Origin of the sequence: Aequorivita antarctica (assembly GCF_007997155.1) — a bacterium.
Classification (GTDB): domain Bacteria; phylum Bacteroidota; class Bacteroidia; order Flavobacteriales; family Flavobacteriaceae; genus Aequorivita; species Aequorivita antarctica.
Genome location: NZ_VORT01000008.1, coordinates 1 through 115,343 on the forward strand (window position 1 = coordinate 1; position 115,343 = coordinate 115,343).

Below are 115,343 nucleotides of genomic sequence, written 5' to 3' on the forward strand. Positions count from 1 at the left end.
CGCCTTTGCTCTTGCGAAAAGGTTTTTCTTTATCCATTGTGCTTATGTGGCGAATCTTACGCAGATGTGCTTCCAGTTCTTCCTCGGGAACTTTAAGCTCTAAACTATCCATAGAGGCATTGGCCTTTACAGGTGCACTGTCCACCGTCTGGGTATGGCCGCTGACCATCCCAGCATCTACGCAAAGTGTAAAAACCTTAGTGAATACTGCTTCAAAAACAGCTTCAGGAAAGAGTTGTCGTGTGCGGCTGATCGTTGAGTGCCAAGGAAGTTCCTCGTCTATGCCATAGCCTAAAAAGAAAAGAATGTCGAGACGCATCCCGCAATGGTCAACAAGCTTGCGGTCGCTGGTGATATTCTCCAAATAACCAACCAGACAGAGCTTGAAAAATACCACGGGGTCGATACTCTTCTGACCGCTCTCGCCATAAAAGTCCTTGGTAAGTACATATAAATAATTAAGGTCCAGAACCGACTGCAGCCGTCGATAAAAATTGTGCGCTGGAACGCGCTCACTCAAACGGAAATCGTTGAAGAGCTTTTCTTGGTAGATCTTTTTTCCTTGCATACCATGAAATTAAGGAAAATTGGTAACTTGTGCAACAGGCACAACAGCTATAGTTCATTGCGGCGGAATTTTCTGCTGAAAATTCTCGCCGTTTTGCTATCTTTCGGCTACAGCGGAAAAGTCCTTCGGACATTTTCCGCAACGAAACCATAGCCTAAACGTTGGCCCAAACTGAAAAATGGAAATTTCAATAAACATATCGAAACGGAAAAAGAGTATTTGGGATAATCCTATTATTGCTCTTTTTATGAAAATGATTATTTCTCCAATAATTTTCGTTTGCGCAATACTAACTGTTGTTTTTGTTGAAGGTTATGGCTTTGTGAAACATAAAATTTTTGGAATAAAGGAAAGAACTGTTAAATACAGTGCTCCAATTTTTATGGAGAACAAGAATTTTAAACTTATCAAAGAACATATTTTAGGTGGAATTGAAGAATATAAAATTGCCACAGACTTTTTGTTTTCTATTGCAGACTATGATGATGAAATAGAAATCTTTAAAGTCATAAATGACAATAAAAAAACTGAACTTGACGGAGAGTTTCTGACAGGATTTTATGTTGATTTGAAAAATGAAATTTTACTTCAAAGAATCAAGTACACTTCCAAAGGTGAACCAACATCGGAATTAATAGTATTTGATCCAAATACAGGTAAAGTAAATGTATGTGAGGAAATTGGAATTTTTGAATTGTATAAATTTGATAAAGAAAAGAATGTCATACTCGGAGGAAATAAAATAGACGATATAAGAATTAAAATAAAAGCCAGTGCCTGACAAAGAACTGAGGTAAAAAACAACGCTATTCTCCATTAATTTTTGATAGTATTATTTTAGGGGTATGGATTTCTGAAAGCCAGTTGTTAGCTGGAGAGGTTCGCGACGAGACACGCAACGGCTCATACACAAAAACGTTGGCAGCAATTAAAAAACAATAAAAAAAGCTACAATGGAAAAAATTTCAACAATTACATTACTAACAGCCCTATCGGTTTTTTTGATAAGCATTTTTCTTTATTGGAAGATTATGCGTTATAATAGCAAAAAAGAAATGGGTGCAGAAATGTATAAACAATGGACTTCGAGACTTTATTTTTGGCAAGGTGCAATATTCACCGGTACTGGAGTAACATTTCTAATACTGTTTCTTTTAAAATGGGCAGCTGTTTTGACTTTTTAGAAGTCTAAAAGAATTGCGTTTGCCGACAAAGAGCAGATTTAAACAAAACACTTTCCTTTATTTATTTTTTTTGACACTATTATTCTAAGCTACTTACCATAATCTTCACAGATTTTCAAGTAGGTTTGCATTTGCTAATTAGGTGCCTAAACAACTTATCATTCACTACAACATGGAACAAACAGAATTCTTAGAAAAAAATATATTTACTGATTTGAAAAATTTGAATGAAGGTTCAGAAATAGATGCCGTTCCATATTTTTCTGAGGATGATTTCGAAATTGTTCTTCAAAGGGTGGAACACTTCGGGATTGGAGTTTATACCATTGAGTCTAGACTAAATGGTGAAGTTTCCGAAGTTGCGGCACACGAAGATTTCAAAAAGAAAGCCACAGACCCAAAATGGTACAAAAAAGCATTTTTGACTTTTAAATCCCGCCAACCCGGACTTTCTTATTCTGCTACCTACAAAGTTTCGAATAAACTTTTAGCGAAACAAAACACTATAGGAGACGAAGAATTGAGTTAAAAACCCTGCTCTTCTTAAATTAATTTTCAACCGGAAAATAAAAAAAGCCCAACTCATGCTGGGCTTTTCTATTTTCAACTAAATCAAATTACAATATTTATTGTTCTTTTTTCGCTGGCTGCGCGATGGTTTCCTTTACTTGATCTTTAATCTTTTCTTTATCGCCCACAACTATCAACGTCATAGTTTCTGGAGTAATATATTTTTTTGCCATTTCCTGCACTTGTTGCGGGGTTACGGCATTTATGTTTTTCACTTGGTTTACCAAGAAAGATTCATCCAAATTGTGAACATCCAAGAAATTCAACTGCCCTATTATTCCGTTAGGTGTTGAATTTTGCAAAACGTAAATGCCAGATTTATAACTTTTCATTCCGTCCAATTCTGCTTTGCTTGGTGCTTCGGTTTGCAAACGCACAATTTCCTTTTTAATTTCATCTACCGAGGCGCCTGTAAATTCGGTAGTTACGTCGGCGCTTTCAAACCAAAGTCCGCTTTTGTAATTGGCTACCAAAGCACTGCTAGGAGAATAAGTATATCCTTTGTCCTCACGAATATTGCTGGTAATTCGAGACCCAAACGAACCGCCCAAAAGCGTGTTCATAACATCCAGCGCAATATAATCCTTGTTTGAAGGATCTGCCACGGGAAGCCCATAATAAATTGTCGATTGCGGGGCGCCGGGGCGATCAATGATTTTCACTTTTCCGTTGGACTGTGCCTGTGCAACAGGATAATTTTCCTTTGCACCCTTGCGCCAATCTCCCAATTGGCTTTTCACAACTTGTTTTACTTTCTCGGCGTCAAAATTTCCCACTATATAAATGGTGGTGCGTTGTGCCCCAAAATTTGCTTCGTAGAAGGATTTTACATCGTTCAAAGTGTATGAATCCACTTGTTCGGTTGTTGGATAAAGTCTTCCGTAGGGATGGTTGGGATACATTTCCGCGAAAAAATCCTGACGAGCTTGTGCCCCCGGCGTGGAAAGTGCAACCGTCAAGTTTCGTTTCATGTTATTTTTAAGGCGGTCCAATTCACTTTGCGGCAATTTTGGGTTTTCCAATACATCAGCAAGAATTTTCAATGCCTCGGGAGCAAATTCCGAAAGTACGTCAGTGCTGAGTGAAGTATTGTGCGAACTCACCCCAATATTCAGGTTACCACCCATTCCAGCAAGTTTGTCCTTTACGGAATAATCTGCGGTACTACCCTCTTTCATCAAATCACCCAACAAATCAGCAAGCCAAACTTGGTCTTTGGTTTCGTTGATATTTCCAGTTTTTAAGGTGATACTAATAGTTGCTTTTGGAATACTTCCGTAAGGTACCAGTACCAATTGTAGGCCATTGTCAAAATTCACCACTTCTTTTTTCGGAAGCGTAAAGTTTTTTGGTTCCGCTCCTTTTGGCGGAGTTTGTTTCTGCGCGATGCTAGGCACAGCGAGAAACAAGGCTATCAAAAATGTATATATTGAAGTTTTCATTTAATTTGTTTTTTCGTTGTTTGCCAAAAGTGGGTTTACTACCAAAATGGTGCGGTTTGTCTTTCTCAAATATTCTGAAATGGTCTTCTTCACAATTTCAGGCGTCACTTTTTTAAATTCGTCTTCCAAAGTATTTATACGTGCGGGATTGTCGTCAAAAAGGGCAAAACTGCACAGCAAATCGGCGCGGCCGAAACCAAAACTGCCTCCCAACTCATCATATAACTGAGAGCGCATTTTTATAATTGCATTGTCTATCATTTCCTGATTTACTTTAGCCGAAAGACCATCAATTACTTCATCAACAGCATCCATCAATTGTTTTTTGGAAGTTTCGTTGTCATAGGTTACATCGAACATAATCTGCATTGGACCGTTGTAATTGAACATATTTCCCAAATAATTGATACCTCCACTAACGTATGAAGTATACCCTTTTTCATCAACCAATTTTTTCTGAAGCAACGCATTGTCGCCTTGAATTAAAATCTGGTCCAAAAGGCCCATTGCATAATATTCAGGTGTATTTCTTGTTGGCATATGGTATGCCACTGCAAGCGCTGGTTTGTTTGCCAAAGAATCGTTTTTAGTGAATTCTTTTTCCTTTTCCTGCCTCGGCTCAGAAACATCTGGCTTTGCAGGTATTTTCACAGAAGGAATTCCTCCAAAATATTTTTCGATCCAAGCTTTTGCCTCGGCCATTTCAAAATCGCCAACAACAGATATTGCTGCATTATTGGGTGCATAATATGTTTTAAAGAAACTTTCAACGTCCTCTAAATTTGCGGCGTCAAGATCTTTTAAATCGCCTTAAAAGTTGTGGGCGTTATACCAATTGGTGTTTGCGTACTGCGGCATATCTAACCACGGAAACCCTCCGTATGGCTGATTTAGTACGTTCACTTTCACTTCATTTTTAACAACTCCTTGTTGGTTAGTGAGGTTATCTTGCGTAATATCTAGCCCTTTCATTCTGTCAGCTTCCGCCCAAAGCATGGTTTCCAGCTTATTTGAGGGAACAATTTCAAAGTAATTAGTAAAATCGAATCGGGTTGAGCCATTTAAAACGCCTCCATTTTCCTGTACCAATTTTATGAATTCCATCTTGCCCAAATTTTTGGAACCTTGAAACATCATATGTTCAAATAAATGCGCGAAACCTGTGCGGTCTTTCGGCTCTATCCGAAAGCCGATGTTGTAATAAGCAGCAACAATAACGGTTGGCGAAGATTTATCCTGAGATAAAATCACCTTCAGCCCATTGTTCAATTTGTAGTATTCTACCGGAATGTTAAATTCCGACGCTTTCTTTTTTTGTGCATTATCATTTTGGGCAAATCCTACAATTCCGGTCGCCAAAAACAAAAGCAGCAGCAGTTTGTTTTTCATAAATGGTGGTTTTTTGTTAAGAACAATAAATATAATGTAATATAATAGACCTTCGATTTATTAAATTGTTACAGAAAATTATTTTTATAGGAATAAAAAATTACTACCCAAAGTATTTATTTTGAACCTTCCGAAATATTAATTTTGTTGCCCGTTTCAATACTTATCTGTACTTTTAGTTTATGACAGAAGCCGCTATAGAAGAAGAGAAAAAAGAGATTGCCAAGCATTACAAGCAGTTGCTTAAAATCAGTTATCGCACCCTCACCAAGGAAGATAAAAAACTGATTCGCAGCGCTTTTGACCTTGCCGTGGATGCCCACAAAGAGCAACGCCGCAAAAGTGGCGAAGCCTATATTTTTCATCCTATTGCGGTTGCTAAAATTGTTGCCGCTGAGATTGGTTTAGATGCCACCAGCATCGCCGCCGCTCTTTTACACGATGTTGTTGAGGACACAACGTATAGTCTAGAAGATATTGAAAGCATGTTTGGCTCCGCCGTAGCCCGCATTGTGGATGGGCTTACTAAGATTGCACACATCTCTATGTCTGAAGATGTATCCATGCAAGCCGAAAACTTCCGGAAAATGTTGCTTACTCTGAATGAGGACATTCGTGTAATAATCATCAAAATTGCGGACCGTCTGCACAATATGCAAACGATGGACAGCATGCCGCCAGATAAACAGCGGAAAATCGCTTCGGAAACGCTTTACATTTATGCTCCCCTCGCCCACCGAATTGGACTTTACAATATAAAAACTGAACTCGAAGATTTAGGCCTAAAATTCACCGAACCCGAAGTGTATGCAGATATTCTTGGACGAATAAAGGAAAGCAAAGAAGAGCAGGATGCCTATATTGAAGCCTTCAACAAAGTGATAAAGGATTCTTTGGATGCCGAAGAGTTGCAATACGAAATTAAAGGTCGTCCAAAATCCATTTTTTCCATCCGAAGGAAAATGCTCGCACAGAATGTAAGCTTTGACGAGGTTTATGACAAATTCGCGGTTCGTATTATTTATAAAAGTACGCCAGAGAACGAAAAATTCTTCGCCTGGAAAATTTATTCTATCGTTACCGATCATTTCCGTCCAAACCCAATTAGGCTGCGCGATTGGATTTCTTCACCAAAATCAACTGGTTACGAAGCTTTGCATATCACAGTAATGGGTCCTAAAGGCCGTTGGGTAGAAGTGCAGATTCGCAGCGAACGCATGAACGAAATTGCTGAAAAAGGTTTCGCGGCACACTACAAATACAAAAACAAGGAAAAAGACGACGCCGGATTGGAAAACTGGCTGGACAAACTGCAGGACACCCTTGAAAATTCTGAAATAAGCGCCGTGGATTTTGTGGAAGAATTTAAACTAAACCTTTACGCCAAGGAAATTTTTGTCTTTACACCAAAAGGCGATTTGTATTCGCTGCCCAAAGGCGCAACGGCTTTAGATTTCGCTTTTCACATTCACACCGAAATTGGGATGCACACCCGTGGCACAAAAGTAAACGGAAAACTCGTTCCTCTGAGCCACGAACTAAAAAGTGGCGACCAAGTGGAAATAATTACATCAGAAAACGCCAAGCCTACTGCTAACTGGTTAAACTACGCAACAACGGGCCGAGCACGCTCCAAAATTAAATCGTCTTTAAAAGACGAAAAGAAACAACTCGCCGAGGAAGGAAAAGTAATTTTGGGCCGCAAACTAAAGTCTTTAAAATTAAACTTGGACGAGAGTATGCTCAATCAATTGGTGGTTTTCTTTAAAGTAAAAACCAGCCTTGACTTATATTATCGTGTGGGTGCCGGAATTATAGACAACCCAAAACTAAAGGATTTTGCAGCTTCGCGAAGCAACGCCTTTATCAGTTTCTTCAAAAACAGAATCCGAAAGCCTGACAAGCCTGAGGATGTTCACAAAGAAGAATTAACCGAAAAGTTTGATCAGTTAGTTTTCGGGAAAAACGAAGATAAACTGGATTACAAAATGGCCAACTGCTGCAATCCCATTCCGGGCGATGATGTTTTCGGTTTTGTAACTGTAAACGAAGGGATAAAAGTCCATAAGACCAACTGCCCAAACGCCTTGCAACTTCAGAGCAATTATAGTTATCGCATAATGCCCGCAAAATGGATTGACAGCACTCAGCGCGAGTTTAAGGCAGATTTAACCATTAGTGGAATTGATACCATCGGCTTGGTAAACGAAGTGACAAAAGTAATTTCAAACAACCTTCACATAGATATGAAAAGCGTCCACTTTGATAGTAATGATGGAGTCTTCACCGGGAAAATAGTCGTTGTGGTTAAAAACAAAACCATTCTCAACAACCTTGTGGAGAACATCAAAAAAATAAACGGAATTGATAAAGTTACTAGAGTGTAAAATTTAAGTAACTTTGCAAACTTAATTATGAGTTCAAAAACAAACATAAATAACCAAGCAATTGTAAAGAACGTTTTTACGGGTTTTCTTGAGAAAAAAGGACATCGTAAAACGCCGGAACGCTATGCTATTCTTCAAGAAATTTATGACCACGACGATCATTTTGACATTGAATCGTTGTACATTAATATGAAGAATAAAAACTACCGCGTAAGCCGTGCAACGCTTTACAACACTATTGAATTACTTTTGGAATGTGGCTTGGTGCGCAAACACCAGTTTGGGCAGAACCAAGCGCATTATGAAAAATCATATTTTGATCGCAACCACGATCACGTTATCCTCGCAGATGGCGAAGTGATTGAGTTTTGCGACCCGCGAATTCACAGCATTAAAAAAACCATCGAGGAGGTTTTTAATATTGAAATAACCAACCATTCACTTTATTTCTACGGAAATAAAAAAACTCCCGCCACAACCGATGACGGGAACAATTCCAAATAAATTATGGCAGTAGACTTACTACTTGGACTACAATGGGGCGACGAAGGCAAAGGAAAAATTGTCGATGTCCTGACAAAAAATTATGATATAATAGCGCGTTTTCAAGGCGGTCCAAATGCAGGCCACACCTTGGAATTTGACGGAATAAAACACGTCTTGCGGACCATTCCTTCAGGAATTTTCCACAAGGATTCCATAAATGTGATTGGAAACGGCGTGGTAATAGACCCTGTGGTTTTCGTGAAAGAGCTGGAAGGACTGGAAAAATACAATATTGATTATAAGAAAAATTTGATTGTTTCCAGAAAAGCACACGTTATTTTGCCTACACACCGTTTGCTTGATGCTGCTTCGGAAGCTTCTAAAGGAAAAGCGAAAATCGGTTCCACTTTAAAAGGGATTGGCCCAACCTATATGGACAAAACCGGAAGGAACGGAATCCGTATTGGGGATTTGGAATTGGAAAACTGGCAAGATAAATACCGCGCTTTAGCAGATAAGCATGAAGCCATGATATCTTTTTACAATGTGGATGTGCAATATGATTTGGCAGATCTTGAAGCTGAATTTTTCGAAGCAGTTGAAACATTGAAAACGCTAACTTTCATTGATAGCGAAGAATATTTGCACCAAGCACAAAAAGACGGAAAAACCATTTTGGCGGAAGGTGCACAAGGTTCATTGTTAGATATTGACTTTGGAACCTATCCATTTGTAACCTCTTCAAATACAACGGCAGCAGGAGCTTGTACAGGCTTGGGTGTTCCACCGAACAAAGTAAAAGATGTTTTCGGAATTTTTAAAGCATACACAACCCGCGTAGGAAGTGGCCCCTTCCCTACCGAACTTTTTGACGAAGACGGTGAAAAAATGGCGAGAATAGGAAACGAATTTGGAGCCGTAACCGGTCGCCCAAGACGCTGCGGTTGGTTAGATTTGGTGGCTTTGCGCTATGCCGTTCAAGTTAACGGAGTTACCCAACTAATAATGATGAAAGCAGATGTTTTGAGTGGTTTTGAAAAATTAAAGGTCTGTACTGCCTATAATTACAAAGGCAAAACAATTCACCATTTACCGTATAATATTGAAGCTGAAAACGTAACGCCAATCTTCACAGAAATGAAAGGCTGGTATGCCGATTTAACCAAAATGAGCGAAGCTTCGCAGTTACCAAAGACGTTGAATGATTATATTGATTTCCTTGAAAAGGAATTGGAAGTGCCTATCAAAATAGTTTCTGTGGGACCAGACAGAAAACAGACCATTCATCGGGATTAGGGATTAGGGATTTGGTCCTTCAACTGTGCTCAGGATGACAAAATCGTGATTTGGGATTTGGGATTTGGGATTTGGGATTTGGGATTTGGGATTTGGGATTTTAAAAATATCATTTGAAAATAAATACGGTATATAGTTTTTATCTTTTTTTTCTTCTCTACTTCGGATATGGAATAAATCTTTCCGCACAGGAAAAACAAAAGGTCGATATTCAATCGGGCTATCTGGAATTGCGCCCCGAATTTCCCGATGCCGCCATTTATACCAAGGACGAAGCCGGACAAGTTTATATCGTTCACGAAGGCGTGGAAATGTGGTGTGACCAAGCGTTTGTTTACTTAAAGAGCAACTTTGTAAAAGCTTACGGTGCGGTTCGAATTTCACAAGGCGACACTGTTTCCATGAACAGCAAATACGCTGAATACAACGGAAATACCCAGTTTGCATTCGCCAGTGGCGATGTGGTTTTAACCGAACCAAAAACCACCCTTCAAACCGATACACTTTACTTCGACAGAATAAAACAACAAGCCTATTACAGAACTGGCGGAACGGTTCGCGACACCGCAAGCGTTTTGACCAGTCGTTCCGGTAGATATTTCGCTGAAACTAAAAAATATCAATTTCTTTCCAATGTAAAAATCGTAAACCCAAAATATACTGTCAACAGCAACCAACTCGATTTTTACTCTGAAACTGGTGCGGCTTATCTTTACGGACCTTCAACCATTGTGAGTGAAACCAGCACTGTTTACTGTGAACGCGGGTATTACGACACACGGGGAGACACGGGTTATTTCGTAAAAAATTCAAAAGTGGATTACGAAAACCGAACGCTTTATGGCGACAGTATTTACTTTGACCGAAACAAGAGTTTTGCTTCAGCAACCAACAATATTCGGGTTCTGGACACTATTAATAAAAGTGTAATTCGAGGTCATTATGCCGAAGTTTTCCGTGAAAAAGATTCGGTTTTTATAACGAAACGAGCTGTAGCCATTACTGTTCGCGACGGCGACTCCATTTATGTTCACGCCGATACGCTACGGGTAACAGGAAAACCAGACAATAGAATCCTTAAAGGATTTTATCGCGCGCGACTCTTTAAGCCGGGAAAACTTGGCGACGATCCCACCAGCGGAAAATGTGACTCTATTTACGTAAATGAAAAACGAGGTATTACCAAATTACTCCGAAACCCTGTGCTTTGGAGCGGTGAAAACCAAATGATTGGCGATACTATACATCTACTTTCAGACACACTCACAGATAAACTCGATACCTTAAAGGTTTTTAACAATGCTTTTTTGGTTCAAAAGGACAGCATGGGTTTCAACCAAGTAAAGGGGGAACGACTAATTGGTTTGTTCACGAATAATGAGTTGGACACTGTAAACATTAACAAAAATGCCCAAGTAATTTATTATTCCCGGAACGACAATGAGGAATTAGTGGGTATAAATATTACGGTTTCCAGTTCTATTCAAATGTATTTGGAAGAACAACAGATTACCGGAATTCGGTTTATAAAAAAGGCAGATGGAAAAGTTTATCCGCCTTCCATGCTGCCTGAAAACGCACGTATATTGCCCGGTTTTCAATGGCGGGGCGAGGAACGCTTGTATTCTGTTGAAGATTTATTCAAAGGAAAACCTGTGCCCATACTTCCGAAAATAACGGGAATTCCTTTACCAAAAGATGAAGGTGAATTTTTTGAGGATATTCCAGTTGATAAAATTCAACTTCCTGAAGAATCCAAACTTAGCCCGAAAGATTTTCAAAACCGACCCGACGACCCAAAACCGGAAACTTTGGAAAGCGAGGCAAAACGGGATTCTATTAAGAAAACATTGAACGATTCCATTCAAAAAGCGAATGATTCCGTCCCGAATAATAATCAATAATGGCTGGTCGAACACCATCTAATGAAGAACGATTTCTACAAATACCAAGCACAAACAACCCCACACCCATTGGCGTTAGAGATTTCGCACGCCAAAGGGAGTTACGTTTATGACTCTTCAGGGAAAAAGCATCTCGATTTTGTAGCTGGAGTTTCAGCCTGTACACTTGGACATTGTCATCCAAAAATTGTTTCAGCAATAAAGAATCAAGCTGAAAAGTATTTGCACGTCATGGTTTATGGCGAATATATTCAAGAACCCGCAGTGGAACTTGCAAAATTGCTTGCTGAAAATCTTCCGCCGAATTTAAACACAACTTATCTAGTCAATAGTGGAACGGAAGCCATTGAAGGCGCATTAAAGCTCGCCCGTCGCGCAACTGGAAGAACCCAGCTTTTATACGCAAACAACGCGTACCACGGCAACACTATGGGCTCGATGAGCGTGATGGGTTATGAAGAACGTAAAAACGCTTTCAAACCTTTAGTGCCGGATTGTTTCCCTGTAAATTTCAATAACGAAGCCGATCTTCAAAAAATAACTAAGGAAACCGCGGCTATAATTTTGGAAACCATTCAAGGCGGCGCAGGCTTTATTCAGCCAGAGAATGATTATTTAAAAAAAGTCCGTAAGCGTTGTGACGAAACGGGAACGCTTTTAATCTTGGACGAAATACAACCAGGCTTTGGACGCACTGGAAGACTCTTCGCATTTGAACATTTCGGTATCGTTCCCGATATTTTGGTAATGGGAAAAGGAATGGGCGGCGGACTTCCTATTGGCGCCTTCACAGCTTCACACGAAGTTATGGGGTTGTTGCAAGACAATCCAAAACTTGGGCACATTACCACTTTTGGAGGAAATCCTGTAATCGCAGCTGCCGCTTTGGCTACTCTTAAGGAACTGACAGAGACTGATATTATTCAACAAACGCTTCAAAAAGAAAAACTTTTCAGAAAGCTTCTAAAACATCCATTGATTAAAGAAGTTCGCGGACAAGGCTTGATGCTTGCTGCAATGTTGGAAACTGCCGAAATCGCTTCCGAAGTAATTCTTGCCTGCAAAGACCGCGGATTGATACTTTTTTGGCTGCTTTTTGAAGACCGCGCCATCCGTATTACACCGCCACTTACCATCAGTAATGACGAAATTGCAGAAGGTTGCAAAATATTGCAAAACGTACTAAATAGAATCAAAAGCAATTAATTTCAAGCAAACTCTTTATTAATAGGCAATTACAGCCTATCTTTATGTTGATAAGTCCGTTAACAAGAAAGACGGCATAACTATTGAACTTATTTTTACATTATTATCTTTAAAATAGAAGAAACCGTTAAACCGTGCGTATGCAATTAAGTTCAAACGAGCATAACAACTTCTCCCTTGAAAGATTTGAATCTATGCTGAAAACCAACAGCGTACTTTTTTTCGACTCAGAGGAATTTGAAGAAATAGTGCATCACTACCTTGAAAACGGGAAAATAGCACTGGCCAAAAAGGCAACCAAACTGGGGTTGGAACAACATCCTACCTCTACAAGCCTTAAACTTTTTCAAATTGAAATGTACATTTTTGAAAACCAATTGGACATCGCCGATGAACTTTTGGACGAACTGTACCAATTGGAACAGAGCAACGAGGAAATCTACATTCAAAAAGCAAATATTTTTTCGCGCCGTGACAAGCACAAAGAAGCCATCACACTTTTGGAGCAGGCATTGGAAATAACCGATGACGAAGCTGACGTACTGTCATTACTTGGAATGGAATATCTTTTTATGGAAGATTATGAAAACGCCAAGTTTTATTTTATGAAATGTTTGGAAGCCGACGAAGAAGATTATTCCGCTCTTTACAATATTATTTACTGCTTCGAGTATCTTGACGAATACGAAGCGGCGATAGACTATTTAAACGATTACCTAAACAAAAACCCGTATTGTGAAGTTGCATGGCACCAAGTGGGCAAGCAATATTACGAACTGAAAGATTATAAAAAAGCACTTGCCGCTTTTGATTTTGCTATAATCAGTGACGACCGTTTTATTGGTGCATACCTTGAGAAAGGAAGGGTTTTGGAGAAAATGAAGAAGTATGCGGAAGCCATTGAAAGCTACTCCGTTACTTTAGGCCTGGATGATCCCACCTCCTATGCATTATTGCGAATTGGGAAATGTTACGAAAAACTGGGAAATGCCGAAATGACGCTTCAGTTCTATACAAAATGTGTGGAAGAAGATTCTTTGCTAGATAAGGGTTGGATTTCGATTACCGATTTTTATATTAAAAGCAAACAATACCAAAAAGCTCTTTATTATATAGAAAAAGCCATCAACATTGATAGCGAAAATGTATTTTACTGGAAACGTTACGCCAAAATCAACAATAAGCTGAATCTTTTTGAAGAAGCCGAGGTTGGCTATCGCAAAGCTTTAGAACTTGGAAACTATGAACTGGAATCTTGGTTAACCCGAGGTGACATTCTCACGAATTTGGGTGAATTTGAAGCAGCAGTGAACAACTTAAACCAAGCTTTGGAGTTTTATCCCGAACACGCTGAAATAGAGTACCGCCTTTCTGGACTCTATTATTCCTTAAATGAATATGACAAAGGAGCGTTCCACTTAAAAAACGCCCTAAAATCTGAACCCGAATTTTTGATGATAATTGAGGAGCTATTTCCGCTAGTCTATCAGATGAAAAAGGTTAAAGAAATAATAGTACAGCACAAAAATCCTTCTCTTTAATTTGTGTATTTTTGGGGTTATTAGCAAAATAAACCTATGCCTCAAAGAAATTTTCTTCAGTATCTAACAGTAACCGCAAAAGGGCTCGCAATGGGAGCTGCAGATGTAGTTCCGGGAGTTTCCGGTGGAACGATTGCTTTCATTTCAGGCATCTATGAGGAATTGATAGAAACCATCCACAAGATTGACCTAGGCTTTTTCAAAATCTGGAAAAAAGAAAGTTTTTTAACTGCTTGGAAACATTACAATCTCTCTTTTTTACTTGCCCTTTTTACAGGAGTTTTTATAAGCATTATTTCACTTGCTAAATTGATTACCTGGCTTTTAGAGGTTTACCCAATTATGGTTTGGTCATTTTTCTTCGGATTGGTAATTGCAAGTATTGTTTACGTCGGGAAACAAATAACCCATTGGAGGCTTATCGCAATTGGTGCGCTAATTTTAGCTTCTATACTATCTTATTTAATAACCATTGCAGACCCCATTGGCTCTCCTGAAAGCACTTGGTTTCTTTTTCTAGCCGGTTTTATTGCTATAATTGCAATGATACTTCCCGGTATCTCGGGCGCTTTTATTCTTTTGCTTTTGGGAGCTTACACAGCCGTTATTGGAATTGTAACTCAATTGGGCGAAGGAATAACAACTTTGAACGGCTCGCTCTTTATAAGTGCATTTGGCAAACTTTTAATATTCGGATTGGGCGCAATTTTAGGACTAAAAATGTTTTCACGGGTTTTGAACTGGATGTTCAAACATCATAAAAATTTAATACTTGCTGTGCTAACCGGTTTTATGATTGGTGCACTGAATAAAATATGGCCTTGGAAAGAAGTTTTACAATACAGAATGAACCATGCTGGAAAAAATATTCCTTTCATTGAAAGAAGTATTCTTCCCCAAAATTATGAAGGAAATCCTCAAATTTTATATGCCATACTTTTTGCTATCATTGGGTTTTTGACCATTTTCCTATTGGAACGAATTGCAGTTAAAAAAGTAGATAGTAGTCAAAATAGCTTATAACATAAACATAATCCGTGTACGAAAATCGCTCCTTTTCCGATAAAACTTGGTTGGTCTTAAAAGGGCTCGGGATGGGCGCAGCCAATAAAGTTCCTGGAATTTCGGGAGGCGTCGTCGCTTTTGTTGCAGGTTTTTATGAGGAGTTTATTTATTCACTACAAAAAATAAATAAGAAAGCTTTTAAACTACTTATTGGTGGGCGTTTCAAAAGCTTGTATCGTTACACGAATGGACAATTCTTAAGTTTGTTGATTTTGGGAATGATTATTAGTTATTTCAGTATTTCCAAGATACTCGATTATTTGATTTTACATTACGAAGTCTATGTTTGGAGTGCTTTTTTTGGAATGATAATAGGTTCTACTTACTTTATAGCAAAGGATTTTGGTGACTGGAACCGTAAGTATGCAGCCTATTTATTGTGTGGCTTAATCGCCGGTGTGGGCATCAGCTTTTTGGAACCCGCAAAGGAAAACAGCAACCTTATTTTTGTGTTTTTCTGTGGAATAATTAGTGTTTCGGGAATGACTTTACCAGGACTATCGGGTTCTTTTATTCTGATCCTTTTGGGGAATTATGTGCTGCTTTTGGTAGATTCAGTAAACGCACTTTTTGACACAATCGCCAATATTTTTCAGTTGGATTTTAGTTGGATTTATGATCCCGAACGAATAGAGCTTTTAAAAGTATTGGTAGTTTTTTCACTGGGTTCTTTGGTCGGTTTAGTTTCGCTTTCACATTTGTTGGCGTATGTTTTAAAGCGATTCAAAAAAGCCACTTATGCGGTAATTATTGGCTTCATAGCCGGGTCGCTGGGCGTAGTTTGGCCGTGGAAGGATGAAAAATACGTTTTGGATGCCTTGGGAGAAATACAGCATGACGCCAACGGAAGGGAAATAATAACAGGTTATACACGCTATTTTCCTGAGCATTTTGGCACAGAAACCATTCTAGCAATAGTATTTATGATAGTTGGAGTAGCCATCGTTTTAAGTCTGGATTGGTACGATAATTATAAAAAGAGCCAACATGTCTAAATTTGGATTGATAGGAAAAAACATCGGCTATTCATTTTCAAAATCTTTTTTTTCTGAAAAATTTGAGAAGGAAGGCTTACCACATTCATACGAGAATTTCGACATCCCTTCAATAGCATTTTTTCCAAATATAATTTCAGAAACTCCTTATTTAAAAGGCTTGAACGTTACCATTCCCTATAAAGAGAAAGTGATTGCACTAGTAGATAATTTGGATGAAGAAGCCAAGAAAATTGGTGCCGTAAATACGATTAAAATTTCCGAAGACAACAAACTTACGGGCTACAACACCGACCATTACGGTTTTCAAAAATCGTTAGAAGCTTTTTTGCCGCTTCAAAAAAAAACAGCTTTAATTTTGGGCACGGGCGGGGCTTCAAAAGCGGTGGCATATGCACTTGAAAAACTTGGATTAGATTTCAAATTTGTAAGCAGAAATAAGTCTTCAAATACCATAGAATATACTGCTTTGGACAAATCAATTATTGAATATCACTTACTAATAATCAATTGTACGCCCTTAGGCACTTTTCCTAATATTACCGATTGTCCACCAATTCCTTACCAATTTCTTACCAAAAACCATTTGCTTTTCGATTTAATCTATAATCCCACTGAGACAGAGTTTTTAAAACGCGGGAAATTCCAAGGCTCAAAAACAAGCAACGGATTGAAGATGTTGGAATTACAGGCCAATAAAGCGTGGGAAATCTGGAATTCATAAAATTTACCTAAAAATCTTCAAAAAAACGCTGTGTGCTTTGCTAGTAACACAGTTGTTAGTATCTTGACCCTCTAAGAAAAACGAACCTAAACATTGAAACAAATGTCTGACGAAAAATTACCTCAGGAAGAAAACGAAACGAAAATTCCAACCCCCGAAACAGCTGAAGAAACAAAAGTTACTTCCGAAAATTCTGAAACAAACGATGCCGAAGAAAACATTTTGGGAGATGAAGTGACGGAAAAAACAGCTGAAACTAAGGTTGATAGTGAAGAAGCGATAGAAGTTTCTAATGTCCAAGAAAATAATTCTGAAGTAATTACTGCCGAAGAAAATTCCGAAACCAATACCATTGATGAGGAAGCAATAGCTGAAGAAAAAAAATCGATTGATACTGTTTCAGAAGAAGGTCCTGGATCCTCTGACAAAGCTTCAGATGACGATCCTTCTACCGCTATAGCTTCTGAGGACGAAGAAGCCCCATCCTTAGCTGAAGCTTCGGAGAGTGAAGATGAGGAAGAAGTAGCTTCTTCCGAAGATGAAGAGGACGAAGAAGAACACGAGGAAAAAACCCAAAAAGATTACAGCACCCTTTCTGAAAAAGAATTGGTTGCAGAACTCGATAACCTTCTGAAAACAAAAAAAATTCAGGAGTTAAAGCACGATGTAGAAGAAATTCGTTCAGAATTCAACAATCTATTCAACGAAGAACTGGAACATAAAAAAGAGGAATTTCTTGCCGAAGGTGGAAATATCATTGACTTCCACTACACTACCGCGCTAAAAAAAGAATTCAACTCGCTTTATTTTGACTATAAAGAGAAGCGAAACAGTCACTACAGAAATCTTAAAAAAGACCTTCAAGCTAATATAGATAAGCGCTGGGAGCTTATTGAGGAACTGAAAAGCTTATTGAGTGCAGAAGAAAACATCAACACTACATACAAACATTTCAAGGATATTCAAGAAAAGTGGCATGTAGCCGGAGCAATTCCGAGGGACAAATACAACACCGTTTGGAACACTTACCATCACCATGTTGAAAATTTCTATGATTTCCTTCATTTGAACCGTGAGTTCCGCGATTTAGACTTCAAGCACAATCTAGACAGTAAACTGAAAATCATTACCCGTGCTGAAGAGCTGGGTCAGGAAGTTGATATAAATAAGGCTTTCAGAGAACTTCAGATGCTCCACAAAATGTGGAAAGAGGATATTGGTCCTGTTGCGAAGGAATACCGCGATGAAGTGTGGGACAAATTCAGCGAGGCCACAAAAGTAATCCATGATAAACGCCAATCACAATTGGCCGAAGTGGAAAAAGACTTTGAAGTCAATTACGAAAAGAAAAAACAACTGGTTGAAGAAATAAACAAGGTCATTGAAGAGTCCAAACCGAGCCATCAAGGCTGGCAAAATGCCATTAAAAAGGTGCAGGAATTGCGTGATGCTTTTTTCAATACCGGTCGTGTTCCAAGAGCTAACAATAAAGAAATCTGGAAAGCTTTTAAAGATGCGACAGGCAACTTCAACCATCAGAAGAACAGTTTTTACAAGAACCAAAAAAAGGAACAATACACCAATCTTGAACAGAAGCGCGAGCTTATAAAAATTGCTGAGGATAACCAAGACAGCGAGGATTTTGATGCTACGACCGCTTTGATGAAAAAAATCCAGGATAATTGGAAGAGCATTGGCCACGTGCCGCGAAAGGACAGCGATAAGATCTGGAAACGGTTCAAAAAAGCCTGTAACCATTATTTTGACAGACTTCATGCCCAGAAAAACGAAGCCAACCAAGAAGAGATGGTTCACTTTGAAGCCAAGCAAGAAATGCTCGAAAAACTTTCTTCTTTTGAATTGAGCGGCGACCATAAAACCGATGTGAAAACCATAAAAGAACACATTACTGCTTGGAAAGAAATTGGACGCGTACCATACAACAAACGCAATATTGAACAAAAATTCAACAAAATGTTGGACGGCCTATTTTCAAAACTCGATTTAGGTAAAAAGGAAACTGAACTCATCAAGTTCGACAATAAATTGAACACGCTCGTAAATCGTGAAGACGATCGCAAACTGCAGAACGAGCACTTCTTTATTTCGAAAAAAATTGATGAAACCCGTGATGAAATTCGCCAATTGGAAAACAATTTAGGTTTCTTCCGACATGTTCCCGATGACAACCCAATGGTAAAAGAAGTTCACAAAAACATTGAAAAGCACAAAGAACAGCTTGAAGTATGGAAGGCAAAGCTTTCGAAAATCAAACAGGCAAGAGAGGATTAAAATTTCTAAAGATGTCCGTGCGAGCGCAATCCAAGATTTGAAACCCCTAAACATCAATTAGGTCTCGACTGCGCTCGACCAGACATACTAATTTCTTCTAAACAATTTTATGATTGACATTCATAATTTCGATTTTCTCATTGGTAAATGGGATGTAGTAAACCGAAGACTGAAGGAGCGTTTGACTAATTGTGATGAATGGATTGAGTTCTCCGCCGAAATGGAAACCAAATCAATTTTGAATGGTCTGGGAACAATGGATGAAATGAAATCTTCGCATTTCGGGAATAACTTTGTGGGTCTCAGCATCCGAATTTTAAACCCTGTCTTAGATGAATGGACCATTTATTGGGCAGATACCGCAAATCCTGAGGTTGGTCTTAAAAAACAAGTTGTCGGTAAATTTGAGAATGGCAAAGGAACTTTTTTCGGCAAAGAAGATTACCAAGGAAAAGTGGTTAAATTAAGATTTCTTTGGATCAAGGAATCTTTGAGTACAGCAAAATGGGAACAGGCCTATTATGATGAGGCAAACCAAGTTTGGGAAACCAATTGGACTATGTTTTTTACTACCATTGAATGACAAAAAAGTTACTAGATTGAGAAGCACTGTCGTGCGTATTTAGGCAGCACCGTCTGATTTTTTTGATTCATTCCAATAAACATCCATTTCCGCCAATGACATATCTTTTAAAGATTTTCCAATTTCCTTGGCTTTGCTTTCCAAATATTGAAAACGCTTGATAAATTTTTTATTGGTGCGTTCCAGCGCATTTTCAGGGTTCACTTTTAGGAATCTCGCATAATTTATCATTGAGAAAAGAACATCGCCAAATTCGGCTTCTATCTTTTCTTGGTTATCTTCATTTATTTCGTGTTGCAGTTCGCCCAACTCTTCCTGTAATTTTTCAAAAACCTGTTGCGGTTCTTCCCAATCAAACCCCACGCCTGCCACTTTATCTTGAATCCTGCTCGCTTTTACCAAAGCTGGCAATGATTTTGGAACACCTTCCAAAACGCTTTTTTTACCCTCCTTCAGTTTTAGATTTTCCCAGTTTCGTTTTACTTCTTCTTCGTCAGCCACTTTTACGTCGCCGTAAATATGTGGGTGGCGCGAAATGAGTTTTTCACAAATCTCGTTGCACACATCGGCAATATCAAAATCATTGGTCTCGCTACCTATTTTCGCATAAAAAACAATGTGCAGCAACACATCTCCCAATTCGTTTTTTACTTCGTTTAAATCATTGTCAAGAATAGCATCGCCCAACTCATAGGTTTCTTCAATGGTCAAATGCCGAAGTGTTTCCATCGTTTGCTTTTTGTCCCACGGGCATTGCTCGCGCAGTTCGTCCATAATGGTCAATAGTCTGTCGAAGGCGTTTAGTTGGTCTTTTCGAGCGTTTTTCATTGTTTCAGGTTTCAGGTTTCTTCACATCGACTCCCGAAGCCTCGGGAAAGGGTGACAGTTTTACAGCGGAAGTAACAAAAAAATCCCGCAAGTATAGAAACTTTCGGGATTTATATTATTCAATAGAAATTGATTATTAGGTTTTGCGCGAAGCTGCGTTTTTTGTAGAGCCACCTTTTTTGGTTGAGGAAGCTTTCGGATTTGCCGTTTTAGGAGTAGCGGCTTTTGAAGCCATTGCCTTTGCGGGCTTTGCTGCTTTGGTTTCTTCTTCCTTAGTTTCTTCTTTTGGTGCAGAAAAGTCAGTCAAGTTATTTTTCACAAGAAGGTTGTACCATTGCACCATCTTCTTAATATCACTGGCATACACGCGGTCTTCATCATAATCTGGCATCACGCTGAAGAAAAATTCCTCAAGCTCCTCTTTTGAAGCTTTATGGCTTAGGGCTTCCTTCCCACTTGCCTTTTCAGAAATTTTCTGAAATACCTCGCGAAGAGGCACTTCTTCTGTCAAAGTGTAAACTGCAATCTCCGAAAGCAAGCTCACATTGTGGCGGCCACTAACGTTTATGGTTTTTCCGTCCAAAAGAGATTCGGCAAGAAAACCGGCACGGGTCTGTGTTTTTAATTTATAAAGTCCGGGTTTGCCGGCAATGGAAAGCACTTTTTCTAAGCTCATAGAATACTTTTATAATGATTTAATGAATACAAATATCTTTGGTTTGGTTTATATACACAAGCGTGTTAACGTTTCTTTTTTACATTTGGAAATTTCATGCGGTAATCTATGCTCACATTCCCTTTTGAAATGTTTGCCAATTTGCTTTTTATCAAACGTTTCTTCAGCGGTGAAAGCTTGTCAGTAAAGAGAATACCTTCAATATGATCATACTCATGTTGAATAATTCGCGCCACAATCCCGCTGAAAGTTTCTTTGTGTTTTTTGAAATTTTCATCTTCATATTCAATCACGATATCCGGCTGGCGAAAAACATCCTCACGCACATCTGGAATGCTCAAACAGCCTTCATTGAAAGCCCATTCATCACCAGATTCATCAAGAATTCGCGCATTGATGAAGACTCTTTTAAAGGTAGAAACAAATTTTTGTTCTTCTTCCGAAAGATCTTCATCATCCTCAAAAGGTGTTGCATCAACAATAAAAAGACGAACGGAAGCACCAACCTGCGGTGCCGCAAGACCAATGCCCCGAGCTTGGTACATAGTCTCAAACATATTGTTTAAAAGCACGTCAAGTTTTGGGTACTGTTTGGTTATTACTTCGGTTTCCTTTCTTAAAACGGGGTCGCCGTAGGCTACAATCGGTAGTATCATCTAAATGTTTATTGTTTAATGATTAATGAATAATCTTCATTAAAAATAATTATCGATTCATGTTTTTTTCAGCAGTAATTCTGGATGCAATGAATATTGAGGTTAATTCTGCTGATTCCATTAGCAAAGACTCACATTTTTCTTTTTCCAAAAGATTTTCATCTATTAAAAATTCAATCCAAAAATTACTTTCATCTACTTCTTCAATTGCTATACTTAGTTTCGCAATAAAACTTTTTTTCGACTGGCCAATACAGGCAGCTCTATAATTTGCGGCAACTGATGTAGCACTTCTAATTAATTGCCCTTCAATATGACTTCCTAATTTTGTTTTTGGAAGCGAAATGGCCAATTTTACACAACGATGTGCAAATGCTTTTGAACGTACTTTTAAATCCTTCTCCATAGCTACATATTCTTCATTAAACATTATTCATTAGCCATAATAAAGGTATTCCTGAAGAATAATTGTTGCACTAATCTCATCCACCAACGCTTTGTTTTGACGTTGTTTTTTTTTCAATCCGCTGTCAATCATGGTTTGGAAAGCCATTTTACTGGTGTAGCGTTCATCAACTCGCTTCACTTCTAAGTCGGAAAAAACTTTATAAAATTTCTTCAAAAATTTCTGAATTTCTATTTCAATGTTGGAATGGGTTCCATCTTTCTGTTTCGGTTCGCCCACTAAAACCAGTTCCACTTTTTCTGTAGCAATATATTTCTTTAAAAAATCCATCAATTCAGAAGTAGCAACCGTCGTCAAACCTGAAGCAATCAGCTGCAACTCGTCCGTAATGGCAATACCTGTGCGCTTACTACCGTAATCCAATGCTAAAATTCTTCCCATACCGACTGCAAAAATAAGGGTTTGTTAATTACTATACTATTATCATCTGCAATTTTGAATTATGAAGCCTATATTTGTGGATATGAACCACGAAACACGACGAAAGGGAAACACTATTATCCATTAACAAAAATGATTTCATCAAGAAAATCTCCCTTCAGTAGTGGTTCAAAATGAAAAGCATAAAAGATAAAACAATGCAAGAACTCCAACAAACCATAGAAAAAGCTTGGGAAGACCGTTCCCTACTCACTGAAACCGAAACCATCGTCGCCATTCGCGAAGTGGTAAACCTTTGCGATGAAGGCAAACTGCGCTGCGCTGAACCAACGGCTGACGGCTGGCAAGTGAACGAATGGGTTAAAAAAGCGATTGTGCTCTACTTCCCCATCCAAAAAATGAAGACTTTAGAGGCTGGCATTTTTGAATATCACGACAAAATTCCACTAAAATCGGGTTACGAAGCCAAGGGAATCCGCGTAGTGCCTAATGCCGTAGCGCGTCACGGTGCTTACATATCCAGAGGCGTAATCTTAATGCCTAGCTACGTAAACATAGGCGCATATGTGGACGAAGGCACGATGGTGGATACTTGGGCCACCGTGGGCAGTTGCGCACAGATTGGCAAAAACGTACACCTAAGCGGTGGCGTGGGCATTGGTGGCGTTTTAGAACCGCTACAAGCAGCGCCGGTTATTATTGAAGATGGCGCTTTTATAGGCTCGCGCTGTATTGTTGTTGAAGGTGTTCGCGTAGGCAAAGAAGCCGTTCTCGGCGCCAACGTAGTGCTAACCGCTTCCACAAAAATAATTGATGTAACTGGTGAAAACCCAATAGAAATAAAAGGATATGTCCCTGAACGTTCGGTGGTCATTCCCGGAAGCTACACCAAAAAGTTTCCTGCCGGTGAATACCAAGTGCCATGTGCGCTGATTATTGGGGTGCGTAAAGAAAGTACCAACTTAAAAACTTCTTTGAATGATGCTTTAAGGGAGTATGGAGTGGCTGTGTAGTAAGTTGAAAGTTGCCATGTGTAGTCAAAGAAAAAACAAAATTTCTTTTTGACTAACCCACAGTTATTTAACACCAGAATTACTTCCTTCTCCTAAGTTTCTTACTATTAATTTTCTTCTGAAAAGCCCTGCTATGCTTCAACATCAGTGCATGGGTTTCTTTAAAACTTTTTCCATAAAGCTCCGCATATTCCTGCGCCATAATTTTAACCATCGTTTTTGAAAGCCACAATCTGCGAAAGTTGTGCATCCGCTTTTCAAAATCCATCGGTTCAAAACGCATTCGGTTTAAATCGATTAAATAAAAGTCGAACTCATTCTTCGCTGTCTCATTTATCAAGGTATTTCCTGGGGAATGATCCAGAAAGTTTATTCCATTTTCGTGTAGTTTAAAAGTAAATTTTGTGAACTGTTTCAGAACATCGTTGCGCTTTTTAAACCTTGGATTGTGTATCAATTCCCGGAAATCAAAATCGTAGTTAATGTGTTCACTTATGTAGAAGCTCTCCTGTAGTCCGCCTGAAAAAACTTCAAAATAAGCCACGGGAAAAGGGGTTTGTATTCCTAAGCCAATCAACTTTGATGCGTATTCAAAAGATCGTTTCGCTTTACTTTTCCGAAGAAATTGATAAACCAACGATTGAAATAAATTTGGGGTTTTAAATTTTTTAATATTGAAGGAAGTTCCCTTTATCTGCACCATCTTTATCACATTGCGCTCGCCTTTAGTCACATATTCCCCATTTTGGGAAAAATCGTGAAGAACATCCTCTAACTTTTCAGCCAAGTGGGAATATTTTGGGTTGATAAAAAAATTCTCGCGCATTTATAAAAAAGATACTTTTAAAAAAGGTATTTTGCGAAGGTAATCTATATGAAGAAGATACTTGTAATACAAAACAAAAGAATTGGCGACGTACTCATCAGCTCCGTTATTGCCAATAATATAAAGAAGGTTTTTCCCGAAAGTGAAGTAACCTATTTTGTATATGAGTATACCGCAGGTGTTTTGGAAAACAACCCAAATATTGATCGAATTATCTCAGTTAAGGAAAAAGAGTTAAAGAGTTACACAAAGCTTTTTCAGACCATTTCAAAAATAAAAAAAGAGGAATACGATATCATTTTTGATCCCTATTCCAAATTGCAAAGTAGGTTGATCTGTCTCTTTTCAGGTGCCGAATACAGAATTGGACTGAAACGTGCCCATAAAGAATTGAAACTTCCCTTTTACACGCATCCCATAAGTTTTTTAGAACACCGCTCCAAAAACTGCGGCAAAGCAATTGAAGATAGAATCAATATGATAGCCTCGGTTTTTGAATTGAAAGAACCCGAATACGCCCCAAAAATATTCTTGACGGAAGAAGAAAAACAATACAGTAGAATCGATTCTCTTCAAAAACCCGTAATTATGCTTGGCATTTTGGGCAGTACGCCCCAAAAATCCATGTCCTATGAATATATGGTGGAAATAATAGATTATATAACTGAAAATTACGGCGGCACGGTGCTCTTTAACTACGCACCCAATCAAAAGGAAGAAGCGAAGAAGGTTTATGAAATTTGTAAAAACAAAAACCAGATAAACCTCGACATTTACGAAGATTCCATCCGAGGTTTCATAAAACTGATGAATAAGTGTGATCTACTGGTTTCAAATGAAGGCGGAAGTGTTCACATCACCAAAGCCCTAAACAAACCAACGTTCACAATTTATTCGCCTTATGTAAACAAAGAACATTGGTGCAGTTTTGAAGATGGCGATTATCACGATTCCATTCATTTATTAGAAGAAAAACCTGACCTTTTCAGCAGCTTCACCTTGGAAGGACGAAGAACCATTGAAGAAGACCCCCATTCACTTTACAAAGAATTGACGCCAGAATTGATTCTTTCAAAACTGAAACCATTTTTAGCGCATCATCTCGCACAATTTTCTTCCTAATTTTTCAAAATTTCTTCTTTTGGAAGACTCACAGGGTTTGTAGATTTAACAATACCGTGTTTAGTCCAAACACGTTTTTCCTGTTTTGTTACTTTTCGAATTGCTTTGTTTTTCACAAACATTTCTTTGGTAACATAGCTACGCTCGTGATCCAAGTGCAAGGTTACGGTGCTATACCTTATTTGTTGTGGTTTTATGCCGTAATTCATCAAACGTTCGCCCATTTCGCGGTCCTCGCCCCCGTATTGCATACGCTCGTCAAAACCGTTTACTGTAAGTACATCTTTGCGCCAACCGGAAGCATTATTTCCATCCCAAGTGGCACTGGTTGGCGTGAAAGTGTTTAATATATCTTCCTTCAATCCGTAGGAAGTAAGTTTATTGATTTTAAAAGTTTTTTTAAGCCCGTGTTTCAAAAGCCATTTTGCATTAAAACAACGCTGTGTTTCAATGTCGCTTTTAGTGATTTGCTTTGAAATGTTCATGGATAGCTTAAAATAACCCGCAGAAAGAAAACATCCTGGACGACTCAGTCCTAAATGCGTTGAAACTAAATCGTTCCGAGGAATGCAATCACCATCTGTAAAAATAAGATATTCTCCTTTTGAAGCCACGATGGCCTTGTTCAGAATTTTTGTTTTCTGAAAACCGTGGTCTTCCTGCCAAACGTGAGTTATTTTTAAAGAAGATTTTTCTTTAAAAGAATCGATCAGTTTTTTCGTTTCTTCCCTAGAACCATCATCAGCAATAACAATTTCAAAATTCTTCTCCAGTTGTTGTTCAAACCCCCAAAGTGCTTTTTGAAGCCATTCGGGTTGATTGTATGTACTAACAATAACTGAGACATAAGGTATTGTATCTGTGTTTTTCACAATTCCGTAGGGCGTCCATTTCTTTTTTTGATCGCGGGTTTGTCTGCGAATAGCCAGATTTTTTTCAATGGATTGCTGGTTTTTGTAACCGCGCGGATGGTCCAAATGCAGTACCACCGCATTGTAGCGAATCTGCTTGCTTTTTATCCCCAAGTTGGTCAAACGCTCCCCAAGCTCGCGATCCTGCCCGCCGTATTGCATACGTTCGTCAAAGCCGTTTATAGTCAAAATATCTTTCTTCCACCCAGAAGCGTTATGACCGTTCCAGCTGGCATTGGTAGGCGTAAAAGCGTTTAAAAGTGAAGCCTTAAACGGGCCCGAATGTAGCTTGTTGTTTTTAAAGGAATAATTTAAACCTTGATCCTTCAACCACTTAACATTGAAACATTTTTCCGAATAAATGTCCTCTTTGCTAATTTCTTTGGAAATCTTCATCGGCAACATAAAATATCCACCTGAAAGAAAATAGCCTTCCTCACGATACTTAACGTGTTGCTCCACAAAATCCTTCCGCGGAATGCAGTCGCCATCGCTCATAATAATATATTCGGTGCTGCATTGTTGGATGGCTTTATTGAGGATTTGTGACTTCTGAAAACCATTGTCCTCGTGCCAAACGTGAACTATGGTGTAAAAAACTTCTGTTTCCATTCTTTTTAACAACTGCCTCGTTTCATCATTGGAACCGTCATCGGCAATTACCACTTCAAATTGTCTATAGGTTTGATTGTTATAACCATAGAGTACTTTTTCAAGCCATTCGGTGGAATTGTAAGTGCTGATAATTATGGAAGTGTCCAGTTGCTTCATGATTGCAAAGATAAAGTTATTTATGAAGTTGGCTCAAGAAACAAAAAGTTGTAATTTCGAAAAAATCAAAGAACCATTAATTCGTGAATTTGTAGCAAATAAATATGCCAAAGCTAACAGTAATCATACCCACTTTCAACGAGCAAGCCTTTCTTGAAGATGCGCTTTTTTCGGTTTCTTTCGCAGATGAAATCATCGTGGTTGATTCCTTCAGTACTGATAAAACCCCAGAAATAGCCAAAAAATACGCCACCAAATTCCTTCAACGAAAGTTCGATAATTTCTCGAACCAGAAAAACTTCGCATTAAAAGAAGCTACAGGCGATTGGATTCTCTTTGTTGATGCCGACGAACGCGTGACCCATTCTTTGGAAGCGGAAATAAAGGAAACGCTCCAAAACCCAAAACACAGCGGTTACAAAATAAACTTCCCACATTTTTATATGAACCGTTTTCTATATCATCACAGCGACGATGTATTGCGATTGGTAAAGCGGGAAGGTGCTAAATTTTCCGGGTCCGTGCACGAAAAACTGCAATGCGAAGGCAGGATTGGGAAACTGAAAAACAAAATGCTCCATTTTACCTACAAAGGTTTCGATAATTATATATCAAAAAAAGAATCGTACGCTTGGTTTCAGGCACAACAACAATTTGATAAAGGGAAAAAAACCACTTGGTTCCACTTGCTTTTTAAACCTACCTATCGGTTTTTCCGTTCTTTCATTTTAAAAGGGGGTTTCCGCGACGGGGTTCCCGGGATGACTGTTGCAGCCGTTAACGCCTATGGAGTTTTTGAACGGTATGTGAAGTTGATGCTACTTCAAAGAGGAATGAAATGACTCCCAAGCATCTAAAAATCTATATTTAAAACAATTTTCCAAACCTAATTTTCTGCCGAAATTTCAATAATGAAAACTCTCCTTTCACATCAATTCTTTCAATCTCATAAAGCCTTTTAAAAGGGAAGTTATTTATTCGGTTGCCAATTCGCAAGCCGTATTGTATTCCATTAGCTGAAAGAATCTTTTTAAAAATTTCATTGTGTTTTTTTTCCTTTGGGAATTTGCCATAGGGATAGGCCAAAACGGGAGAAAAGTTCAAATTATTTTCCGAAACGAATTCCAAGCAACGGCGCGTATCGGCCTCAATTTCTGCATTGGAAAGTTCGGTATATTTTTTATGGTAAAAGGAGTGAAAACCGAGTTCCACGATTTTAGGGTCGAGGGATTTCAATTGTTCCGCAGTCATTATTTCCAAGGAAGAAGTATTCCAACTGTCTGTCTGTCCAAGAAAATCCAAAGGCACAAAAAAAGTAGCTTTCAACTTGTATTTTTTTAACAAAGGAATGGCGAGTTCCATCTGGCTTACATAGCCGTCGTCAAAGGTGATAACTATATTTTTTCCTTTTGGCAAATCCTTAATTTGCAACAGTTCTTTTAAGTGAAATGTTTTGTAACCATTTTCAGCCAAATGTTTTAATTGCTTTTCAAGTTTTTCAATGGAAATGGTTAAACCCTTTCCCTCTTCAACAGTAATATGATGGTACATTAAAATTGGGAGCTTCGCCATAACAGATTTCAAATTTATACCTGTAAAATTATTACTTTTACGCAAACTACAACCCATTTTTGGAAAACCCTGTAAAAATTACTGCTATTGCCATTACGCTCAACGAAGCGCACAATATCGAAGGGTATCTAAAAAGCCTTTGGTTTGCAGATGAAATTGTGATTGTAGATTCCTTCAGCAGTGATGAAACAGTGGCTTTGGCTTCAAAGCACGAAAAAGTTACAGTTTACCAACGCAAGTTTGATAATTTTTCGGCTCAAAAAAACTTCGCCATTTCGAAAGCAAAAAACGATTGGGTCACTTTTTTTGATTTGGATGAAGAGATAACCCCATCATTGGCAAACGAAATAATTGAAAAAGCCAAAAACCCGAAAGCTATAGCCTATTTCGTAAAACGCGATTTCTATTTTATGGGAAAACGCATAAAATACAGTGGTTTGCAGAATGATTACATCGTGCGTTTTTTCAATAAAAACCATTGCCAATACAACGCAAATTTGGTGCACGAAACCTTGGAAGTTGGGGGTAAAAGCGAAAATTTAAAACACACACTGCCGCACTATACCTACAAATCTTTTGACGACTATACAGCTAAGTCGCATCTATACAGTGCATTGCAAGCGGAAATGCTCTATAAAAAGGGAAAGAGGCCCAACTATTATCATTTTCTATTTCGTCCATTTTATCGTTTTTGCAACCAGTTTATTTTCAGACTGGGAATTTTGGACGGAAAAGAAGGTTTCATTTTGGCATATGTGAGCGCCTTTTCAGTTTTTAAAAGGTATGTAAATCTTTGGTTGCTGTACAGGAAGATTAATTGAGATTACAAATATTTATCAATTCCCTTTTCACACCATTTGGTTCCTTCTGCAATCGCTTTTTCCTGAAGTGTATCGTTAATTTTAAAACGGCTTTGGTCTTTCACTTTGTGCCAAATATGATATACAATCCCACGGTAGCGAAGCCTTCTGCCCATCACGCCGTTATGCATCATCCGTATAATCAATTCGGAGTCTTCCCTACCCCAGCCCTCAAATTCTTCATTGTACCCGTTTACGGCAATCACATCCTTTTTCCAAAAGGAAACATTACAACCACGCATTTTCTCTGAGACTTCAGCTGAGGTTTTATAAAGGTTGCTCAATGCTGGAACACGCAGGTTCCGAGTGCGTTTTTTTATGCCTTTGTCAAAGAAGTTGAATTTTATCTTTTGCGAAGCAAACAGCTTCGGAAGAAATTCTTCCTGAATGTTCACCCGGCTTCCGAAAAGATACACATTAGGTTGCGCCAAAGCTTTGTGATCTCGCACAAAATCTTTGTGCATAATACAATCGCCATCCACTTGAATAATATAGTCGCCAGTTGCGGCAGCGATGGCCTTGTTTAAAATTATTGCTTTTCGAAAACCTTTGTCCTCGTGCCAAAAATGAAGAATTGGCACAAACATTTTCTTTTTAAAATCTTCAATTAAGTTTTTTGTCACTTCCGAAGAACCATCATCGGCTATTAATATCTCATTGGGGGGGTCGGTTTGGTTGTGGACGCTCAAAAGCACTAATTCCAATGCTTCAGGCCAGTTATATGTGGAAATAAGTAGTGAGGTATTCATTTAAAAAGGTGTTTAAAATATTGTCCGATATTCTTTTTGAAAAGAAAAAAGGACGAAGGATGCAGCTCTGGTTTTGTGTTCAACTGCATTTTAATTTCATCCATATCTTTTGAGCCTATATAATCCAATTTTTTCCATCCTTCTGGCTGTAAGTAGAAAAAATCCTGCATTTCTTTATAATTGTCCTTATTCACCGATCGCCATTTTTCAACGTACTTTTCAATATCAAAATCCTTGGAATGTCCCCAGTTGGTTAACTTTGTCATTAAATCTTTTTCACTGCGCGAAATACATTCGTGCATCAAAAGGTTGTCTGTATAAATAATACGCTTCCTATTTTGACGCGCAAAAGTGTATTTTGGGTAATTGGTTGCCAATAAAACCTTGGTTGGGTTATCCACATACAGCAAACCATCATCTGTGTATTTGTACATATTTATAAGAAATCCGGCGATCTGAACTGGCGTTTTTTCTGGGTTTTTCAGAAAGCTATCATATTTGCGAAGCGTTTTTACAAAACTTTTGAAGTCGATAAAATATTCGTCGGCATCTACTTGCACCAGCCAGTTGCCAACACCCATTTTTTCAGAAAGTAGGGTGCGTTCCCGTGTATCGTTTTCAATAGCGGAAAGCTCAGGTAGGTAGAAATTATCCTTATAAATCTGTATTTTATTCTCAGTGTCGAATTCCTTCAACCAATCGTAAAATGATGGTGAAACCTCAAATCTTTCACCAGACCAGGTTCTGTATTCTTTGTCCTCGGCAATAAAGATGGCATCAGCATCTTCATAAACCGGGGGAATGGCTTTTTTGAGGTTTTCATAATCGTAGGACAACAAAAAACCGACGTGAATTTTTTTAGACATACCTTTGTGATGGTTAGTTTATTCACAAAAATAGCCTATTTTTAAAGCCTTTGGCAAACCAAACAGATTAAATTTTGGAAAAAACCACTTCCGCAAAACCGCTTGTTTCGGTCATAATTTTGAATTACAACACCTTTCAATTAACGTTGGATTGTGTGGCTTCGATTAAAAAACACACTCCGCTCAATGTTTCTGTTGAATATATAATTGTAGATAATGCTTCGGCAAACAACGAAGGAGTTGCGCTTGAAAATACATTTCAAAATCAAGACGATTGCAAAGTGCTCCGAAGCCAAATAAATCTGGGGTTCGGAGCTGGCAATGTATTGGGCTCACAGCAAGCCAAGGGGCATTATTTTGCCTTTATAAACAGCGATGTTCTTTTTACTGAAGATTGTTTTTCAGAAATGGTTGCTTTTATGAAAAGCCATACAGATGCTGGCGTTTGCGGAATTCAAATCTTGGATGGCGATGGCAGAAAAACTATTTCGCACCGTCCTTTTGAAGGGGTTCGTTATAAATTATTTGGAAGAAAATTTTTGTACAGAACTGATGCAAGAATCATAAAAATAAACGCAGATTTAAAAATGCCAACCCAAGTGGATTTCGTGATTGGTAGTTTTATATTTTTTAGCGCAAAAGCCTATCGCGAATGTGGTGGCTTCGACCCAAATATTTTTCTTTATTACGAAGAATTCGACCTTTGTTACCGTTTAAAAAAACTTGGTTACAAAACCTTTTTTCTGCCACAACTAAACTACGTTCATTTGGAAGGAAAGAGCGGAGGCATAAATCGGTTGATGGAGAAGGAGCATTTGCTTTCCTATTTATATGTGGTTCGGAAAAATCTTGGTTTTTTTAAATTTTGGATTATAAAAAACTTCTTGTTATTTACTTATATATATAAAGCACCTTTTAAACCGAAGTACCGCCCATTACTGAAATTTCTGCTTTTTCGGGGCGAGAGTTTGTCACATTCTCTTCGGCACCAACAAAAACAGCTTGAAAGGGATTAAAAAACAATCACTTACCTATCCGCTGACAGACGGATTTGTGGTGAAATATTTAAGTAAAGGTTTTATTTCAGAACTTCCATTATTCTTTCTTCAATCTTGGCCAGTGAAAAAGGTTCCAATATTTTTTCAGAATTTTCACTTACACTATTCCAGAAATTTTCATTTGTATAAAGTGAAATAATCTTTTCAGCAAAAACTTCTGGATTATCAATGGGAGCAATCATTAATTCTGCATTAGATGAGAAATCGAAACCTTCGGCACCTATTTCAGTAGTTACCAACGGAAGCCCAAACTCTAGACTCTGTCCAATTTTTCCTTTGATTCCCGCTCCAAAAGCCAGAGGAGCAACAAATAATTTTGCACTATTGAAATATTCCGAAATATCCTCAACAAAACCCAAAATTCTAAAATTCTCAGAATTGAGGTCCAAGATTTCTTGAGGTGCATAACTTCCAATTATATCAATTTTCAATGTTGGAAGTATCTTTAGCAAATTTGGAAGGATTTTATTGTGAAGATATTTTACTGCATCCAAATTTGGTGTGTGCAGAAAACTTCCTATAAATAAAAGGTTTTCTCGTTGGTTGAAATTTTTAAAACCAAAATTATCGCTTTTGAATTGATGTATGTTGCCTACGACCACCATTTTTGTTTCTTTACCAAGGAGCGGAAGCAATTCCATTTTATCATCATCCGTTATTGGCACTACTATATTGGCCATCTCGGCATTATGAAGTTCTATTTTCAAATATTTTCTCATTGCCTTTTCAATCGATGGGTTTTTGCTCCGCTCCCACTCACGCTTAAATCGCAAATAGTGAAAATCGACCATATCAAAAATCAGTTTTGACCTCGAATATTTTTTTACCAATGCATAATATTTATAAAAAACATCAGGTCGGTGGAGCCATGCAAATTCAATATTCGGACTTACTATTTGAATGAATCTTTTGCGGTCTATAAGTTTATTATTTTCATCTAAAGCTGGTTCGTAAACTACTGCCCCCATCTTTCTATAAACCTCACAGTATTGATTTTTAAACTTATATTCTTTCGAATCCGCCATCAAAAAAACATTGAAACCGCGCTTCAGCATTATTTCAATAATGTGGAAAAGACGGCGAGAACCTGAATCCCGGTCATATTCTGGAACAATACTGTCTATAATGAGAACCCCTTTTTTGGCTTTATCAAAATTCGAGAAATCCAGATTCTCAGCTTTTATCCGTAACTTTTTTTCGAGTTTTCGATTTCTAATATAGTGTTTCAGTTTTTTATACATCCACTTAAATTTGTTGGTAAAGCTACAAAACCATTTAGAAGCTTTTATAGATTAAAACAAGTTTTCGGATTATAAATTCACCTTCAAAATGTCTCGTGTAGAACTTTTTGCCCCTACCTTTGCCATTGTTCCGTTTTTGCTTAAAATAGCCTATTTTTAAGGTTTTTTAAGAACAAAGGACCATGAAAAGTGAACAAAACAAACCAGTAAAAACCTGTTATGCACATTCTAATAGTTGATTGGTCCGGCCCTATTCCCGCTCTAAAATACGGAGGGACCGAACGCGTTATCTGGGGACTTGGAAAATGCCTTCACGAACTTGGCCATAAAGTTACCTTTTTGGTGCCCGACGGTTTTACGGGCGATTTTGCTGGGAGTATTCCGCTGGACCAAACCAAGAACCTGAACGACCAAATACCAGAAGATGTTGACCTTGTACATTTCAATTATCCTCCCAGACAGCCCATCAACAAACCCTATATTATAACGATGCACGGCAATCCCAAGCCGGACGAACACATAGATACGAACACTGTTTTTATTTCCAGAAATCAAGCTGAGCGCTATAATTCAGATGTATTTGTACACAACGGTCTGTATTGGGGCGATTATGGAATGCCCGATTTAGATAAGCCACGAACCTATTTTCATTTTTTGGGAAAGGCTTCGCGTAGGGTAAAAAACGTATTCGGGGCTGCTAAAATAGTTGCAAAAGCAAAGGGAAAGCTAATGGTAATGGGTGGAGAACGATGGACTTCCCGTAATTTTACCCGTGGGTTACGTTATGTTTTAAATCCGAAAATCACTTTTTTGGGAATGTTAGGCGATACTGAAAAAATGAAGATTATGGAAAAATCGAAAGCTTTGGTTTTTCCTGTTGAATGGCACGAGCCTTTTGGCCTGGTCATCATTGAGAGTCTGTATGCAGGCTGTGCCGTGTTTTGCACCACAAACGGTTCGCTACCCGAACTTTTAAGTCCGGAAGTAGGACTTGCATCAAATGATTCCAATGAATTAGCAGAAGCCCTTCGCAATTTTAAATATGACCCACAAGCTTGCCATCGCTATGCAAAGGAGCATTTCAATGCCCGAAAAATGACTTTGGAATATCTAAAATTATACGAAAAAGTGATTTTTGGTGAAACCTTACACACTGAAAACCCCACGTACATAACAAAAAAGAACCAAGTAAAACCTTTGATATAATGAAACATACATTATTAATTTTTAATCACACAGTGGCATGTCTATTAAGGATGTTCCATCTGTCCTTTAAAAAACAAATATTTTAGACAGATGAAAGAAGAAATTGATAACGCATTACTTGTACTAAAAAAAGGCGGCCTCATCCTCTATCCCACGGACACCGTTTGGGGAATAGGCTGCGATGCCACAAACCCCGATGCCATTGATAAAGTTTTTAAACTGAAAGAAAGAAGCGACGAAAAATCGCTGATATGCTTAGTGAACGATTTCAGAATGTTGAATGAATATGTTGAGAACGTACCTGAAGTAGCTTATGATATTTTGAAATACGCCAAAAAACCAACCACAATCATTTATGACGACCCAATTCGCGTAGCTGAGAATATTATTGCTGAAGACAATTCGCTCGCCATTCGGGTAACCAAGGATGAATTTTGCAAAAAATTAATACAGAAATTCCGCAGGCCGCTGGTTTCTACATCGGCTAATATTTCAGGAAAAAAAACGCCACAAAGTTATGCCGAAATAGACCCCTTAATTTTGGAAGGCGTGGACTATGTTGTAAATTTGCATCACCAAAAAAAATCAGAAAAGCCTTCGGCGATCATTAAGTTGAAAAATGATGGGTCGGTGAAGGTTATTCGGAAGTAAATTGTTTAAACGAATGTCTTTTGGTTAGCAAAATATAATATTTAACCACAAAGTGCACAAAGTTTTACACAAAGACCACAAAGCCTTTATTTAAATACCTTTGTGAACTTTGTGCCTTTCTTAGTGAACTTTGTGGTTAAAAAAACATCAGTTTAAATAGAAAATTCGTGCATTCGTGGTAAAACACACCGCATTAAACATAAAAAAACATTCGTGTATTCGTGGTAAAACCATCCTACATATCCGCTTTAAAAAGCCCAATTTTTAGAACTATTTCCAAAGCTTCCGAAAACCTAAACTTGGAAAGCTACGTAATTGGAGGTTTTGTTCGTGATTTTATTTTGAAACGCGGCGAAGCGAAAGACATTGATATAGTTGCGGTTGGAAGCGGAATTGATTTAGCTGAAGAAGTTTCAAGACTCTTGCCAGGAAAACCAAAAGTTTCCGTATTCAAAACCTACGGCACTGCAATGCTGAAAAGTGGTGGTATCGAACTTGAGTTCGTTGGAGCACGAAAAGAATCCTATTCCGAGGAAAGCCGAAATCCTGCAGTAGAAAATGGCACTTTGGAAGATGATCAAAACCGAAGGGATTTTACAATAAACGCTTTGGCACTAAGCCTTAGTAATGAAAATTTTGGAGCGTTGCTCGACCCATTCAACGGTATTGAAGATCTTCAAAAAAAGATAATCCGAACGCCGCTCGATCCAGATATTACCTATAGCGACGACCCATTGCGGATGCTTCGCGCCATTCGGTTTGCAACCCAATTGAATTTCATAATTGAAAAGGAATCTTTGGAAGCGATCACTAGGAATGCTGACCGCATAAAAATTATTTCCAAAGAACGGATTGTTGACGAGCTCAACAAAATATTGCTTTCAGAAGTGCCTTCAAAAGGTTTTTCCCTGCTGCATAAAACGGGCTTATTGCCTTTTATTTTACCAGAATTGGTTGCTCTGCAGGGCATTGACGAGATTGAAGGACAGACCCATAAAGACAACTTTTGGCATACGCTGGAAGTGGTCGATAATATTTCAAATGCTACAGACGACCTTTGGTTGCGTTGGGCTGCTTTGCTTCACGACATTGGGAAAGCGCCGACAAAAAAGTTTGATAAAAAACTGGGGTGGACTTTTCACGCACACGAGTTTGTGGGTGCAAAAATGGTTTATAAACTATTCAAACGCTTGAAGATGCCCTTGAACGAAAAGATGAAATTCGTCCAAAAAATGGTTATGATGAGCTCGCGTCCTATTGTTTTGGCAAGTGAAGTTACTGATAGCGCCGTAAGGCGTTTGATTTTTGACGCAGGTGAAAATGTAGAAGATTTAATGACTCTTTGTGAAGCAGATATAACCACTAAAAACCCGAAGAAGTACAAAAAGTATCACTCCAATTTTCAGTTGGTGCGCGACAAAATAGTAGAAGTGGAAGAACGCGATCAAGTTAGAAACTTTCAGCCTCCAGTAACTGGTGAAGAAATTATGAAGACGTTCAATTTGAAACCTTCACGCGAAATAGGCATTATTAAAGACGCCATAAAAGAAGCAATCCTTGAAGGTGAAATTCCAAATGAATACGAAGCCGCGAAGGAATTTATGTTGAAGAAGGGAGCGGAAATTGGATTAACGATTGCTGATTGCTGATTGCTGATTGCTGATTGCTGATTTTTCAACTTTAAGCTTTAAAACTAAAAAATATCAAATAATAAATCTTGAATTCGTGGCAAACAAAGACAATAAAAAAGTAATATACTGGCTCCTCGCAGGATGTTTCCTAATTTTTGTGATGGTAGTCGTTGGCGGAATCACGCGACTCACGCACTCTGGGCTTTCAATATCAAGCTACAAACTTATTTCAGGCACTTTACCGCCCTTGAATGAAGCACAATGGATTGCGGAATTTGACCATTACAAACAATTTCCGGAATACCAAAAACTGAACAACCATTTCAGTTTGGAGGATTTTAAGGATATCTATTTCTGGGAATGGTTACATCGTTTTCTGGGAAGATTTTTGGGTGTAGTTTTTATAATTCCCTTCCTCTATTTTCTTTTGAAAAAACAACTTACAAAACCCACAATCAAAAAAGCAATAATTTTAATGTGCTTGGGTGCATTTCAAGGGTTTTTGGGTTGGTATATGGTAAAAAGCGGTTTGGTGGACCGACCGGATGTGAGTCATTACCGGCTTGCTATGCACTTAACAACCGCCTTTATAACTTTTGCATATACGTTATGGGTGGCATTGGATCTGTGGTATCCTGTTAAAAAAGAAATCAATAAATATATTCGCAACATTATTAGGGTTGGAATGGCAATCCTGCTTATTCAGATTATTTGGGGTGCCTTTGTAGCAGGCCTCGATGCTGGTTTTATCCACAACCATTGGCCACTGATGAACGATGGCGAATGGATACACGAAACAGTTTATACAGAACAAGTTCCTCTTTGGAAAAACTTTGTAGAGGGCAAAAGTGGTGTACAGTTTTTTCATCGATATATGGCTTATGCAGTTGTGGGAATGATTTTCTTAATATGGTACAAAACCCGAAAATTGCAGCTCACGCTTCGTCAGAAAAGCGGAATAAATGTTTTGTTGCTTTTGGTATTGGTGCAATTCACCTTAGGGATTTTCACGCTGATCCTCCATGTGCCTGTTGTTTTGGGAGTTTTGCACCAAGTAACGGCATTTTTCCTGCTTGCTGCAATGACTTTTGTGTTACATAGATTTTCGAAATAAAACACAAGCAAAACCGCAAACTGCAATTGAATACTGCCTACTTTTTAATAACTTTGCAGTCCAAAAAAATTAGATAAATGATTTACCGTTTCAGAATAATCCTCGACACTCACGAAGACGTTTTCCGCGACTTAGAAATAGAAGCTTCGGCCACATTGGAAGATTTTCACAATGCCATTACCCAATCCTTTGGGTTTGATGGGCAGGAAATGGCTTCTTTTTATACGAGTAACGATTTATGGGAAGAAGGCGAGGAAATCTCCCTTTTTGACGTAAGCGATGAGCCAGAAGGTATTCGCATTATGGGCGAAACTTATTTGGAAGATGTTGTTGACAAAGAAAAAACACGTCTCCTATATGTATATGATTTTCTAAATATGTGGACGTTTATGGTGGAACTTGCCGATATTGCTGAAGTTGAAGCCGGCCAGATTTATCCAAATTTGATGTACTCACACGGCCAAATTCCAGAAGAAGCACCCGAAAAGGAATTCATATCAGAACCCATTGAAGGGGAAGACGATTTTGACGAAGAATTCGATCTGGATCCCGAAGATTACGACAACCTCGATTTTGACGAAAACTGGAATTGATTTGGTTGTCAGTTGTTGGTTGTCGGTTGTCGGTATGAAAAAATCAAATTTACATTTCACATTTTAATTTTACATTTTTAATTTCCCATTTCAAATATGATCAATCTTTTCAGTACCCACATTGAATCCCTTTCCATACACCGAGTGGGTAACAAAAGCCGAAACGAAGCTATTTTTCTTTCTGCAGAACCTTATAAAACAGATGATGAGCTTACGCCATTGTTGAAGGAATTCTTTCTGAAACCTTTTCGCGATAAGGAAGAAAACTATTTTAAGTTTTCGCACGAAGCAGATTTAGAGTTTCACGAACTCTTTAACAGTACTTCAAAAATATTTGACAATCCGCAAAACATCCACGAAGAGAGCCGAAAAATGGCTACTTATCTTTACAATCAATCCGAACATCCACATATTAAAAGTGGCGAGGTTTATGTGGCCTATCTTGAAAACGTGCAATTGGACAACGTAAAAATGGACGCCATCGGTATTTTTAAAAGCGAATTGAAACAGGATTTTCTTCAGTTTTCAGAAGATGGAAATCAGTTGGAAGCCATGCTGCAACACGGTGTAAACCTGAATAAATTGGATAAAGGTTGTATCATTTTCAATTCAAATAAAGAAGAAGGGTATAAAATTCTTTCCGTAGACAGCAATCGTTACGATGCTCGTTACTGGTTGGAAAGTTTTCTTGGGGTTGAAGCGTTAGCCGATGATAACTTCCACACTAAAAAATATTTAAAATTTTGTCAAGATTTTGCAAAGGACGTTGTTTTACCTGCCGAAGACAAAAAACAGGAAGTGATGTTTATGAACCGTGCTGTAAATCATTTTGCGAAAAATGACACTTTTGAAGAAACAGCGTTTATGAACGACGTTATAGACAATCCAGATTTGTTTCCAGAATTTCGTCATTATAAAAGTGAAAAAGCACCTAAATACAGCATAGAGGATTTAACTACTTTTCCTATTGCGAATACAGCAGTAACCGCTGCTCGGAAGAAAATAAAAAACGTAATAAATCTGGATACAAACATTCAGATAAAACTGGATTTCATCAATCCCGAAAGCGCCGAAAAATTTATTGAAAAAGGCTGGGATGAGGAGAAGCAGATGTATTATTATTTAGTGTATTTTAATAAAGAACAGAAGGTTTAGTTTCAGTGGTCATTGGTCAGTGGTCAGTGGTCAGTGGTCAGTAATCAGTAATCAGTAATCAGTAATTTATGAAGATTAGTTGTTCCATTTTGTTGGTTATTGCTGTTTTTGCTTTAAATTCCTGCAATGTGGACAAGTGTGATGTTGATTGTTCTTCTGGGCCATTGCGTTTGAGTTTTGAACTTTTAGACAAGGCTACTGGCGAAAATATATTTACCAATCACACTTTTGATCCGGCCGATATTGCCGTTTTAGATTTGGGCAATAATAACACTGAGGTGCAATTCACCTTCAATTCTGAAAATGATATAAACATTATCAACTTGGGCCCTTTTGGCTGGGGAACGAATATTGCTAATTATCTTTTGAAAGTGGGAGAGCGCGATATTTTCACATTGGCTGTTGATGCTGAAGAAATAAAAGATGTGTGTTGTTCAAATGTGGTTTTGAACAAATTGACCCTTGAGGGTTCGGAATTTTCTCAAAATACCCAAAGTGGGGTTTATGAAGTGTTGGTGGAACTTTAGCCGAAATTCCAAATAACAAATTCAAGAAAATGGAGCCTTCCAAGATTATAGCGTTGAATTGAGGTCTCTATAGCTACCTACTCCCACTGTATACTGACCCCTGATTACTGACCACTAATTCCCAACCTCGCTTATAAATTTTATTCGGTACAAACGCAATTCTTCTTCGTCATAATCGCCTTCAAATTCATCTAAGGCTTCTTCAATATTGTCGGTTTTGGCCTCAAGAAAATATTCGTGGATTTCTTCCTGCTGTTCTTCATCTAAAACCTCATCAACCCAATAATCAATGTTTAGTTTGGTGCCACTGTAAACAATGGCTTCCATTTCCTTTATAAACTCAGGCATTTCGAGACCTTTGGCATTTGCAATGTCAGGCAAAGCAAGTTTGCGATCCACATTTTGAATAATATATAATTTAAGTGAACTATTGCTTCCCGTGGATTTTACAACAAAATCTTCTGGACGGATTATGTCGTTTTCTTCAACGTAATTTTGAATCAACTTTAAAAAAGACTTGCCATATTTTTTTGCTTTCCCTTCTCCCACTCCGTGGACATTGGAAAGTTCTTCCATTGTTACAGGATATTTTAGCGCCATATCTTCCAAGGAAGGCTCCTGAAAAATTACAAATGGGGGCAAATCTAAATTGTGCGCCACCTTTTTAAGTTCTGCCTTCAGAAGTTTGAAAAGATTTTCGTCGGCAACATCGCCTCCTATATTGGCTGTAACAATTACGTCGTCATTGGCATCCTTAAAAGAATGGTCTTCGGTCATCATAAAAGAGGTGGGCGATTTTATAAATTCCTTTCCCAAATCTGTTAAATGAATAACTCCATAGGTTTCTATATCCTTTTTCAAATAGCCCGCCACCAATAATTGACGCAACAAAGCCATCCAATAAGGTGAATCATGCTTTGCGCCAGTACCAAAATATTCTTGAGCATCGGTACGGTGTGATTTAATGAGTGCGTTTACCTTCCCAATCAAAACATTGACAATTTCCTTACTTCTGTATTGTTCATTGGTTTTAAAAACCACTTCCAAAAGTTGTTTTGCGTCGTCTTTTGCTTCGTGTTTCTTCTTAGGGTAACGCATATTATCGTCCATCATGCCACCATCACCTGTTTCATTGTCAAACTCTTCGCCAAAATAATGAAGAATGAATTTTCGTCGAGACATTGAAGTTTCGGCAAAAGCGACCACTTCCTGTAAAAGCGCATGTCCAATTTCCTGTTCGGCAACGGGCTTACCACTCATAAATTTCTCAAGCTTCTCTATGTCTTTATAACTGTAAAAAGCTAGACAATGCCCCTCCCCACCGTCACGGCCACCGCGTCCGGTTTCCTGATAATAGCTCTCTATACTTTTGGGAATATCGTTATGGATTACAAAACGAACGTCTGGTTTGTCAATTCCCATCCCAAAGGCTATGGTAGCCACTACCACATCTACATCTTCCATCAAAAACATATCTTGATGCTTTACGCGGGTTTTACTGTCAAGACCAGCGTGATAGGGAACAGCTTTTATACCGTTTACCTGCAAGGCTTGAGCAAGCTCTTCTACCCTTTTTCTACTTAAGCAATAAATAATCCCGCTTTTGCCTTCGTTCTGTTTTACGAAGCGAATAACATCTGAATCAACATTTTTGGTTTTCGGTCTTATTTCATAATAAAGGTTTGGGCGGTTGAAAGATGCTTTAAAAGTGTTTGCATCCTGCATATTGAGGTTTTTGAGAATATCCTCCTGTACTTTTGGGGTTGCGGTCGCAGTAAGCCCAATTATTGGAATATCGTCTCCAATTCGTTGAATAATGCTTTTTAGATTTCGGTATTCTGGTCGAAAATCGTGGCCCCACTCGCTAATGCAGTGAGCCTCGTCTATAGCCATAAAGGAGATTTTCTGGGTTTGCAGAAAATTCACATATTCTTCTTTGGTCAGCGATTCGGGCGCTACGTAAAGCAATTTTGTAACTCCACTGGCGATGTCGCTTTTAACTTTTTTTACTTCGGTTTTGTTTAGGGAGGAGTTTAGCACATGAGCAATTCCTTCTTCCGAAGAAAGGGCGCGCAGGGCATCAACCTGGTTTTTCATCAATGCAATAAGTGGTGAAACCACGATTGCCGTTCCTTCCTGCATTAGCGCCGGAAGTTGATAACAAAGCGACTTTCCGCCACCCGTGGGCATTACCACGAACGTATTGTTACCGTTGAGGATGCTTTTTACTACTTCCTCCTGCAGACCCTTAAAACGGGTAAATCCAAAAAATTTCTTTAGGGCTGCATAAATGTCAATCTCTGCCACGCTTGTTGGGTTTTAATGGGCAATTCAGTTTTAGCTAACAATATATTGTTTTACAGATTAACAATCGTAATTTTGCAACCGTATTAAGCTAACTGCATCTTAAAAGAAAGGTATCAATATTTAAGATTACTGAATTTATTTAAATTCTATTCTAAATATACTAATTTCTGATACAGTTACAAACATTCAAAAGCATTATAATTTTGAACAAGAAAGAAAGAATTATTTCCGTAGCGAAAAACACCATAGAAACTGAGAGTAAAGCCATTGCAAACTTGGCCCATTTGGTGGACGAAGAGTTTGCAGGCGCAGTTGATTATATTTATCACTCCAAGGGAAGGGTAATTGTTACCGGAATAGGCAAAAGTGCCAACATTGCCACCAAAATTGTGGCAACTTTAAACTCAACAGGCACTCCTGCAATCTTCATGCATGCTGCGGATGCCATCCATGGCGATCTTGGAACTATTCAAGAAAACGATACGGTTATCTGTATTTCCAAAAGCGGAAACACGCCCGAAATAAAGGTGCTTGTGCCATTGATAAAAGCCATTGACAACAAATTAATAGCCATTACCGGAAACCGGGAATCATTTTTGGGGCAACAAGCAGATTTTGTATTGAACGCCTATGTGGAAAAAGAAGCCTGCCCCAACAACCTTGCCCCCACAACCAGCACAACTGCACAATTGGTGATTGGCGATGCTTTGGCAATGTGCCTTTTGGACCTACGCGGATTTTCCAGCAAGGATTTTGCAAAATTCCATCCAGGTGGTTCTTTGGGAAAAAAACTATATTTGAGAGTGAGCAATCTTACTTCACTTAATGAGAAGCCACAGGTTAGTCCCGATACTGATGTTAAAAAAGTAATTGTCGAAATTTCTGAAAAAATGCTGGGCGTAACCGCCGTGGTAGAAAATGATAAAATTGTAGGCATAATTACTGATGGCGATTTAAGGCGTATGTTAACCAGAACGGATAGTTTTGCAGGACTGACCGCAAGGGATATTATGAGCCACAATCCTAAAAAAATAGCCAACAACGCTATGGCAGTTGAAGCAATGGAAATGATGGACAAATTCGGGATCACCCAGATTCTTGCTGAAGACAAAGGCAAGTACAGCGGGGTGGTACATATTCATAACCTTACCAAAGAGGGAATTATTTAATGAAGAAAAAAGCCTCCCCAGAAAAAGAAATGTCCTTTTTGGATCATTTAGAGGAGCTGCGTTGGCACCTTATCCGCTCTACGCTCGCAATATTGGTGTTTGCACTATTAGCATTTATTTTTAAGGATTTTATTTTTGACACCCTCATTTTTGGGCCTAAACACCCAGATTTCCCAACTTATAGAATGTTCTGCAACATTTCCCGCTCTTTGGGAATGGATACTTTCTGTTTCCAGGAAATGCCTTTCCGTATTCAAAGTAGAACAATGGCAGGCCAATTTTCTGCACATATGTGGACCTCTATTTACGCTGGAATTATTATTGCCTTCCCTTATATTCTTTATGAATTTTGGAAATTCATTAGCCCAGGTTTAAAGGAAAAGGAGCGCAAAACAAGCCGTGGCTTTATTTTTATTGCATCCGTACTTTTCTTTATGGGGGTTTTGTTTGGATATTACCTTATCACCCCGCTTTCCATCAACTTTTTGGGAAATTATCAAGTGAGTAAAGAGGTTTTCAACGATTTCGATTTGGACAGTTATATTTCGCTAGTGCGCACTTCGGTATTGGCCTGCGGGATTATATTTGAACTGCCAATCTTGATGTACATATTGACCAAAATAGGTTTGGTAACGCCAGAAAGCCTTCGCAAATACAGGAAGTTCGCTTTGATAATAGTTTTGGTGCTTTCCGCAATTATTACACCGCCCGATATTGTAAGTCAGGTTATCGTTGCCATCCCGATACTAATTCTATATGAAATAAGTATTTATATTTCAAAGATTGTGATTAGGAACCAGAAGCGAGAAGAAAGAAAAAGGAAAAAAGAGAGTGGTCTTTAGTCAGTGGTTAGTAGTTAGTAGTTAGTAGTTAGTGAAAAATCGTTTATTCTCTTAAGAATTAAAATTTATTATAATGGAAAAAAACATAGTTGAAGAATTCAATGCGTATCGTGAAAAGATGAACGAGAAGATGCTTGCTGACAACAACAAGATCATCAAGCGAATCTTTAATCTGGACACCAACACCTATATGGAAGGCGTGCTTCCAAAGAAAACAAAAGAATTGCTTGGCCTTGGTAATTCATTGGTGCTTCGCTGTGACGATTGCGTGCGTTACCATTTGGAAGAATGCCACAAACTGGGTCTGACTAAAGAAGAAGTGGTTGAAGGCATGAGTATTTCGTTGCTTATTGGCGGGACCATCGTGATTCCTCATTTGCGCAGGGCTTTTGAATATTGGGAGGCGTTGGAAGCGCAGCAGTCTTAATTTTTTCTTCGTAAAATTATATAGTACATTTATCGTTTTATCTACGGAAACAAAAACCGAATGAAGCTAAAAGCCGAAAATCTAATAAAATCCTATAAAGGCCGTAAGGTTGTAAAAGGTATCACCGTAGAAGTAAATCAAGGGGAAATAGTTGGTTTACTCGGACCGAATGGCGCGGGAAAAACAACTTCTTTTTATATGATTGTTGGCCTGATTAAACCCAATGGCGGCAAGATTTTTCTGGAAGGCACCGAAATCACCAATTACCCGATGTACAAACGCGCACAGCACGGAATTGGCTATTTGGCACAGGAAGCTTCGGTTTTTAGGAAGTTGAGCGTTGAGGACAATATTTTGAGCGTCTTACAGCTCACAAAACTTTCCAAAAAAGAACAACGCGCCAAAATGGAATTGCTTATTGAGGAATTTGGTTTGGGGCACATCCGCAAAAACCGCGGCGATCTTTTGAGCGGTGGGGAAAGACGTAGAACCGAGATTGCACGAGCTTTGGCAACCGATCCACATTTTATTCTTTTGGACGAGCCTTTTGCAGGAGTTGACCCTGTTGCAGTTGAAGATATTCAGCGCATAGTGGCGCAGCTTAAAAATAAAAATATTGGTATTCTTATTACCGATCACAACGTACAAGAAACGCTTGCCATTACTGACAGAACTTATTTAATGTTTGAAGGGAGCATTCTTAAACACGGTATTCCCGAAGAACTTGCCGCAGACGAAATGGTTCGGAAAGTATATCTAGGCCAGAATTTTGAACTTCGGAAAAAGAAGTTGGAATTTTAGAAACAACTCGAAATCTTTAACCACAAAGGACACAATGGCTTCACAAAGGACACAAAGGTTTTAAAATTATAGCTCTCCGTTTATCACTCTTTTAATACCCTGCTTCAGTAGACTTACATTAAAATTGATTAGCAGACCTAATTTAAAACCACCAAGTTTCATATATGTAAGGGTTTGTGCTAAATGAACATCGTTTAAAGCTTCCACACTTTTTATTTCGATAACTACTTTATTTTCAACAAGTATATCAATTCGATAGCCAATCTCTAATTGTACTTCTTCAAATATGAGGGGCATAGGTTTTTGTTTGGCAACTGCCAAACCTTCCTTCATTAGTTTATAAAAAAGACATTCTTGGTAAGCAGATTCCAACAATCCAGGACCAAGTGCTTTATGAACTTCCAAAGCACAGCCTATAATCTTATTTGCTATTTGATTTTCAGTCATTACAATTAAATTTAACAACCTGATTTAAAACAAATTTAAATGTTCCCGGATCTTTATTTATATACATTGTAACTTCTTAGTGGTCTTTGTGTTTATTCCTTAACCACAAAGGACACAATGTTTACGCAAAGTTCACGGAGCTTTCTTTGTGCCCATTGTGACTTCTTAGTGTTCTTTGTGTTTAAAGAAAGACAGCAAGATATAAAGTAGGATTATAAAAGGTATTGCCAAAAACTTCAGTAGTACCAGAAGCACAACGCAAAGAATTAAAAACACATAACGGACAGCATTACTCTTAAAATCCCAAGTTTTGAATTTTAATGCGAAAAGGGATATTTCGGCATTCAGAAGAATGCAGCTCAATAGGGTCATCCCTATCAAAAACCATTTATTGAGGATTATGCTTTCCGCAAATTCAGAATATTGAAACTGTAAAATCAAAGGAAGGCTTAAGATTAACAAAGTATTTGCGGGAGTGGGTAGCCCAATAAAACCAGAAGTCTGGCGTGTGTCAACATTAAATTTTGCCAAACGGTATGCCGATGCAATCACAATCAGCAAACCAATAAGTGGTAAATAATTTTTAAAACTTACGTTCCATCCATCCAAAGAAAATGTTTCAGTCAGCGTCTGCATATGCCCGAAATAGGACAAATTCAACATCTGGTACATTATGATACCCGGTGCTACTCCACTGGTAATAACATCAGCCAAGGAATCGAGCTGAAGCCCTACTTCGCTTTGCGCTTTCAGTAATCGAGCTGCAAGTCCATCAAAAAAGTCGAAGAAAATTCCAAGGAAAACGAAAAAGGAAGCAGTTATTAAATCTCCCGATGTCGCGAAAAGTATAGCCACACAGCCGCAGAGGATATTTAGGGAGGTGATGATGTTTGGGATTTGTTTTAGCATATTCATTTTAATAAGGTCTCGACTGCGCTCGAACAGACAAAGTTTTGTAAAAATAGCAAAGTATTTTCGTCCAAAGGCATACTAACACAATATGTGCATAAATTTAAAGTTTAATATTCTGTAAAATTGTGTCATATTTGTCCAAATATTTAAGCTTGAAAGAGAAAATTCTCCTCCTTTTATTACTTGTTTCAGTTACGCTGGGAGCGCAAACCGTTCGCAAATACTCTAACGAATTTATGAATATTGGCGTAGATGCCGCCGCTTTTGGGATGAGCAATGCCGTGGTGGCCTCCTCAGCCGATGTAAATTCGGGCTATTGGAATCCTGCCGGTCTTGTAAATCTTGAAGACAAACAAATTTCATTGATGCACGCCTCCTATTTTGCAAACATTGCGAATTATGATTACGCTGCTTTTGCAATGCCGCTTGACGACAAAAGCGCCGTAGGACTTTCCGTAATTCGGTTTGGAGTGGATGATATTTTGAACACCACACAATTGATTGATGATGAAGGAAGAATTGATTACAATCGTATCAGTCTTTTTTCAACTGCAGATTATGGTTTTACGTTTTCTTATGCGCGACGACTACCGTTGGATGGTTTAAATTACGGTGTAAACGCAAAGGTAATCCGCCGCGTTATTGGCGATTTCGCTTCTTCTTGGGGCTTTGGGCTGGATGCAGCCATTCAATTTAGAAACGACAAATGGATGTTTGGAATTATGGCTCGCGATATAACCACAACTTTTAACGCTTGGAGCATAGATGAAAAAAAGTTTGCTGAAATTCAAGGTGCCGTTGAAGGACAAAACCAAGAATTACCTGAAACCACAGAGATTACCATTCCGAAGTTGCAATTGGGAATGGCGCGTAAATTTGTTTACCACTATGATTTTTCACTCTTGGCTGAAGTGGATCTAAACTTCCGGTTTGCCCAAACCAACGACATTATTTCTACTTCATTTACGAGTATGACTCCTTCACTGGGACTTGAATTTGCGTATATCGAAATGGTTTATGTGCGTGGTGGTGTAGGTAATTTTCAGAATATAAAACAATTGGACGGGGGTGATTCCGTTGGTTTTCAGCCCAACATTGGGGTTGGGTTCAGATATAAAGGCATTCAAGTGGATTATGCCCTGACCGATATTGGCGACCAAAGTGCTGCCTTATATTCCAATGTGTTTTCATTAAAACTGGATTGGGAGATTTTTAGGTAGAAGTTGATGGGTTGAGGAGTTGAGGAGTTGAGGAGTTGAGGAGTTGAGGAGTTGAGGAGTTGAGGAGAAAAATACTTGAAGCAATTAATAAAACAAAAACATTCGTGTATTCGTGGTGAAAAATTATATCCTCTTACTTCTTTTACTTATAAGCGTTTCTGTAAAAGCACAGTTTGTTCCATTATCTGAAACTTCAGAAATAAGCATTTTAACCATTGGTCCGGGAGCAGAGCTATATGATAAGTTCGGGCACAGTGCATTTAGAATTCAAGACAGTTTGAATGGGGTTGATGTGGTTTTCAATTACGGTAAGTTTGATTTCGATACGCCAAATTTCTATACCAAGTTTGCGCGGGGAAAACTGCTTTATGAACTGGGCGTAAGTTATTACCAACCATTCTTTGAAAGTTACGTAGCCCAAAACCGTTGGGTAAAAGAACAAACCTTAAACCTGAGTTATACTGAAAAACAAGCTGTTTCAGATTTTCTGTGGAACAATGTTAAGCCCGAAAACAAAAAATACAAATACGATTTCTTTTTTGATAACTGCGCTACCAAAATTCGCGATGTAATTCAAGAAGTACTGGGTAATAAGCTCGAATTTAAGGAAGACCATCTAAAAGAAGAATATACCTTTCGGCAACTTATACAGCAAAACCTTAAAGCAAATAGCTGGGGAAGTTTGGGAATAGACATTGCCCTTGGCGCTGTGATTGATAGAACAGCAAAGCCAATTGAATATCAATTTCTTCCCGAATATGTTTATGAAGGAGCTGCAAACGCAGTAATAAACAGAAATGGAACTTCGGAAAGTTTGGTGAGACAAACATCCGTTCTTTTTGAAAACAGCCCTACCCCACCAGAAAACGATTTCTTTTTGAGTCCGTTATTTGTATTAGGTTTTCTGGGGTTATTAATTGTTTTTATAACCTATAGGGATTTTAAAAGAAAAACCAGAAGTCGCTATTTAGATACCTTCCTCTTCTTTTTTACTGGTCTGATTGGTATATTGCTTTTATTGCTTTGGTTTGCTACAGACCATACTGCTACAGCTAATAATTACAATTTGTTATGGGCCTTTCCAATCTCTCTTGTATTGATTATTGCGATTTCAAAAAGAAACGTATCCCCTAAAATGAAACGATATGTTTTGCTTTTACTGCTTCTCTTAGTTCTTTTAACTATCCATTGGACGACAGGGGTGCAGGTTTTTGCTATTGGATTGTTGCCGCTTTTGATTGCATTGGCAGTGCGCTATATTTATTTACTTTATTTTATTAGAAAGCAGAATTGACATCCCTCCCAGTTTCTATTTCGACAAGCTCAGCACATCGCCTTTAAAGGGAGGAGATAGATTCTGACTTCCACTCATATTTTAATCAGAATTGAAAATGTCTTCTTTAAAGCGAAATTTATTGGAACTCCCTTTAAAATAAGGGGTTTACAATGTTTTTAGGGGGAGAATTAAAGCAGGATGTAAATTTGTAGGAAAAAAGGGCTGTTTTCTTACATTTTAATGACTTTGCTATGGCTTTGGTATGGCTTTGGTATGGAGTATCTATGGAGGAGGGCTTTTGGACAAGACACTGGCCACTGAATACTGAATCATTGTCCTCTAAAAAACACAATGGTGCTCAGGGTTTTGATGATAATGGTTATATCTAGAAAAAGGCTACGGTGCTTTATGTAATAGAGGTCGTATTGGAGCTTTTCAAGGGAATCTTCCTCGCTGGAGCCGTACTTGGCATTTACCTGAGCCCAGCCTGTAACGCCTGGCTTTACGAGATGGCGCACTTCATAAAAGGGTATTTTTTCTTTTAAATCTTCAACAAATTCAGGGCGTTCGGGGCGTGGGCCAATGACGCTCATTTCGCCTTTTAAAACATTTATGAATTGTGGTATTTCATCAAAGCGGGATTTTCTTAAAAAGCGTCCAAATTTGGTAACACGGATATCCTTATCCTTTGCAAACTGAGCCCCATTCTTTTCGGCATTTATCACCATGCTTCGCAGTTTGTATATCTTAAAATATTCTCCGTTTTTCCCTACCCGTGTTTGGCTGTAAAACAAGGGACCGCGGTTTGCGAATAAATTTCCTATAAATAAAATTGGTATCAGTATCAATCCAAACGCAAGCCCTAACACTGAAAAAAACAAATCTAAAATTCTATTAAAAAAGAGATATAGTTTGTTTTGATTACTTCTGCTAAAAGGGAAATAGCGGTAAAAATCCTTTTCCACATGCTGCACCGGAATACGATGTGTCAATTCTTCATATACTTGGGTGTATTCACGTATAGGAATTCCGTTTTCAAGCAATTTTATCAATTTGTTATTGAGCTCAATAGTCATTCCTTCAGAAAGCGGCGTACCAACCACTATTTCAGAAATGGTCATTTCGTCAGTCAACAGCGCAATATCTTCTATAGCAATGGAATCTATTTCAAGATTATTTACGATTGTTGCGTCATAAGGAGCCGTATTAAAATACCCTATAACCCTGTAATTCGGATCAGATTTTTGGAGAGAGGCCACAATTGTATCCACATCTTGAGCATGCGCAATCAAGATTACCCTTTTATAAAACCGCGGTGCCGAAACAAGAACAATATAGGCATAGCGCCAAGCTAGCATTGCCACGTTGATAGCCAAAAAGAAATAGACTATCTGCAACCTATTTGAAGGTAGCATAGGGGTGTAAAAGGGAGTAAGAAGATAAAAAAGAACAGTTACTGAAGATGTAATGATCACGTTTTTTACCACCACATCAAACTTGCTTGCTTTTTGAAGGTTATAAAGTTCAAAAATAGTTGCAAACACCGTGAGATAAGCAGCCAAGACAATAGACCACACCCAATGTTCGGAATTTATTTTGAAATAATCGAAATTAAAAACAGACCCTACCAAATATAACAACGCAAGCACGCAGACAATATCCAGGATACGGAGCAGGATTTTCCGTTCAGAAATATCAAAATGGATGTTGTTTTTGGCCATTCTTAATTTGTTTGGGGTTTCTGGTTTCTGGTTTTTTAGCCACAAAGGTCGCAATGTTTCCATAAAGTTCACAAGGTTTTACTTCGTGGCCATTGTGCTTTCTTAGTGTTCTTAGTGGTTATTCTTTAATATCTAATAAAATACCAAACTCATCGATTACGCAGCAATGGGGCGCCTCAAATTTACTGAAATTTCAATCGCCCAAAAGCTTAATCCAACTATGTTTTATTTTTTGCCAATCAAATCCTTCCATTTTAATCCGGGCGTTTTTAGTGATTTCTTGTGCTTTTATAGGATTTGCACACAAATCATCAATTGCTTTCACAAAAGCTTCTGGATTGTTTGGAGGAACCAATATACCATCAACTTCATTTTTAATTAAAAAAGGCAAGCCACCTACGTTTGTAGAAACAACAATTAAACCCAATGCCATAGCTTCCATGACGCTTACAGGCATATTGTCGAAATTAGTGGTGTTTATAAAAATATCGCAATCGCTGGAAAGCGCGATCCATTCTTTTTTTTGTAACATTCCAGGAAAGCTTATTGGCAGCTTTAGTTCGTCGGCAATTTTTTTACAGCGTTGCATGGAACCGTCTTTGTCTGGGCCAACCATACGAAGGATAGCATCCACTCCTTTTTTCTTCAGCATTTCTAATACTTCCAAAGCCAACAAAGGGTTGTAAATTTCTGAAAAGGAACGTACCCACAACAATTTTGGGGTTATTGATTCCCTATGTTTAAAAAAATAATTTTCTATTTCAATGACATTGGGTATATAGGTTATATTTTGAAAACCTGCTTCCTGAAATTGTTGCATCATATATTTTGAAGGTGCCACGTTTGTAAGCGCTTTTCTAAAAAGTGTATTGCTTAAACCTTTACTGGTTTTTAGGCGATTTGGTAGGTTGCCACCGTGCAATATCGGGATATAGGGTAATTTGAAAAACCTGCATAATAACCCAGTTAAAATTGCGTAATAAAAATTTTGAGTGCTATAAGTATCAATCAAAACAAGGTCAACACGATTTCTATTTTGAATGGTGGTAAACGCCATATCAAGCAACCGAAAGATCTTATTTTGTTTTGAAGATGCTGTTATAACGGAATACCCTTCCTCTTCCAGTTTAACTGATAAGGAGTCTATGGCGGCTGGAGGTTTTCCGTGAACCGCTAGTTTATTTCCTATGTAGAGCAGTTTTTTTCTTGGGTGCATAATCTATATTCAACAAACATAAGGCATATATAAAAGCTGGGGCGGCAATCCGCATGGAGGAATGGGCAATGGTGAGCCCCCAAAATAGCAAAAACGGATAGAAATAAATGTTTTTCCTGCCGTTCATTTTTGTAATTAATGGTGAGAAAACTAGTACTAATAAAGCAAAAATTCCAAAGAGTCCGTGCTCTGAAAGCATACGGGAGATTTCGTTATGGGTAGGAAGGTCAATACCCAACTCTGCCTCAAAATAAGTTTTTACTTGACCTACCCCCACTCCTAAAATTGGACTTCCTTTAAAGGCCTCAAGTTCTGTGGACAATAAATCTACCCTTCCCGTGGTAACATCATCTTTCTCTCTCCCCAAAGCATCCTCATTGGCATAACGATTCCCAATTAGCCCACCTGTTTGAAAAATAGTAAAAGACCATATGGCCATTGTTATAGCAATCAGGCCTATCATCTTCAAACTAATTTTAGCCTTATTCTTTAAGCTAGTTGAAAAGTAAAATATTACTATAAAAACAACAGACATTATACCCGCAACCAAAACCCCGCCTCGCGAAAAAGTCAACAAGGCGCGATAACCCATCAATACCATGAAAAACATCATGGTCCATTGCACCAAGAAATTTTTGTATGGGATAATTAATCGTGTCAACAAAATAAACACTCCCAGGCCTAAAACCGTTGCCACCTGGTTAGGGCCATACCCACCAGAAACTGCCGAATTGGAAGCAGTACTTGTTATAATTTCTCGAATATCTGGAGAATAAAGAACAATATAAATTGTCGTGCTTATTAGCGGGTAAATAATATAATCCAATACTTTTAAAAACTGATTCATGGTAATAGTCCGACCAAAAACGAATACTGAAGCCATGCTTAGGCATAATGGGCCACTAAGATTAAAGAGCACTGCTGTTCGAAAATTACTATCGTAAGCTATAAGATCAAAAGAAACCAATACGCCTGGTAAGAGGAGTAAAAGATACAACACATATGGGAAGGAATTTTTTTTGAACCCTAAAAAAAAGATTCCCATTAATGAAAACCACATTATTGCATATTTTCCCGTTTCATAAAAAATAAAGGCCTTGGTCATTCTGAAAAACACCTCTGCTCCTGTGAAATAAGCACAGGCCAATAAAACGTATAACTCTTTCTCTTTCTTTATAATAATCTGCCAGCAGAAATAGGCAAATACTCCAATCATATAGAGAAACATAGAAGAACGACTAAATGAAGCCATTACCCCAATTCCCACATGGAAAAGAATGGCATGCAATGGCTTTATATTTTGGAAAAACTGTGATTTGATGGTATTGTCTTTTTTAAAATATTTACTTTAAAATCTCTGATTCAATTCTATGTCGGTAATTCTCAAAGGTAAAATCTTTAGCAACTTTATGTGACGCTATCGCCTTTATTTTTAAAATTTTTGAATCCAATACTATCAACTTTTTTAAGACATTGTTCAGTTCTTTCGCTGTACAAGGATTTACTATAAAACCATTCTTTGTATTTATATATTGCGCTATGCTCGATACTGTTGATACAATTGGTAAACAACCAAAGTTCATAGCTTCGGCTATAACTTTTGGAAACCCTTCCGAAGCTGTGCTTGGCAACATTAAAAATTGAGAATTTTTATAAATCTCAAAAACCTGTGGGCGTTCCAAAAAGCCATGAAATGTGGCAGGCAATCCAAAATCATCACATTGTTTTTGATAGTAGTTCAACTTCTCTCCATTGCCAATAAAATGAATGGTTTTTATTTTCTCTAAATTATCTAATGCATCCAAAGCATCAATGATTCGCTGTACGCCCTTGGCGTCTTCCAATCTGCCAACAAAACAAAACGTAAAAGGTGGTGCAAATAATTTATTTTGCGTTATTTGCAGGCCTTCTTCCCGCTCTTTTTCAGTAAGGCACGGATTTTCAAAAGTTAAACAATGGCTAGGTTGCTTAGGCCAGCGACCATTGATGGTTACTTTTCGTTTTTGATTTTTCAACATCCAGCGTTGCAGTGCATAACCCAAAGGAGGATTTTCTTGGTTCCAATTACCGGCGTATTTGTACCAGCCTTTTTTATTGCTGAACAGCGTTAGATAAGGAATCAAAAAAACGCCTATTCCCGTGGGTGTCCGCAATTGGAAGACATCAACTTGTTTTAATGTTTTTTTGGTCGTAGCTATTATTTTGGGAATATTCAGTAAAACTTTTAATTTTTCGCCTATACCCTTTCCACCAACTGGTTTTAAAGGAACAAACTTTATTTTGGAAGAAGTATATGGCAAGGAACTCGGCGGCGGCGGGCCGGGATGCAAAAAGGCGATGTGATATATTTCCTCAAAATCCTGCGCCAAGTGGTTCAGTTCGCTAATAGTGGGCCCCCAACCTACGATGGTGCCATCGGGTTGCTTGTAGTGTTCGGTATGGGAGATTAATGCGAGTTTCAAATATGCTGAATTAATTTTAACCACAGAGGCACAGAGAGCACAGAGGTTTAGATATAGCCATTTATTATTCTTTTTATTCCGTCGACAACTTTTACACTATTGAAGTTTATTAAAAGTCCAAGCTTAATATCTTTAAGTTTTAAATAAGTTAATATTTGTGCTGTATGAATGGGAGCTAAAACCTCAATAGATTTTATTTCAATTATTATACTCTCTTCTACTATCATATCAATTCTATAACCTGCATTCAGTTTTATCCCTTTATAAATTACTGGTAAAGGTACTTGCTGTTTAAATTCTAATCCCAATGTTCTCAATTCATGAGCCAAACAGACTTCATAGGTACTTTCCAAAAGCCCAGGACCTAACTGCTTGTGGACCTCAATACACGCTCCTATAATCTTTGAAGATAATTCATTTTCTGTCATAAAAGTAATATTTATCTGTGTCCTCTGTGCCTCTGTGGTTAACTTTCATCCTCCTCCTCAATTACTTCCCTCCTCAAAACCTTCAAATAGGACTTTATCACTTTCTCCCAAGTGAAATCATGCGACCAAGTTTTTGCACCATTGAAATAAGTTTCATAATCGTTCAGAATTTTTTTCAAAGCTTCAGCTAACTGCTCTGGGTCTTTATTATTTATCAATTTACCCGAGGCTCCGTCTTTTATAGCATCCTCAATTCCACAGCCTATAGCGCCAATTGCTGGAACTCCCAGTGCATTTGCTTCCAAAATAGCAATTCCAAAGCCCTCGACATCACCGGTTTGGGTAGTTTCGCTCAGCATAACAAAGATATCGGCTTCTAGTAGGAGTTCTATTTTCCTATTTTCGGAAACTTTTCCGAAAAAGACAATCGCTTCTTCTACGCCTAGATTTAATGCTAATTTTTCCAACTTCTCCATTTCAGTAGGTATCCCAACAATATGATACTTCAAGTCTGGATACTTCTTCAAAAGTAGCGGTAAGGCATTAATTACATTTTGCTGTCCCTTCCTTTGGGTTACGTTGCCTACGGTTATTAAAACCGGCACGGGTTCGTTCTTATCTTGAGTATCTGCATTAACTTTTAGTTCAAAACCATTAGGAACCACTTCTACATTTTTTAGCTCCAGATGCTTTACCAAAGTCTTGGTATAATTACTTACAGCTATAATATTATGAAACCGTTTTAAGGAATAATCTGTCAATTTCCGTAAAATACTATTAGGAAGTTGTACCTCGCTACCGTGAATTATAGCAATAAGTTTTCTTCGGAAGAAAAAAGATAAAAGTGCTCCCAACCAAAGGGAAAATTTGCCAGTACAAAGCACTATTTCGTTTTTAGAAACCAAGGAAAAAGCGGTGATAATACGTTTCAAATAACTGAAAAGAATAATACGCTTCCGCGGGATACGAATCACTTCAAAAGTAAGGTCCCTATCAAATTTTCTTTCTTCTTCCCCCATTTCTGAACGGGTATCACAGACCAACTGCACTTTAAAACCATTGGCTTGCAAACCTTTCGCCAGATTATAGGCGTGATTGCCTATACCGCCTGGTTGGGGAGGGAATTCGGAGGTAAGTATGAGAATTTTGGTCATCAAATTTAGGAAATAGATAGCATCATTTTTTTTTCACCACAGAGACACAGAGGGCACAGAGTACATAATCTTTTCTTTGTGTTCTCTGTGCCTCCGTGGTTTAATAATCCAGCTCCCCAATCATTGCCCCCTCCCTTAATTTCTGCGATGCCAATCGCCACGAAATAAACACCTGCAAAACTACGAACGGAAACAAAAATAACGAGATAAAAAGACCCAAGACCAACATTTTTTTGTTTTTCTTGTAACGGTAGGGGATTATGGATTGGGGAACGGTTTTTAAAATGGCGAGTAGGCTTCTTTTACGTCCATAATATTTTCGGTAAAGGTAAAGTACGCTCGGTATGGGCCGAGGCGCAAACAGCTTTTTTGGACGGAAAGCATCCCAACTCCCCATTTCGCGAAGACCGCCTGAGCCTACTTTTAAGTGAATTCTTCCTGCAAAAGGGTTTGAAATATTTTTACACCCATTTAAATAAGCCCGCAAACCGTATTCCCCATCGCCCATGCGTTGTTTTTCAAACTGCCTGTCAAAGAGGCCAATCTCTCTAAAGATTTGTTTTTTCAGCAGTACGTTGCCAGTATCAATTTGGTCGGAAATTCTAAAAAAAGAATAGTTCTTTGGCACCTCAGCTCCCGAAGCGGAAATAGAAACTCCTGAAGAAATATCGGCTTTAAAAAAGTCAAGACATTTTAGATGGTTTGTTATCCAGTCTGCTTCCACACGGCTGTCATCGTCAAAAAGCAGTATGTACTCTCCTTTTGAAATTTTAATCGCATGATTGCGCGCAAGCCATAATGCACGCTCCGTTTGCTGAACAAGTTGTATCTTCAAATTGAAGTTTTTATAAAAATCTTCTTGAAAGGGATTGGATTGATCTACGATAATAACTTCAAAATTTTTGTGACCCTGCTTTTCCAGGTCTTCCAATACATCCCTTAAATATTCATAGCGGTTGAGGGTTGGAATCACAATACTTACAAATGGTTTTTCCGAAACAAGTGCCGATTTAAAAGAAATCCAACCATAATAACGAAAAGGCTGTTTTAAATAGTCGCTTCTCTTCACATTGCTACTTTTTTTCCAAGCAGCTATTTCCTGAAAAGGATTTTTAAATGAAAATATCCGCAGCATTAAAACATACAAAACCCAAACGGGATGAAAGTATTTCCGAAGAAAACGGTATTCGTCTACTACGGGCAGTTTATGAAAGGAGGCATAAGTTGGGCCATCGCCTATATATCCTTTTTGGAGGGCTTGCCACGAAAGGTCGTATTCCTTTGCTTTTTCACTCTGAAACCTAGTTTCTGTTTCCAATTGTTCAAGAATTTCATCCGGAAGTTTTTCAACTTTTGGAAAAACAGAAGTGCCATTTTTCCTATATAATTGAAAATAATGGGTGGGATGTAAATATTTTAAGAACTGGAAGAGCATTAATTAGTTTTTGGAATACAAAATATATTTGGTGGAAGTTGATCTCCTGATTGGAATGGATTTAATTTCATATCCAAAATCTGATAATCATATGGATTAAAAAAATCGATAATCCTTTTATCATCATTAGTTTCTACAATAAAAATTGGTTTACACCTTTCAATCAAATGAATTGCACCCATCAAAATGTCTAATTCTATTCCGTCAACATCAATTTTCACTAGATCGCAACGGTCAATATTGTTCCTGGATGAGAAGGAGTCGATAGAAACCATTTCAATACGAGTGCTATTATTGTCCTTTTTGTCTGTCCGTAATGTATTTGAAGTGGTGGAGCTTAGAAACAATTCAATACTGCCATCTTTATTTCCAACTGCAAGGTTATTCAATTGAATGTTAGATTCCTGTTTATTGACTATGATGGATTTATTGAAACTGTTATGGACATTTAAGTTTGGCTCAAAAGCGATAACCTTTCCGTTTTGAGCAATTGAGTTAGCCCAAACTAAACTTAAATAACCAAAATTAGCCCCAACATCTAACACTACAGCGTTATTTTCCTTTGTCTTCAATCTTTTTACAAGATTGATGGAGTTTCTCAAAATTGTGTTTTCAATTCCACTTTTTGCCGCCTTTGAAGCTACCTTCAGCGATGCGAAAAAATAGAAATTTATTATATATCCTAAATAATCTCTTTTAACCAATACCTTGGTTTCTCTATATCTTCCGTGGGAGCGAAGAAAGAGGTCCCTTACAGGCTTCAATAATCGGGACTGACCTATTCCATTCCGGATTTTTCGCGGTAATGTTCTATATAATCCTAAAATGATTTTATTGATCATTAAATATAGTTTTAAAAAATCCCGAGAGTGTTAACCGTTCTTCCCATAGCTTTCTATTTTCTATCTGTAAATCTATAAAATCCTCTTTAGATAGGGAGTCATGAAATTGTTTTACTTTTAACCCTACTTGATCTCGTTCTTTATATTCCACCCAAACCACCTGCTTTTTCCAATCTATTTGATTGTCTAGAGGAAGCGCACAGTCTGTATTTATAAAAATGGGGATTCTACCCATGGCCATGGCTTCATAAAAACGAACCGAGAAGTTACCCGCACCACGCACACAAACCACATAATCTGAGTCTTTTAAATTTTCATAAAATTCAAATGTAGTTTTATGAGTTTCCTTATTTTGTGTTACTCCAGCCCGGTATTTTTTTCGTACTATAAAATTGGTTGCAACAACTTCTGATTTTTGTAATGTCTTCAATACCGATGCCCTTAAAAAAGAAGTTGAAAGGAGTTGTTGGGATTGGTTTTTAGACCTTCCAATCGTATTTTTTAAATTTCGCAAAAAGGTGTTTAAAACTTCTTTCACAGCATTTAAACGAGCATCATTTGCTTGTCCACAGAATCCAATAACCGCTCTGCTTTGATAGGGTCTTTCGAAAATCGTATCGCTAGCAAAGTATTTCTTTAAAGGATCAGCAATAAAAGCTGGGAGCGCGTATTCATTCTCCGTAAATTTTGATTTATAGCCACTGGGACGAAGTACAATCAGATTTTTAAAATAAGGAATCCGTACCCCAAAATCGCCTGCATTAAAGCCAATCACTTTAATTTTTAGGGCTGCGCATTCTTTTACAAAAGCAATGGCGAGGGCTTCTTGTTTTGTTTTTACATAATAGTTCCAAGTCATAGTAAGTATGACCACATCCGCTTCTTCTAAAACCTCAGTAAATTCGAAATCCTCTTCGGAAACCCCATAAGAAACCAAGCGCTGTTCATCAGTAAAACCTGACCCCTTGATAAAAGGCTTTAACAACGGAAAGAGCAGGCCACGATGGGCTTTGCTATAATGTGATTTTGGGTAGTACAGTTTCAAAGTTTCTCCTGCTATATTGAATGCTTATATTTTTAACTAAAAAAGGTCATCGATGAATTTCTCTGCCTTTTGCGCATCCTTGTTGTCCTACAAGGTAAATCCTTTATATTATTTATTTCGTTGATCGAGTTAAAACTTCTTATTCCTGATTTTAATCTTTTCACTTTTTAATACACGTTTAGCAACGAATTCGAAGTCCCTAACAAAAACTGTATTAAATTTATGGGTGTTAAAATTTTTCAATTCAATTAATCTACGCTGTTTAAAGTCATATTCCACAGGTTTAAATCCTTTATTTAAAAGTATTTTAAACACTTTTTCATCTTCTATTCCATATTTTTTTCCTGAGCCATTTAGCTCTATAACCACTACTTTCATATCTGGGGATTCAAGTAAGTTTGCTGCTCCTTGAAGCGCAAAATATTCATATCCTTCAACATCTATTTTAAGGGCAAGGGGAAAATTATGATTGACGATGGTGTCTATTGTGGAAACGGAAACTTGAACCGAATTTTTATAAGTATCCGCAACAATTCTATCCATTGTATTACGGTCTGTTGAAAAATTAAGCCGTCCGGCTTTTTCAGCAACCCCCATATTGTGCAGTTGTATAAGGCCTTCCAATTTGTTTAATTCAATATTTCTAACCAATTGATTGTATGTTGCTGGAACAGGCTCCACGGCTATGCTTCTACATTTCTTTATGCCGGATAACAGTAATGAATAATGACCCAAATTGGCACCAACATCCAAGAAAACATCTCCTTCTTGTAAAAAATGAAGCAAGAATATAGACTCTTCAAATTCATAAACACCATAATAGATGTTTCCTACCAAGCCTGCATCACTTTTGCGTGCATAGAACTTAAGATCTCCTACCCAATAGACTGTTTGCTCCTCGATAAGCCTATTCATTAAATTAAAAGATATATATCTCCACAAAGCACCATAAGGTTTATCTTTGGTTAAAGGATGTCCTTTAAATTGTTTAAGCCTTAGCATTATTTTTTTATGAATATTCATCTGTGGGTTTAATTTGTCATTGACTCACTGCTTTTCTGCTATATTCTCCGAATGGGACCTTATATTTTGTAAAAACTCACGAATTCGGCTTGCTGCTTTTCTATGTTGAATTCTTCTATTACTCGTTTTTGGGCGTTTTGGCAGATTGTTTTTTTATCAGCTTCACTGAGAGCCAAGACAGTTTCTATCTGTTGTGCCAATGCTTCCGATGAGTAATTTTCAAACAGCCATCCAGTTTTGCCATCTACAATGTTTTCAGGCAAGCCTCCCACATTTGATGCAATGGTAAGTTTCCCCATCGCCTGAGCTTCCAAGATAGCATTACAAAAGCCTTCGTTAAGGCTTGGTTGCACATATAAATCAGCAGTGGATACATGTTCTAAAGTTTCATGATGGGACAGTTTTCCGCAAAAAACCACTTCCTCATTTAGCCCCAACTCATAGGCCATAAACTTATACCGTTCAGTATAATTTTTGTCCCCGCCTCCAATAATATAATATTTGAAAGTAAAGCCGTTCTCTTTTAATTTTGCCATAGCAGCAATGGCTATGTCCAATCCTTTTATCCAAGTGAGTCGGGCTATTGTGACAATCTTAATGTTCTCTGAAGCAGCCAAATGGTTAGATAAGGGCAATTCATCCAATTGAACCGCAGGTGTGATAATAGCTGATGGAGTTTCTACTGGAAGGCCCATTGAAACTGCCTTGCTTAAAAGATATTGGGAAATACTGTGTACTTTATCTACATGTTTCCACAGAGCTTTGTAACAATCGTGATGCTTTATAGGATATACATTTATGTCAAAACCCCGAAAACTCACCGCCATTTTTGCGCCAATGGCCTTAGCAACAGTTTCACTACCCAAAGCTTGGGTTGCAAAGCCAAAATGTAGCCAGTCCAGTTTGGCCTTTAATAAATGGGCATTGAGATATATTTTTTTAAAAAGTTGAACTATTCCGGTGCCCTCCTTTCGTTCCAATTTTATATAACGAAGCACGACAAGAAGATAAGGTAGCAATAGCACAAATTCCTTAACAAAATACCAGGCCTGCAAAAATGGGCTACGGCTTACCTTTGGGCTTTCAATTACAGGACAAAGGGTAAAGTCATCCTTTTTGGTTTGGCAATACAAACGTACCTCCATTCCATTTTTCTGTAAACCTTTGATCTTGGAATTGAAGAAGGTTTCGGAATAACTAGGGGTATTGGATAAAACAATGCCTATGCGCATAAATCCTTTTTAATCTATTATTCTTTTATATAGCTTTTGATGTTCGGCAATAAAGATATCGTAATTGAAATTTTCAATTACATAAGTTCTTAGCTCATTTCCCAAATGTATCCTTTCCTGAATTGTCAAAGCCTTAATCTTAAGAATTTCATTTGCCAAATTTGATTCACTGCCAGCTTTACAGAGCAGGTTTTTAAAATGTTTTAAAACAAAATTAATCCCTGAAATATCAGACCCTAAAACAGGGGTCCCCATACTCATAGCTTCAACTAAAGCCATGGGCATTCCTTCTTTTCTACCTTCATTCAAAGTGGGAATTACATATAAATCTGAAGCTGCAATATAGGGACGAACATCTGTTTTTTTTCCTAAAAAATTCACTTGTCCTTCAATATTCAACTGTTTACATACTGAAATTAAATATTGCCCATATTCATTTGTATTATCACCTAATACTGTCAATTTTATTGAGGAGTCATCAAGCCTCTTAATAGCCTTTATCAAAACCTCAATACCTTTTACAGGAACCAAATTAGCAACTGTAATTATATTGAATGTGTCATTGGCACCAAGTTTTTCTGGAAAGAGGTCTGGATTGTAATAGTTTGTATCGATTCCCAAAGGAATGAGTTTTTGGTTTTTTTTGTTCGGAAAGTAATTGTGCATTTCATCATTGATGGTAATAATAAAATTTGCAAGATAACTACGTATCTTCCAATGTTTGTTACCCCAGCTCATCGCCTTTTTGGTATAAATCCATTTTGCCCCTGCCCATCTGGCTGCAAGCACTTCGGTCCAATCACTACTCCAATGCCAGGAATGGACGATGTCATAATTATTACTTCTTAAAAAGTTTTTGATGGTTTTAATTCGAAAAAATAAGCTGTTATAAGGACGATACTTTGTTGTTGTTTCCACAATAAGAATTGGTATGCCCAAACCTTCCATCTCACTAAAAAAAGCGCCGCGATTGCTTGAACAGGCTACCTCCACTTCAAATATTTTTCTATCCAAGCCTTTAACAAGGTCATATACCACTTTGCCACTACCAGCAGTATCAAAATTGGGAATGGTATAGAGGATTTTTATTTTAGACATGAAATTAAACTTTTAAAACACCTATTCCGTACTTATTTTGGGTATGATTCTGTATAAATTCTATGTATTCGTAATCACCTTTTATTTCATTCCATAACTTATCTACATAACAATTCAAGTTGTGGTGATATTCTGTATCCACAATATCATGAAACCCAATTAAGCCTCCAGGTTTTACTAAAGGTTTGTACATTTCAAAATCACTTTTCACACCCTCATAGCGATGGTCACCATCTATGAATAAAAAATCAATTTTTTCGCCTTTTAAAACGCTTTTTAATTTTTCCAAAGTCTCAGTTTGATGTGAGTCCCCCAAAATTATCGACACTTTTGCATGCTTATCATCAGAAACAAAAAACTTCATAAAAGGAATTTTCTGCTTTGGGAAACCTCCTCCATGAATTCCGCCAGGGAGGTCTATAGATATAAGGTGACGCGGTTTTAAATAACGTGCCCAAATAAAAAAAGAACCACCTTTCTTAGTTCCAATTTCCACTACTACTTTTGGCTCAGCTGCTTTTATATAATCTGCAAAAGCCCTGAACTCTTCTTTAAATTGATTTAAAGAAATTCTATCATAATACCCACGCCCCACATAACTTCGGGCAAAATCATATATTGAATCAAAATCAGTAAACTTAAAGGACTTTTTAAGTTTAATTTTTGAATATTGAAAAGCAAAGTAATCTAGATAATCTCTTTTCTTCATTTTATTTTTTATTTGGCAAAATAGCGCTTAAATTTTTTCTTTAAATAGGATAGCCAACGATTATCCCCTGGATTAAATAAATAAAACCGAATAAAAGCAATTGGAAATCTATATCGACTTAAATTAGATAATTCCATTAAGTGCTGGGTAGTTACTGCATATTGATAATCGCTCTTTGAAACAATATGGGGATATTCATAAGCAAAACTTCGCAGCAGTTCTCTTGTAGCCGCAAACTGTTTTTTCTTATTAGACGTTACCGAAGCCCTGTTGCTCCTTCTATCCAGACGAACCAAAATCTCCTGCAGCCCATAAATTTTTGATACTAATGAAAACCGCAATATATAGGTCCAATCCACGCTAATACTTGGATGATGTTGAGTGAAATACAACCCATTGTCAATATGCACAGATTTTCTGAACATGATACAGCTGTTTACTACTTTTATTTGATTGCGATAATTCAATAAAAATAATTCCTTTCCCTCTGGATAGTGCCCCCCGTGTACTAAAATTCCTGGAAACTTAGAAGTAACTTTCTCTCCACCCCAGAATTCAGCAATACCAGAAACCAAACCAATATCACTTTTGGCGTCGAGCAAATCAACTTCTAATTGTAAGCGGTCGGGATAGTAATAGTCGTCCTGCTCCGCTATTGCTATATATTCTCCAGACGCTTGGGAGACCAATCGGTTCATAGTAGGCCCTAATCCAAGGTTTCTTTGATTTTTCAGAATAATTATACTTTGAAAAACGCTTTTGTAAGCACTCAAAATATCTTGTGAACCATCATTAGTACCATCAATGCAAACAACCAACTCAAAATCCTGAAAGGTCTGCGCCGCGAGACTTTTTAAAGTAGCCTCCAGCGTTTTCTCACCATTAAATACAGGAAGAATTACAGAAACTTTCATTTTCTATTTAATGTTGGTTCAATCATTATATTTCTTTTTCCACACTGCCAAGGTAAGCAACATACTTAAAGGATGCGAATAATTTACTTCATCCCCTGTTTTAAAGTTATTATAAAACTTAGCGAGCAAGGGTTTTGAAATAAACGGATGTAAGTTTTCTGAAAAAAGCCATTGCTGTAGCTTTTCATCATTTTCCATCCCCAAAAACTGAAGTTCCCAATTTCGTTGAATGTAGGGTTTGCCCAATTTGTTTTTCAGCTCCCTTTTTAATTTATTTCCTATCCGATATGGTAAATTATTTGGCGAAATATTCTTTTCAAAAGTATATAAATTATATGGCCTATGATCTTGCCAAGTTATTTTGGCCAAAGCAGGGTTTTGCTGTTTTATATAGGCTATCTGCAACTTTCTATCTGCCAAATATTCCTCTGGAACCGTACAGATAAACTCACACATTCTATCGTCATAATAGGGCAAGCTTATAGGGTGCGCGGCCTCAAAAACTGAAAGGTTCACCGAGGTCCAACGCGGGGCCCAATACAGGCTTTTAAAAGCGCGAAGTTTAGCGCTCGGATTTTCTATATCAATTCTATTGAGCAAGTTGACAATTCTATCGCGCAAATAACTTTCAAAATCACCCGCCAGTTCCCACTCTTGCCAAAGCGCTATGGCGAGCTCCATTCCGCCTTTTTTGACAATTTTCTTAATACTAATTTCTAACAAATCTTCTTCCGTTGCTCCTTCTGCTGCTCCGCGGTCAAACAGAACATCTCCCCAATGCCCTAGTGAAAAAGTGCCTTCCATGCTTTTTAATTCTTCAATAACAGCCATTTGGCGCGGGTGGGTAAAATCGGAATAACAATGGTTTATGGAAGCCAATTCTTCCAGTTTTGGCCAAAGATATCCTGATTCGATAGTAAACTCCTTAAAATCAAAACCGCAAGTTTTCGCTATTTTTTTTCCAATTCCACTCTCTGAGAAGCCACCCTTAAAAGAATAACTATAAGCTGTAACGGGGGTTTTCAATTTTGCTAGTGCCACAGCCTGTGTACGGCTGTCCAAACCTCCCGAAAGTGGGAGAATTACTTTTGAATCTTTAAGTTGTTCCGAAATAATTTGCTCAAACAAAGTAGTAAATTCTTCCAAAGCCCTCTCAAAACTGATATCCCGCGGACTGTAATGCCATTGGAACCAAGGTTTGCTTTCAATTAAAAAACCGCTATCATCAAGAATATTTTCGGAAGCTGCGGGAAGTGCTTTTTTATCTTTCCAATACGTATCGGTATCCAAAAAAAAACCAGTAGCCGTAAAAATGCAAATGGCTTTTTTGTCCAGTTCGTGAGGAGCTTGGGCCTTTGCGAATTTTTGGTGGGATGGTATTATGGGGGTTTTTACTGTTGGCATTTGGGTTTTTGTGTGATTCGTAAAAGTAGTTAATTTTTTAATTGGGAGGTGGGATCATGAAACTCCCCGTCCCGCCAAAGCGGGACACCCCTCTTTGAAAGAAAGAGGGGAGCTTTTGTTTAGTACTAAACAATTTAATTCGGTAAAATGTTGATTTTAGCAAAATCAAAGGCTTCTCCCTTTTTAAAAGGGAGATGTCCGCTAGCGGACAGAGGGTTTCTTGCCTCTTAACCCAAGTTTCCTTAAATTTAAAAAAACAATTTTCATAACTAACCACCATGAAAAAACAAATCCACACACTGAAACACCTAAAAGCTTTCCGTAAGGAACTGCGGGAACGGATGACTCCTGCGGAAGCCTTTTTATGGTCTAAACTAAAAGCAAGGCAATTTGAAGGAAAACGCTTTACCCGCCAGCATAGTATCGAGAATTTTATAGTGGATTTTTATTGTGCTTCGGAAAAGCTAATTATAGAACTTGACGGCCAAGTACATTTTAACCCAGAAGCACAGGAATATGATGCCGCAAGAACCGCACGACTGAACGAACTTGGATTTACTGTAATACGGTTTGAAAATAAGGTGGTTTTTGATTTATTGCCTTCGGTGCTGTTGGAGATTAAAGAGCATTTTAAGGTATAAATTATAATTTGTGAGGGGTTCATCCAACTCCCCGTCAGCGAAGCTGACACCCCCTCTTCTTTTCAAGAGGGGAGCCTTTGTTTAGAACTATAAAAGTAATTCAGTTAAAATCTTGATTTTAATAATATAAAAAAAGCATCTCCATTTTTAAAAGGGAGATGTCCGCTAGCGGACAGAGGGTTTAGTGCCTCTCTAAAACTTCATAATACAATCCTTCCATCCCCAATAACATCTGCTCTCCATTATGCTGTAACTCAACTTTCTTCCTTGCAGCCACATGAACTACTTCAATATTGTCTAACGATAAATGGGAGAACGCTTCAATTGCATCAGCCATTGCGTTAGGATCACGATTGGGAACAATCCAACCATTCATTTTATCGCTAATCAATTCAGAAATCCCTCCACAATCCGTACTAATTACTGGTAATCCAATAGCCATAGCTTCCACCACTACATTTGGGATTCCTTCTTCCAGACTCGGCATCAATAGAACAGAAGCTTCACGCATTAATCTGAATACTTCCATCTGTGGCTTTCTCCCTTCAAGTTTCACATAATCCTGAAGTCCAAGATCATTAACCAAAAACTGTAATTCTTCATCGCCTGCGCCCCCAATAATGGTATAATGAAAATGAACATTTTTTTCTTTTAATACCTTGCAGCAACGCAGGGCATAATCATAACCTTTTTTCCAATGTGACCTTCCTATTGACAATATATTCAATTGCTTTGAGACTATATAAGCTTGAGAAAAGGATATTTCTTCCAAAGGTAGGCCTGTATATACTACTTTGTCAATCTTTTTTGACGATCTCCATATTTTATCCCCATTGGCTGAAATAGCGTTGGAAACGGAATGAAAACCAGCCATTTTGGGATACCATTCCTTTAGATATTTAAAATTAGCTTCATCAACAAACGGCCGTACATTGCTATGGAAACCTCGCTGGCTTAAAACCACTGGAGTTTCTTGTTTTAATAGTACCTCTTCAAACCAAGGAATAACAGAGGGCCATTGTAAATGTATTATGTCTGGTGAAATGTTTTTAAGGGCCAAGTCTAAGTTTTGCTGTTGCAATTCTTGGCGTTTTCCCTCTATTAATTTTCTAAGAGTAGGGAACATTAAATTGAATTTCTTCGACTGTAAAAGTTTGCCCAAGGTAGTAACTGTAAACTTCAGCTTGCTTTGGTTGCTGCCCAAGGAAACATAGGTTATCTCTGCTACTGGTTGTGATATTTTCTCATTAAATCCAAGAATATAAACTTGATGCTTTACAGCCAATCCTTTAACCAACCGATTTATAAAGGGCGTGGTTTTAAAACTACCATCGAAAATTATTATTTTCAGTTTTCTACTCATACTCCCTAACTAATGAGAAATAATTATTCTTCGATTATTTTTTTGAGGATAATCTATTAGTATTCAATCTTTAAGCAAGGAATCGAGTGTTTTTGAAATGATTTGGACTCCTTTATAATTTAAATGTTCATAGTCCTAAACCCATTATCCGGAATTTCAAAATCATTGAAATCCAAGAATGTGACCTCACCAAACTTTGTAGCATATGTCCTTAGAAAAAGGGATTCACTTATAACATATTGGGGGCCTTTAAAGCTATTGCAATATTGAAGGCTAAATAGTTACATTTTAATGTGGTCTAATCTTGGTCGGTAATTTTTTTCAACTTCCTTATCGCAAAACTCGGATTATTAAGTTCCATAGTAATATAAATTAACTCCCAATTATATTTTGAACAAAATTCGTACACAGCTTCTATGACACCATATCTTATCATGCCATCCCAATTTGCAATTACATAATCATGTCCTGCTATTATGCCATTATCTTTTACTTTCAATCTATACGTTTCGAGCTCGTTAAAAGTACCTTCATAGGAATGATCTGTATCAATATAAATCCAATCAAAGTAGTTATCTTCATAAGTTTTTCCTACGTCTGTAGAGTAACCAATATCAATTTGAACTTTTCCAGAATCAATCTGGGATTTAAACTTTTCCTCCACATCTCTTTTTTTATTTTGGCTATATCTTTCACTACCCCATAAATCAACTAAATGTAACTTCTTTGGTTTGCAATATTTCAAAATTAGTTCGGAAAAATCTCCTTTATCAACTCCTAGTTCGCATACAATCCCTTCTTTAGGTAAATATTTTAATAATTCCTCCCGATCGGTTAGCAATTTAGTATTATCAATTTTTTCTTGTGATATTGGATATTTAGGTATTTTACTAGACTGAATTTTATGACTCGCTTTTAACGAAGACTTGACTTCTCTATAAATCATTAATTTAATCCTATTAGGAATCAGGTTCTTTAATAGTTTTTTCATTTTTTTTGGTTTGTGTGCTAAAATATAAAAAAATAGGGTTTTTTGAGCTATTTAAAATCTCTAGAAACTGTTTGTTTCGTTTTGCAAATATTATGGGAATGAAATATAATGTATTCAAAAAAATCAAAAAAATGAAGGTTCAGTTTTACCTATTAATGAATCAGTTTCTGGTAAAATTGATTTATTTTCTGGGATATCATTTTCCAATCCATATCCACACTCCTCTTGCTGGATAGCTTACCAAGCTCATTCAGACGAGGTTGGTCCCGCAATAATGACACAATTTCGTTTATAAAGCTTTCAATATTTCCGATTTCAAACAAAATACTGGAAGTCTCTTCCAAATAGGTCTCATTCCCTCCCACATCATTTGTAATAATAGGTAATCCACACGCCATGGCTTCCAATAGCGAATTGCAAGCAGTGCTATCTAGCATTGGTAAGTAAAGAGCTGTAGCTTGTTGGTAAAGATTAAGTAATTCCAAGTCATTCACCTTGGTTAAGATTTCTATGTTTGGATGCGGAGTTATTTTAGAAACATAGGCAGGATGCAATACTACTTGTACCTTCAAATCCTTAATTTCCTCAACCAGTTTGGGAATAGTCTTGTTAAAGGTTTCAAAATCCCTTAGATGCTGCCCAACAAACAAGAGAGTATTCTTTTTTCTCAATGAAATATCAGGTTTAAAAAAAGTAGTGTCCACGCCGTGGGGAATATATATCACATTTTCCAAATCAAGCCATTCTTTTAAAAACTCCACTTGATTTGAACCAACAGCTATAGCTCCATCCAACTTTTGCAACGCCTTTGGGTTGGTTATGATCTCTTTTAATACTTCTGGTGGCTTATGAAAAGTAGCACAGAATTTTGTGTTAGGAAAGCGACGCTTTAAGAAACCCAGATACCGGATATCCCGTTCCCCATTTAAATAATGAACTACATTTTTTTGTCTATTGTGTTTTTTAAGCAATTGATATAGTTCTATAGTTTTTAATACACTACCAACATTGTATTTACCTGCTGTTGTAGAATGAAAGCCCGCTAAAAATTTAGCAACCCGAAACGGAAATTTAGTAGTACCATAAACTACTTGGGCATCAATATAATCCGTCAATCTACCATAGCCAGAATTATTGGCGTGATGTTTGGAGCGATGATGGATCAAAAATACATTCACAATTACACAAGCGGTTTGTTCAACATAAGCTCCAAGATACGTTTTGTATTTTGAACGGGGTGAACGTGGGTTTCAAAATAAATGCGGGCGTTTTTTGAAAGACGGGCCGCAAGCAACTCATCTTCCAAAACCATTTTTATTTTTTCAATAAGTTCGGTATCGTTATGAAAATAAAGAAGCTCCTTTCCTTCTATAAGAGGTACGGGCAACTCTGTGGTCATGCGCTCAGCGATAATAACCTTTCCTTGCGAAAGATATTCCGCCATTTTCCAAGCGGGGGAATTTGCCAAACCACGTGTGTAAATAACTATTTTCGCTTTCTTCATAACATCTAAATATTCCTCAGGTGTGGTGGGAACATTGGTAAGGGCATCGCCGTAATTTGAATTTGCAATTTTGGAAGGCACAAAACCACCGAGAAATATATCTGGAAAGTGTTGCCTTAATAATTTTATAATATTATAGCGCTGCTGGTGAATTTGTTTTACATCTTCATCTTTTTCATGAAGGAAGCACCGGGTTTGGAATAGAATAGAATTACCGATAAAAGATTTTTCATATTTCTCAAATCTTCCAATAATTCGGTTCTCTTCAGCCTTTTTTAAATGATTATAAACCGTATTATTCGTTTTTTTTAATCTTATAAAAAACAATCTATCAAACTTAATATTTAGAATATAATTTGAAATAACAATCCCCCATTTAAATTTATTTTTTGAAAAGTTATTTTCAGATCGGACCCGAAAAGTAAGTCCGAGGGGAAGAACCTTAGTTTTATAATTTTGATTGATAATAGTAATTGGCTCACTTTCAAAATTTCTCTTAAAATAAAAGTCGCAATTGTTTAATGCGGCTTCTGAAAAATGTTCTGCAAAATCGTATAAATCTGTGGCAAAGGTTATTTTTTTATTTGTTTCATTATCCACCAAAGTATAAAAGGAAGTTTTGGGATGCGGTCTAGATGTTTTTGTGATATTGCCATACTCGTCTACGGTATGTGTTCCTCTATTCTTTTTTATGTATAGTTGCACCTTAACATTTACCAGTCCCATCTTTTCAAGCTCAAAAAAGCCTGTTTGGATATAGGAGGAATGGTTGAGTTCCTGTGGGGTGTGGATAAGTAAAGTGCAAATGGGCTTCATATTACAAATTAACTAAAACTTGTTTTATTAAAGCTTTCATTTTCTCCTCAGTTTGAAGGAGACTCCATTTTTTTTCAACATTGATGCGTGCATTTTCTTGAAAACGTTGCTGCATTTCAGTAGTCTGAACGTATTCCAATATCCTTTCTGCGTATGTTTCTTTAGTGGTCAATATCCCATTAAGCCTATCTTCAATAATCTCATCCGGTCCTCCAGAACCTTTTATAGCGGCCACTGGAGTGCCACAGGCCATGGCTTCTACCATCACCATTCCAAAAGATTCATGGGCGCTAGGCAGTAACAAAAGGCTAGCTTTTTGATAGAAAGGTACCAATTGCTTTTGTTCCATACTAGCAGCAAATTTTATATTTTTTTCTATTTTCAATTGCTTTGCTAAAGCTTTTAATTCAGAATAATAAATATCATCACTTACTGGACCTACGATAGTCAGATTTACTTTTTTGTTTTGATGTTTAATGAGATATGCAAGCGATTCAAGACAAAATTCTATTTGTTTTAAGCGTGAAATGCGACCCACAAATAATAATTCAATTTGCTTTGGGTCTTTCTCTTTAGGTGCAAAAAGTGTTGTATTTATACCCAAAGGCATTACTTGAATATTCAAGTTTTTAAATACCTCGTTCTTCGCCAAATGCTTTTTTTGAACTTCAGTATGTACAATAATATGGTGGGCATTTTGATAATATGTGGCCGCCTGCAAATCGTCAGAAACATGAATACCTCCTATCATTGCAATGTAAGACTTTTGCATTTTTACCAACATTTTTGCCAACTGGAAACAGTATGGACTTCCGTGACCAGACATATTGATGATGGTTACATCTGGAGCGTTAAAAAAGGAATTCCAATAATGAAAAAGTGAATATTGCTTCCTCCATCCGTGTCGTTTTTTTTTAAAAGGCTTTGATATTGGCCAAAAGCGTTTTTTTATATCTTCAATTTTTTTGGTAAAAGGAAGAAGGCTCCCTGTAAAATAATCTATAGAAACTTCATACCCTTCCTCCTGTAGTTTTAGCAACGCTTTTTCATGAGGCTTGCTATGCGAAAGGAAAAGATCTTTTTCGGTTAGGCCGATTGCTTCGGCTGAGAAAGGATGGAGTAGAGAGATTTTCTTCAATAGGAGTAAGTCTATTTAGTATAAAATTATTTGTTTGCATAAATATATCCAAAATATGATTTTCCATCCCATTTTAAAGATGTTTTAAATCCAGCATTGTGCAATTCTTTTAATATTTGTTCATGACTTAAAATTGAATGGTTATCGTGAAATTCAATTGCTATTTTGTTTATTTTTTTTAAACCATCCAGCCCCAAAGATTGAATGATCTCTCCTTCCGCTCCTTCACAATCTAATTTTACAAAATCAATTTTATCAATACTTAATTTTTCTTTCATACTAGCTAAGGTAACAGACTTTACCTTTAAACTACCTTCTGCATTCTGAGATACATCCTTATACGAAAGCTTATGTCCTCCTGCAATATTACCTTCAATGAGGATTCTATCTTCATTATCTGAGCCCAATGCGTAATCAAAACATTTGATGTTTTCAATATTGTTTTGATTCACATTATTCAATAAAATTTTGAAATTTGAAGGATGTGGCTCAAAAGCAAAAACTTGTGTTCCTTTTATTTTAGAAGCATATAATGAAAACACACCTACATTGGCTCCAATATCAAATACTACATCTCCTTCTTTTATTTTAACCTCGCCTTGATCGTAAACTTTATTTACAAAAATTTCTTTAAAAATGCTTAAGGTATTATTATTAGCATTATAAAAATTAAGTCCATTTCGAAGATTTAATGTATTTACCGATTTACCATTGATGGTTCTTTTAATTATACTATCCCAATTATAGAAGTTTTTACGCAGTAACATTATTTCTTGTATCACGCGCTTAATTCTGTATATACTTTGTTTCGTAGCGTTCATTTTTTTTAGATTTAATAGTAATATCTTTTAAATTAATTAATATGCTTATAAAGTTTTTTTTATTCTTTTCTTTAAATTATCTATTCTTTTATCAATGAATTGAACAACCAAAAAGCATATAATAAATAAAAGAATGATGTATAATGGCAAAGCTATAAAGTTGAGTTTTAAATTAGATTTATTAACCCCATAACCAATTAAAGCCACATATAATATAGCAACTAAAAAATGAGACAAATAAATAGGATAGCTATACATACCAATATAATAGTCCCATTTTTTCCACTTTTTTGAAAGTTTTAAATGAAAAAGCATATAAACCATAAAAAAAGCTATGAGCATATTTAAGTATATAGAAAACTCACTCACTGTAGGAGTTAGTAAAGATTTAAAATGGGCATTTAGTAAAAATCCAATATATAATAAAGCGATATATCCTATATGAACATTACTCAATGGTTTTATTTTGATTAACCAATATAACGATGCTCCCAATGCAAATGGCAAAGAAGATGCAAAAATTGCACTATATCTGTAAGTTTCTAAATCATAGTAAAGATATGTTCCAATATAATATCCAATACTCAATATTAACCATAATATGGTTCGTTTAGGAGTTTTGGAAATACCAATTGAAATTAAAAAATAAAATAAGATTTCATTGGTTAATGCCCAAGCAGCGGGCAGTAAAATTGGATTAAACCTATGTGGCACTATTTTCGGAAAGATCATAGTAATATTCGCTAGCCATTCAATAGTAGAATTGGGAATTCCGATTAAAGATTCGCGAGCTGAAATTGCAGGAAACAACATAATTAAGATTATCGTAAAAGCTGCAAATACCCAATAAATTGGATACAACCTTAAAAACCTATTGGCCCAAAATATCTTAAATCCTTTAAAGGAATATCCATAGGTTTGCTGAATTATCAATGTCATCAAAAAACCTGATAAAAGGAAAAAAAATGAAACGGAATAATTCCCAATTGTATAAACATTGAATATGTGCAACAAAACAACATTTAAGGCAAGCAGTGTTCTTAAAATTCCAAACATTATTTTATTCGTGCAAGTCTATTAATAACCCTTTTTCTTAAACTCATTATTTTTTTCTCCCACTTAATCCTTCTTACCAAAACATAATACCCATTATAAAAATTCTTGATTGCATTCAACCTATGGGAAAAACTTGAATGCGGTTTAAAGTGCATCCCTTTGTAGCTAATGTAAAATTGTTGAGGTTTGTCTTTATATTTTATTTCACTAAACGTCATTGTCCGCTTCCAGTTTATAAAATGTAAATACATATATTCCTTTTTATTGTTATCAAACAAATCAATTATTTTTCCTTTTTTGTAAAGCCATCTATCCAAATAATATTCTTGATGAATCTCAGATTCAATTCCCTTTTTTATTAATTCTGAATCCCAGAAAACTCTATATGGATTTTCATCCTTTCCAATCAAATTTTTTAAATGTTCTGTCAAAACAACCTCGTCAAACCACATAAACTTTGGCATTTCAAATAATGTTTTATAATTTGGAATTGATTTATAAAAACTGTTTATTTTTTCTGTATTCCGAAACAAATTAAAATGTCCTGAAATTGCCTCAGGTCTGCTACAAATTATATCAAAATTGTTCAAAATTTCTGGAGTCATAAATTTACGAATATCCCCCCATATAATATCCATATCACAAATCCCCCAGAAATCAAAACCCTCTATATATTCATTAAATATATCTCCATAGGCTGGTTTTAGATCACAAAATTTTCTGGCATTCAAAGGTACATTAGCATCTACCACCAAGTTTATATGTTTATTGAGCTCAACAAGCGTGGTAGGAACAAAAATAATATTTTCGGGATGGTTCTTAGGGATTTCACAATCTGTAGGGCAAAGCCAGTTGATTGTCGGATTTGTTTTGACTGAACAAAGGTAGGCATCAAACCAAACGGGCCACTTTCCAAAATACGGGATGATTAAAATTATAGAATGCACTGAGTTCTTAATTTAAAAATAATCTGGTTTATTATCTCTTAAAAAGATATTTCAAGCTTTTTAAAATTGATTTTAGAACATCTTTTTTTGAATTTAGATATTGGGGTTTAAAGACTTTCTTTTGATAGAGACTGGGGTGTATATAGGATAAAATATTTTTTGAATACTCAAACCCACTAAAAGCCTCCTCCCCTTCTTTAACAAAAAGAATCATGTTTTGCCTGTACCACCATAGTACATTCTCATCATCCCAAAATTCACCTCTCAGGATATCAAAAGCTTGAAATCCTCTATTTTTAAACTTTTCACCCCAATAATTTGGCCATTGCTCATTTAGATGAAATTGCCCGCCCTGCCCAGGAATAGCAGCTGAAAAAAGAATTATATCGCCATGGCATACAAGGTTATCCACAAATACCTCGGCAGCTGCTTCAGGAAGATGTTCTGCCACTTCCAAAGAAATTACTATATCAAATTTTCTTTCAAGTTTTAACGCCTTCGTTAAATCATATTTCAGAAATTCATCTTCCCTAATCATCGCCTCGCTACTCGGCACTTGAATACCGTCAACACCAAATATTTTTTTTACTCCAAGGCCTTTACAAACTTTCAACCAACTGCCATTACCACATCCTATGTCCAATACCGATTTAGGATTAACAATTTTAAAGACAAAAGGTAATATTATCCCTGCTGAAGTTGGGTTATGGGTATGTAAGGTATGCTTATAATTAATTTTCATAATAACTGTAAATTGGGCTTGTTTCCTGTAAATCTTCTTTTAGTGATTTAATTACACAACTTTAAAAGCATCATTTTTTTATAGAATTCTCACTTCCAAAATATATTCAATAGGATTAATCCTATTTAAAGTTGAATACTGATTTTATCATTTTTTTTAAATACTGCTCAAAAGCATGGGGGGTATAATTTCTCAAATAATATGGTAACAAAAAAAAATAAACCCTAAAGGTAATTTTTTCTTTGTGTTTAATCTCATTTTCAAATTTATGCAAAATCCTAATAGATTGGATTTTATTAAAATTGTTCAATTTTTCGGTAATCAAAAATTTATAGAAACTCAAATTGGCCTTTCTTTTTTCAATAGCATATAAGTTGCTTCCTGTAATACTTTGTGAAGAACATATAACTGTAACAACAGCATCATTAATAGAATATATAGGTTTGTTATCAGAAAATTCAAGCCAAGCCCTGTTGTCTGACTGCCAAGCTAGTGGATACTCATAAAAGCCAAATTTCTCATATACTTTTCTTGTAAATGCATATTCGGATAACGTACTTATTGCTCGTCCTGTTATACGCCTATAATAGGAATCGGAGGCCGTTTCGAATTCAGGGTTGTTTTGAATTTCTGCAGTAATATCTTTATCACTAAAAATATTTTGCCTTGCAAATCTAAGCACGTTAACTTTTCCCGAAAAATTATTAAGGTGTCTATAAAAAGACGCAATAAGATTTGAACTGAAATAATCATCATCGCCCAGAACCATAATCCATTCTTCGTCTGCTGATAATTCTATACACCTTTCCCATTGTTGGGTTAAGGAAATTTTGCCAAGATTGTTCTTAAACCGTTTATATTTTAAATTAAATTTTCCACTAAACTCGGTTATTAAATCTTTTGGATTTTCTGGACTCGCATCATCTCCAATATAAACCGTAAATCTCTTATCTGTTTGATTTTCAAGGGAAGAGAGCGTCTTTCTGAAAAATGCCTTTTTATAATAAGGAATTACTATTGCTATCAATTATAAGTTACTTTAGTATGCTTAACAAATGGAAAAATGTATTACCCCCCTTTTTGTTATGCCCAAAAATAGCAAAAAGAATTGGTGAATTGGATGAAAAATGAGGTGTTTAAAGATGGAATCTAAATATCATCCAAGGCATTTTTAGTCGCTTCCAAATATGCTCTACCGTATTTAATGCAAGGCTCTAAGTGATTTCCCTCAGCCCATTCGTTCATGGCATTTATAAAAACAAAGTTCTCTTCTTTTGAAAAGGGCTTAAATGAAGCTACAATATTTTGTAACCAATATTGATAAAGCTCAGGGCTGCTTCCGTGGACTATTATACCGCTTTCTCCTCTTCTCGCTGTATTATCCCAACACGGTGTAACGCTTCTATACAATTTATAATTTGGTAAATTTCGTTTCAGGGCCCATTCCATTCCAGTTCTAAAATGACGATATTTTTTAGATGTCTTTTTTTTAAGTTTTAAAAATTTAGCCCACGACTTATGCTTAGTAATATTTTGTTGATAATCACTTATAAGTACGTGAGGAGAAAACTCTACGCTTGCATCCACCCCCATGTTTTTGGGGTTTGTTTTGTCGTTTAGGCTTTCTGTTATCATTAGATATAAATCTTTATATCCAAATTCTTTAATAGCAATCTCACGCCATAATTTCACGGTTTCTCGAAAATCTGGAAATAAATTGTGCCTGTAAATCATAAACACAGGCTTTTCATCTATTCGAATATAGCGTTCATCAGAAAATACATGTTCACACAACCAACGCATATGGGCAATATCATCGTCTTTACTATATTTTTGCTCTATAAGTATCTCTTTGTCCCTACCATCCCAGCGCCTAGTCCAATTCTCATTTGCCCAACAGAACATAAACGGCATGTCCAAATCCTTTTGATCGAGCATTCCGTCTATCGGTTGATTTAGGAGGCGCTTTCCATTAAACCAATAATGGTAATAACAAAAGCCGTGTATTCCATGTTCCTTGGCAAGTTTGGCTTGCTCAGCTCTCGCCTGTGGTAAACGCAAATCGTAAAACCCTAAATCTGTAGGTAAATGGGGTTGGTAATGCCCCTCGAATAAAGGAGTAGCTTTAGTTACATTTGTCCATTCCGTGAACCCTTTTCCCCACCATAAATCATTCTCAGGTATGGGATGAAATTGTGGTAAAACAAAGGCTAGCGGTCTCAATTTATTCATTTATCTTCTTTTTTAAACTTCCTCATCTCTTTATTTTATTTAATAAACGTTTCATGAAGTAATTATACTTCGTCCTAAGTGGATGATATTCTTTTTGAAGTAACTTAACTTTTGAATACTTTCTAAAACTTGGTGAATTTATTAAACTATTAAATAAACTTATTTTAAAGTATTTTAAAATATTAGCTATAAAATCCTTTTCAAAAAGTTTATCAGACCCATTCGTTGATAAACCTCCTGAGAAAAAATTTGCAATGATACTATCGGTATAGTAAAAATCTGTTTTGGACCAACACCGCAAATTAAAATCCCAATCTGAACAAACAGAATAGTTTACATTAAAAAAGCCTATTTCTTCCTTTATAAATTTACGTTTATAAAAAATAGCTTGATGGCTAATATTTTTATTTAAAATTTTTAAAGTGTCAAACTTACCATCATAAATATCGCCTTCCTTAGCCCAACCTGTATTTCCTATAATTTTTACATTCCCATAAATAACATTACAACTTAAACCATCTATTAATGTTGCTACTTTACCTAGTGTTGTTGTTTCATAAAATGTATCATCACTCCCCATAAAATATAGCCAGTCTCCTTTTGCTAATTTTATTCCTTTATTCATAGCATCATAAATTCCTTCATCCTTGGCAGAATGCACTATTAAATTTTCCTCTTGTGTTTTATATTCTTGAAGAATCTTAAGGGTGTTATCAGTAGAGGCTCCATCTATGATTAAAATTTCTACATTTTTAAAGGATTGGCTAAGGATACTGTTTAAGGCTTCTTTTATGGTCTCCTCGCAGTTATAAGTTGGTATTACAATGGTTGTTAAATAGTTTTTCATGGAATTTTAATAAAAATAGCAGGGATGTTTTTTTAAGAATTAACCATTTACGATAAGAACTTTTGGGTGTATACTTTATGTATACCCTCTTCTAGACTTATACTATATTTCCATCCTAAATTACTTAACTTTTGAACATCCATTAATTTTCTGGGAGTTCCATCTGGTTGATCGGTATTCCAAGTAACCTCTCCCGTATAGCCAACAATTTTTTGAATTAAAGCTACCAATTCTTTTATTGAAAGGTCTATTCCCGTTCCAATGTTTAGGAATTCAGTTCCATCATAATTTTGCATTAAAAAATAACACGCATCTGCCAAATCATCTACATGTAAAAACTCTCTTTTGGGGGTTCCAGTGCCCCAAACCTCAACAAAGGGTAGGTTCTTTTCCTTAGCTTCATGAAATTTTCGAAGCAAAGCGGGTAATACATGTGAATTTTGCAAATCGTAATTATCATTTGGCCCGTATAAATTGGTGGGCATTACCGATATAAAATTACATCCGTATTGCTTGTTATAATTCTCACAAAGCTTGATGCCCGCAATTTTTGCAATGGCGTATGGCTCATTGGTATATTCTAATTTCCCCGTAAGCAAATAGTCTTCTTTTAGCGGTTGGGGAGCTAATTTTGGATAAATACAAGAGGAACCCAAAAACAGTAATTTCTTAACTTTATGGGTATAACTTGAGTGTATTACATTGTTTTGTATCATTAAATTATCATACAAAAAATCGGCTCGAAAGGTATTATTAGCATGGATGCCACCTACTTTTGCCGCTGCTAAAAAAACATAATCAGGTCTTTCTAACTTAAAAAAAGAATCAACATCGTTTTGGTTTCGCAAATCCAAATCCGTTGAAGTTCTCAAAACAAAGTTGGTATACCCTTCCTCCTTAAGTTTCCTTAGAATAGCAGCCCCTACCATTCCTCTATGGCCCGCAATGTATATTTTAGAATCTTTTTTCATTTCTTGCTCGTGAGAACGGTTATCTCTTAAAATTATCTTTTCTTTATGAGATTCCCTCTTTTAGTCGGAATGACATTTTTATTTATTTAACTAATCACTATTCACTATTCACTATTCACTAAATAAAATTATTCATTATATTTCAACGTATCGTGTCCTCCTTCTTGTAAATACTTTTCCTTTTTAAAAAGTTTTAAATCTGCCTCCATCATTTCGGCAACCAATTGCGGCAATGTATATTTTGGAGTCCAATTCAGCTTTTCTTTACACTTTGTAGCATCGCCTATCAATAAATCAACTTCGGTGGGTCGATGATACTTTGGATCTACCTTAACTACTACCTTTCCTTTTGGCAATTGATATTCCGGATTACTACAGGAAACAACGGTTCCAATTTCATTTTCTTCCTTACCGCTAAAATTTAAGGTCACCCCCACTTCGCCAAACGCCATTTGCACAAATTCGCGTACGGAAGTAGTTTTTCCTGTGGCAATTACATAATCATCGGGTTTATCTTGCTGGAGCATCAGCCACATGGCTTCTACATAGTCCTTGGCATGGCCCCAATCTCGTCTTGCATTTAGGTTGCCAAGGTATATCGTATCCTGCATGCCCATCACAATTTTTGCTGTGGCACGGGTAATTTTTCGGGTTACAAAAGTTTCGCCACGCAAGGGCGATTCGTGGTTAAACAAAATACCGTTACAGGCATACATATTATAAGCCTCTCTATAATTTACCGTAATCCAATACCCATACAGTTTTGCCACTCCATAGGGGCTTCGTGGATAAAAAGGTGTTTTCTCGGTCTGTGGTACTTGCTGCACAAGGCCGTAAAGCTCTGATGTTGAAGCTTGGTATATTTTCGTTTTCTGTGTTAGCCCTAGCAAACGCACAGCTTCCAATATTCGCAAGGTACCCAAACCATCCACATTTGCAGTATACTCAGGCGTATCGAAACTAACTTTAACATGTGACATTGCCCCAAGGTTGTAGATTTCATCAGGCTGTACTTCTTGGATGATACGCGTTAGGTTCATCGCGTCGCTCAAATCGCCATAATGCAGTTTAAAGCGGATATTCTTTTCGTGGGGGTCTTGGTATAAATGGTCAATTCTAGTGGTGTTAAAGGAGGAAGCCCGTCTTTTTATTCCGTGAACCTCATAGCCTTTTGACAATAACAATTCAGCCAAATAAGCCCCGTCTTGTCCTGTCACTCCTGTGATTAATGCAACTTTCATTTTAGAATTGTTCTTTTGTTAACTCTTTCCTTTTATACTTTAAATACAAATTTTGTTGTTTTCTTTCGTTCCCATTTAATATAAAACAACAATCTTCATATTTTATTCATCAATACTAGCAAAATTACTGAACTTATAATTCTTTATAGGCCTAAAGAATTCTATCGCTGTTTTTGCAATTAGCATATAACCGCATTAATAAAATTATTCTCTAGAGTATTATCAATACTCGGGATTTCAGGGATTTCAAGATTTGGAATATCATTTAACTTATTTTTTAAGTCATTTAGATTCTCATAAATTAATATCCCTTTTTTATTAAAATAACTTCTTGCTGCATGACAATTTACTACAATCGGGACCCCGGCTAATTGAAGCTCAAGAATTCTTGTTAAAGCACCTGTACTTGGCACTTGATATATCAAAGCACATATAGCTCTAGACAATTTATTTTCCAAAATTTTATCTGGTACATTGTCAAAAATTTCAATATTATCAGGCAACTTTTCATCTTCCTTAGTTAAAAAGGACATATGGAACCCAACAAAATCAAAATTAATGTTATCTATCTTTTCATTTTTAATATATTCTTTTAACTGAACTAAACTCTTTAATGTTGGAGGGTTTACTGCACTCCCTAGGACCATTATATGATTAGACAATTTTTCATTCGCTCTTAAATTCCTTATTCTTAGCAAATTTTGAAACACCAGTTTAGTAGCAAAATATGGTAAAAATTTAACCTCTATATTTTTCAAGAGTAAAGATAATAACCATTGTTCTTCCCTCGAAATAGTAAATATTTCATCGCACCAACTTAAATACTGAATCTCTTCATCTAACCAATAAGGACTTTGTAATGTAGGTTTTTTATATGATTTCTGAGAATAAACTAAAGATTCGAGATTATGAGGTAATCCGACAACTTTTAACCCAGTTTTTTTTACAATTAGTGGTATATACCAATATTTAGGCCAAGTATATTCCCAGATAAAACTAGAAATAGTGAAATTTAAGCTGATATCTTTAAGTTGATTTTCTAAGGTATATAAGGTGTAACCTATTAATTGACCCTCTCTTATTTTAGATTTACTTAATTTAAAACGATTATATTTGATTAATAATCTAATTCCAAAAATTGTATATTTAATTTTATCTATATAAGACTTAGGGGAAGTTAAATTCCATAAATCAAAAATTCTAATTCCTCCATTTTTTAAAAGTTCATCTATTTGAGCAGTTCTCTTCAGGCCCCCATGACCTCTCTCATTTGGTAAGTACATTGATAACCTTAAAACCGCCTTTTCTTTCATTTATTAAAATATAGTAACCTATTAAAAAAAATTACAATTCAACAATTAAGTTAGTCTTTTCTTTTTTTATGATTTTTTCCATTAAATAAACATGATACTTTTTCCTGCTTTTAACAGCATTTAATAATTTTCTATTAAATAAAAACCTACACTGTATCTTGTAATAACTCCATGAAAATATTTTTCTTAATAATGACTCCCCTTTAATCAAGTTCCAAGTTGAAAACAAAAGAATCAGCTCTATTAATGGATTACTTAAAACCTCTAATTTACTCGCTTTTAAGGCCAAACCCATCAACTCTACTATCACCTTATTATTTTGATGACTAGAATCTATTAAAGTTAATTGATTACTATGGACTCTCCATGTAGCCAGTTCCAAAGGGATATGAACCATATCTACAGAAAGCCCCGCTCTCATCCCCCATTCCAAATCTGCCTGAGGGCCTTTGTCTTCTATAAAATAACCTATTTTATCAAACACTTCTCTACGGATTAAAACTTGCGTAAAAGAATGTATAATAGTTTGATGTGTAGCATATAAAATTCCAACTAATGGGGCTTTTCTTATATGGTATTTATTAGTTAAATCTTCAAAATATTTTTGAGCGAAAAATTTACGCCAATCCAATTCTTCTTTCTTTTCAGAATTTTCACCTATTATTTTCAAACAGCAATGAGCAATACTGCAACTAGGAGCTAAACTAAATCCCTTATGCAGTTCTTCTAAACAATTAGGCGTCATTGAATCATCACTTGTTGCAAAATATATATAATTCCCTTTTGACTTTTTTACTCCAATATTCCAGGCATTATAAACTCCTTTTGGAGAAAACTGAAACATTTTAAACCTAGCATCTTTTGACGCAATATTGCATAAGTACTCCCAAGTACCATCTGTTGATTTTCCATCAATAACTACACATTCCCAATCATCTATTGATTGGTTAAGTATAGTCTCAACCCGTTCTTCTAAAAACTCAATACTGTTATATGTAGGTAATATTAAACTAATCATTAAACAAAAGGGATATTACTATTAACAGAATACCTTTTAATCTCAAAAACATCTAATATTTCTTGTGCAATACTTAAATCTTCTATAGTATAACCTTCTCTCCAATTGCTCAATAAATTGTACTTATTACCCAGTTTTATATCATTCAGCGTTCTTTCCTTACTAAAACTAGAAGACCTTGAAGGTGTTGATAAAACTGATAAAGCTTTATCTTTATTCTTAAATTTTAAATATGAGAATAAGGTATCAATAAATTTTTCGGGGTTTAATATCATATCTTCATAATACAAAATTAAATAGTTCTGCTTTGAATATTTTAAACTATAATGCCATTCCAAGCACCAATTTAATATGGCCCTTCCTAAATAAGAGCCTTCCTGTGAAATTTTATTTCCAAATTCTAATTGGTCTTTAGACAAATATTTAGAAGACCAATCTTCTGCTTCTAAAAATGGTCTTTCGCATGTTCCCCATTTATTTTTAACTACAGATAATGCCTGTGAACAAGGGTGACGAAGCATTACAACAGATATAGAAGGAACTAATTCACTTAAAATATCCACCAGTCCTTGTGCGTTTACAATTTTTAAAATTTGTTTTTTGCAGCGAGGTTTATTAGATAACTTCTGCAAACGTCCATTTCTAATTAACTTTAAGTATCGTTCAACTTGCTTCTTCTCTAAATCATTAAGTTCAAAAAATTGGCTCATCGCCTTTGCAGGTATATATTCTGCAATAATTTTACCCCTATCAGATTCTGGTTTCCATAAATCAAAAGGTTGGTCTATTGAAGCAACTCCATCTTCTGCTTCAAGTATTTGCGCTAAAATTGTAGAACCGCCGCGGCGACTTGCATACTGAAGGATTAATTTTTCTTTTTTCCAAAACATGAAGCTTATTTACGATAAAATAAAGAAAAGAAAAATCTATATACAAAAGGTATTCTATAATTCACACACCATAAAAAACGCCTAAATAGCAATGTTTGTTTATGACTCCCTACATTATAACCGTATTTTTGCAAAAAATCCTGTCCTAAATAGGACAAATACCCTTTAACTAGATCGTTACTTTTTTCATCATCAAAGCTAGTAAATTCTGAACGCTTATGCTCCGAATTAAGCAAATTAGGATCTCCAAAACCTCCTGTAATCTGAGAAGTATTGGCAACAAGAAAATCATTTTTAAATTTTACATCTATAAAATCGCAAATCCTGCGAATTTCTGATTCTTTTTTTACCAATAAATCTTCATATTTAACTGCAATAATATTTTTATTTCCGCTATTGTTCATTAAAAATAATTGCATCAACCTAGGAGCCTCTAATAAATCCCGACTGTAATCACCTAACTTTTCTACAGTACCCACATTCCACGTTTTAATAATCGATTTTAAAACATCTCCAGGGTTTCTTTTTAAGATTATTATTTTTGCGTTAGGAAAAACAGTCGCTATAAACTCTAATATTTCATAGTATCTAGGTGTCTTATCCAAAAAGAATTTAGCCTGTTCAACATTTTTAAAATATATTTTTTTTATAAAATTAGACAGCTCTTCATTAAAGAATTCTTTACCCCCTTTTTTTTGAATAAATTCTTCAAAAGCGGTTTTAAACCATTCATAATTGTAAAAATCTTGTGTGTGTAATTTTTGACTAAATGCAGCAAAAGGAAATAATAACCAAGGTTCTGAAGTACTCTCAATAGTTACTCCATCTACCAATAAACTTTGTAAATAGGTAGAGCCGCTGCGGGGCTGGGAGATAATGAATATTAAATTTTCTTCACTCATGAAGTAGTGATTTTTCTTTTCAATTTAGACCCAAGCTTTTTCAAATAATAAAAAACAATCCATTTTGAAGAAGCTAACTTATGTTGAAAGGGTAATTTCCGTTCAAAGATATCGTAATATAAAACTTTAATAAATGAACGAACCGTAATTGGAAGGTTAGCCGTAATTTTTTTATAGAATTTTAATACCGTCTCACTTGCTTCTTTATGATATTTAAAACCATAAAACTTATCGGCATAATCCCAAATTTGAATCCAGTTTTTAAAATGTTGGACTTTAAATTTCTTCCTGCCCAATTCTTTTAATCCACTCAAGGAAGCTCCTTCCTCCGTGTTTCTATAAACCGCCATAGGCTCATCTATGAACCCAAAATCGCCATGCATGCCCAACAAAAAACTTAGAGGTACATCTCCAAAGGCTACTTTATAAAACCATGAAGGAAAAAAGTCTTTGCTTATAATATTTCTAAACATCACTGTCCTAGTTTTAAGTCTAACTTGGTTAGAAAAAATATTCTCAACATTTGAAGTGCTTTGTGGAAAATATCCATGACCTTTAATAGGCGCTTCTAATTCGACGAATCTCCCCCCTTTTTTTATGGCTATATATTGCCAATGATGACATGCCACTAATTGTGGATTGGCTTCTAACATATCCACTTGCTTTTGAAGTTTTAAGGGGTCTGTCCAGTAATCATCTCCATCTAACAACGCAATATATTTTCCACGACAATTATTTAAAATATCTACAAAATTAAAAAGTCTTCCCTTTTCCTTTCGTTTTAAGTAGTAACTATCTCCATGGGTTCTTTTTAATATGTTAACAGATAGTTTTTTGTTTATAAAACAATAATTTTTGATTTTATCCAAATTGTTATCTGAAGAAAAATCGTCACCAATAACTACCTCAAAATTAAAATTAGTCTTTTGTGAATCTATACTTTGTAGTGCCTCCTCTATATATTTTTCGTGATTAAAAGTCATTAGACGAATACTTACCAATGGAATTTCACTTAACTCCTTATTCATATCCAAATTCTTTAAGTCCTTCTTGAGCAATTGTATTAAACACCGCTAATTCCTTAACAGATAATAAATCTTTATACTTTCCTATGTTTTTAATATCTGGTTTTTCAAGTGTTTTCTTTTTCCAATCCAAAGTTTCTTGAGGCTCAATTTTTCGCTTTTTGTTCAACAAATAATATTCAAGCATAGATTCCTCATAAGGAACTTTTAAAAAGTTGGTGATTCTGATACATTCATTCTTAAGATTTTTTATAATATCCTCGAAATGAACCCTAATAACTCTTTCTTTATCTATTGTTTTAAAGAAAGAATCTAAAAGCATATTATTAGCACTCCATTCCTCAGCTATTTCCTCTATATTGTGTGAAAGTTTTGGAGCATAATTACTCGAAAAATGTAATTCTTGCAAAGCCATATAAGAAGTTGCAACATCTCTTCCATCTCTAATAAGATGTATAAATTTAGCTTTAGGATAAATTTTATTTAAGAGTATAGTTTTATGAAGATAATAATTGTTTTTGTCACCCCAAACTTTTAAGTCTTTATTGCTTTTTAAGCCAAAGGAGATGTAAACCAATGCAATTATTTCTGCATAATTCCTTGGATTTTCTTTTTCAATCATTTTAAACAAAAACTCGGAATCTAAATGCCAGGTTTCTATTTTTTTTGAGGATAAAATATCCTTTACAAATAAATTAATTTTAATTTGATCTCTATTATCACTGGCTTGCCAAGTTTTATATTTTGGGTACCACCACTCCATAAAACCACTTTCGGGAGGTACACATAGTTGTGAATGACTCTCGCAAACAATGCGCAACATAGACGATCCGCTGCGAGGATTTGCCAATATAAAAAATGGAGATACATTAATCATTCAATACTTTGTTAACAACTGCAATTATTCTTTTTTGATCCGCTTCAGGCAAATCGTGTGATAAGGGAAGGCACAAAATTCTTTTAGCAAAACTCTCTGCTATAGGACACCTTTTACCCTTAACATATTCCAGAGTGTTTAGCGATGGATAAAAATAGCGACGTGCCATAATTCCTTCTTGTTCCAATGCATCTTTTATTTTAATGTTGATTGATTCTGTGGGCGAAATAATTGGAAAATACGAGTAATTCAGAGTCGTATTTTTACGTACCTGCAACATTTTTAGCTTCTTGTTATTTTTCAAGGAATCTAAATATATATTAAAGGTTCTCTTTCTAGCATTAATAATAAAGTCTATATGTTTTAACACTGCCAACCCCATGGCGGCTTGCAATTCGCTCATTTTTGCATTAATACCAAGTCCATTGAAAACATCTGGTCCAGCATGTCCAAAATTGTGATGGTAATATAGTGTATCGTAAAGTTCTTGTTTGCAAAAAACAGCTCCTCCTTCTCCAGTATGGAACAATTTAGTAGCGTGAAAACTACAGGTACTCACATCTCCATATTCAAAAATGCTTTTGCCTTTATAGGTCACCCCAAAGCAATGTGCTGCATCATAAATAACTTTTAGATTGTGCTTTTGAGCAATTTTCTCAATGGTTTCAACATCACAAGGATTACCAAAAACGTGGGTTGCTAAAATTCCGGTCGTTCTTGGCGTAATGGCTGCCTCAATTTTACTTTCGTCTATTGTTAAATATTCTGGATCTATATCTACAAAAACAGGCGTGCAACCTTCCCAAACAATACTGCTTGTAGTGGCTACATAACTAAATGGTGTGGTAATTATTTCGCCGGTTAGCCCAAGGGCTTTAATGGCTATTTGAAGTGGCAATGTTCCATTTGTCATTGCAATTATGTTTGGAACGTTTAAAAACGCTTTTAGTTCCGCTTCCAGTTCCTTTACCAAAGTACCCCGATTGGTAATCCAACCTGCATCCCAAGCTTTTTTTAGAATAGCAGTATATTCTGATTGGGGTGGCAGAAAAGTCTTGGTAACATTTATCATTTTATTATATAGTTTTAGGAATCCAAGGACATTTTTTTATTTGTAAAAAGCGTGTATTATTTTTTTTAGTCTGCTTTTCACTCTTTGTTTTAAGGGTTTTTTCACCAGAGGTTTTGGTTTTTTTAACTGAAAATTATCCATAAAGTGTAATACTTTTTGAAGCTCCTTTATTTTACTTTCTTCTTGAGTGATCTTTAATAAAGAAGCTATCAATTTAGAGACTTCTTTCTTATTATGATTGTCAAACTTGGAAAAATCATTTAGTAGCCAGGCCCCGTCCTCACCAATATGAAAAGTTAAATGGGCATCCTTGACAATTTCTAACTTTTCGCTAAATACCATTAAATTTGTGTACATAGCTCTCCCAATAAAATTGGCTCCAATACACGTACTTCCAAATATAAATTTGGATAATAAAGCTTTCCTAAAAACAAAACAATCATATCCAGGGTGGGACTGGCCCAGTTCTGCAAACATAATTGCATCGTCTTTCAATGATGCTACCACACGCCTATTAATAATTAAACTATCACTACCATCCTGCAACTTGCTATATATATAATCATAGAAAAAAGGCAAAACAGCAATATCTACATTGGTGTAAATAATATAATCTGTATTAATCTCTTTTAGAGCATTCAAAATATCGGTAATGAGTGGCAGTTTTCTTTGTTTGGAAAAAGAACCATAATCCATCACACTTCTCTCCAATGGTTTTAAAATTTCAAATCCAGCTGGAAAAACTGGCGTGTCCTCACTATATCCAATTACATATTGTTTTATGGAATCTTTATAAATAGAGTCGTTTTTAGCCTTGAGCAAGGTTCTAAAAGTAACAGGTTGCGCTTCATAAAGATCAGAGCTTTTAGTTACTTTTACGGGGTTTATAATATGGGATATATTCAAGTAAATCTTTTTTTAATTAATTTTAAACGTAATATAAAATACTTCATTAAATCAACCTTGTAACCATTTATTAGTAACCAAGTTCCAACTCCTTTTTCTATTTTATCAATTTCACTCTGAGACATTTCCATAACATATGAGCCTGGGTAATAATTACCAAAATGGTTAAAATGTATTAAAGTCTTCTTATCTAAAGTGTACGTTTTTCCATTTTTACCAACAAATTGATCCATTTTATCTTTATCAATGTTCGATATTAATTTATCCCTGGAATACTCCTTCTCTATTTGATTTATAACCTCGACATTAGCTTTAATATTTAAAATAGATGCAATTCTGCGACATTCCCTAGGAATATTATTATAAAAATCTTCATATTTTGACATTAGTTTATAAGGAAGGTTTTTGATAAGATTATAATAATCAACATAGCCTAAAATAAATTTGTTATTTAGGACTAAATTAGAAACCACGTTGTCTTCTTTTTTTGCAATTGAAACAATTACATCTCTAACATCCCGATAACAATATATAGCAACAGCCTTTTTATTATTAATTAGTTCAATCATTAGAGGCGAGAGTGAATGAGTCTTAAAAACTTTTAATTTTTCATCATTATATCTTTCATAAACTTTGGAGAAATTATCAGTATAGTCATAATCTACAGCATAGCCTGAATTACTTTTCTCCACAAGCTCTCTAGTAATATTAAATTGCAATGTTGAACCAGATCTTACTGGACCACAACAAAATACCCACATATTTTACTTATTTCTTTTTAAAAGTGTTTGTCTCCCACAATGAATTACATTAAATCCATCTTTTCTCGCCCGAGGAACAATTAAAGTTTGTTTCCAAGGATCAATATGATCAGTGTCATCTATTAATATCATTGATTCGCTATTCAACTTTTTTCTAGCAAGCAAAAAAGCTTTTAAATAACTTTCAGCTCTAGCAGTCCCAGAAATATCTCCTTCTTTATCTTGCACCCAAAAATCTAAATACAACAAATCAATTTTACCTTTGAAATTTTTTAAAAATTTCAAACCATCAATTTTTAATGCTTCCACATTTTTATATGCTTGAGTTGCTTCTTTTACTTCACTAATATGCTTATCTTCTAAATCCAAACAATATATCTTTTCTGCTGCTGTGTTCTTTGCCCAAACTAAAGCACTATTTCCAGACATTTCTCCTTGTATCCCCGTTCCAATCTCTATTATTGTTTCACCCTTTATTTCATTAAAAAGCAATGCTGTTCTTTCTAGAGATTGTTTAGGAGATTGTCTATTTTTCCAAAACCCATTTGTTCCTATTTCAATAATTGATTCCATTTCAAATCTTTCGTTTATTATAAGTTATTTTTTTAAACAATAATAGTTTTGAATCTTAATATTTTTGATTCATTTTCACAAATAGATTAATTCACATTCTCAAATTTTACATTTAAAAGAAAAGGTGGCCATATTTCCTCTTCGTATATCATTTGAAAGGATAATGCGTTATTTATTCTTAATATGGGTGCTTTACTTTTCATTGTGATAGCAGTAAAGTTTATAGAATAAGTGCCTTTTGACAACTGAATTTTGCGATGGGATATTTCAACCTTTATAAATCCATTTTCTATTTTTAAATCCGAAGATTCTGTGTTTGGCTTAAGCAATGCAACTGGACGTTGTTCTTTATCAGAGATCACAATGTAAAACTCAGGTATTTCAATTAAACTCTCTATTTTAAGTTCTATTAATAAAACAAAATCATCTTGCCATTCTAATTGGGGTATGTCGCTTATATAGCCTCGTACATTTAGCAACTCTATTTTTTGGAGAAGCACTGAGTTATCACTAAATATTACATTTGATTCATTGTTGGCAAAGCGCGTATAATATAAATCGATAGCTTTTCCCACATTTTCACCTTGAAATTGGGCTTTCCCGTGATCCATCAAAATAATTTTATTGCATATTTTAGATACCATAGGCATTCCATGTGATACAAAGACAATAGCTGTTTTAGGTAAAATAGTATCTATGGTTTTAAAACATTTTAATACAAAACCCAAATCCCCAACTGCCAATACCTCATCAACAATCAGCACATCGGGTTCCATCTGTGCAGCTACGGCAAAGCCCAGGCGTACCTTCATCCCACTGCTGTAGTTTTGTACGGGCATATCTATAAACTCGCGTATTTCGGCAAAGTCTATAATCTCTTCTACCTTTTGGTCTATCTCCTTCCGGGTAAAGCCTAAAATAGCACCATTGTTATAGATGTTTTCCCTACCACTCAAAATAGGGTTAAACCCGGCACCGAGCTCTATCAACGCACCAACTCTGCCTTTGATGGTCACCTTCCCCGCATCTGGGTTAATAAGTCCGTTTAATATTTTAAGTAAGGTAGATTTCCCAGCCCCGTTATGGCCTATCAGTCCCAAACATTCCCCACGGCGTAGCTCAAAACTAATATCCTTCACCGCCCAAAACTCTTGTGGTCGCAGTTCCCGCTCATTGCGATTCCCGCTTAACCCACTAGCCAAATCCTTCACCCCATACCACAGGCTGGTCTTAAGGTCTTTGCAGAACTTTTTGGAGAGGTTTTCTACTTTTAGGAGGACTTCGTTGTTCATTCTTTATTAGTTGTTTGTTTTCAGGTCTTGGTTGTCAGGTCTTGGTTTTCAGGTCTTGGTTGTAAGGTCTTGGTTGTCAGGTCGAGTGGATTTGAAGGAGCGATAGCGGATTCAAATTTGTATCGAGACCGGGTTGGCGGGTAGTACTTCTAAGTCGTTCTCGATACTTTTTTTCCCTTCCGCTGCGCTCCAGGAAAAAAACACTCGAACTGACAATGGGTACATTTTTATTCCACTGCGCTTCACAAAAAACACTCGAACTGACAATGGGTACATTTTTATTCCACTGCACTTCGCAAAAAACACTCGAACTGACAATGGCTAAATTTTTCTCTTTGGCTATCGCTTCACAGAAAAACACTCGAACTGACAATGGCTACATTTTTATTCCACTGCACTTCACAAAAAAACACTCGAACTGACTGTGGTCGCTATTAATTATAGATTCGTTAATTTATTATTAATTAATTTATTTGATTTTCTATTTCATTTCACTTTACCGAACGATTCACGATTTACGCTTCACTTCTCACGTCTCACTTTTCACGCAACTACGCACTCATCCGTTCCACCAAAATAGGAATTGAGATTCTATAGAACAACAAAGCAATAAAAAACAGCGGTACACTGCAAGCGATAACTATTAAAAAATAGGTTAAATACATGGGGGGCATACCTACGGCTAAGTCGCGGGCGGTTAGTATGATTGGAGTAAAGGGGTTTAGTTCCATAACAGTTTTTATTATACCGGTTTTGGGAATTGCATAAACTACTGGGGTAACGTACATTAAAAAACCTAGCCCAAAACCAATTAACTGTCCAATGTCTTTATAGAGCATCCCTAAAGGTGTGATTAACAATCCTAGGGTAGTTCCAAACAACACCCCCCCTAAAATAGCAAGCGGAAATAGCAACAAGCTCCAATGGAAACCTATACCGTAAAAGAAAATAAACACCAGCAACAGCAAAACTTTTATGGAACTATTGAACAACAACTTATATACTCCTGAAATTATTATAGCTTCTTTAGGAAAGTTTATTTTAGACATAATGCCCTTGGCGCTATTGGTACTACTCATTGGGGAGGTAATAGCATCCTTAATAATAGACCACAGCAAGGTACCCGAAAAGGCATACACTGGATAGGGAATGCCCGTATCAGTAACCCGAATGGTTCCTGAACTGTTGAGGAAAATCCAAACAAACGCGGTGGTAAGCGGGGTTACAAACGCCCAAATAATACCGAGATAACTTTGGCGGTACTGTGCTTGGATGTCTCGTTTTGCCAGTTGGAATGACAAAAATCGTGAGCTGGCAATGTCTGCCAAGCTCTCTTTCAGCATCTTGCCAATACGGAAATTGTTTTCCTTTTGATAGACTTTGGTTTCCAGTTCCATTTGGTTTGGGGAGGCTTGTTTTTTGTTGGGGCTAAGATAACAATTTTGATTTGAAGATTTCCTGATTTGGGATTTGGGATTTGTTAATTCGGGATTTGGTTGCTGGTTGCTGGTTGTTGGTTGTTGGTTGTTGTCAGGTCGAGTGAATTTGAGGGAGGCGATAGCCGAGTTTAAATTTGTATCGAGACCCTATTTCTTAAATTTCTTTTTAGCAAGATTCGGCAATAGTTCATATGCTTCATTTATTAAAGCTTCTTTTTTTGCTCGAGACCATTTCTTGATCTGCTTTTCTGCGGCAATTGCAATTGTTATTTCAGTAAAAGTGCAATAATATGCTAATTCAACAGGCAATCTGGAGGAAGTATAACCGTTTAAATGCTTTCTGTGTTGATGATCTTCTAATCGTTGCGTTAAATTGGAAGTAACACCCGTGTAATAAGAACCATCTGAACAGGAAAGGATGTATACGTAATAGGTTTTCATATTATGAAATTATGAAAAAAATTGAAGATTTTCCTGAAAAGCCGTTCTCGATACGTTTTTTTCCTTCCGCTTTCGCTACATGAAAAAAACACTCGAACTGACATGAGGTAGATTTTTTTATTTTGCAGTGCTTCCCAAAAAAACTCGAAATGATATTGGGATTATGACTGTCAGTTCGAGTGAATTTGAGGGAGGCGATAGCCGAGCTCAAATTTGTATCGAGACTGGATTGAGGTGTCGTCAGTTAAACACGTTCTCGATACGTCCGCCTCGTGCCTCGGCGAACACTCGAACTGATATGAGGATATCCTCTTTATTCCACGAGATAGGTAAATTCAATATTACATGGTAACCCAATACCTACGTATGCTCTTCCTGTTCCAGAGTTTCCATTATCTACAAAATTATCTGAAACAAATAAATCAATTTCAAATCGATAGGTAAAAGGTACACCAGCTACTAAATCTACATATACAATTAGGGATGTATCATGCCTAAATTGTTCAAAGTAGGTTCCGCCCGCAATATCATTATTGTGAACAGAATAGGCGTGGGTATAAATTAAATAAGAATCGGGACCCAATGTTATTCTAAAATACCCTTCTTCTGTAGCCATAGATGTAGCAAAACCTGATTTTGGCACAATTTCACCAGCTCCAAAATTAACATTCGCTTTAATTCTGTAGGTTCCTGAATACTTGGGAGTAAAGGACGAACCAGCTCCTAAACCTGTTACATCGACATATCCACCACTATTAACAATCCTTTGCCCCAAACCTGATTGTTGTGCAACATCTGAATCTTCTCTAATATATTGCGTTGTCCATTTAGATCCGTTCCAGGCATAAAGCCCGGGAAACACATCATTAAGCCCTGTGGTGGTTGTATTTGTATTATATACAACGGTTCCGGCTACTAAACTTCCACTCCCATCTGGATTTTGAACAGGAGCCTCAACTTCTGTAGAGGTTAATGCAAAACGTGGGTACACAATTCCCGCTGTACTATTTTGCATATCTACTAATCCTTTCGGGGTAGCTGTAGGCGTTCCATTGCTAATAGACACTTGCGCCAAGCTTGACATTGCAATTAAACAGAAAATTGCAAAGAATATATTTTTTTGTAGGGTAGGTTTTTTCATGATTTGGGTGATTTTTAAAGTAGGTAAAAAACAACTCTAAATTTATTCTCCTATATAAGTAAACTCTATTTGACAATCTACTTCATTTCCAACATATCCGCGTCCCTCATCGCTAATTGGACCAGATAGTTCGCTAATCACCACATTATCAACCGATGCATAAAACCCTCTACTTGTATTAACATATTCAAAACGAAGGGTGTAGGTTGTGCCAGCAATTACAGTATGAGAACCATTATAGACCCTGTTATCAGAAGTATTTACGTGATCGACTAAATAAGGGCCTACTTGCGCTGTACCATCGTGGAGATAAACTCTAAACCTATCATAATTACTAGGCTTTTCCCTGAATCTATAATCAAAGCTTATATTCACAGTATTTACCGTGGGCGTAAAACTCATTTGGGCAGTGGCACTTTGCTGGCAGTTGGTATTATCATTAGCATTAATATTTAGTGTTTTGCCTGAACATCCACTACATTGATTTGCGGCTGCGCTAGCTACCCAACCAGCAGTGGGACATTCCGGATCTGGGGTGAACGTTTGAACTACTGTATAACTTTCAAAATTTTCATTGATTAAATTAACCGAAGTCGGTCCTGTAGAACCATTGCCAAGAAAGCCTAGAGCATCATAGGCATCAAAAGACAATGAGAAGGGGTAAGTAGTTCCTGCATTTAGGTTTACATAGGTAGTTTCATAGGATTCTTTCCAAATGCCTTCATAATGCTTTCCACCACCAATATAACTTGAAAAAGCTGAGAACGCTTTAGTTTCAAATGAATAAGGGGTTCCTCCAAATAAAAACCTAAATTGACCAGTAGCTTGGCTTACAAAAATGCTGCTATTGGTTTCTGTTCTACCTCCTGCAAAATTAGTTTTAACTTCAATTCTATAAAGACCTGAATATTTTGCAGTAAATGTTTTTGCATCACTAATTCCTAATCCTGGAACATCTTGATAACCACCTACAAAGTTGGATTCCGTTCTAAGTAAAGCGGTCTGATTGTGCAATGCAGATTGTCTTTTTTTATAGTGAACAACCCATTCAGAACCGTTCCAAACATAAATACCTGGATAAATATCAGTTATAAGTCCATTGTTTGTTGTATTCGTATTATAGACCACTGTACCTTCTACAATAGGGCCTCCTTGAGGGTTTACTACAGGAGTTGGATCGTTAGTTGCCAATAAAGCAACATTAGGGTATACCACACCTAGGGTTGAACTGTTAAAATCTATAACCCCTTTAGGATCTGTTGTATTTATACCTACTTGGGCAAAAGCAATAGTCGATATGAATACTATTGCAATTAAATTAAAACTATAAAATAAGGTAGTTTTTTTCATGGTTATTAGGGTTAGTCAGTTGATTTCTAATCTAGAAAAACAAATTCAACGGTACAAGGAATATCTCCACCTAGCCATCCCATTCCATTACCAGAGTTACCAGAATTTTCAAAACCGTCTGCAACAGTTTGATCAAAGCTTAAACTAAATGAGTAGGGTGTGTTTGCAACAAGATCTTTGTAAATTACCACCGTAGATTGTTCCCAAATATCGTAGTATTTAGTACCTCCACCGTGTCTCCCAGACCAAGTATGCGCTGGAATTAATTTATCTACGCCATCAACTGTAAATCTGAAAATGCCTGACATTACAGCAACATCGATACCAGAACCTGAATCGGTAGCATAACCTCCACCCCAATTTACACTTACTTCTATTTTGTAGGTACCTGTATAAGCTGGTGTAAACGTACGAGCTATTAGACCTGGAATGTCTTGATAACCTGCTGAAGTAATTGTTCTTAATGCTCCACCACTATTATCTTGTTTAAAAATTTCTGCGTTTTTTTTCGGAAATTCATTAATCCAATCAATACCATCCCACATATATATACCAGGATAAACACTGTAATTGCCAAAATTAGTAGTTGCCGTATTATATACTACGGTTCCAACCGGGAGTGTTCCTGGCAAAGCTACAGGATCTGGATCAACTATAGGGGTAGCTAAATCTGTTCTTGTGAGCGCAACTCTTGGCAAAACAAGACCGTATTTATTAGTGCCTGAATCATCATTTAAATCTAATACACCTTCGGGGGTTACTGTTCCAATACCCACTTGGGCATGACTTGTCGAGACGGCAAAAACCATAACAATACAAGTTATAAGTAATTTAGGGAAGTAATTTAATACCATAGTTTGGGGCTTTTATTTCTACAGTTACGGAGCAATAATACGTATTTTCTCGATATAATGCAAATTTTTACTTTAAACGAACAAATATTTAATAAAAAGCTGTTTAAATGTTAACTTTTTGTAGGATTAATAGAAATTAGGGAGTTATTCTGTAGGAAATTACTTTATAAAAAGTACCTAACAGCTTTTTCGATTCTTCTTTAGCGTATCGTCTTTAAAAGTTTATAGTCTAAGAAAAGAGTTCCGGTATCCAAGACTAAAGTGAATCAGATGGTATGGGGGAAGTGAAATTGTATATGAAGAAGCGGCTGCGACTCCACAAAAAATACTCGAACTTATAAAATGATGAAATTGTCAATAATAAAAAAACCCTGCGACGCTTTTGGCTTGCAGGGCAGTAGTTTTAAAAAATGATTATTTATTATCTTGTGTCTCTGAAATTTTTGTTGGGCCTTTTTCACTTTCAGAAGTTTGCTGAGGAACCTCAGAACCTTTTTCTTCGTTCTCTAAAGTGTTTGAACCTTCTTGTTGCAGGGTTTTGGATGATACTTCCATCTCCTGTGCTTTCACATTAGGTACATCTCGCAATACTTTTTCTCCCGAACTTTGCGTACGGCTCTTTTTTAAAGGCGCTGTTAAGTTTTGATCTGTTTGAGAATCCAACTTTATAGCTTGTACTGTTTTTGATTGCATTTCCTGAGTAGCAATAGCTGGTTTTGCAACTATAGGAGTTGAAGCATTTCGCATTTCGCTAACCTTATTGTTAAATATTCCTTTATCAGCAGACTGGCCATAAGCTTCGGGTGACAAATAACGTCCGCGGTCCGCTCCTTTGTCTATAATCATATTGCGAATTTCTGGATTATTCCTTACATAAGGATCGTTTCTTTCAGCAGTAAGGGTCCAAGACACTTTTTTACCAGATACCCCTCCTGCAATTACAAAACTACCATTAGTAACTTCTGTTGCAATATACAAATTAGGCATTGCAGCCCCTATAGGCGTAAGTTGATAAGATGCATTTTTGTTAATAGCATCGTAATAATCTGGTAATTGTACAACTACTTCTCCCGAAGCATCAAAAGTAGCCACACCTCGATAAAGGTTAAGGATTTCATCGGATTCGATATTAAAATGCTTTAAATATTTGTTTGCGGGATCTCGCGGATCATCTATGATAAAAGCTTTCGATCCCGCAGCAGAAAAATTTCCTCCAATCATCAGATTTCCTCCTGTGGATGCATCACCAGTAATAGCCAAATTGCCTCCTGTGAAAGAAAATCCGTTACCAGCAACATCTGCAGTGGTGGTAATATTTCCCCCAGTAGTAATATCACCAGTAGCATGAAAATCTCCTGATGAATACACTCCAAATCCCGCTGGATTGGTGGCATGCCCAAAAACGCCTATATTAGCACCTGTTCCTGCAACACCGGCACCATTAGCAGGTATAGTATACGTTAAACCATTATTACCTAAACCAACTACTCCAATACCATCAGCCACCTGAACTCCTTTCCCATAAATCCCGACAGTATTTCCCGTTCCCGCCACACCGGAGCCAACTAGCGTTACATTTGCAGTTGTTATATTATTTCCCACGCCAATGAGGCCCGTTCCAGTAGTATTTTCAGCGAATCCTGCGCCTGCACTTAGATCACCTGCTAAAACTGCACCTGTTCCCGGAAGCGTAGTGATGCCCACATTCTGACCAGAAACTACCAACCCAATACGATTAGCTCCGGAACCTGTTATATTCGCTATAATTGCACCAAAACCATCAGTATGGGCGCCTTCAAAAATACCTCCATAAGCTCCATTGCCATACACCCCAATGTTCGTGGATTCTCCTGCTACACCCATTCCGACACTTCCAACATTTTCTCCATATACACCGATTCCATTAAATGGTAAAAGTCCCTCTGCTCTTCCATGAACACCTATTTGTGAAAAATAGCCGCTATCTCCAAAAACTCCAGCTTGGTAACCATAACCCACAACACCTAATCCTAGTGGACGTGTAGGCAATCCTCCTATATTATCTCCAATTCCAGCAATTCCTTCTCCATCTACAGCGGTAGCGATACTTGTAGCACCAAATGTTCTTCCTGTAATAGCTGCCCCAGTACCTGAGTTTGCAAAACTATATAATGTTGTTCCTCCTCCCAAGGCCCATAAACCATAGCCATTTGTATCTATGTTTAGAAAATATCCTCCTCGTGCATTGGCAGAGGTAGCCCTGCCAGAAACACCAGTACCAGAAGTAGCTTGACCATAAACTCCTCTACCAGAAGTGACAAGACCAATAACTCCATCTCCGGAAGTAGACTCACCTCTTATACCCTCTCCAGTAACCGAATTTCCAAAAATGGATCTATTTCCCCCGGCCTCTATAACAGTTAACCGAGTATTGGCTATGGGTGCAATTGTGTTTACAGCTATTTGTCCATTTGCCAAAATGCGCATTCTTTCAGCGCCAGCCGTAGAAAAACCTAACTGATCAGCGCCTGTACTATAAAACCCAGTATTGGGATCTGCGCTAAAACTATAAAATGGCAGTAAGTTTGTCCCCAAGCTATTGGCGTGTACCTGATATGCGTTGGGAATTGTAAAACGCTGAAGCCCGTTTGTTGAAAAGCTTAGCTGATCAGCACCTGGACTATAAATCCCAGTATTTACATCTCCAGTCCAAGAATAAGTGGGGAGAGCATCTGTACCTAGGTCAAAGGATCGCAACCTTCCTCTATTGGCTGCAGCACCACTTGAAATTTCAAAACGGTCCACATTAAAAGTTTTGAATCTTAAAGCAACATTGTCTATTGTCCCTAAAAAATTGGTTCCTGCCGTAGTTCCAGTATTACCAGTAAGGGTCCAATCACTACTTGGCACAAAGGCCGCTGCAATACGTATCCATTGGCCACCATCGTTATAGTAGTAGCCAGGGGTAACATTATCTGGGGGAGTACCAGCCGTGGCGATATTATAGACCGTCATCCCCTCCACGTGTGCCGTTAAGGGGGCAAAGTTATTAGTAGCTGAGAGTGACACACGGGGCAAAAGCAATCCACCTACTGTAGTGGAAGCATCTACATCCAGAAGTGCGTTGGCATCGGGGGTTGTTGTCCCAATTCCCACCTGTGCAAAACCGTTAAAAGAAAAAAGAGAAAATAGGCAGAAAGCTGATAAAACCCCGAGCCTGAAAGAACCAGTACGTCTCATAACAAATAGCTTTAATTAAAACTAAAGTGAACTGACTTAGGGCATATCAATAGTAGTGAAAAAAAACAAAAGGAGCAATATAATCACCTGCTTTTTAAAGCGTTAAGAATAAAAATTTATAACATATTAAAACCTGCGTTGGAATACATATAATTTTGAATTTCTGAATACTATTCTATTATAATTTAAGGTCAACTTCCATTTGGTAAAAGTTTCTGAATGTTGATTTGCCATTTCATTTTCACGATGAACTTTTAGAAGGGCAAATGAAAATGTCTTCGACAAGCTTTGACTGACATTCAAAATCTAATTGGGCTTAAAGTAAATCCGAATTTCGCCCAACGGTTAATTATATTAAATACTTACTGTTCTATTCGCATAGGAATAAGACTAAAGGTCTCGTTTGAAGCGATTGGATTTTCGATATTTCCTTTGCGCCAAAGTTGGTAAAAATATACCGTGTTATCTGTCAAACCTATATCCTGAGTTTGATTAAAAGTGTTTACCCAAAAATTGCCAGTACCACTTGGTGATGCACTGGAATAATTTAAAACCGCTCCTGGAAGTGCAGCAATGGATGTTCCAGCAGAACCGGCAGAAGATGTACTTCGTGTTAATGCAGTAATTACCCCATTCAAATCTGTTGGATCTGCAGAATAGGTTGATTTTATAATATTTGCCATATCATTCAAATATGTAATTGAACTCTCTCCTATCAATACCCAGTTTGCAGGACTAGTACCAGAAATATTTAATGTTGCGGAATTGAAGGTACCTGTATCTGCATTAGTATTGTCATCTCCTATTCTTAAAATCCAATTGCCATTGGGGTTAAGCCCATTAAAACCTGAAAATGCTGCAATGGTTCCCGTTAGACTTACTGGCGGCCCTGAAGCATTTGCTGTGCCTTCTGGTCTAAAACTATTCGTAAATGGAGCAGTACCTGCAGTAATATTGTTTAATCCTGAGTCAATAAAAACAGTATTTGTATAGTTGTTCGCCGAACCACCATTATCTGTGGACAATTCCAAAATTTGTCCAGTAGGGGCCTGTAAAAAAATATCCAAATCATTATCCCTAGTATGCGAAATATTAATTCGTATAGATACAAAAGTGGTATTCCCCACAATACCTGTAACCGTGATAGGAACATCAATTGCGCGATTATTAGCTATTGCTGTGCCAGGAGAAGGAGTAACAGCAAATGCAGTAACAGATCCTGCCGTTCCAGGAATATCAACATCTGGAAGCAATGAATTACCTTGAGCTGTTGGACTACTATTTAGAATGATTGGGCGCCATGAGGTTCCGTTCCAATTATAAAATCCCTTTTTAAGATTTCCGGAATCTGCAATTAGATAAACCAATTGTCCATTTTGTGCTCCGGCAGTGGCAAGACTGTTAACGCGCGGCGCCAATAAGCCATCTGTTGCTGTTACCGTACCGTTATTGTTTAGCCCGCGAATATCTATAGATGATTGGGGGTCAGCTGTGTTAATACCCATAACCTGAGCCGTTCCGACATAAGCAAAAAATAATATTAAGAAGAAAACAGCAGCGTATTTTTTATAAAGAAAGTAAGAATATTTCATAGGAAACTGAATTATTGCTGTATGCGCATTGGCACAATTGAAAAAGTTTCATTTGAAGCCGTTGGGGTTTCTATGTTGCCTTGACGCCAAAGTTGATAATAATAGGTTGTGTTGTTGGTCAACCCTATATTTCTTGTTTGATTAAAAGTGTTTACCCATACATTGCCCGTGCCACTAGGCGAGGCACTGGCGTAGTTTAAAATTGTCCCCGGCAAGCTTGCAGCAGATATTCCCGTTGCAACACTGGCAGTGCTTCGAGTTAAGGCAGTTTTAACACCACTCAAATCAACTGGATCCCCGGAATAAGTGGATTGTACGATAATGGCGGTATCGTCAAGATAATTTATGGCTACTTCACCAAGTGAAACCCAAGTTGAGGGGGTTGATCCTGAAATACTTAATATTGCAGAATTAAAAATTCCTGCATCAGGAGTGTAATCATCCCATACTCTCAATGTCCAAGTACCATTTGGATTGAGTCCGTTAAACCCAGCCAATGCAGAAATAGAGGTTGGATAGGCCATGACTCCCTGAGGTATAAAATTTCCAGTAAAAGGTGCAGTTCCAGTATTAATATTATTTGTAGCTGCATCCATAAAATTGGTATTGGTGTAATTATCCCCACTTCCTCCGTTATAGGCACTTAATACCAATATTTGCCCTGTGGGAGCTATCAAATCAATCCATAAATCCCTATCATAGGGATGGGTTAAATTAACAAGGATAGTTACTAAGGTAGTATTGCCAGAAATTCCGCTTACATTAAACGTTCTATCAACAAACCCACCATCAGGAATACCAATTGAGGTGGAATTTGTAAAACTAGCAATTGGAGGAGGAATTACAGCATCGGGAGCTACCACACTTTCAGCTAAACCTGAACTACTATATAGAGAAAAAGGTTTCCACGCACTACCGGTCCAGTAATGAAATCCTTTTTTAAAATTACCTGTATCTGCAATAAGATATACTAATTGCCCATCTTGTGAACCGCCTATTGCTAGACTATTGACCCTAGGTGCCAATATACCATCGGTAGCTGTTACGGCACCATTATGGTTTACGGCTCGAACATCTAAAGTAGATTCCGGAGTTAATGTCCCAATCCCCACCTGTGCAAAACCATTAAAAGAAAAAAGAAAAAAAAGGAAGCAAAAAAGAAAAGCCCACCTTTGAGGAGTGTACATATTTTTCATAGAAAAATGTTAAAATAATAAGGTTATTATTAACTCAAAGGGGCAGAACAATAATATAATACCTGCATAGAAAATGCAAGTTTTATAGCGTATAGTTGGGGTTACGAGGGTTTTGTTGCGAAATGTTCAAAATATCCGTTAAGATGTTTTTAAAATTCGACAAGCGGATTTTTTATGTAGGAAACTACTTAATTAAAAGTGGTTTAGTCGAAGTACTTTTTAAACTTTAACATTTCGGAAATGTTAAAATGTGGAAAAGTTCTGCTAAAAAGGGAGTTTTAGTTGTTGTTAATCGATTGGTAATGTGAGTGGTCGTGGTTCAAGAAAATTACCATAATATCTAAAAACTGAAATTAAAGGCACACATCATGAGATTGCTTCGCTGCACTCGCAATGACGTGTTCCGCATAAACAAATCTATCATACGAAGCAGCCTATCCTGAATGGAGTCGAAAGGGAGTTGAACCCCCGAATTAAAGAAGTAACACTTTAACGAATCTGCTATACTGAGCCTTTAGAAGCGCCAAAATCTTCCCAAGTAAGTTTTAAGCCATCCTTTACAGAGAATAAAGGGTTATAACCCAAAAGCTTTCTGGCTTTTTCAATATTAGCAAGGGAGTCGCGCACATCGCCTTTACGGGTTGGGCCGTAAATGGCCTGTAAGTTTTTACCCGATATGGTTTGTAGCTCATTCCAAAGCGCGTTCAAGCTTATCCTATCGCCATAGGCCACGTTAAAAACCTCGTTTACCGCTTCTTCTTTCGCGAAAAGAGCACGCACATTTGCCTGCACGGCATTTTGTACAAAAGTGAAATCGCGGGTCTGCTCGCCATCGCCATGAATGGTTGGAGCTTTTTCATCTTTTAGTGATTGCATAAATAGTGGAATGACCGCAGCATAAGCACCTGTTGGACTTTGGTTGGGGCCAAACACATTGAAATAGCGCAGACCAATGGTTTGGGTGCCGTAAGTTTTGAAAAATACATCGGCATAGAGTTCGTTTACTAACTTGGTGACCGCATACGGAGAAAGCGGTTTTCCTATAATTCCTTCAACTTTTGGAAGGTTTTGGCTGTCGCCATAGGTAGAGCTGGACGCTGCATACACCAATCGTTTTACGGTTTTGCTTTCCTTTTGGGCCACAAGCATATTCAGAAAACCCGTAACGTTTACGTCATTGGAGGTAATAGGGTCGTTGATGGAGCGCGGCACAGAGCCCAAAGCGGCTTGATGCGAAACGTAATCAATACCTTCCATTGCTTTTTTACAGGTTTCCACATCACGTATGTCGCCCTCTATAAATTCAAAGTTGGGATTGTCTTGAAAAGCTTCTATATTTTTCATAAAGCCCGTTGACAAATTGTCGAGCACACGGACTTTCTTGGCGTTGTTATTCAACAAATACCCAACAAGGTTTGAGCCTATGAAGCCGGCACCACCAGTGATTAGGAAAGTGTTTTTTGAGAGGTCTGTGGTGTGGTATTTGGGAGATTTCATTAGTGAGACGTGATAAGTGAAACGTGAATCGCTTATTGTTATATTTTTTTCTTGATGTAATTTCTATATCCTAAAAGTAGGCGTTTTTGATCGTTGATTAATTCATCTACTTCTTTATCTTGCTCAATGAAACCTAACCTTATTGCTATTAAATATTGTGTTTCCAATTCTGATAATGAACCAAGCGCAATATTTAAAAATTGCAATAACTCTTTATTGCAATTTCTTGCACTGCCTTCTGCGATATTAGATGAAATTGAAACAGCAGCTCTTCGCATCTGTGAAGTTAAGCCAAAACGTTCTGATTTAGGAAATGAAGCAGTTAGCGAATATATTAATTCTACTAAATCCATACTCTTTTTCCAAACATCCAACTCTTTATGATCCATTATTTTATTCTTAAAAGTGAAACGGGAATCGTGAGAAGTGAGACGAATGCTTATTAAAAATTCGTCTCACTTTTCACCTCTCACTTCTCACTATAAACATCCATCTACAATTGTTTTTGGGAAAAAAGACTTTACATCAAATATTACAGAAGGGGATGCTTTGTATTTTTCCAGTTGAAAATCTGAAAATTCTTTATGGCCAACTGCCAATATTATAGCTTCATAATTACTTTTCAGTTGGGATTCTTCGCTCAATAAGCGCAATCCGAACTCATTAGAAACATCAGTAACTTTTGCCCAGGGATCATAAACGTCTATATTGAGGTTGTATTTACGCAATTCCCCTATAACGTCTATTACTTTACTATTTCGAATATCGGGACAGTTTTCCTTAAAGGTAATACCCAAAACAAGCACATGCCCTCCTTTTACCTTACATTCCTTTTGAATCATTAGTTTAACTACCTCTTGGGCTACATAATTACCCATACCGTCGTTCATCCTTCTTCCTGCCAAAATAATCTCTGGGTTGTAGCCTTCTTCCTGGGCTTTTTGGGCTAGATAATAAGGATCTACGCCTATGCAATGTCCACCGACCAAACCTGGGGTAAACTTTAAAAAGTTCCATTTAGTACCCGCAGCTTCCAAAACATCCTGGGTGTCAATATTCAACAATCGGAAGATTTTTGATAGCTCGTTTACAAAGGCAATGTTGATATCGCGCTGCGAATTTTCGATAACCTTCGCCGCTTCAGCCACTTTTATAGAGGGTGCTAAATGCGTTCCCGCCGTTATGATGGATGCGTAAAGCTCATCAATATATTTTGCTGCTTCAGGCGTGGAACCGGAAGTAACTTTTAAAATTTTGGTAACGGTATGCTGCTTATCACCCGGATTGATTCGCTCTGGCGAATAGCCCGCATAGAAGTTTTTATTAAATATGAGTTTTGAGTGCTCTTCCAAAATAGGCACACAGATATCTTCGGTTACTCCAGGATAAACCGTGGATTCATAGATTACCACATCGCCCTCCTTCAAAATTTTCCCAACCGTCTCACTTGCTTTTTGAAGTGGGATAAGCACGGGTTGGTTGTATTTATTGGTTGGCGTTGGCACGGTTACGATATACACTGTAGCATTGGCTATTTTTGAAGCATCGTCCGTAACAGTAAGGCCTGAGTTTTCGGTTTGCTGTAAAGCCTTTTTTAGTTCTTCGGAAGAAAGTTCCAGCGTATTGTCAATTCCTTGCTGCAATTGGTGAATGCGTTCAGAATTGATATCGAAACCAATTACTTTATATTTTTCAGCAAAGGCAGCGGCAAGCGGCAAGCCTACATAGCCAAGGCCGATGATTGCAATTGTGGGATTTTGTTTCATTAATTAATGCTTATTTCTGTGGATCTTTATGATTTACTGGAGTCTTTTGTCTTAGAAAATTCTATTTTTTTTGTGAAGACGATTGTCCCTTTGGCGGCAAAATTAAGTGTTTTATCGAAATAATGGATGTTAAATTTGGTTAATAAAACATTCCTCACAGGCTCTACTTCGATAAACTCTACTTCAAAAGGCTCAGTATATCGCGTTTGAAGGAAGGGTTTTGATTCGGGCTTAATTCGGGTTTAATTTATGAATATAGTTAGAATCAAAAAGCCCCCTCTTTGAAGCAATGTGCTGATCGCAGCCGAAGTAAGGGGGTTGGGGGGAGATGTTATTTCATCCTCAAAAACTTCTTCACCCTGTCCAAAAGCGTGGGTAACTTTATTTTTTCGTGATAGCCATTGCCATAGTTTCCGTAAGAACCGTAGCCGTAACCGTAGCCATAGCCATAACCGTAGCCATAGCCTCTGCCCGATTTCTCAACATAGTCATTTAAAACAATGCTTATGTGTTTCACTTCGCCAGTTTTGTATTTTTCGTTGACAAAGGCTAACATATTTTTATGCGTATAATTATAACGGGCCATATAGAGCGTAGCATCCACATGCTTTATAAGTTCTAGAGAATCTGAAACCAATCCCAAGGGAGGAGAGTCGAGGATGATATAGTCATAACGTTCCTTTAGTCCCTCAATAAGTTCGTCCAGTTTTTCGCTAATCAATAATTCGGAAGGGTTTGGAGGAATTGGGCCGGAAGGGATGACATCCAAATACGCTACTTCTGTTTTTTGGATAATGGTGTCAATATCTGCTTCATTGATAAGATAATTAACCACCCCCATTGAATTATTGATATTGAAATCGCCGAATATCTTTGGTTTTCTTAGGTCAAGACCAACCAAAACAGTTCTTTTCTCACTTAAAGCAAAAACCGAGGCAAGGTTGATGGAGCAGAATGTCTTTCCTTCTCCACTGACGGAACTGGTAACAAGTACTGTTTTTGCGCCTTCTATACCCTGTTTTTTATAAATGAATTGCAGGCTAGACCGGAGCGCCCTAAAAGCTTCCGCAATTGCAGATTTCGGCTTGGTAAGCACCACAAGATTGTTATCTATATAACTTTTTCCAAGAACACCAAGCAATGGAATAGGTGTTATCCGTTCTAAATCCTTAAGATTACCGATTTTAGTATCAAAAAACACCCTAAAAAAGACAAACATCAATGGAATGAATAGCCCTAGCAATCCGGCCATCATATAATTTAGTTGTGTATTGGGCCCTATTTGTCCGCCGCCAGTATCTTTTGCGGGGTCTATGATCATCACATCGCTCACATTGGCAGCTTTTACCAAACCAGCTTCACTGCGTTTTGCCAAAAACAGATTGTAAGTGCCTTGACTCAGGTTATAGCGGCGCTCAATTTTTAAAAGGTCCTGTTGTTCTTTTGGGAGTTTACGTATTTCGCCCTCATAACGCCCAATGTCGCGATTAATGGAGGTGAGCTCTTGGTTTTTCAAGCCTTTTGAAGAACGTATATTTTCCAACAATACTGTTTTAACAGCATCAATCTGCCTGTCAATGTCGTTGAAAATGGGAGCGCCTTCTTTAAAGGAATACTGAAGTTTATTTCTTTCCTGTGCAAGGGAAACAATCTTCCCTACCCCACTCACCACGCTAGCCTCTGAAATACCCGCCACAGATGGCGCAGGAACATCCCTATAATCGGAACGATTAATAAGGTAATCTTGAAGTGTATTATAGTAATTCAGTTCGCGGTTTACAGATTCTTTCCGCAGGTCCAGTTCGTTCAGTTTCCCATTGATTTCGTTGCCTTCACTTGCCAGGTCGAAAATGGCATTTTTATCTTTGAATTGGTTCAGCTCGTCTTCTACCGTTGAAAGTTCGACAGATTTTATAGCAAGGCTACTGTCAATAAACTTAATGGTTTTGGTGGCGAAGAGGTTTTTGCGCTCTAGCATATCTTCACTTAACACTTCCACAGAAGTATTCAAATAATCCACCAATTGAGCTTTGTTGTTTCCAGTAAGCCTCATCTTTAATACCGAGGAACCTTTGCTTTCGGGATCAACGCGAATACCCAAATACCGCTTTACAATACCATCATAGTTCCTAAAAATAATATAATAAGGCGTCCCTGGCTTTGATACCACATCTGGGTTTGGCATAAATGTGCCATTAAAAAAGGGTAACTTTATGTGCTCCCCAATTTTAAAACTTTGCGAAAACTCGCCTGCATCCACAAATTTGGTGCTGTTTTCCTTGGTATTATAATTTTGTAACCTGATGTTTCTAGCCTCTTCAAATGAAACACTTAAATTGAAGTTAACAGAATCCTTAAAAACAACCTTTATTTGCTGGTTTAGCATTTGCGGCTTGGTAGTATCCACTTCCACAAAAAATGGGGTTTGCTTATATGCGTTTACTTGTTGGTATTTGCCGTCACGCAGATAATCCATATAATACTGCAAGCGCTCCACAACCTTTTCGTTGTGCGAACGCGATTGCAAGGTAATAACGGCTGTATTTACTTTATCTGTTGTGCCTCCCCAGTTAAAGGTAAGACTAGTATTACTAGTAAAAAAAGGGTTTTGATCGTCCTTGATGGAAACCATATTTTCCATTTGGTAAATGGGTAGTTTGCGGACATTGATATAATAAGCAATGGAAAAAGCAATGGCCAAAGAAACCAAAAACAACGGCCAATGGCGCAAAAGCTTAAAGAGAAAGCCTTTAAAGTCAAATGTAATTTGGGTTTCGTTAATTTCGAATTCCTCGTTCATAGCTTTTTATAATCTTGTGAACAATAAAATGGTGGTTACCAAAGCTGAAGCAACCGTCATGATGGTTGAGAAAGACTGAAGCCCGGTGGTCCCCGTACCCAAGGATTTTTGTGGCAATGGATTAATCAAAATCAGGTCGTTCGGTTTTACGTAGTAATAGGGCGAATTCATCGCTTCCAGTTTAGTGAGGTCTATGTGATGCACCTTTTGCCCAGCGGGATATTGACGGATAATGACCACATCGCTACGATCCCCAGTAAGGGAAATATCTCCACTATTGGCTATAGCTTCCATAATACTCACTTGGTCTCGATAAATTATTTTAGAACCTGGGCCACCTATTTCACCATTAATGGTATACCGAATTCCTGCCAGTTTCACAGTAACAAAAACATTTGCCTCTGCTTTAAAATAATCATTTAACAAGCGCTCCTCGAGCTTTTCGCGAACCTCCTCCACCGTGTAGCCCAAAACGTTCATTTCCCCCAAACTAGGGATGCGGATGTTGCCGTGGTCGTCCACAACAAAACCGTCATAATACAACTTTTCCTCGCCTGTGGCATTGGGATTGGCATCGCTTATCGGGTTAAAAATACCCACGGTCTCTTGATCCAATGCCTTTACGCGGATGCTCAAAAGATCATTTATTTGAAGTCGGTAGGGTTCCTGCCTTTTTCGCAAAAGCGCTAAAGTATCTGTGCTGCTAGTGTTTTCCTGCAAATAGGTAAGTTGTTTGGTGGTCACACAAGAAGTGGTGCACACTGCGACAATCAAAAACAACAATAGATACGTAAGCTTCATAAAGGGCAGGGTTGATAATGGACAAATATAAAGTAACGTATTTAATAATGAAACATATTTTTGATGTAGTTGGAACTACAGTTCATGGGATTGCTTCACTTCGCTCGCAATGACGTTTTCAAATTAACAAATCTGTTACATTGAGCTTGTCGAAGTGCCGAATTAGCAAAACTCGAAGTAGAAAATCCAGAATCAAATAACAGACCCCTTCCGTCAGTTGGATTAGAAATCTGATATTTGATGAAAATATTTCCCAGCTGCCACCTTCCCCTGTAATTGTATTCCAGATATTGATTGGAAATTGTTCTAAGGGGAAGGAGCTTTATTGTAAAATCAACAAATCCCAAATTAACGATTCACGAAATAACCAATCCCTATTCCCTATTTCATTACTTTTGCGGAAAATCTAAACCGTGAACTACCTTTCAGTTGAAAATTTATCCAAATCCTTCGGGATGCGGGTTTTGTTTGAAAATATTTCCTTCGGAATAAACGAAGGACAAAAAATAGGCTTTGTAGCCAAAAATGGAACTGGGAAAACTTCCCTTTTGAATATAATTGCTGGAAATGATAAGGCCGATACAGGCAATGTTGTTTTCAGAAAAGGTTTGAAAATTGCCTATTTGCCGCAAGATCCTGATCTGGACCCCAAGCTTACGGTGGAACAGACCATTTTTTCTTCGGACAATCCGATCCTTAAAATAATTGAAGCCTACGAACACGCCATAGAAAATCCAGACGATTCGGAAGCCTACCATAAAGCGTTCGACGCAATGGACGCCAACCACGCCTGGGATTTCGAAACACGCTACAAACAGATTCTATTTAAACTGAAAATGGAAGACCTGCATGCAAAGGTTTCCACACTTAGCGGCGGACAGAAAAAACGTTTGGCTTTGGCAAATGCCTTGTTAACAAAGCCCGATCTGTTGATTATGGATGAGCCTACCAACCATTTAGATCTGGAGATGATCGAGTGGCTGGAGAACCTTTTCGCCAAAGAAAATTTCACCCTATTTATGGTTACTCACGACCGTTACTTTTTGGAACGTGTATGTAACGAAATTGTGGAATTGGATGAAGGAATTCTTTACAGTTACAAAGGAAACTACAGCTACTACCTGGAAAAACGCGACGCACGGATAGAAAACGAAGCCACCGAAACAGGAAAAGCCAAACAGCTATTTAAAAAAGAATTGGATTGGATGCGCCGTCAACCCAAAGCGCGAACCACCAAGAGCAAAAGCCGGATTGACGATTTCCACGAAATAAAGGACCGCGCCAGTAAACGTCGCAACGACCATGAAGTTCAATTGGAACTGAATATGGAGCGTATGGGCACCAAGGTTGTGGAGCTTCACAAAATATCAAAATCGTTTGGGGACAAAGTTTTGCTGGATAAGTTTGAATACAACTTCAACCGTGGCGAACGGGTTGGAATTATCGGAAAAAACGGAACTGGAAAATCTACTTTTTTGAATATTTTAACCGGAGCATTAAAACCCGATGGTGGAAAAGTTGTTGTGGGTGAAACTGTTCAGTTTGGGTATTACACCCAAACTGGGATCAACATTAAAGAAGGCCAAAAAGTGATTGATGTAATCCGTGAATACGGGGATTATATTCCGCTGAAAAAGGGACGGCAGATTTCCGCATCACAGCTTTTGGAGCGTTTTCTTTTCGATCCAAAAAAGCAATATGACTTTGTTGAAAAGTTGAGCGGAGGTGAACTCAAAAGGCTTTATCTGTGTACCGTTTTAATTAAAAATCCAAACTTCTTGATTCTCGATGAGCCCACGAACGATCTTGATATTGTAACCTTAAATGTTTTGGAAAGCTTCCTTTTAGACTTTCCGGGCTGTCTTCTGGTTGTAAGCCACGACCGTTATTTTATGGACAAAATTGTGGACCACCTTTTTGTTTTCCGCGGGAATGCTGAAGTGGAGGATTTCCCAGGAAACTATTCAGATTTTAGAGTTTATGAAGACAGTAATATTCAGGAAAAACGCGAGGCTAGCGAAACAACGACAAAGGTTAAAAAAGACTGGAAGCAAGATTCCAGCCCTGCGAAACTGAATTATAACGAGCAAAAGGAATACAACAAACTGGAGAAGGAAATAGCAAATCTTGAAAAAAACCGCGAGGAACTTCAAAATAAATTCGCCACCGAAAACTGGAACGGTGCTGAAATTGACAAACAATCCATAAAACTTCAGGAGATTATTGATAAGATTGAAACACAAACCGAACGCTGGTTTGAGCTTTCGTCGAAAATGGGAGAATAATTTTGCTTTAGGCCTTAAGCTATAGGCCACAGGCATTTCATTAATTCGTATTTTAGCTTACAGCCTAAAGCATACAGCCGTAAAAAATGATCCATCAATCAAAAAGCTATATAAAATTCCTTCGCCTTTCCAAAAACAAACACGGGGTACACTCCCCTTTTGTGTTTGATTTGGTGACGAAATGCTTTAACGATAAAAAGAAATATCCTGAATATCACATTTTAAAAACCTACCGTCAGGCGTTGTTAAAAGATACTTCAATGATTGAAATGAAGGATTTTGGTCAGGGTTCGCGAGTTTTTAAAGGCAATGCCCGAAAAGTTTCCGCAGTTGTTAAAAACGCGGGGATGCGTAAGAAACGGCAAAAACTACTATTCCGTTTGGCTAAATATTTTAAAAGTGAAAACATACTCGAAATGGGCACTTCCCTGGGTTTGGGAACGGTTGCTTTTTCACTTTCGAATGAATTTGCGGCAATACACACCGTGGAGGGCTGCCCAAATACTTTGCAAAAAGCACAGGAATATTTTGAAAAATTCAACTTGCATAATATTGCAATCCATCAAGAAGTCTTCAACGATTATATTACTCAAAACGCTTCAGAAAAATACGATCTAATTTTTATTGACGGCGACCACAATGGTGAACGGACACTGGGCTATTTCAATTCATTATTAAAAAATGTGCACAATGATTCCGTCATTATTTTTGACGATATTTACTGGAGCAAGGATATGACGGCGGCCTGGCAGAAAATAATTGCAAATGAAAACGTAAGCGTTAGCATAGACACTTTTCAATGGGGAATGGTTTTTTTTAGAAAAGAACAACCGAAGCAGCATTTTGTGATACGGATTGGTTGATGGAAGTACGAAATACGAAATACGAAGTACGAAGTACGAAGTTGGAAGTGCGAAATACAAAGTTGGAAGTGCAAAGTTGGAAGTGCAAAGTTTAAAATTAATTTTTCGCTAATTCCTTTTCGCTTGTCGCTTTAAATTTTGAACTTTGAACTTAATTTGTAACAACCCTCGTACCTTTGCGTCCTATTAAAGCATATTGAAAATCCACTATGAGTTTAGTAATAAAAATTCGAAATATCACCAGAGATTTCCCACTCGGGAATGAAATAGTTAAAGTTTTAAAGGGAATTGATTTGGACATTGAGCGCGGCGAATACGTAGCCTTGATGGGACCATCTGGTTCCGGTAAATCCACTTTAATGAATCTTTTGGGATGTTTAGACACGCCCACTTCTGGTAGTTATGAACTCAACGGAAGCGACGTCAGCAATATGACCGATGACGAATTGGCTGAAATCAGAAACAAGGAAATTGGCTTCGTTTTTCAAACTTTTAACCTCCTACCCCGCACTACTGCATTGGAAAATGTGGCATTGCCTATGATTTATGCAGGCGCTTCAAAAAGCGAACGTACCGAACGCGCCAAACAAGTTCTAACAGATGTTGGCTTGGCAGACAGAATGGACCATAAACCCAACCAACTTTCAGGAGGGCAACGACAGCGTGTGGCCGTTGGCAGGGCTTTGGTAAACCATCCTTCTATTATTTTGGCCGATGAGCCTACAGGAAATTTAGACTCAAAAACTTCGGAAGAAATAATGAACCTTTTTAACGACATCCACAAAGCAGGAAACACCGTAATTGTGGTAACCCACGAAGAAGAAATAGCCGAACGCGCCCACCGGATTATCCGTCTTAGAGATGGGGTTGTAGAAAGTGATACTAAGAAGGAAGTTGTGAGTCGTAAGTCGTGAGTCGTGAGTCGTGAGTCGTGAGTCGTGAGTCGTGAGTCGAAAAATATTCTTTTAATTTCGCATTTCATATTTTACCTTTGAGCTATGAGCCTCGATTTTTCAAACCCCATCATTTTAATAATTGGCGGAATTCTCCTCTTAGCCATCCTCTATTTTTGGAACAAGCGCAACGCTACCAATCAGCGCCAGCGTAAAACCAAAAATTTCCGAAGCAGTTATTACGAAAGGAAAAAGGAACGGGAGAAAGAAAGTGGACAGTAAGTAGTAGTTAGTAGTTAGTAAAAATAAAAAAGTAGTCTTTGAACCTTCGTCTCTTCTCGAGGTGCTTTTTAAATGTGTTATTCGTAAATTTGCGCAAAATCTCATACCTATAATGAAAATATACACCAAAACCGGTGATACAGGCACCACGGCACTTTTCGGCGGGACACGGGTTCCAAAACACAACATACGCATTGAAAGTTATGGTACTGTTGATGAGCTCAATTCACATCTGGGATTGATCCGCACCCAAGATATAGATATGCGAAGCAAAGAAATATTGTCGCATATTCAAGATAGATTGTTCACCCTTGGAGCCATTTTAGCCACAGACCCTGCAAAGGCAACCTTAAAAAGCGGCAAGGAACGCCTAAACATCCCAAAAATAGAAGAAGA

108 protein-coding genes and 2 pseudogenes (1 of these 110 running past the window's edge) are annotated in these 115,343 nt (G+C 37.1%); 38 read left to right on the forward strand and 72 right to left on the reverse strand.

Going from position 1 to position 115,343, the window contains the following annotated elements; translation table 11 throughout:
• A partial coding sequence (locus ESU54_RS11470; RefSeq protein WP_211362145.1) for a transposase occupies positions 1–568 on the reverse strand: 568 nt, incomplete at its 3' end.
• Between the two features lie 178 nt (positions 569–746).
• Here ESU54_RS11470 and ESU54_RS11475 point away from each other — a divergent pair.
• From ESU54_RS11475 to ESU54_RS11485, 3 genes are all read left to right on the forward strand, one after another.
• On the forward strand, positions 747–1,349 hold the full coding sequence (locus ESU54_RS11475; protein WP_146744015.1) for a hypothetical protein: 603 nt from the start codon (positions 747–749) through the stop codon (positions 1,347–1,349).
• A 172-nt stretch (positions 1,350–1,521) separates the two neighbouring features.
• Positions 1,522–1,752, forward strand: a complete 231-nt coding sequence (locus ESU54_RS11480) for a hypothetical protein (RefSeq protein ID WP_146744016.1) — start codon at positions 1,522–1,524, stop codon at positions 1,750–1,752.
• A gap of 172 nt (positions 1,753–1,924) precedes the next feature.
• Complete coding sequence (locus ESU54_RS11485; protein ID WP_111845158.1) at positions 1,925–2,281, forward strand: hypothetical protein; 357 nt, start codon at positions 1,925–1,927, stop codon at positions 2,279–2,281.
• Positions 2,282–2,378: 97 nt separating this feature from the next.
• On the opposite strand, the gene ESU54_RS11490 is transcribed toward ESU54_RS11485, so the two are convergent.
• The 3 genes and pseudogenes from ESU54_RS11490 to ESU54_RS18095 all read right to left on the reverse strand — a co-directional run bounded on the left by ESU54_RS11490 (position 2,379) and on the right by ESU54_RS18095 (position 5,153).
• Complete coding sequence (locus ESU54_RS11490; protein WP_111845159.1) at positions 2,379–3,764, reverse strand: M16 family metallopeptidase; 1,386 nt, start codon at positions 3,762–3,764, stop codon at positions 2,379–2,381.
• Positions 3,765–4,535 (reverse strand): annotated as a pseudogene (locus ESU54_RS18090) (M16 family metallopeptidase); the annotation flags it as partial.
• A 39-nt stretch (positions 4,536–4,574) separates the two neighbouring features.
• A complete protein-coding gene (locus ESU54_RS18095; RefSeq protein WP_235004604.1) occupies positions 4,575–5,153 on the reverse strand; it encodes a M16 family metallopeptidase in 579 nt (192 codons plus the stop codon).
• Positions 5,154–5,335: 182 nt separating this feature from the next.
• Here ESU54_RS18095 and ESU54_RS11500 point away from each other — a divergent pair, with 182 nt between their 5' ends.
• The 11 genes from ESU54_RS11500 (at position 5,336) to ESU54_RS11550 (ending at position 19,632) form a co-directional block, all read left to right on the forward strand.
• Positions 5,336–7,540 carry a RelA/SpoT family protein gene (locus tag ESU54_RS11500; protein ID WP_111845160.1) on the forward strand — a complete coding sequence of 735 codons (2,205 nt, stop codon included), beginning with the start codon at positions 5,336–5,338 and terminating at the stop codon, positions 7,538–7,540.
• A gap of 27 nt (positions 7,541–7,567) precedes the next feature.
• The gene (locus ESU54_RS11505) at positions 7,568–8,044 is read left to right on the forward strand and encodes a Fur family transcriptional regulator (RefSeq protein WP_111845161.1); all 477 of its coding nucleotides are present in this window, start codon (positions 7,568–7,570) and stop codon (positions 8,042–8,044) included.
• A 3-nt stretch (positions 8,045–8,047) separates the two neighbouring features.
• Positions 8,048–9,322 (forward strand): adenylosuccinate synthase, encoded by a 1,275-nt coding sequence (locus ESU54_RS11510; protein ID WP_111845162.1) that lies wholly within the window; start codon positions 8,048–8,050, stop codon positions 9,320–9,322.
• A 113-nt stretch (positions 9,323–9,435) separates the two neighbouring features.
• Positions 9,436–11,226, forward strand: a complete 1,791-nt coding sequence (locus ESU54_RS11515) for an OstA-like protein (RefSeq protein WP_235004605.1) — start codon at positions 9,436–9,438, stop codon at positions 11,224–11,226.
• 21 nt (positions 11,227–11,247) lie between these two features.
• Positions 11,248–12,432: an aspartate aminotransferase family protein gene (locus ESU54_RS11520; protein ID WP_111845163.1), complete on the forward strand. Its 1,185-nt coding sequence runs from the start codon at positions 11,248–11,250 to the stop codon at positions 12,430–12,432.
• A 140-nt stretch (positions 12,433–12,572) separates the two neighbouring features.
• Positions 12,573–13,973 carry a tetratricopeptide repeat protein gene (locus tag ESU54_RS11525; protein WP_111845164.1) on the forward strand — a complete coding sequence of 467 codons (1,401 nt, stop codon included), beginning with the start codon at positions 12,573–12,575 and terminating at the stop codon, positions 13,971–13,973.
• A 36-nt stretch (positions 13,974–14,009) separates the two neighbouring features.
• Entirely contained in the window at positions 14,010–14,996 is a 987-nt protein-coding gene (locus tag ESU54_RS11530) for a DUF368 domain-containing protein (RefSeq protein ID WP_111845165.1), read from the forward strand.
• Positions 14,997–15,010: 14 nt separating this feature from the next.
• Positions 15,011–16,033: a DUF368 domain-containing protein gene (locus ESU54_RS11535; RefSeq protein WP_111845166.1), complete on the forward strand. Its 1,023-nt coding sequence runs from the start codon at positions 15,011–15,013 to the stop codon at positions 16,031–16,033.
• On the forward strand, positions 16,026–16,757 hold the full coding sequence (locus tag ESU54_RS11540) for a shikimate dehydrogenase family protein (RefSeq protein ID WP_111845167.1): 732 nt from the start codon (positions 16,026–16,028) through the stop codon (positions 16,755–16,757). Before ESU54_RS11535 ends, ESU54_RS11540 begins: the two co-directional genes overlap by 8 nt.
• A 102-nt stretch (positions 16,758–16,859) precedes the next feature.
• Entirely contained in the window at positions 16,860–19,049 is a 2,190-nt protein-coding gene (locus ESU54_RS11545; protein ID WP_111845168.1) for a DUF349 domain-containing protein, read from the forward strand.
• A 109-nt stretch (positions 19,050–19,158) separates the two neighbouring features.
• Complete coding sequence (locus ESU54_RS11550; protein ID WP_111845169.1) at positions 19,159–19,632, forward strand: hypothetical protein; 474 nt, start codon at positions 19,159–19,161, stop codon at positions 19,630–19,632.
• A gap of 39 nt (positions 19,633–19,671) precedes the next feature.
• On the opposite strand, the gene mazG is transcribed toward ESU54_RS11550, so the two are convergent.
• The 5 genes from mazG to ruvX all read right to left on the reverse strand — a co-directional run bounded on the left by mazG (position 19,672) and on the right by ruvX (position 22,639).
• Complete coding sequence (mazG, locus tag ESU54_RS11555; RefSeq protein ID WP_111845170.1) at positions 19,672–20,460, reverse strand: nucleoside triphosphate pyrophosphohydrolase; 789 nt, start codon at positions 20,458–20,460, stop codon at positions 19,672–19,674.
• 136 nt (positions 20,461–20,596) lie between these two features.
• A complete protein-coding gene (locus ESU54_RS11560; protein ID WP_111845171.1) occupies positions 20,597–21,136 on the reverse strand; it encodes a DUF5606 family protein in 540 nt (179 codons plus the stop codon).
• Between the two features lie 65 nt (positions 21,137–21,201).
• Positions 21,202–21,792 carry a peptide deformylase gene (gene def / locus ESU54_RS11565; protein ID WP_111845172.1) on the reverse strand — a complete coding sequence of 197 codons (591 nt, stop codon included), beginning with the start codon at positions 21,790–21,792 and terminating at the stop codon, positions 21,202–21,204.
• A 49-nt stretch (positions 21,793–21,841) separates the two neighbouring features.
• On the reverse strand, positions 21,842–22,222 hold the full coding sequence (locus ESU54_RS11570) for a four helix bundle protein (protein ID WP_211362147.1): 381 nt from the start codon (positions 22,220–22,222) through the stop codon (positions 21,842–21,844).
• A gap of 6 nt (positions 22,223–22,228) precedes the next feature.
• Entirely contained in the window at positions 22,229–22,639 is a 411-nt protein-coding gene (gene ruvX, locus ESU54_RS11575) for a Holliday junction resolvase RuvX (RefSeq protein ID WP_111845173.1), read from the reverse strand.
• 197 nt (positions 22,640–22,836) lie between these two features.
• Here ruvX and ESU54_RS11580 point away from each other — a divergent pair, with 197 nt between their 5' ends.
• Positions 22,837–23,652 carry a 2,3,4,5-tetrahydropyridine-2,6-dicarboxylate N-succinyltransferase gene (locus ESU54_RS11580; protein WP_111845219.1) on the forward strand — a complete coding sequence of 272 codons (816 nt, stop codon included), beginning with the start codon at positions 22,837–22,839 and terminating at the stop codon, positions 23,650–23,652.
• 79 nt (positions 23,653–23,731) lie between these two features.
• Here ESU54_RS11580 and ESU54_RS11585 read toward each other — a convergent pair whose 3' ends face one another.
• Positions 23,732–24,478 (reverse strand): lipopolysaccharide kinase InaA family protein, encoded by a 747-nt coding sequence (locus ESU54_RS11585; RefSeq protein WP_111845174.1) that lies wholly within the window; start codon positions 24,476–24,478, stop codon positions 23,732–23,734.
• Positions 24,479–24,526: 48 nt separating this feature from the next.
• Between ESU54_RS11585 and ESU54_RS11590 the strand changes: the two genes are divergently transcribed.
• On the forward strand, positions 24,527–25,600 hold the full coding sequence (locus ESU54_RS11590; protein WP_111845175.1) for a glycosyltransferase family 9 protein: 1,074 nt from the start codon (positions 24,527–24,529) through the stop codon (positions 25,598–25,600).
• Here ESU54_RS11590 and ESU54_RS18265 read toward each other — a convergent pair.
• A complete protein-coding gene (locus tag ESU54_RS18265) occupies positions 25,597–26,472 on the reverse strand; it encodes a glycosyltransferase family 2 protein (RefSeq protein WP_394348871.1) in 876 nt (291 codons plus the stop codon). The genes ESU54_RS11590 and ESU54_RS18265 overlap by 4 nt on opposite strands.
• A pseudogene (locus ESU54_RS18270) lies at positions 26,464–27,282 on the reverse strand (glycosyltransferase family 2 protein); the annotation flags it as partial. The pseudogene ESU54_RS18270 and the gene ESU54_RS18265, both read right to left, overlap by 9 nt.
• Before the next feature lie 104 nt (positions 27,283–27,386).
• Here ESU54_RS18270 and ESU54_RS11600 point away from each other — a divergent pair.
• Positions 27,387–28,124 (forward strand): glycosyltransferase family 2 protein, encoded by a 738-nt coding sequence (locus tag ESU54_RS11600; RefSeq protein ID WP_111845177.1) that lies wholly within the window; start codon positions 27,387–27,389, stop codon positions 28,122–28,124.
• A gap of 25 nt (positions 28,125–28,149) precedes the next feature.
• Here the strand turns inward: ESU54_RS11600 and ESU54_RS11605 are convergent, their stop codons facing one another.
• Positions 28,150–28,854 (reverse strand): polysaccharide deacetylase family protein, encoded by a 705-nt coding sequence (locus ESU54_RS11605; RefSeq protein ID WP_170253278.1) that lies wholly within the window; start codon positions 28,852–28,854, stop codon positions 28,150–28,152.
• A 59-nt stretch (positions 28,855–28,913) separates the two neighbouring features.
• Between ESU54_RS11605 and ESU54_RS11610 the strand changes: the two genes are divergently transcribed.
• Positions 28,914–29,675 carry a glycosyltransferase family 2 protein gene (locus ESU54_RS11610; RefSeq protein WP_111845178.1) on the forward strand — a complete coding sequence of 254 codons (762 nt, stop codon included), beginning with the start codon at positions 28,914–28,916 and terminating at the stop codon, positions 29,673–29,675.
• Positions 29,676–29,677: 2 nt separating this feature from the next.
• On the opposite strand, the gene ESU54_RS11615 is transcribed toward ESU54_RS11610, so the two are convergent.
• Positions 29,678–30,463 (reverse strand): glycosyltransferase family 2 protein, encoded by a 786-nt coding sequence (locus ESU54_RS11615; RefSeq protein ID WP_111845179.1) that lies wholly within the window; start codon positions 30,461–30,463, stop codon positions 29,678–29,680.
• Positions 30,460–31,329 (reverse strand): hypothetical protein, encoded by an 870-nt coding sequence (locus ESU54_RS11620; RefSeq protein WP_111845180.1) that lies wholly within the window; start codon positions 31,327–31,329, stop codon positions 30,460–30,462. The genes ESU54_RS11615 and ESU54_RS11620 overlap by 4 nt, the downstream gene beginning before the upstream one ends.
• Positions 31,330–31,403: 74 nt before the next feature.
• On the opposite strand from ESU54_RS11620, the gene ESU54_RS11625 reads away from it, so the two are divergent.
• Positions 31,404–32,345 carry a glycosyltransferase family 2 protein gene (locus tag ESU54_RS11625; RefSeq protein WP_160113293.1) on the forward strand — a complete coding sequence of 314 codons (942 nt, stop codon included), beginning with the start codon at positions 31,404–31,406 and terminating at the stop codon, positions 32,343–32,345.
• A gap of 62 nt (positions 32,346–32,407) precedes the next feature.
• On the opposite strand, the gene ESU54_RS11630 is transcribed toward ESU54_RS11625, so the two are convergent.
• On the reverse strand, positions 32,408–33,628 hold the full coding sequence (locus tag ESU54_RS11630; protein WP_111845182.1) for a glycosyltransferase: 1,221 nt from the start codon (positions 33,626–33,628) through the stop codon (positions 32,408–32,410).
• 219 nt (positions 33,629–33,847) lie between these two features.
• Here ESU54_RS11630 and ESU54_RS11635 point away from each other — a divergent pair, with 219 nt between their 5' ends.
• The 7 genes from ESU54_RS11635 to ESU54_RS11665 all read left to right on the forward strand — a co-directional run bounded on the left by ESU54_RS11635 (position 33,848) and on the right by ESU54_RS11665 (position 40,505).
• The gene (locus ESU54_RS11635; RefSeq protein WP_111845183.1) at positions 33,848–34,834 is read left to right on the forward strand and encodes a glycosyltransferase; all 987 of its coding nucleotides are present in this window, start codon (positions 33,848–33,850) and stop codon (positions 34,832–34,834) included.
• Positions 34,835–34,924: 90 nt separating this feature from the next.
• Positions 34,925–35,485 (forward strand): L-threonylcarbamoyladenylate synthase, encoded by a 561-nt coding sequence (locus ESU54_RS11640; RefSeq protein ID WP_111845184.1) that lies wholly within the window; start codon positions 34,925–34,927, stop codon positions 35,483–35,485.
• Between the two features lie 221 nt (positions 35,486–35,706).
• Complete coding sequence (locus tag ESU54_RS11645) at positions 35,707–37,134, forward strand: CCA tRNA nucleotidyltransferase (RefSeq protein ID WP_111845185.1); 1,428 nt, start codon at positions 35,707–35,709, stop codon at positions 37,132–37,134.
• A gap of 76 nt (positions 37,135–37,210) precedes the next feature.
• Entirely contained in the window at positions 37,211–38,230 is a 1,020-nt protein-coding gene (locus ESU54_RS11650) for a COX15/CtaA family protein (protein WP_111845221.1), read from the forward strand.
• Positions 38,231–38,307: 77 nt separating this feature from the next.
• On the forward strand, positions 38,308–38,823 hold the full coding sequence (locus tag ESU54_RS11655) for an IS1096 element passenger TnpR family protein (protein WP_111845186.1): 516 nt from the start codon (positions 38,308–38,310) through the stop codon (positions 38,821–38,823).
• Between the two features lie 96 nt (positions 38,824–38,919).
• The gene (locus ESU54_RS11660; RefSeq protein WP_111845187.1) at positions 38,920–39,978 is read left to right on the forward strand and encodes a nucleoid-associated protein; all 1,059 of its coding nucleotides are present in this window, start codon (positions 38,920–38,922) and stop codon (positions 39,976–39,978) included.
• Between the two features lie 68 nt (positions 39,979–40,046).
• Positions 40,047–40,505, forward strand: coding sequence for a hypothetical protein (locus tag ESU54_RS11665; RefSeq protein ID WP_146744017.1), 459 nt, complete (start codon positions 40,047–40,049; stop codon positions 40,503–40,505).
• Between the two features lie 114 nt (positions 40,506–40,619).
• Here ESU54_RS11665 and ESU54_RS11670 read toward each other — a convergent pair whose 3' ends face one another.
• Positions 40,620–42,812 (reverse strand): RecQ family ATP-dependent DNA helicase, encoded by a 2,193-nt coding sequence (locus tag ESU54_RS11670; RefSeq protein WP_111845189.1) that lies wholly within the window; start codon positions 42,810–42,812, stop codon positions 40,620–40,622.
• 203 nt (positions 42,813–43,015) lie between these two features.
• Between ESU54_RS11670 and ESU54_RS11675 the strand changes: the two genes are divergently transcribed.
• From ESU54_RS11675 to lptB, 4 genes are all read left to right on the forward strand, one after another.
• Positions 43,016–43,981 carry a KpsF/GutQ family sugar-phosphate isomerase gene (locus ESU54_RS11675; protein ID WP_111845190.1) on the forward strand — a complete coding sequence of 322 codons (966 nt, stop codon included), beginning with the start codon at positions 43,016–43,018 and terminating at the stop codon, positions 43,979–43,981.
• The gene (tatC, locus tag ESU54_RS11680; protein WP_111845191.1) at positions 43,981–44,823 is read left to right on the forward strand and encodes a twin-arginine translocase subunit TatC; all 843 of its coding nucleotides are present in this window, start codon (positions 43,981–43,983) and stop codon (positions 44,821–44,823) included. Before ESU54_RS11675 ends, tatC begins: the two co-directional genes overlap by 1 nt.
• A gap of 73 nt (positions 44,824–44,896) precedes the next feature.
• A complete protein-coding gene (locus ESU54_RS11685; protein WP_111845192.1) occupies positions 44,897–45,250 on the forward strand; it encodes a carboxymuconolactone decarboxylase family protein in 354 nt (117 codons plus the stop codon).
• Between the two features lie 60 nt (positions 45,251–45,310).
• Positions 45,311–46,051, forward strand: coding sequence for an LPS export ABC transporter ATP-binding protein (lptB, locus tag ESU54_RS11690; RefSeq protein WP_111845193.1), 741 nt, complete (start codon positions 45,311–45,313; stop codon positions 46,049–46,051).
• A 66-nt stretch (positions 46,052–46,117) separates the two neighbouring features.
• On the opposite strand, the gene ESU54_RS11695 is transcribed toward lptB, so the two are convergent.
• Both ESU54_RS11695 and ESU54_RS11700 read right to left on the reverse strand, forming a co-directional pair.
• Positions 46,118–46,498, reverse strand: a complete 381-nt coding sequence (locus tag ESU54_RS11695) for a GxxExxY protein (protein WP_111845194.1) — start codon at positions 46,496–46,498, stop codon at positions 46,118–46,120.
• Between the two features lie 165 nt (positions 46,499–46,663).
• Positions 46,664–47,407: a CDP-alcohol phosphatidyltransferase family protein gene (locus tag ESU54_RS11700; protein WP_111845222.1), complete on the reverse strand. Its 744-nt coding sequence runs from the start codon at positions 47,405–47,407 to the stop codon at positions 46,664–46,666.
• Between the two features lie 155 nt (positions 47,408–47,562).
• On the opposite strand from ESU54_RS11700, the gene ESU54_RS11705 reads away from it, so the two are divergent.
• Both ESU54_RS11705 and ESU54_RS11710 read left to right on the forward strand, forming a co-directional pair.
• Complete coding sequence (locus ESU54_RS11705; protein ID WP_170253279.1) at positions 47,563–48,630, forward strand: putative type IX sorting system protein PorV2; 1,068 nt, start codon at positions 47,563–47,565, stop codon at positions 48,628–48,630.
• A 115-nt stretch (positions 48,631–48,745) separates the two neighbouring features.
• Positions 48,746–49,924 (forward strand): lipoprotein N-acyltransferase Lnb domain-containing protein, encoded by a 1,179-nt coding sequence (locus ESU54_RS11710; RefSeq protein ID WP_235004606.1) that lies wholly within the window; start codon positions 48,746–48,748, stop codon positions 49,922–49,924.
• Positions 49,925–50,235: 311 nt separating this feature from the next.
• Here the strand turns inward: ESU54_RS11710 and ESU54_RS11715 are convergent, their stop codons facing one another.
• The 15 genes from ESU54_RS11715 to ESU54_RS11785 form a co-directional block, all read right to left on the reverse strand.
• Positions 50,236–51,627, reverse strand: coding sequence for a sugar transferase (locus ESU54_RS11715; RefSeq protein ID WP_111845224.1), 1,392 nt, complete (start codon positions 51,625–51,627; stop codon positions 50,236–50,238).
• Between the two features lie 193 nt (positions 51,628–51,820).
• Positions 51,821–52,843, reverse strand: coding sequence for a glycosyltransferase family 4 protein (locus ESU54_RS11720; protein WP_111845196.1), 1,023 nt, complete (start codon positions 52,841–52,843; stop codon positions 51,821–51,823).
• The gene (locus tag ESU54_RS11725) at positions 52,806–54,131 is read right to left on the reverse strand and encodes an O-antigen ligase family protein (protein ID WP_146744018.1); all 1,326 of its coding nucleotides are present in this window, start codon (positions 54,129–54,131) and stop codon (positions 52,806–52,808) included. The genes ESU54_RS11720 and ESU54_RS11725 overlap by 38 nt, the downstream gene beginning before the upstream one ends.
• A 55-nt stretch (positions 54,132–54,186) precedes the next feature.
• The gene (locus tag ESU54_RS11730) at positions 54,187–55,305 is read right to left on the reverse strand and encodes a glycosyltransferase (RefSeq protein ID WP_111845225.1); all 1,119 of its coding nucleotides are present in this window, start codon (positions 55,303–55,305) and stop codon (positions 54,187–54,189) included.
• A gap of 47 nt (positions 55,306–55,352) precedes the next feature.
• Positions 55,353–55,733, reverse strand: a complete 381-nt coding sequence (locus ESU54_RS11735) for a GxxExxY protein (RefSeq protein ID WP_146848127.1) — start codon at positions 55,731–55,733, stop codon at positions 55,353–55,355.
• 38 nt (positions 55,734–55,771) lie between these two features.
• Positions 55,772–56,887, reverse strand: coding sequence for a glycosyltransferase family 4 protein (locus ESU54_RS11740; RefSeq protein ID WP_170253280.1), 1,116 nt, complete (start codon positions 56,885–56,887; stop codon positions 55,772–55,774).
• A 100-nt stretch (positions 56,888–56,987) separates the two neighbouring features.
• Positions 56,988–58,322, reverse strand: a complete 1,335-nt coding sequence (locus ESU54_RS11745) for a glycosyltransferase family 2 protein (protein WP_111845200.1) — start codon at positions 58,320–58,322, stop codon at positions 56,988–56,990.
• Positions 58,322–59,164: an FkbM family methyltransferase gene (locus ESU54_RS11750; RefSeq protein WP_111845201.1), complete on the reverse strand. Its 843-nt coding sequence runs from the start codon at positions 59,162–59,164 to the stop codon at positions 58,322–58,324. The genes ESU54_RS11745 and ESU54_RS11750 overlap by 1 nt, the downstream gene beginning before the upstream one ends.
• Positions 59,154–60,209 (reverse strand): exostosin domain-containing protein, encoded by a 1,056-nt coding sequence (locus tag ESU54_RS11755; RefSeq protein WP_146744019.1) that lies wholly within the window; start codon positions 60,207–60,209, stop codon positions 59,154–59,156. The genes ESU54_RS11750 and ESU54_RS11755 overlap by 11 nt, the downstream gene beginning before the upstream one ends.
• Before the next feature lie 129 nt (positions 60,210–60,338).
• Entirely contained in the window at positions 60,339–61,232 is an 894-nt protein-coding gene (locus ESU54_RS11760; RefSeq protein ID WP_111845203.1) for an FkbM family methyltransferase, read from the reverse strand.
• A gap of 59 nt (positions 61,233–61,291) precedes the next feature.
• Positions 61,292–62,464: a glycosyltransferase family 4 protein gene (locus ESU54_RS11765; RefSeq protein ID WP_111845204.1), complete on the reverse strand. Its 1,173-nt coding sequence runs from the start codon at positions 62,462–62,464 to the stop codon at positions 61,292–61,294.
• Between the two features lie 9 nt (positions 62,465–62,473).
• Positions 62,474–63,562: a glycosyltransferase family 4 protein gene (locus ESU54_RS11770; RefSeq protein ID WP_111845205.1), complete on the reverse strand. Its 1,089-nt coding sequence runs from the start codon at positions 63,560–63,562 to the stop codon at positions 62,474–62,476.
• A 4-nt stretch (positions 63,563–63,566) separates the two neighbouring features.
• Positions 63,567–64,271 (reverse strand): class I SAM-dependent methyltransferase, encoded by a 705-nt coding sequence (locus ESU54_RS11775; protein ID WP_111845206.1) that lies wholly within the window; start codon positions 64,269–64,271, stop codon positions 63,567–63,569.
• An 8-nt stretch (positions 64,272–64,279) separates the two neighbouring features.
• Positions 64,280–65,185: a glycosyltransferase family 2 protein gene (locus ESU54_RS11780; RefSeq protein WP_111845207.1), complete on the reverse strand. Its 906-nt coding sequence runs from the start codon at positions 65,183–65,185 to the stop codon at positions 64,280–64,282.
• Between the two features lie 18 nt (positions 65,186–65,203).
• Positions 65,204–66,589 carry an asparagine synthase-related protein gene (locus ESU54_RS11785; protein WP_111845208.1) on the reverse strand — a complete coding sequence of 462 codons (1,386 nt, stop codon included), beginning with the start codon at positions 66,587–66,589 and terminating at the stop codon, positions 65,204–65,206.
• A gap of 278 nt (positions 66,590–66,867) precedes the next feature.
• On the opposite strand from ESU54_RS11785, the gene ESU54_RS11790 reads away from it, so the two are divergent.
• Positions 66,868–67,230 (forward strand): endonuclease domain-containing protein, encoded by a 363-nt coding sequence (locus ESU54_RS11790; RefSeq protein WP_111845210.1) that lies wholly within the window; start codon positions 66,868–66,870, stop codon positions 67,228–67,230.
• A 181-nt stretch (positions 67,231–67,411) separates the two neighbouring features.
• Here ESU54_RS11790 and ESU54_RS11795 read toward each other — a convergent pair whose 3' ends face one another.
• The 38 genes from ESU54_RS11795 to ESU54_RS11980 all read right to left on the reverse strand — a co-directional run bounded on the left by ESU54_RS11795 (position 67,412) and on the right by ESU54_RS11980 (position 110,624).
• A complete protein-coding gene (locus ESU54_RS11795) occupies positions 67,412–68,593 on the reverse strand; it encodes a glycosyltransferase family 4 protein (protein WP_111845211.1) in 1,182 nt (393 codons plus the stop codon).
• Positions 68,594–68,891: 298 nt separating this feature from the next.
• Positions 68,892–69,584: a class I SAM-dependent methyltransferase gene (locus ESU54_RS11800; protein WP_111845212.1), complete on the reverse strand. Its 693-nt coding sequence runs from the start codon at positions 69,582–69,584 to the stop codon at positions 68,892–68,894.
• Positions 69,585–69,736: 152 nt separating this feature from the next.
• The gene (locus tag ESU54_RS11805; protein ID WP_160113294.1) at positions 69,737–70,762 is read right to left on the reverse strand and encodes a glycosyltransferase family 4 protein; all 1,026 of its coding nucleotides are present in this window, start codon (positions 70,760–70,762) and stop codon (positions 69,737–69,739) included.
• Positions 70,763–70,764: 2 nt separating this feature from the next.
• Positions 70,765–71,904 (reverse strand): glycosyltransferase, encoded by a 1,140-nt coding sequence (locus ESU54_RS11810; RefSeq protein ID WP_111845214.1) that lies wholly within the window; start codon positions 71,902–71,904, stop codon positions 70,765–70,767.
• 1 nt (position 71,905) lies between these two features.
• Complete coding sequence (locus ESU54_RS11815; protein WP_111845215.1) at positions 71,906–73,042, reverse strand: glycosyltransferase family 4 protein; 1,137 nt, start codon at positions 73,040–73,042, stop codon at positions 71,906–71,908.
• A 26-nt stretch (positions 73,043–73,068) separates the two neighbouring features.
• Complete coding sequence (locus ESU54_RS11820; protein WP_111845216.1) at positions 73,069–73,863, reverse strand: FkbM family methyltransferase; 795 nt, start codon at positions 73,861–73,863, stop codon at positions 73,069–73,071.
• Between the two features lie 45 nt (positions 73,864–73,908).
• A complete protein-coding gene (locus ESU54_RS11825) occupies positions 73,909–74,919 on the reverse strand; it encodes an acyltransferase family protein (RefSeq protein WP_146848128.1) in 1,011 nt (336 codons plus the stop codon).
• A complete protein-coding gene (locus tag ESU54_RS11830) occupies positions 74,919–75,866 on the reverse strand; it encodes a DUF6625 family protein (RefSeq protein ID WP_111846062.1) in 948 nt (315 codons plus the stop codon). Before ESU54_RS11830 ends, ESU54_RS11825 begins: the two co-directional genes overlap by 1 nt.
• Positions 75,867–75,897: 31 nt before the next feature.
• Positions 75,898–76,608, reverse strand: a complete 711-nt coding sequence (locus ESU54_RS11835; RefSeq protein ID WP_111846063.1) for a class I SAM-dependent methyltransferase — start codon at positions 76,606–76,608, stop codon at positions 75,898–75,900.
• Positions 76,609–76,729: 121 nt separating this feature from the next.
• The gene (locus tag ESU54_RS11840) at positions 76,730–77,635 is read right to left on the reverse strand and encodes a glycosyltransferase family 2 protein (protein ID WP_146848129.1); all 906 of its coding nucleotides are present in this window, start codon (positions 77,633–77,635) and stop codon (positions 76,730–76,732) included.
• Positions 77,636–77,757: 122 nt separating this feature from the next.
• On the reverse strand, positions 77,758–78,840 hold the full coding sequence (locus ESU54_RS11845; RefSeq protein ID WP_146848130.1) for a glycosyltransferase WbsX family protein: 1,083 nt from the start codon (positions 78,838–78,840) through the stop codon (positions 77,758–77,760).
• 22 nt (positions 78,841–78,862) lie between these two features.
• On the reverse strand, positions 78,863–79,687 hold the full coding sequence (locus ESU54_RS11850) for a glycosyltransferase family 2 protein (RefSeq protein WP_111846066.1): 825 nt from the start codon (positions 79,685–79,687) through the stop codon (positions 78,863–78,865).
• Between the two features lie 47 nt (positions 79,688–79,734).
• On the reverse strand, positions 79,735–80,658 hold the full coding sequence (locus ESU54_RS11855; protein WP_111846067.1) for a GDP-L-fucose synthase family protein: 924 nt from the start codon (positions 80,656–80,658) through the stop codon (positions 79,735–79,737).
• Positions 80,659–80,786: 128 nt separating this feature from the next.
• Positions 80,787–81,899, reverse strand: coding sequence for a GDP-mannose 4,6-dehydratase (gmd, locus tag ESU54_RS11860; RefSeq protein ID WP_111846068.1), 1,113 nt, complete (start codon positions 81,897–81,899; stop codon positions 80,787–80,789).
• A 179-nt stretch (positions 81,900–82,078) separates the two neighbouring features.
• A complete protein-coding gene (locus ESU54_RS11865) occupies positions 82,079–83,212 on the reverse strand; it encodes a glycosyltransferase family protein (protein WP_146848131.1) in 1,134 nt (377 codons plus the stop codon).
• A gap of 31 nt (positions 83,213–83,243) precedes the next feature.
• Positions 83,244–84,230, reverse strand: coding sequence for a glycosyltransferase (locus tag ESU54_RS11870; protein WP_111844999.1), 987 nt, complete (start codon positions 84,228–84,230; stop codon positions 83,244–83,246).
• A complete protein-coding gene (locus tag ESU54_RS11875; protein WP_111844998.1) occupies positions 84,230–85,120 on the reverse strand; it encodes a sulfotransferase domain-containing protein in 891 nt (296 codons plus the stop codon). Before ESU54_RS11875 ends, ESU54_RS11870 begins: the two co-directional genes overlap by 1 nt.
• A gap of 5 nt (positions 85,121–85,125) precedes the next feature.
• Complete coding sequence (locus ESU54_RS11880) at positions 85,126–86,022, reverse strand: sulfotransferase family protein (RefSeq protein WP_111844997.1); 897 nt, start codon at positions 86,020–86,022, stop codon at positions 85,126–85,128.
• Positions 86,019–87,050, reverse strand: a complete 1,032-nt coding sequence (locus ESU54_RS11885; RefSeq protein ID WP_111844996.1) for a glycosyltransferase — start codon at positions 87,048–87,050, stop codon at positions 86,019–86,021. The genes ESU54_RS11880 and ESU54_RS11885 overlap by 4 nt, the downstream gene beginning before the upstream one ends.
• Positions 87,043–87,924, reverse strand: coding sequence for a sulfotransferase family protein (locus ESU54_RS11890; RefSeq protein WP_111844995.1), 882 nt, complete (start codon positions 87,922–87,924; stop codon positions 87,043–87,045). Before ESU54_RS11890 ends, ESU54_RS11885 begins: the two co-directional genes overlap by 8 nt.
• Positions 87,917–88,996, reverse strand: a complete 1,080-nt coding sequence (locus ESU54_RS11895) for a DegT/DnrJ/EryC1/StrS family aminotransferase (protein WP_111844994.1) — start codon at positions 88,994–88,996, stop codon at positions 87,917–87,919. Before ESU54_RS11895 ends, ESU54_RS11890 begins: the two co-directional genes overlap by 8 nt.
• A 36-nt stretch (positions 88,997–89,032) precedes the next feature.
• Entirely contained in the window at positions 89,033–89,902 is an 870-nt protein-coding gene (locus ESU54_RS11900) for a hypothetical protein (RefSeq protein WP_111844993.1), read from the reverse strand.
• Complete coding sequence (locus tag ESU54_RS11905) at positions 89,899–90,663, reverse strand: sulfotransferase domain-containing protein (protein ID WP_111844992.1); 765 nt, start codon at positions 90,661–90,663, stop codon at positions 89,899–89,901. The genes ESU54_RS11900 and ESU54_RS11905 overlap by 4 nt, the downstream gene beginning before the upstream one ends.
• Before the next feature lie 3 nt (positions 90,664–90,666).
• The gene (locus ESU54_RS11910; RefSeq protein ID WP_111844991.1) at positions 90,667–91,236 is read right to left on the reverse strand and encodes an O-methyltransferase; all 570 of its coding nucleotides are present in this window, start codon (positions 91,234–91,236) and stop codon (positions 90,667–90,669) included.
• A gap of 86 nt (positions 91,237–91,322) precedes the next feature.
• The gene (locus tag ESU54_RS11915; protein ID WP_111844990.1) at positions 91,323–92,528 is read right to left on the reverse strand and encodes an ABC transporter ATP-binding protein; all 1,206 of its coding nucleotides are present in this window, start codon (positions 92,526–92,528) and stop codon (positions 91,323–91,325) included.
• A 551-nt stretch (positions 92,529–93,079) separates the two neighbouring features.
• Entirely contained in the window at positions 93,080–93,925 is an 846-nt protein-coding gene (locus ESU54_RS11920) for an ABC transporter permease (RefSeq protein ID WP_111844989.1), read from the reverse strand.
• Positions 93,926–94,114: 189 nt separating this feature from the next.
• Positions 94,115–94,408 carry a GIY-YIG nuclease family protein gene (locus ESU54_RS11925; protein WP_111844988.1) on the reverse strand — a complete coding sequence of 98 codons (294 nt, stop codon included), beginning with the start codon at positions 94,406–94,408 and terminating at the stop codon, positions 94,115–94,117.
• 313 nt (positions 94,409–94,721) lie between these two features.
• Positions 94,722–95,549 (reverse strand): hypothetical protein, encoded by an 828-nt coding sequence (locus ESU54_RS11930; protein ID WP_111844987.1) that lies wholly within the window; start codon positions 95,547–95,549, stop codon positions 94,722–94,724.
• A 42-nt stretch (positions 95,550–95,591) separates the two neighbouring features.
• A complete protein-coding gene (locus ESU54_RS11935; protein WP_111844986.1) occupies positions 95,592–96,899 on the reverse strand; it encodes a hypothetical protein in 1,308 nt (435 codons plus the stop codon).
• 26 nt (positions 96,900–96,925) lie between these two features.
• The gene (locus ESU54_RS11940) at positions 96,926–97,753 is read right to left on the reverse strand and encodes a hypothetical protein (protein WP_146744010.1); all 828 of its coding nucleotides are present in this window, start codon (positions 97,751–97,753) and stop codon (positions 96,926–96,928) included.
• 414 nt (positions 97,754–98,167) lie between these two features.
• Positions 98,168–100,972 (reverse strand): autotransporter outer membrane beta-barrel domain-containing protein, encoded by a 2,805-nt coding sequence (locus ESU54_RS11945; protein ID WP_111844984.1) that lies wholly within the window; start codon positions 100,970–100,972, stop codon positions 98,168–98,170.
• Positions 100,973–101,334: 362 nt separating this feature from the next.
• Positions 101,335–102,564 carry a proprotein convertase P-domain-containing protein gene (locus tag ESU54_RS11950; RefSeq protein ID WP_111844983.1) on the reverse strand — a complete coding sequence of 410 codons (1,230 nt, stop codon included), beginning with the start codon at positions 102,562–102,564 and terminating at the stop codon, positions 101,335–101,337.
• Between the two features lie 11 nt (positions 102,565–102,575).
• Positions 102,576–103,760, reverse strand: a complete 1,185-nt coding sequence (locus ESU54_RS11955) for a proprotein convertase P-domain-containing protein (protein WP_111844982.1) — start codon at positions 103,758–103,760, stop codon at positions 102,576–102,578.
• Positions 103,761–104,261: 501 nt separating this feature from the next.
• Positions 104,262–105,257: an SDR family oxidoreductase gene (locus tag ESU54_RS11960; RefSeq protein WP_111844981.1), complete on the reverse strand. Its 996-nt coding sequence runs from the start codon at positions 105,255–105,257 to the stop codon at positions 104,262–104,264.
• 38 nt (positions 105,258–105,295) lie between these two features.
• On the reverse strand, positions 105,296–105,646 hold the full coding sequence (locus tag ESU54_RS11965; protein ID WP_111844980.1) for a four helix bundle protein: 351 nt from the start codon (positions 105,644–105,646) through the stop codon (positions 105,296–105,298).
• A gap of 90 nt (positions 105,647–105,736) precedes the next feature.
• On the reverse strand, positions 105,737–107,023 hold the full coding sequence (locus tag ESU54_RS11970) for a nucleotide sugar dehydrogenase (RefSeq protein WP_111844979.1): 1,287 nt from the start codon (positions 107,021–107,023) through the stop codon (positions 105,737–105,739).
• A 331-nt stretch (positions 107,024–107,354) separates the two neighbouring features.
• A complete protein-coding gene (locus ESU54_RS11975) occupies positions 107,355–109,823 on the reverse strand; it encodes a GumC family protein (RefSeq protein ID WP_111844978.1) in 2,469 nt (822 codons plus the stop codon).
• 6 nt (positions 109,824–109,829) lie between these two features.
• Positions 109,830–110,624, reverse strand: coding sequence for a polysaccharide biosynthesis/export family protein (locus ESU54_RS11980; RefSeq protein ID WP_111844977.1), 795 nt, complete (start codon positions 110,622–110,624; stop codon positions 109,830–109,832).
• Positions 110,625–111,037: 413 nt separating this feature from the next.
• Here ESU54_RS11980 and ESU54_RS11985 point away from each other — a divergent pair, with 413 nt between their 5' ends.
• From ESU54_RS11985 to ESU54_RS12000, 5 genes are all read left to right on the forward strand, one after another.
• Entirely contained in the window at positions 111,038–112,909 is a 1,872-nt protein-coding gene (locus ESU54_RS11985; RefSeq protein WP_111844976.1) for an ABC-F family ATP-binding cassette domain-containing protein, read from the forward strand.
• A gap of 86 nt (positions 112,910–112,995) precedes the next feature.
• On the forward strand, positions 112,996–113,772 hold the full coding sequence (locus ESU54_RS11990) for an O-methyltransferase (protein WP_111844975.1): 777 nt from the start codon (positions 112,996–112,998) through the stop codon (positions 113,770–113,772).
• A gap of 209 nt (positions 113,773–113,981) precedes the next feature.
• Entirely contained in the window at positions 113,982–114,686 is a 705-nt protein-coding gene (locus ESU54_RS11995; protein ID WP_111844974.1) for an ABC transporter ATP-binding protein, read from the forward strand.
• Between the two features lie 84 nt (positions 114,687–114,770).
• Positions 114,771–114,947 carry a hypothetical protein gene (locus tag ESU54_RS17850; protein WP_160113288.1) on the forward strand — a complete coding sequence of 59 codons (177 nt, stop codon included), beginning with the start codon at positions 114,771–114,773 and terminating at the stop codon, positions 114,945–114,947.
• Between the two features lie 112 nt (positions 114,948–115,059).
• A protein-coding gene (locus tag ESU54_RS12000) for a cob(I)yrinic acid a,c-diamide adenosyltransferase (RefSeq protein WP_111844973.1) crosses the window boundary here: on the forward strand, positions 115,060–115,343 show its 5' end (the start). 289 nt of this gene lie beyond the right edge of the window; 284 of the gene's 573 nt are visible here — the first part of the coding sequence; the start codon lies at positions 115,060–115,062; its stop codon lies off the right edge, out of view.

Excerpts from the sequence above, each read along its gene's own strand:
- ESU54_RS11475 (WP_146744015.1), top strand. The coding sequence starts at position 747 with ATGGAAATTTCAATAAACATATCGAAACGGAAAAAGAGTATTTGGGAT.
- ESU54_RS11480 (WP_146744016.1), top strand. The coding sequence starts at position 1,522 with ATGGAAAAAATTTCAACAATTACATTACTAACAGCCCTATCGGTTTTT.
- ESU54_RS11485 (WP_111845158.1), top strand. The coding sequence starts at position 1,925 with ATGGAACAAACAGAATTCTTAGAAAAAAATATATTTACTGATTTGAAA.
- ESU54_RS11490 (WP_111845159.1), bottom strand. The coding sequence starts at position 3,764 with ATGAAAACTTCAATATATACATTTTTGATAGCCTTGTTTCTCGCTGTG.
- ESU54_RS18095 (WP_235004604.1), bottom strand. The coding sequence starts at position 5,153 with ATGAAAAACAAACTGCTGCTGCTTTTGTTTTTGGCGACCGGAATTGTA.
- ESU54_RS11500 (WP_111845160.1), top strand. The coding sequence starts at position 5,336 with ATGACAGAAGCCGCTATAGAAGAAGAGAAAAAAGAGATTGCCAAGCAT.
- ESU54_RS11505 (WP_111845161.1), top strand. The coding sequence starts at position 7,568 with ATGAGTTCAAAAACAAACATAAATAACCAAGCAATTGTAAAGAACGTT.
- ESU54_RS11510 (WP_111845162.1), top strand. The coding sequence starts at position 8,048 with ATGGCAGTAGACTTACTACTTGGACTACAATGGGGCGACGAAGGCAAA.
- ESU54_RS11520 (WP_111845163.1), top strand. The coding sequence starts at position 11,248 with ATGAAGAACGATTTCTACAAATACCAAGCACAAACAACCCCACACCCA.
- ESU54_RS11525 (WP_111845164.1), top strand. The coding sequence starts at position 12,573 with ATGCAATTAAGTTCAAACGAGCATAACAACTTCTCCCTTGAAAGATTT.
- ESU54_RS11530 (WP_111845165.1), top strand. The coding sequence starts at position 14,010 with ATGCCTCAAAGAAATTTTCTTCAGTATCTAACAGTAACCGCAAAAGGG.
- ESU54_RS11540 (WP_111845167.1), top strand. The coding sequence starts at position 16,026 with ATGTCTAAATTTGGATTGATAGGAAAAAACATCGGCTATTCATTTTCA.
- ESU54_RS11545 (WP_111845168.1), top strand. The coding sequence starts at position 16,860 with ATGTCTGACGAAAAATTACCTCAGGAAGAAAACGAAACGAAAATTCCA.
- ESU54_RS11550 (WP_111845169.1), top strand. The coding sequence starts at position 19,159 with ATGATTGACATTCATAATTTCGATTTTCTCATTGGTAAATGGGATGTA.
- mazG (WP_111845170.1), bottom strand. The coding sequence starts at position 20,460 with ATGAAAAACGCTCGAAAAGACCAACTAAACGCCTTCGACAGACTATTG.
- ESU54_RS11560 (WP_111845171.1), bottom strand. The coding sequence starts at position 21,136 with ATGAGCTTAGAAAAAGTGCTTTCCATTGCCGGCAAACCCGGACTTTAT.
- def (WP_111845172.1), bottom strand. The coding sequence starts at position 21,792 with ATGATACTACCGATTGTAGCCTACGGCGACCCCGTTTTAAGAAAGGAA.
- ESU54_RS11570 (WP_211362147.1), bottom strand. The coding sequence starts at position 22,222 with ATGTTTAATGAAGAATATGTAGCTATGGAGAAGGATTTAAAAGTACGT.
- ruvX (WP_111845173.1), bottom strand. The coding sequence starts at position 22,639 with ATGGGAAGAATTTTAGCATTGGATTACGGTAGTAAGCGCACAGGTATT.
- ESU54_RS11580 (WP_111845219.1), top strand. The coding sequence starts at position 22,837 with ATGCAAGAACTCCAACAAACCATAGAAAAAGCTTGGGAAGACCGTTCC.
- ESU54_RS11585 (WP_111845174.1), bottom strand. The coding sequence starts at position 24,478 with ATGCGCGAGAATTTTTTTATCAACCCAAAATATTCCCACTTGGCTGAA.
- ESU54_RS11590 (WP_111845175.1), top strand. The coding sequence starts at position 24,527 with ATGAAGAAGATACTTGTAATACAAAACAAAAGAATTGGCGACGTACTC.
- ESU54_RS11600 (WP_111845177.1), top strand. The coding sequence starts at position 27,387 with ATGCCAAAGCTAACAGTAATCATACCCACTTTCAACGAGCAAGCCTTT.
- ESU54_RS11605 (WP_170253278.1), bottom strand. The coding sequence starts at position 28,854 with ATGGCGAAGCTCCCAATTTTAATGTACCATCATATTACTGTTGAAGAG.
- ESU54_RS11615 (WP_111845179.1), bottom strand. The coding sequence starts at position 30,463 with ATGAATACCTCACTACTTATTTCCACATATAACTGGCCTGAAGCATTG.
- ESU54_RS11620 (WP_111845180.1), bottom strand. The coding sequence starts at position 31,329 with ATGTCTAAAAAAATTCACGTCGGTTTTTTGTTGTCCTACGATTATGAA.
- ESU54_RS11630 (WP_111845182.1), bottom strand. The coding sequence starts at position 33,628 with ATGTATAAAAAACTGAAACACTATATTAGAAATCGAAAACTCGAAAAA.
- ESU54_RS11635 (WP_111845183.1), top strand. The coding sequence starts at position 33,848 with ATGCACATTCTAATAGTTGATTGGTCCGGCCCTATTCCCGCTCTAAAA.
- ESU54_RS11640 (WP_111845184.1), top strand. The coding sequence starts at position 34,925 with ATGAAAGAAGAAATTGATAACGCATTACTTGTACTAAAAAAAGGCGGC.
- ESU54_RS11655 (WP_111845186.1), top strand. The coding sequence starts at position 38,308 with ATGATTTACCGTTTCAGAATAATCCTCGACACTCACGAAGACGTTTTC.
- ESU54_RS11660 (WP_111845187.1), top strand. The coding sequence starts at position 38,920 with ATGATCAATCTTTTCAGTACCCACATTGAATCCCTTTCCATACACCGA.
- ESU54_RS11665 (WP_146744017.1), top strand. The coding sequence starts at position 40,047 with ATGAAGATTAGTTGTTCCATTTTGTTGGTTATTGCTGTTTTTGCTTTA.
- tatC (WP_111845191.1), top strand. The coding sequence starts at position 43,981 with ATGAAGAAAAAAGCCTCCCCAGAAAAAGAAATGTCCTTTTTGGATCAT.
- ESU54_RS11685 (WP_111845192.1), top strand. The coding sequence starts at position 44,897 with ATGGAAAAAAACATAGTTGAAGAATTCAATGCGTATCGTGAAAAGATG.
- lptB (WP_111845193.1), top strand. The coding sequence starts at position 45,311 with ATGAAGCTAAAAGCCGAAAATCTAATAAAATCCTATAAAGGCCGTAAG.
- ESU54_RS11695 (WP_111845194.1), bottom strand. The coding sequence starts at position 46,498 with ATGACTGAAAATCAAATAGCAAATAAGATTATAGGCTGTGCTTTGGAA.
- ESU54_RS11700 (WP_111845222.1), bottom strand. The coding sequence starts at position 47,407 with ATGCTAAAACAAATCCCAAACATCATCACCTCCCTAAATATCCTCTGC.
- ESU54_RS11715 (WP_111845224.1), bottom strand. The coding sequence starts at position 51,627 with ATGGCCAAAAACAACATCCATTTTGATATTTCTGAACGGAAAATCCTG.
- ESU54_RS11720 (WP_111845196.1), bottom strand. The coding sequence starts at position 52,843 with ATGCACCCAAGAAAAAAACTGCTCTACATAGGAAATAAACTAGCGGTT.
- ESU54_RS11735 (WP_146848127.1), bottom strand. The coding sequence starts at position 55,733 with ATGACAGAAAATGAATTATCTTCAAAGATTATAGGAGCGTGTATTGAG.
- ESU54_RS11740 (WP_170253280.1), bottom strand. The coding sequence starts at position 56,887 with ATGACCAAAATTCTCATACTTACCTCCGAATTCCCTCCCCAACCAGGC.
- ESU54_RS11745 (WP_111845200.1), bottom strand. The coding sequence starts at position 58,322 with ATGCTCTTCCAGTTCTTAAAATATTTACATCCCACCCATTATTTTCAA.
- ESU54_RS11750 (WP_111845201.1), bottom strand. The coding sequence starts at position 59,164 with ATGATCAATAAAATCATTTTAGGATTATATAGAACATTACCGCGAAAA.
- ESU54_RS11760 (WP_111845203.1), bottom strand. The coding sequence starts at position 61,232 with ATGAATATTCATAAAAAAATAATGCTAAGGCTTAAACAATTTAAAGGA.
- ESU54_RS11765 (WP_111845204.1), bottom strand. The coding sequence starts at position 62,464 with ATGCGCATAGGCATTGTTTTATCCAATACCCCTAGTTATTCCGAAACC.
- ESU54_RS11770 (WP_111845205.1), bottom strand. The coding sequence starts at position 63,562 with ATGTCTAAAATAAAAATCCTCTATACCATTCCCAATTTTGATACTGCT.
- ESU54_RS11775 (WP_111845206.1), bottom strand. The coding sequence starts at position 64,271 with ATGAAGAAAAGAGATTATCTAGATTACTTTGCTTTTCAATATTCAAAA.
- ESU54_RS11780 (WP_111845207.1), bottom strand. The coding sequence starts at position 65,185 with ATGAAAGTTTCTGTAATTCTTCCTGTATTTAATGGTGAGAAAACGCTG.
- ESU54_RS11785 (WP_111845208.1), bottom strand. The coding sequence starts at position 66,589 with ATGCCAACAGTAAAAACCCCCATAATACCATCCCACCAAAAATTCGCA.
- ESU54_RS11790 (WP_111845210.1), top strand. The coding sequence starts at position 66,868 with ATGAAAAAACAAATCCACACACTGAAACACCTAAAAGCTTTCCGTAAG.
- ESU54_RS11795 (WP_111845211.1), bottom strand. The coding sequence starts at position 68,593 with ATGAGTAGAAAACTGAAAATAATAATTTTCGATGGTAGTTTTAAAACC.
- ESU54_RS11800 (WP_111845212.1), bottom strand. The coding sequence starts at position 69,584 with ATGAAAAAACTATTAAAGAACCTGATTCCTAATAGGATTAAATTAATG.
- ESU54_RS11810 (WP_111845214.1), bottom strand. The coding sequence starts at position 71,904 with ATGAAGCCCATTTGCACTTTACTTATCCACACCCCACAGGAACTCAAC.
- ESU54_RS11820 (WP_111845216.1), bottom strand. The coding sequence starts at position 73,863 with ATGAACGCTACGAAACAAAGTATATACAGAATTAAGCGCGTGATACAA.
- ESU54_RS11825 (WP_146848128.1), bottom strand. The coding sequence starts at position 74,919 with ATGTTTGGAATTTTAAGAACACTGCTTGCCTTAAATGTTGTTTTGTTG.
- ESU54_RS11835 (WP_111846063.1), bottom strand. The coding sequence starts at position 76,608 with ATGAAAATTAATTATAAGCATACCTTACATACCCATAACCCAACTTCA.
- ESU54_RS11845 (WP_146848130.1), bottom strand. The coding sequence starts at position 78,840 with ATGAATAAATTGAGACCGCTAGCCTTTGTTTTACCACAATTTCATCCC.
- ESU54_RS11850 (WP_111846066.1), bottom strand. The coding sequence starts at position 79,687 with ATGAAAAACTATTTAACAACCATTGTAATACCAACTTATAACTGCGAG.
- ESU54_RS11855 (WP_111846067.1), bottom strand. The coding sequence starts at position 80,658 with ATGAAAAAAGATTCTAAAATATACATTGCGGGCCATAGAGGAATGGTA.
- gmd (WP_111846068.1), bottom strand. The coding sequence starts at position 81,899 with ATGAAAGTTGCATTAATCACAGGAGTGACAGGACAAGACGGGGCTTAT.
- ESU54_RS11865 (WP_146848131.1), bottom strand. The coding sequence starts at position 83,212 with ATGAAAGAAAAGGCGGTTTTAAGGTTATCAATGTACTTACCAAATGAG.
- ESU54_RS11870 (WP_111844999.1), bottom strand. The coding sequence starts at position 84,230 with ATGATTAGTTTAATATTACCTACATATAACAGTATTGAGTTTTTAGAA.
- ESU54_RS11875 (WP_111844998.1), bottom strand. The coding sequence starts at position 85,120 with ATGTTTTGGAAAAAAGAAAAATTAATCCTTCAGTATGCAAGTCGCCGC.
- ESU54_RS11880 (WP_111844997.1), bottom strand. The coding sequence starts at position 86,022 with ATGAGTGAAGAAAATTTAATATTCATTATCTCCCAGCCCCGCAGCGGC.
- ESU54_RS11885 (WP_111844996.1), bottom strand. The coding sequence starts at position 87,050 with ATGAATAAGGAGTTAAGTGAAATTCCATTGGTAAGTATTCGTCTAATG.
- ESU54_RS11890 (WP_111844995.1), bottom strand. The coding sequence starts at position 87,924 with ATGATTAATGTATCTCCATTTTTTATATTGGCAAATCCTCGCAGCGGA.
- ESU54_RS11895 (WP_111844994.1), bottom strand. The coding sequence starts at position 88,996 with ATGATAAATGTTACCAAGACTTTTCTGCCACCCCAATCAGAATATACT.
- ESU54_RS11905 (WP_111844992.1), bottom strand. The coding sequence starts at position 90,663 with ATGTGGGTATTTTGTTGTGGTCCAGTAAGATCTGGTTCAACATTGCAA.
- ESU54_RS11910 (WP_111844991.1), bottom strand. The coding sequence starts at position 91,236 with ATGGAATCAATTATTGAAATAGGAACAAATGGGTTTTGGAAAAATAGA.
- ESU54_RS11915 (WP_111844990.1), bottom strand. The coding sequence starts at position 92,528 with ATGAACAACGAAGTCCTCCTAAAAGTAGAAAACCTCTCCAAAAAGTTC.
- ESU54_RS11920 (WP_111844989.1), bottom strand. The coding sequence starts at position 93,925 with ATGGAACTGGAAACCAAAGTCTATCAAAAGGAAAACAATTTCCGTATT.
- ESU54_RS11925 (WP_111844988.1), bottom strand. The coding sequence starts at position 94,408 with ATGAAAACCTATTACGTATACATCCTTTCCTGTTCAGATGGTTCTTAT.
- ESU54_RS11930 (WP_111844987.1), bottom strand. The coding sequence starts at position 95,549 with ATGAAAAAACCTACCCTACAAAAAAATATATTCTTTGCAATTTTCTGT.
- ESU54_RS11935 (WP_111844986.1), bottom strand. The coding sequence starts at position 96,899 with ATGAAAAAAACTACCTTATTTTATAGTTTTAATTTAATTGCAATAGTA.
- ESU54_RS11940 (WP_146744010.1), bottom strand. The coding sequence starts at position 97,753 with ATGGTATTAAATTACTTCCCTAAATTACTTATAACTTGTATTGTTATG.
- ESU54_RS11945 (WP_111844984.1), bottom strand. The coding sequence starts at position 100,972 with ATGAGACGTACTGGTTCTTTCAGGCTCGGGGTTTTATCAGCTTTCTGC.
- ESU54_RS11950 (WP_111844983.1), bottom strand. The coding sequence starts at position 102,564 with ATGAAATATTCTTACTTTCTTTATAAAAAATACGCTGCTGTTTTCTTC.
- ESU54_RS11955 (WP_111844982.1), bottom strand. The coding sequence starts at position 103,760 with ATGAAAAATATGTACACTCCTCAAAGGTGGGCTTTTCTTTTTTGCTTC.
- ESU54_RS11960 (WP_111844981.1), bottom strand. The coding sequence starts at position 105,257 with ATGAAATCTCCCAAATACCACACCACAGACCTCTCAAAAAACACTTTC.
- ESU54_RS11965 (WP_111844980.1), bottom strand. The coding sequence starts at position 105,646 with ATGGATCATAAAGAGTTGGATGTTTGGAAAAAGAGTATGGATTTAGTA.
- ESU54_RS11970 (WP_111844979.1), bottom strand. The coding sequence starts at position 107,023 with ATGAAACAAAATCCCACAATTGCAATCATCGGCCTTGGCTATGTAGGC.
- ESU54_RS11975 (WP_111844978.1), bottom strand. The coding sequence starts at position 109,823 with ATGAACGAGGAATTCGAAATTAACGAAACCCAAATTACATTTGACTTT.
- ESU54_RS11980 (WP_111844977.1), bottom strand. The coding sequence starts at position 110,624 with ATGAAGCTTACGTATCTATTGTTGTTTTTGATTGTCGCAGTGTGCACC.
- ESU54_RS11990 (WP_111844975.1), top strand. The coding sequence starts at position 112,996 with ATGATCCATCAATCAAAAAGCTATATAAAATTCCTTCGCCTTTCCAAA.
- ESU54_RS11995 (WP_111844974.1), top strand. The coding sequence starts at position 113,982 with ATGAGTTTAGTAATAAAAATTCGAAATATCACCAGAGATTTCCCACTC.
- ESU54_RS17850 (WP_160113288.1), top strand. The coding sequence starts at position 114,771 with ATGAGCCTCGATTTTTCAAACCCCATCATTTTAATAATTGGCGGAATT.